This is a genomic window from Streptomyces sp. NPDC048417 (genome assembly GCF_040651615.1).
Taxonomy (GTDB): Bacteria; Actinomycetota; Actinomycetes; order Streptomycetales; family Streptomycetaceae; genus Streptomyces.
Genome location: NZ_JBEZKI010000042.1, coordinates 1 through 94,914 on the forward strand (window position 1 = coordinate 1; position 94,914 = coordinate 94,914).

Here is a 94,914-nt window from a genome sequence, read left to right on the forward strand (position 1 = left end):
CCGCAGGGACTGCTGGAGCACCACCGCGGACACCTCGCCCAGCCAGGACCGCTCCACCGTCTGCTTCGCCTCGGTGATCAGCCTCTTGGACAGCTGACCGGCCGTCGGGAACGGCTGCCCGGCCTCACGGGCGACTTCACGGGCGCGGACCGCGTCGTTGAACACGACACGGGCGCACCCGAACGCCCTCGCCAACGCCCCCTGTTGGCCGGTGTCCGGGTACAACCTGAAGGAGTACCGGAGCTGCATGACGATCACGATACGTACTTTTCGCCGGCACCGTCGGTGGCGCCCCGCTCTCCGTGGTCAGGCAGTACATCGAACAGCAGAACCGGCCGGTGTGAGCACCGCCCGGCTCCGCCGGGACCAGCCCGCGCGACGCTCCGCACCGCAGGCGAGGAACTGCGGTGTCCGGCTCCGCCGGACCTGAATCCGCGACGCTCCGCGTCGCCACCATCAGATTCGCATCACCACCGGCCTGAAGGCCGATGCACTGCGAATGAATTCCGGTAGCCGTCCGCGAGCCGTTCCCCGGGACTCGCTCCCTCCGCGTGCCCGATCTTCAGAAGTCTCACGCGTCGGACACTCCCGACGGAACCGCCCAGACGAACAAACCCCAGGCCACCGACCTGAGGTTTCTCTCTGGAGCGGCTGACCGGAATCGAGGCCCCGGCGCGGAATCCGAGGCCCGCCGCAGCTGCGGTCATCGCTCTCCGGCCCGCCGGCCGCATACGAGGCCCAACCCGGCGGCCTCGCCGCCGACGCGGCTTCCAGGCTCTCCCTACCTGCACTTCGGCTGACTGTCACCGACCGAACTGCTGCACCGGGCCCGCGCACAGGACAGCCCCGGCGCGCATGCCTACGCTCCTGCGGGCCGAAAGCCCGCTCCACCGGTCGAGCGTGGGCACTCGCGTGCGGACCCTTCGGCCTCGTGAGGCGTGGGGCCCGCGGCACCCGCCCAGGCCCGGGGCGCCCTCGTCGCGGGCTCAGTCTCGCGTGCGGACCCTTCGGCCTCGTGAGACGTGGGGCCCGCGGCACCCGCCCAGGCCCGGGGCGCCCTCGTCGCGGGCTCAGTCGAGGGCGGCGAGATGATCGGCGTCGCCGCCTCGCCACTCGATGAGGAAGATGGTCGCGTCGTCGCTCGTGGTGCCGCCACGTACCTGTTTCAGGGCGTGGGAGAGGGCTCGCACCACCGCCCGTACCTCGGTGCGCTCACGAAGGATCCGGTTGGCCCACTCGACGAGCTGCTCCTCGCCGAACTGTTCCCCGCACGCCTGGCGCTCCTCGATCAGGCCGTCGGTGAAGCACAGCAGCCGGTCCCCGGGGTGCAGCATCCGCTCGGTGACCACCGGCTCCTCACCGCCGAAGCCGACCGGCAAGGTGGTCGGGCTCTCCAGCCGGTCCACCACGGCCCGGTCCCGGATCAGGAACGGGGCCGGGTGGCCCGCGTTGACCCAACGCAGCCGGCCCGTGGCGATGTTCAGAACCATCATCTGCGCGGTGACGAAGTGGTCGGGGCCGAACTGCTCGTTGATGGCCCTGTCCATGAACGCGTACACCTGGGACAGTTCCGTGTCGGCCCGCCGCGTGTGGCGATAGGCGCCGATGGCCACCGTCGCCATGGTCGCCGCATCCAGTCCGTGGCCCATCGCGTCGATCATGGCCACGTGAAGGTTGTCGCCGTTGAGGGCGTAGTCGAAGCTGTCGCCGGCCACGTCGTAGGCGGGCTCCAGGATTCCGGCCACCTCGACCTGCGGAACGGTCATCGACAGCGGGGGCAGCAACGACCACTGGATCTCCGCGGCCACGCTCATCGGGGCGCTGCGGCGGGCCTGGAAGAACAGGTCGGTGTAGGCGTCCTTGGTGACGATCATGTCCGCGACCAGACCCGCGAGTCTGCGGAGCAGTCGACGGTCGTCGTCATCGACCCTGTCCAGGGTGACGGCCATCGTCCCGACTTGGTCGCTGCCGTCCAGCAGCGGCAGGTACATCCGCACGCTGCCGTTCTGTGACACCTCCACCGTTCTGCGGCTCAGGAACGCCTTGCCGGCGGGCGAGTCCTCGACCGACTCGGGGCCGCCGACCCTCAACCTCCGGCCCGGCAGCGGCACCAGCAGCACCTGTTCGTAGTCCTGCAGGAGGATGGAGACCTCCCGCCCCCCGACCCTGGCCACCTCCTCCGCGACGAGCGGGGCGATCAGCTCCGGGGGCATCTCGTGAGCCCGGTCCAGCAGCACACCCAGCAGTCGTTCGCCGAACCCCTCCGACCGGTCCACCCCGATCCTGCCCGGCTTGTGCCCACCGTCCGTCATCGCTGCTTGCTTCCCTTCGCCCCGCGGCGTGATCTGCCCGAGGAACTCATTCGACGGCCGTGTCCACGCGGTCTTCGCCCCGGGCGGCCCGGTGCCCCGGCCGCGTCGAACCGCAGCCGGTGCGGGGCGGTGCCGGCCGGGGAACAGCGCCGGCGCCATCGACACCCGATCCGACCGCCTGTCACGACTCCCGGTGCCCCGACACAACGCACCCCCCGACCCTCTCGGATCCACCCGGCGGTCAGCGGCGATCGGCGTGGCACAACGCTGTGGACCGGCCCAGGCTTGCACCGCCGACAGGTCCGACGAGCCGATTACGCCATAGGCAGCATGTCGACCACCGCACCCGCCCGTCGCTACAAGGCCGGGCCGACGGGGGCCGACGGGGGGCATGAGTGGGCCGGCCGGTGAGCGGGTCCGGTCCGAGGCACCGGTCTGGTCGGACCGGGCCCACGGTGGCCATGGCCTGCCGATCGGTATCGGTGGCCACGCGGATCGATCGGTGGCCACGCGGATCGCTTCCACCGAACCGATGCCTGCGCCCGTGTCCTGCTTCCGATGGCGCGTCGGCGTTCTCCAACGACCCCGGCGTATACACACCGGGGTCGCCCTTCCAGGCCGGTCGCACGTGAGAGTGTGCCGACCCGCTTTCACCCTATGCCTGATACACATTTCGGGCATCAGGGGTTTTCATGCCCCTCTCGGGGGTCCGCTGGGAGGGGGACGTATGACCAGGCCCCTTCCCCGGCGATACGCCGCCTGGAGCCACCGTGCGGGGGCTCGTCCTCGGCACCGGACATCCTGGGTTTCCGCCTGGTGATCAGTCGTGTTCTCCGGACAGCGTCCTGGGACTGAGCCCGTCCGAAGGAGCCCGTCCGAAGGAGGAGCGTAGGGGGCGATTCATACGCCGGCGCGACGGTCCGGTCGGCTTGTCCGAGGAGTACGTTGGGATTACCGAGGATATTTCGCGCACCGGCTACCACGCTCGTGTCGTTTTCGGCGATCGAATAGGCCGGGCCGATCGCGGTCGGCCCGGGGCAGGGTTCGCGTCATGACTGCGGCCATCTCCTTCTCGCCGACACTCGAAGACCGGTTGTCGCCGTCCGCTCCGTCTCCGTCGTCCGCTCCCTCTTCGTCCCCGCTCCGCCTGTCGCTGGCTCCCGCCGGCACCACGTCGGCTCTCCTGGACGGCGCATGGTGGCCCCGCTCCCATGATCTCGGGGCGGAACTCCCCGCCCTGACCGCCGTGCTGGATCCGCTGTGGGGGCGGATCACCCGGGTCACGGTGAATCCCACCCACTGGCCGGTCGTTCCACGCAAGGTGCCCGTCGCCGGGCATGTGGTGAAGGTGGGCTGGTTCCTGGCCGAGCAGGACCCGCACGAACTGCTGCTGCTCTCCTACCGCGTCGGCCGGTGGAACCTGCTGGTGATACCGCCAGGGACGGACCAGGTCTCGGCCGGCTGGCTGATGGCCGCCGCGAGCGACCCGTTGGGTACGTCGACCGCGAGCCGGTTGATGGAGGAGGCGGCGCGTCTGCGGACGGTGTCCGAGACCGACCGGGCCGTGGAGGCGGTCTGGGACTCCGAAGGCGGACACGAAGCCCATGATCCCGCCGCACGACCACGGATCCCGGCCGCACGGCCTCGGATCCCGGCAGCCGCGGCCACGGACGGAGACCGATCCGCCGCACCTGCCCCGGCCTCCGTTCGGCCGTGGGGGACATGAGGGCCATGGAGACCTTCGTGGCCGTTGTCGTCGTCATGGCGCTGATCGCTCTCGGCGTGCTCCTCATCCACCTTGTCCGAACAGAGGATCAATGCCCCTCCCACAACTGAACGTCTACCGGCACGACCGCGGCACCCGCGCTCTGATCACTCTCGCGGGAGAGATCGACCTCGCCACGGCACCGCAGGTGAGCGCGGCGCTGGCCGAGTGCCTGAGCGACGGCATCCGCAGCATCGACGTCGACCTCACGGCGGTCACCTTCTGCGACGCCAGCGGACTCAACGCCTTCCTCACGGCATTCCGGCTTGTCACGGATGCCGGTAGGACCCTGCGACTGCACTACCCGTCGCGGGCCATGGCCCGCGTCATCGAGATCACCGGCTCCGGATTCCTGCTTCACCCGGTACTCACCGGCCGCGCACGATCGCGCCGGATTCCCGTCGCCGCGGGCAGTGCGCTGTGACGGCCCCGCCCCGGCGGGAGACCAGCCGCCGTACGGCGACGGAAGCACACCGCCCGCCATCGACGCGCCACGCCTGCGCCGGCTGAACCGCCGGCAGGCCGGGACCCTCAAGGAGCCGGCCGATCCGTACGTGGAGTGTGAAGTCCCGGCGGCGGCACGGCGCTTCGGGAGGCGTTGGGGAGCGAAACAGAATCGCGGCGCGCCAGATTCGTCGAGGCCGCTTTGCGCGGGTCCACCGGATCCGAAGGAGGAACCCCGAATGGTCACCCCTGCCCCAGGCCAAGGGACAGCGTGGGTCTGAGCAGATCTTCCGGTGAACCTGCGGACGGCACTCTCTGCGGCGTGCTCGACTTCGGAGATCTCGTGGCGCGCCCTCTCCCGGGCGTCATGGTCGGGGCCATGACGGCGGCGAATTTCCGGACACTGGACGTCAGTTCGACAAACGGAAATAGAGTGTTCACCGGTTGCCGGTCACGTCGGCCGTCCGTCCGACGTGAACATGATCGACGCTCCTCTACTTGATGACCCATCACCCGGCATGAACGGCCGTGTCCGTAATCGATTCGGAGAGTCACCGGAATGTCAGTGCGGCGGGACGGGACCTCGACGGCGTACGAACGCTACCTGCGCACCGATGAGTTGCTCAGTCTGCAGCGGGACACGGAGGGGCGTGTCGACCCCGACGAGATGATCTTCATCGTCGTCCAGCAGTCGTCGGAGCTGTGGCTCAAACTCATTGCGCACGAGATGGGGTCCGCCGTTTCCGCGACGCGCTCCGATGCCGTGCTCTCGGCCGTCCGGCACCTGCGCAGAGTCCACTCCTACCTGGTGAACCTCATGGGACAGCTCGACACGCTCGACCACATCCCGCCGTGGTCGTACCAGAGAATCCGCACCCAGTTGGAGGACGGCTCCGGATTCTCCTCGCCGGGGTGGTCGAGCACCCGCAAGCTCGCCCGGTCGCTGGGCGAGGAGTTCACCGCTTTCATGGCACGCCGGACCGTCGGGCTGCACGAGGTCTACACACGCCATACCGAGTTCGAGGACCTCTACCAGCTCGCGGAGAGCCTCGTCGACCTCGACAGCGACTGCATGCTGTGGCGCACGCGCCACCTGAAGGTCGTCGAGAGGATGGTCGGCGTCGACGCGGTGGGCGTGGCCGGAACTCCGATCGAAGTGCTGGCGAAGCTCTCCACCGAGCGCCTCTACCCGGAACTGTGGCGGATCCGCTCACAACTCACCGGCGAGGCCGGCGAACACCTCGCCACCGCGCCGACGCCCGCCCCCTGACCGAAAGGCCGAGATGCCCGAGCTCTCCCGCGAGTCGTTCACCGACTGGGACCGCGTCGTCGCCGCCGTACGTCCGCACCTCGACGCTCTCCTCGACACCCAGCGCGCCCCGTGGACACGGCCGGTCACCAGCGACGACAAGGCGTTCTACGAGCGCTCGCGGGATGCGTCAACAGCTCCGGAGCGCGGTACCCCGCTTCCGGAGCTGTTGACGGAGATCACTTCGACGGTCCTGGACCGCGGGTATCTCAACGGTGCCCACCCGCAGTACTTCGGCTACTTCCACCCGCGGCCGCTGCCGGTGGCCGTCCTCGGCGACAGCATCGCGTCCCTGCTCAACCAGAGCCCGGCGGCGTGGCGGATGGGGCCGGCCGCCACGGCCATGGAGACGGAGACGCTGTCCTGGGTGGCGGACTTCGTCGGCTACCCGCACGCGACCGTCCCGGCCGGCATCTTCACCTCGGGCGGGACGATGGCCAACATATCCGCGTTGAAACTGGCCCGGGACGCCGTACTGGGTGACGCGGTGCGGGAGAACGGGATCACCGGCGGCGGCACCGTGTACGTCTCGTCCGAGCTGCACTACTCCATCTCCAGGGCCTTGGACCTCCTCGGCATGGGGCGTGGGGCGCTGCGCGTCGTACCGACCGACCGGGCGGGGCGGATCGCGGTCCCGGCACTGCGGGAGCGGATCGCCGCCGACGTGCGGGTAGGGCACCGGCCGGTCGCGGTCGTCGGTCTGGCGGGGGCGACCGCCACCGGCGCGATCGACCCCCTGGCGGAGCTGGCGCAGGTCGCGGCGGATCACGGCATGTGGTTCCACGTCGACGGTGCCGCGGCGGCGGTCTTCGCGAACCTTCCGCGTACTCAGGAGCTGTTCACCGGACTCGCGTTGGCGGACTCCGTCACCTTGGACCCGCACAAGTGGATGTTCGTGCCGTACGGGCTGGGGTGTCTGCTGGTGCGCGACGCGAGTCGGCTCTCCGCCAGTTTCGCCGACCAGGCGCACTACTGGAACCACGACTCCCGCGCCGATTTCGTGTTCCTGGGTCCCGAGGGCGCGCGGCCGTGGAAGTCACTGGGACTGTGGCTGGCCATGCGTCACCTCGGCCGCGAGGGATACGCGGATCTGCTGCTGGGCAACCTGGACGTCGCCCGGCATCTGGCCGAGCGGGTACGCGCCACCGACGGTCTCGAACTCCTGGCCGACCCGGTACTCCCGATCTGCTGTTTCCGCGCGGTCCCCGAACGGGACGGCGTGGACCTCGCCGAGTACACCGAGCGACTGCACCGCGCGGTGGTGGAACGTGGCGACTTCCATCTGACGGTCTGCCACCCGAACGGCGAGCCCTACCTGAGAGCGGCGGTGAACAACTACACCACCCGCGACGAACACGTCGACGCCCTGTTGGAGGCCGTGCTCGACGCACGCACCACACTCGACGCCTGACGGTTCGGGCCGGAGCTTCGTTGTCGCTTCCACGCGCCGGGTGCCTGCGCTCCTGGGGCTCCTGGGGCTCCTGGGGCTCCTGAATGGTGCGTTGCGTCGGCGACGACACGGTGGTGCCGGGACGAGAAGACGGACGTCCTCCCGTCGCCTCGGTCGACCGGGGTGCGTCCTTGCTCCGCCGCGGTCACACCGCTGTCGACCACCATGGCCCGCCCTCGCGGGGAGGCATGGGGCTACTTGTTCTTGCCGTTGCCCTGCCCGCCGTTGGCCTGGTTGTCGGCGGAAGCGCCGGTGTTGCCCGCCGTGCCGTTGGCTGAGTTCGCGGCCCCGCCGGACTTGCCCGCGCCGGCCGAGTGGCTCGGCTTGGCCGTCGCCCGTGCCAGCTGCTCGGAGCAGAAGGCGGCGACCTTGTCCTCACCGCCGGCTGTCACGACCAGTCGCCGCCAGGCTGTCGCACCGAGCGCCTTGCCACGTCCCTGGACCTGCGCGTAGGCGCGGCAGTGGGCCTCGGTGTCCTGGGCGGTGGCAGGTCGGTCCGTCGGCCGAGGGCCGGCGGAGGGCGGTGACGAGGCCGCGTCGCCCGGCCCGTTCGAGGCGGCCGCCGAGGGGTTCGTCGTTCCCCGGCCGTGGCCGGCGCCCTCGGTGGAGGAGCCCGCGGAACCGATGGCCGCGACCGCCACACCACCCAGGGCGAGGCTGGCGAAGACCACGCCGAACGTCAGTTTCGCCGGGCGCCGGGCCCGCCGGTCCGCCGCCGGCCGCCAGTCGTCCCTGCGCCGGGTACGTGCGCGATGCACGCCGGCGTCGCGGGCGGCTCGGAACGCGGCCACGGCCTGCTGCTCGCCCTGAGACGCGAGATCGCCTGCGCGGACGGCGGCGGCCAGTGCCGTTTCCAGCGCGGTGTCGTCACCCGTGGCCCGGGGATCGGACAGGGCGCCGCCGTGCTGCACACGTCGACGGCCCCGTACCCCGTCACCGCCCAGCCGTTCGCCCATGTCCGCTTCCGTTCCTGTCCGACCGCTTCGATTCGTCCGCTGTCCCGGGTCCGGCGCCTGCCTGTCGCTCCCGTCGCGGTTGTCTTTCATGTCGACTCCCCCAGCGCACGGGAAGCCACATCCGTCACACCGTCCTCCGCCTCGTTGCCGATGCCCAGCTGACGGGCGAGCCCTTTCAGGCCCCGGTGGGCGGCCGTGCGCACCGCGCCAGGACGCTTGCCCAGAACGCGTGCGGCAGCGGGACCGTCCAGACCGACCACGACCCGCAGGAGCACTGCCTCGGCCTGGTCCCGTGGCAGTCCGCGGATCAACTCCAGGGCCCGCTCGGTGGAGAGGGCCTCCAGCGCCTGCTCATGAGTGTTGTGCGGGCCGGCCAGATCCAGTATGTCCTGGTCGGTGCCGCCGGCCTGGGGCCGCACGCGCCGGCGACGCAGGTGGTCCAGCGCCCGGTGCCGGGCGATGGTCGCGGTCCAGCCGCGGAAGCCGACGCCGTCGCCCTTGAAACGCCCGAGGTCGCGGGCTATCTCCAGCCAGGCGTCGGACGCCACGTCCTCCGCCTCGTCGCCGACGATGCCGCGGAGGTAGCCGAGCAGGCCCGGCTGCACGATCCGGTAGGCGGCCTCGAAGGCGGCCTCGTCGCCCTCCTGAGCTCGCGCGACCGCCGCGCCCAGTTCCCCGTCGTACTCCCGTACGCGCCGGGGTTGCCGTACCTGGCCCAAGATTGCCCTCGTTCGCACCGATCACAGCCGAGTCCACGTGGTCCGCCGCGCTCCGGTCGCAACGACGGCCCCATGGTGACCAGCGTGCGGCCTCACAGAAACGTCACAACGCCGCAGAGCTCCGCCGCGGTAACGCCGGTCTCCCGCCACTCGGCCGCCACTCGGCCGCCGGACGCGGAGAGGACGGGGCAGACCGGCAGCCGGCGCTCGGCAGCGGCTCCCGGCCCGCCCGCTACGGCCGCCGCCCTCGGTCGTGCCCCGCCCGGCCCGCGGCCGCATGCCGCCCGCCGCATGCCACATGCCGCCCGCACCGCGGCGGGACAGGCGAGGTCAGCGGCTGCTCCGTCATCCAGGACACCGGGCCGCCACGGCTGCGGCCACCGACGAGGCGGAGGAGTCCGACGGAGACGTCGAGTAGTCCCCGCTGCCACCCGCTCTGCGCGCCCCGGCCCGGTGAGTCGTCCGGGCGGGGCGCGGGTGTCTGCGCGGCTAGGGCTTCGGTGGGAGCGCTGTGGAGCCTCGTAGTGACGCTTCGGCGCCCTCGTGCGCTCCCTCTGTCATGAGTGCCTACCTCCATCTGCGCGCGGTGCCGGCCCCGGCACTGCGCAACAGTCCGACATGGCTGGAGCGGCTCTTCGCGAGCGATGCGGAGACCGTCCGGCACCGGGTCGGCCGGTGCCGCGAGGAGGTGCTGGACAAGTGCCGTCTGGACCAGGAGCGCATCTACACCGGCGCGCCGCCGGACGGTGCCGGGGACCGCCCCCAGGCCCAGGTGGTGCTCGGTGGCCGCCCCGTGGTCCGCACCGACCGGCGGCAGCCGCCGTTGCTGGTACTCACGGCGGCCCAGGCCCGCCGGGTGGCCGGATTCCTGGAGCAGACCGACTTCGACGCACTGTGGCACTTCGCCCGGGACGGACTGCTGCCCCGCTACGGCGGCGTGACCGCGGAGCCCGATACGTGGCGTGCCTTCGCCACGACGCACCGGGAGCTGCGGGCGTTCTACGCGCACACGGCCGAGTGCGGGGACGCGGTGGTGAAGTGCCGCTCCAAGGCGTGAGGAGTGGCGACCCGAGGCGCGAGAGGTGCCGCTGCGAGGCGGGAATTGTGGCTGCCTGGAGTGGGACATACGACTGTCCGGGGTGGGAGGTGTAACAGTTTCGGCCCGCTGCGCTCTTTCCCTGCGGACGACCACGTCGGTCGGTCATGGAAAGGGGGCAGGACTCGTGCAGTGGACGGGCGACAGCGGCGGAGCATACGGCGAGGAGCCGTACGGCGGCGTCGGGTACGGGCATGTCCACGGCCATGAGGGCATCGGTGGCGCCACCGCCGACACGGCCATGGCGGAGCAGCAGCCCTGGGCCGCCGGTGCGCCCCTGCTCGTTGCCGGGCCGGACCACCTCGCCACGGCGGAGTGGGACTCTCCGCACGGTGCCGTGATCACCGTGCTGCCGACGCACCACGACGCCGGCCGTCCCGCACCGGAGCCGGACACGCCGGAGAAAGATCCGGCGCGGCCCGTCTTCGTGGACGCCTCGGGGCGCCGCCAGCGCCGCGTCCGGCGCACCGCACGGCTGATGGTGATCCCCGCCGGCCTCTATGTCGCTCTGCTGGTCAGCACATTGCTGGGCGGCCCCACCATCAGCGCTCCGTTCGTTCCGCTCCCCGACACCACACACCCGGCCACGCCTCGCGCGACCACCCCCGCCTCTCCCGCCGGTACAGGTCACACGGCGGGGAGCGCGGACGCCGGGGACGGGAACTCCCGTCCCACAGCGCCGCGGACGGCCTCCGGCCATACCGTCCGGCCGGCGGCCGCCACCACCCCCGCGCCCAGCCCTGCGGCCACGTCCGCCACCAGCGCGACGGCCACCGGAACCACCGCCCCGACCGCCGCCCCGACCACGACCGCCGGTCCCACCACCGGCACCGGCGCCACCAGCACCGACGCACCCTCCGCCAAGGGGCGCGCCAACGCCGCGTCCCACAAACCCGTGAAGTGACCCAAGGCCCTGACGTGACCGATCCGACCGATCTCAGCGATCCGGCCGACCCGGCCGAGCGCCGGCACCGCACCGCCGGGCCCCGCCTCCGCGGCCGTACCCGCCGGGTCACCGCCCGCACCCACTGGCTGCTGCTGTGCGTGCTCGTGGTGACCCTGTCGGCGGCCCTCCTGCTGCAGGGCTATACCCATCACATGTTCGGGATCACCTCGGACGACGTGACCGGCCCCCGTGGCCGTGCCGACACGGTGCCCGGACAGGTGGCCCACGGCGGCCCCGTGATCGCGAACGCCGCCGGCTCCCCGCACACCGCCCGCCCGAAGGTCGGCACCATCGCCCTCACCTTCGACGACGGTCCCGACCCCGTATGGACGCCCCGCATCCTCGACGTGCTGCGCCACAACCATGTGCACGCGACCTTCTTCGTCGTAGGCACCCAGGTCGTGGCCCACCCGGAACTGGTCCGGCGGATCGTCGCCGAGGGCCACCAGATCGGCATCCACACCTTCACCCACCCCGACCTCTCCCGCCTCGCCCCCTGGCAGCGTTCCCTGGAGCTGCGCGAGACCCAGCTGGCGGTGGCCGGCGCGGCAGGCGTCACCACCGCGCTGCTGCGGCCGCCGTACTCCTCGGAGAACGACGCGCTGGACGACGCCGACTGGTCCGTCCTGAAGCAGGCGGACACGGACGGATACGTCACGGTGCTCTCCACCCTGGACGCCGAGGACTGGCAGCGCCCCGGCACGGACCGCGTCCTCGCGAACGCGACACCGCACGGCAGGGCCGGGCAGATCGTGCTGATGCACGACGCCGGCGGTGACCGCACCCAGACCGTCGCCGCCCTGAACACCCTGATCCCCCGGCTCAAGGCACAGGGCTTCCGGTTCACGACGGTCGGCGCCGCGGTCGGCATGGCCGGGCCCGTCCAGCCCGCCGGACCGGCCGACCACCTCCAGGGAATCGCGCTCATCAAGATGCTGCAGCTCGGCGACTGGACCATCGGGCTGCTCGGCGTGCTGATGTACGCGGCCGGAGCGATCAGCGTGCTGCGCGCAGCGGTCGTCCTGGTCGCGGCCCGCCGGCACCGCCGGCTGCGGACGGGGCGCCGGGCCAGGCCCTGGGGACCGCCGGTGACCGAACCGGTCAGCGTCATCGTCCCGGCGTACAACGAGAGCGCCGGAATCGAGGCGGCCGTACGCTCCCTGGTCGCCTCGGACCATCCGGTGGAGATCATCGTGGTGGATGACGGCTCCACCGACGGCACCGCCGATCTGGTGGAGTCCCTGGGTCTGCCGGGGGTGCGGGTAATCCGGCAGCGGAACGCGGGCAAACCCGCCGCGCTCAACACCGGTCTGGCCGCGGCCACCTGCGACCTGGTGGTCATGGTCGACGGCGACACCGTCTTCGAACCCGACGCCGTCCGCACGATCGTGCAGCCCTTCGCCGACCCCCGGGTGGGTGCCGTCTCGGGCAACGCGAAGGTCGTCAACCGCGGTGGTCTGCTGGGTCGTTGGCAGCACATCGAGTACGTGGTCGGTTTCAACCTCGACCGTCGCCTGTTCGACCTCGCCGAGTGCATGCCGACCGTGCCCGGAGCGGTCGGGGCGTTCCGGCGCCGGGCCGTGCTCGCCGTCGGCTGGGTCAGCGACGTCACCCTCGCCGAGGACACCGACCTCACCATGGCACTGTGCCGCGCCGGCTGGCGTGTGGTGTACGAGGAGGGGGCGGTGGCCTGGACCGAGGCGCCCGCGTCCCTGGGCGCCCTGTGGCGGCAGCGGTACCGCTGGTGCTACGGCACCCTGCAGGCGATGTGGAAACACCGCGGCGCGCTGGTGCAGGACGGCGCCGCCGGCCGACTCGGCCGCCGGGGCCTGGCCTATCTCCTCCTCTTCCAGGTCCTGCTGCCGCTGCTCGCCCCCGTGGTCGACGTCTTCGCCCTCTACGGCCTGGTCTTCCTCGACCCGCTGCGGATCACCGCCCTCTGGCTCGCCTTCCTGCTCCTGCAACTGCTGATGGGCCTGTACGCGTTCCGCCTGGACGGAGAACGTCCGGGCCCGCTGTGGAGCCTGCCGTTGCAGCAGTTCGTCTACCGCCAGTTGATGTACCTGGTGGTCATCCAGTCCGTCTTCACCGCCGTGTCGGGCTCACGGCTGCGGTGGCAGCGCATGGAGCGCTACGGCAGCCTGCGGGCGCCGGCGGGCACGGAGACCTCCGGCGAGGACCGCCCTCCGCGGGTCCCCGCCTGAACCGGGGTTCGTCCCTGTCGCCTCCCGTCACGACAGGCGCATGCACTATTACCCGAACTGTCCGTATCAATTTGAATGATCAAACTATTGAGATCAATTGTGTGATGAGTAGGCTTCCCCTGACATGGCGCGGACCCCATTTCGGACCAGTCCGCCATCGCTAGGCATGCCGGGGACTTCTGTGGCACTTCACGCGCAAGCGGGCAAACAGCAGACAAGCCAAGAAGCGGAACGGCGGCAAGGCGACCAGGAGACGGTTTCGGAGCGCGGGTTGTCGCTGCGTACGACCCTGCTCATCCTGGCCCTGGTTCCCACCCTCGCCATGATCGCCCTGTGGGCGACGAACTCGGCGCAGCTCTACGGCAACTGGAAGAGCATCAACGACCGCAACAACGCGGGCAAGCAGCTCGGGCAACCGATCGTCGGCGTCTTCTACCAGTTGCAGGCAGAGCGGCAGCTGAGCGCGGCGGCACTCGCCGATCCCCACGCCGATCCGTCGGGTCTGGCGAAACAGCGTGCGCTCACCGACCGGTCCGTCCAGGGCCTCGAAGCACTCTCCGACTCCGTGCCCGGCGGTCTCAGCAAGAGTTTCCAGCAGCTCAGCCGGGGTCTGGAGCGACTGCCCGAGTACCGGAACGCGGTGGACAAGCGGGACGCCACCCAGGAGCAGATGTTCGATGGCTACACCGGTGTCATCGCCTCGGACATGCAGGTGTTCGAGGAGTTCACCAACGTCGGCATCGGCGAGGTCAACGTCCTCACCCGGCCGGTGCTCGACGCCCAGTGGGGCCAGGAGATGCTCTCGCGCGAGAGCACGATCTTCACGGCCGGAGCGGCGAGCGGTCGCCTCACCAGTGCGCAGCGCTTCCAGCTCGCCGAGGTGATCGGCAGCCAGCAGCACATCTACGAGAACAAGGTCGTACCGCGGCTGCCCGGCAGGTACGCCAAGACGTACCAGCGTGTGCTGTCCGGCGCGGCCTGGAAGCAGAAGACCGGGATCGAGCAGCAGGCCCTGACCGCCGAGAGCCCCGGGCAGGACGGCCGGACCCCGGTGTCCGCACGGCTCGGCAAGGAGTGGCAGCAGAGCTACGCTGCGATAACACCCCTGCTGCTGCAGGCCAGTGGCGCGTACTCCGCCTACCTCGTCGACGCCACCAACGACAAACTCGGCGACATGATGACCGACCTGGTCGTCGACAGCACGGTGGGCGCCGCGGCCGTACTGCTGGTGTTCCTGGTCTCGCTGTGGCTCACCGGAGTCCTGCGCCGCCGCATCCTCGGGCTCCGCTCCGCGGCGCTGGAGCTGCAGACCCGGCTGCCCGACATGGTGGAGCGGCTGCGGCAGGGCGAGACGGTCGACACGGACGCCGAACTGCCCGAGATCCGTTACGGCAACGACGAACTGGGCATGCTCGGCCAGGCTCTCAACCAGGCCCGCAGCAGTGCCCTGGAGACCGCCGTGCGGCAGGTCGAGCAGTACCGCGGCTTCGAGCGCCTGCTGCAACGCATCGCCAGACGTACCCAGTTGCTGATCGGCATGCAGATGAAACGTCTCAGCACGATGCAGCGGCAGCACGAGGACCCCGAGGTCCTGGAAGGACTCTTCGACGTCGACCACCTGGCCGCCCGGCTGCGGCGCTACGAGGAGAACCTGGTCATCCTCGGTGGCGGTCAGCCCCAGCGGCGCTGGCGCAATCCCGTGCTGCTGCTGGACCTGCTGCGCTCCGCGCAGGGCGAGGTGCAGGACTACCGGCGCATCCGGATCGACACCGAGGACGAGATCTGGCTGTCCGAGCGCGCGGTCGGTCCCATGGTGCACGTACTGGCCGAACTCATGGAGAACGCGGTGTCGTTCTCCAAACCGCCGACTCCGGTGGAGGTGTCCGCGTCCCGGGTGGGCCGCGGCGTCGCGGTCGAGATCGAGGACCGCGGCATGGGCATGGACCCCGAGCAGTACGCCGAGGCCAACCGATTGATGGCCGACCCGCCCCGCATGGACGTGATGTCCCGCGCCGACGACGCCCGCCTCGGCCTGTACGTCGTGGCCCGGCTCTCCGCCAACCTGGGGCTGAACGTGGAACTGCGGCCCTCGTCGTTCGGAGGCACCCGGGTGGTCGTCCTGGTGCCGGCAGAGCTGGTCTCCGACGGGAGGCCGCGCTCGGAGCCGCCGGACAGCGCTGTCCCGGCGCAACTCGCGAGCGTCGGCGCGCCCCGCTCCGCGCAGGACGGCGATCCTGGGGGTGCTTGGCCGCAGCCGCAGCCGCGACTCCAGCCGCAACCGCGGCCCGGCGACCAGGAGACGTCCACGCGCCCGGTCACCGGCCCCGGGACCGAAGCGCCGGCCCGCGCCACCGCCGCGCCCTCGACGGCGAGTCCGGACCCGCTGCCGCGCCGGGTACGGCAGGCCAGTCTGGCCGCCGAACTCCGCGATCCTTCCTGTGTGTACGCTGAGAAGCCGCCCGTCGAAACCCCGGAGACGGAGACGGAGCCGTTGCCGCGCCGGATCTCGCCGCGCCGCTCCGGCGCCACGGTCGGCGCCTTCCAGCGCCAGTCCCGGATAGCCCGGCTCGGGCCCGACTCCGATCAACAGCCCACTCAACCCTCACCGCGCCACGACGGGGCCCGCAAGGAAGACGGACGATGACTCTGCGAACCACTGCCACCAACTCCGACCTCGACTGGCTGCTCGACCGCTTGGTCGACCAGGTTCCGGGCACCAGGAACGCCGTCGTGCTGTCCGACGACGGCCTGGTGGTCAGCCAGTCCAGCAGTATCGACCGGGTCGACGCGGAACGCCTGGCCGCCATCGCCACCGGCCAGCAGAGCCTGGCCCGCGGAGTCGGTGAGGTCTTCGGCGGCGGACCGGTCCACCAGGTCATCATCGAACTCCGTGACCTGTGGCTCTTCGTCAGCTCCGCCGGCCGGGGCACGCACCTGGCGGTCGTGGCGGACCAGGAGGTGGACGCCGAGGTGATGTCCGTGGCCATGCACACCCTCGTGCAGCAGGTCGGGCAACGCCTGGGCACCGAGGTCCGTGTGGTGCCGGACGATGCCGAGGCATCGCCGTCCCGCCGCTCCGGCGACACCGAGAGTGGGGGAGGACGTGGGTGAGCCACTGGGCGGACGCGGCACCGGACGACGAGTACGCGGAGCAGAGCTTTGTCAGGCCGTACACGATCACCCAGGGGCGCACGACCTCGGCTCGGAACGACCTCACCCTCATCACGGTGATCGCGACGGTCGTCGCGCCCGATGAGGAGCCCTCGACCCGCGGCCTGCAACCCGAACACAGGCTGATCCTCCAGCAGTGCCGCACCCCGGTGGCTCTCGCCGAGGTCGCCGCCGGGCTGAACCTGCCCGTGGCGGTGACGAAGATCCTCGTCTCCGACCTGATCGCGCTCGGCAGGGTGACGGCCCGGGCGCCACTGGCGGTCGCGGCGGGCCGGGGACTGGACATGACACTTCTTCAGGCGGTGAAAGATGGCCTACTCAGACTCTGACGACCAGGTCGGGACAGACCCGACCCACCCCACCGCGCCCCAGGCTCCGGCGGCGGTGAAGATACTCGTCGCGGGCGGATTCGGCGTGGGCAAGACCACCATGGTCGGTGCCGTGAGCGAGGTCGTGCCCCTGAACACCGAGGAGCATCTGACGGTCGCGGGCGTCGACGTGGACGACATCGACGGGGTGGACCAGAAGGCCACCACGACTGTGGCCCTGGACTTCGGCCGGATCACCGTGAACTCCCAACTCGTGCTGTACCTCTTCGGCACACCCGGCCAGGAACGCTTCTGGTTCATGTGGAACGACCTGGTGCACGGGGCGCTCGGTGCCGTCGTCCTCGTGGACACCCGGCGGCTGAAGAGCAGTTTCGCGTCGATCGACTTCTTCGAGAGCCGCGACATCCCGTTCGTCGTCGGCGTCAACTGCTTCGACGGACGCCAGGACCGCACCGAGCCCGAGGTCCGGGAGGCACTCGACCTCGACCCGCACACCCCCATCGTCATGGGCGACCTCCGGCAGCGCCTGGCAAGCCGCGACCTGTTGCTGGCCCTGATCGAGCTTCTGATGTCCGGCCCGACACCGCTCCCGAGCCACACGGCCGCCGCGCCGCCGTCGGACAGGACGGCCGCGGCCGACGCACTCTCCTCCTCCGCGGCTTCGCCGACGGGCACAGGCGGCGAGCGCCTTCCGGCTCCGCGCTGATCGGCGGCGCCGTGCACTCCTCGGTGTGCGACGGCACCACGTCCACCTGGTCGATCCGCCGGACCGACCTGTCCACCGGCACCGCCACCACCCTGCGAGGGCCGGGATCGGAGTCACCTCGGTAGGCCGCCCGACGTGGCCGACGAGGACGAGCCGTTGGCCGGCCCGGACCGGCCGCGACGGTCGAGGGCTGCTGGTAGCACCGACCGCCGTACCGTCGAAGCCGGCGGCATCCTCTTCCTCCCGCCGCGAGCACATCCAGGAAGCACCGGCTGTGCTCGCGGCCGCACGTCCTGAACCGTCGGGTGTGCCCGAAGGCGACGAACCCACCGTCAGGGGCGGGGCGCGAAGTGGACCAGGATCCGGCCCGTGTTGGCCGTGTCGGTCTCCAAGCGGTCGTACAGCTTCCTGATGTGCTTCTGGCCGAGGAACGCGAGGACGCGTGCCCTGAGCTGCCCGGTTCCCTTTCCGTGAATGATCTCCACGACGGGCTCTTCCGTACGTTTCGCCTGGAAGACGACCTGCCGCAGCGCGAGTTCGATGTCGCGGTTGTTCCGGAAGATCGGGTGCAAATCCAATGTCAGCAAGGTGCTACCTCCGGTTCCCGCCACCTGTGACGACCCGGCCCGAGCGTGTCATCCGACACCTCGGACTCGTCCTGGACGTCCTGGCCCCGCCCGCGTCCACAACCGCCCGGGACGCCGCACGCACCCTACTGCTCGCCGGGCGAGAACGCTTCCGACGTCCTGCCCACATCTGGGCCGGTGCGGCTCGTGCGCCGGCAGGCGGCCGTAGTGGGTGGCGGCGCAGAGGTCGCCGAAGGTCGCCGACGACACCGGTACGGACAGGTCCGCCATCCGCTGCGAGGCGGACACCGGGCTGGTACATGCCTGACAACCGTCGCGCCGGCGAGGCCACCTGGTTCACCATGGGGTGTGCGATTCGATTCCGTGCCCATGCCGGCGACCGTCGAGGCCAGGCCTCGTGACAGCCGCGGCTATCCCGTACCGGCCATCACCCCATGGGAGGGCGACGAGCCCCAGTTCGCGCTCACCGACTACGGGCGCAGCGCCGAGTGCGCACGACAGCGTCTGTGTTCCGTCTGCAACACCCTGATTCCCAGGGGGCCGGTGTGGCGGGTGGTCGGCGCCGCGGAGAGTTCCGCGATCGGCGAGGCGCTTGCCGCCGGGCGGCCGTACCGCAACATGGCGGCGACCCTGGAGGCGCCGGGGCACCGCGCGTGCATGCTCTACGCCTCGATGGTCTGCCCGTATCTGGCGCGCCCGAACGCGCGGCGGGGGCTGACGGCGCAGAGCCCGGACGACATGACCGCGCATGTCGTCCGGGGCGCTGTTCGTGGGGACATGGGTGCCGTGGTGGGGTACGGCGACTACGAGTTCGCCGTCACCAAGACCCAGGTGCTGTTCCGTTTTCTCGACGTGGTCGAGTATCTGCCGCACGACACCGCCGACCAGCACCTGCCCGAGCTCCAGGCCGAACTCGCCCGCTCCGGCGGCCGGTTGGGTGGCGGTCAGCCGCGGTAGGCGGGCAGGCCGGTGTGCTGGGAGACCTTGACGGGCTTGCCGTAGCCGTGGGCGGTCTTCGTGATGGTGTACGTACCGGTCGGGGCGCGGAAGGCGATGGTCTTGCCGCCCGGCGACCAGGTGGGCTCGGTGTAGTCGGCGGTGGCGTTGGGGGTGACGTCCTTGACGACCTGGGTGGAGCCGCCGAAGTCCTCGACGAAGAGGTGGTCGTGCCCGTGGACGGAGCGGACGAAGACGACCTCCTCGTTGTCGGGGGAGAGAGCGGGCTCGGAACCCTTGGTCAGCGCGCCGCCCTGCTGCCGCAGGTAGTCGTCGCGGATGTAGACCTCGCCGGTGTGGGTGTTCTCGTAGACGGCCGAGCCGTAGCTGCCGCCGACATTCGGCCAGGTGTTGTCGGTCTGGGGGACGTTGCCGTCTCCCGGGTCGCCGTTCAGGCTGATCCTGGTCGGCTTGCCGTGGTTGCTGGTGGCCTTGACGCCCTCCAGGACGGTGCTCCCGTGGATCCTGGCCGAGAAGATGAGGTTGTTCTTCGCGGGGATCCGGTTCGCCCGGTCGGCGGCGGTCACCTGCCAGGTGGGGTGGGACCAGGTCTGCCCGCCCGGGTTGGCGGCGACGGTGACGCGGTGGCTGCCGTCGGGGTTGGAGACGACGAGGTCGCCGTGCCCGTCGACGAAGGCGGCCTTGCTGCCGCTGGGGTTCCAGGCCAGGTCACGGACGGTGGTACCGAAGTCGATCGACTTGCCGTTGACCACGACGTGGCGGGTGCCGTCGCTGATGGTGAGTCCCCTGGGCACGGTGACCGTGTGGGCGGACGCGGCTGCGGCGACCATCGCGGCGCTGCCCTTGGCGTCGCCGCCGGAGGACGGGGCGGCCGTCGCGGTCGCGGCCGTGCCGCACAGGGTGAGCAGTGCGGCGGCGCCTGCGGTGGTGACGGCTGTGGTGTTCCGACGGTGACGAGCGGACATCGAGGATCCCCCAGGGATGTGAATGGCACTGCGACGAGAGTGTCGCGGGAACCGCCTGCCGTCCCCGGGACCCGAACCGGTCCGTCGGCCTGCTGCTCTTCGCGATGAGGAAAGTCTTCCCACGGAGGGTGACAGGGCTGTGCGCTCGCCGTCACAGCCGTGCAATAGCGGGTCAAATGGTCGGCCGACCGGCGAGACCGGGCCGAGCGTCACGACTTCGCCGTCATGGCCGCCCTGTTCTTCGTGCTCGGCCTCGAACTCCTCGGCGACGGCATCGCGGCCCGGGAAGTGTCCTCGGCTGTCGCGCTAACCGCCGCTCCGCTCGACGTGCAGATGGATCGGCCCGCGTAGAACGGGGCTGCGCCGGTACGGTGGCGGGTCGGCGACCAGTCTGGGTCGGTCGAGGCGGCGTACCAGCTCGGTCAGCGCGATCTGCGCTTCCCGTCGGGCCAGCGGGCCGCCGAAGCACAGGTGGATGCCGCTGCCGAAGCCGAGATGCTGGTTGTCATGCCGGTCGGGGTCGAAGCGGTCGGGATCGTGGAAGCGGTTCGGATCACGGCTGCCCGCGGCCGGCATCAGCATGACCTGCGAGCCTTTGGGGATGACGGTGTCGGCGACGGTGACGTCGCTGTACGCCGCCCGCCAGGGAATGATGTGCACGGGCGGCTCGTAGCGCAGCAGTTCCTCGACCAGTGGCACGACCAGATCCGGTTCGTCGCGCAGTCGTTGCATTACCTGCGGGTGGCGCAGCAGCGTCAGCACGCCGTTGGTGATGAGGTTGACGGTGGTCTCGTGGCCGGCGATCAGCAGCAGGTTGGCGGTGCTGATGATCTCCTCGTCGGTCATCTGCCCGTCCGGCCCGTCGTCGTAGGCCAGCCGTGACAAAAGGTCGTCTCCCGGGCGGCAGCCACGACCCGGGCCTGCTCCACGGCGTTGGCCCAGTGCTCCAGCGAGATGAGCCGGTACTCGTAGACCGGGTTCGGGCAGCGTGCCACGTCTCCCGCGACGAAGATGTCGTCGGTGATCAGGCCGTTGAGGTCCATGGCGCGGCAGCCCGTGTCGCAGGCGATACCCCAGACACCCGCCGCCAGTCCCGAGCCCCGCAGCCACTCGGTGTTGCGGATGCCGCCGAGTGCCACCACCGCCACGTCGGCGTCGAGCGTGCTGCCGTCGTCGAAGTGGGCACGGCGCAGCCGCCCCTGCGTGTCGCCCTCCAGCCTGGTGACCTTCACACCGCACCGCAGGTCGACACCGTGCGCGCGCTGCATGTCCGACGCCACCTCGCCGATCATGGCGCCGAGCGCCCCGACCAGCGGGGCCGGCCCGAGTTCGGCGACGGTCACCGGGATGTCCCGCTCGCGGCAGACGGAGGCGATCTCGGAGCCCGTGAATCCGGCACCGATGACCAGCACGCGGGAGGGTCCGGCGGCGAGGGCCCGCCGCAGGCTCTCGGCGTGCTCGCGGGTCCGTACGACGAACACCCCGTCCAGCGCCGCCTCGCTCTCCACGAACCACGGCCGGGCCCGCACCCCGGTGGAGATCAGCACCCGGTCGAAGAAGGATCTCGCGGCCGTCGGCGAGACGCACGTGGTTCGTCGCGAGGTCCAGCCCGTCGGCGGGCACGCCCAGCAGCCACTCCGCGTCGATGTCACGCCGTCGCGGCAGCACCGTGCCCCCGGCCGGCACCCACCCCGTCAGCACCTGCTTGGACAGGGGCGGACGGTCGTAGGGCTCGCCCAGCTCGTCGCCGATCATCGTCAGCGATCCGGTGAACCCCTCGTCGCGCAGGGACTCCGCGGCCCGCAGCCCCGCCAGGGACGCCCCGACGATCACGATGCGGCCCTCGCGTCTGAACGCTCGCAGGTTGTCGGCGCTGGTCATGACCTCGACGCCTCCACCGGTACGTCACGCCCCTCCGGCCGTCCTTCCAGCCGGTCGACCAGAATCGCCTGGACCGGGCAGGCCGCCGCGGCACGCAACACCCGGTCGCGCTGGGCGTCGTCGGGGTTCGGGTCGTACATCAGCGCTTCCTCGCCGTGCATCCGGAACGCGTCCGGAGCCAGGAACGCGCACTGCGCATACCCTTCGCATCGGGAAAGATCAACGACGACTCGCATCCCGGCCTCCGCGGGGACGGCAGGCTGCGGACCCGGAAGCCGGCGCCCCTCCGGCACGGGAATCGCGAGACAACCAGAACAGGGGTGCGCCGTGGGTCTCCGCAGAAAGAACTGTTGGTCGCACTCAAGGCGACCGGCGGCGGTGAAAACCGCCCAGAGATCCTGACATTGCTCTTGTTCACCGTATTCCGCGCACACCTCGCCCGCACCCCGGGACGTCGTGTGTGCGGGGCCCGGCCGCCTTCGGCCGATCGGCGCCACCGCGCACCAGGCCGGCACGGTGCGCTTCGGCACCGACCCGGAGTCCTCGGCCCTCGACGTCAACTGCAAGGCCCACGACCTGGACGACCTCTACGGAGTCCGTTGCGCGCACCCGGTTCCCGACCGGGCGAACATCCTCCGCCGGGCAGCGCAACGCGGTCCGCCGCGGTGTGCCGCCGTCCCTCCCCGGTGTTTGTCTGAAGTCTGGATCGCCGGGCGACGGGCCCGGCGGAGGCGGGCACGCAGTGGAGGAGCAGGACATCGTGAGTTCCACCGAAGGGACGCGCCGAAGCGTGATCCCCGCCCACCTGCTAAAGGGCCAGAAGGCACTCGTGACCGGCGCGAACTCCGGGATCGGCAGGGCGACGGCACTCGCCCTGGGCCGGGCGGGGGCCGATGTCGTGGTCAACTACGTGGCCGGCGGCGAGGAGGCCGAGAAGGTGGTCGAGGAGATCACCGCCCTCGGGGTCCGGGCGGCCGCCTACGAGGCGGACGTCTCCGACGAACAGCAGGTCGTCGCCATGATGGACCGGATGGTCCGGGAGTTCGGCACGATCGACATCCTGGTCGCCAACGCCGGACTCCAACGGGACGCCCCGTTCACCGAGATGACCCTCGCCCAGTGGCAGAAGGTCCTGGACGTCAACCTCACCGGGCAGTTCCTCTGTGCCCGTGAGGCGACCAAGGAGTTCCTGCGGCGCGGTGTCGTGCCCGAGGTGTCGCGCGCGGCCGGGAAGATCATCTGCATGAGTTCGGTGCACCAGATCATCCCGTGGGCCGGGCACGTCAACTACGCCTCCTCCAAGGGCGGGGTGCAGATGATGATGGAGACACTGGCCCAGGAACTCGCCCCGAAGAAGATCCGCGTGAACGCGATCGCCCCCGGGGCCATCAAGACCCCCATCAACCGCAGCGCCTGGGAGACCCCCGAGGCCCTGAAGGACCTGCTGCGGCTCATCCCCTACGATCGCGTCGGCGACCCCGAGGACATCGGCTACGCGGCCGTCGGCCTCGCCTCCGACCTCATGGACTACGTGGTCGGCGCCACCCTGTACGTCGACGGCGGGATGACGCTCTTCCCGGGTTTCGCCACCGGCGGCTGACACCGGCGGCCGGCCCGCCCCACCCGCGCATACCCGCGCATACCCGCGCCCACCCCGCGTCGGCCCCGGAGAGAAGGCACATGCACACGGTCCTGCTGTACTGGCCGGACACCCACGGCGAGCTGGAGGGCCTCACCGACGCCGATCTGCGGCGCGGCGGCGCAGGTGACGAGGGCGGCTGACGAGGACTGAACCGGGGCCGGGCTACCTCTTGTCGAGAGCCTCGTTCAGCGTGATGGCCGAGTCGATGAGGGCGAGATGGGTGAACGCCTGCGGGAAGTTACCGAGTTGACGGCCCGTCGGGTCGATCTCCTCGGAGTACAGGCCCAGGTGGTTGGCGTACCCCATCATCTTCTCGAACACGAGCCTTGCCCGGTCCGTCCGTCCCGCGCGCGCCAGGGCGTCGACGTACATGAACGTGCACAGCGAGAAGGTGCCCTCCGAGCCGCGCAAGCCGTCGGGCGAGGCACTGGGGTTGTACCGGTAGACCAGGCTGTCGCTGACCAGTTCCTCCTCCATGGCGTCCAGGGTGGCCGACCACATCGGATCCCCGGGGGTGAGGAACCCGACCGTCGCCATACGCAGCAGCGAGGAGTCCAGGACCTCACCGCCGTAGTGCTGGACGAAGGCCCGCCGGTCCTCGCTCCAGCCCTTGGCCATGACCTGCTCGTAGACGGCGTCCCGTTCGGCCTTCCAGCGGTCGGCCGTGGACGGCCACCCCTTCGACTCGGCGAGTCGCACCGCCCGGTCGAACGCCACCCACGACATCACCCGCCCGTACGTGAAGTCCTGGCGGCCGCCGCGGGTCTCCCAGATGCCCTCCTCCGCCTGGTCCCAGTGGTCGGCCAGCCAGTCCAGGTCCGTCCGCAGCGAGGTCCAGCCCCCGTGCCCGACCTGGAAGCCGTGCTGGTGCGCGAAGTAGATGCTGTCCAGCGCCTCGCCGTAGATGTCCAGTTGGAGCTGGGTGGCGGCGTCGTTGCCGATCCGGACGGGGGCGGAACCCTCGTAGCCCTCCCAGTGGTCGAGGATCTGCTCGTTCAGGTCGGAGGAGCCGTCGACCTTGTACATGATGTTGAGCGGGCCCGTGTTCCCGTGCCTGCCGGCCCGCTCCTTGACCCGGTCGCTCAGCCAGATGATGAACGCCCTGGCCTCCTCCGTGAAGCCCAGTCCCAGCAGGGCGTACACGGAGAAGGAGGCGTCCCGGATCCAGGTGAAGCGGTAGTCCCAGTTGCGCTCACCGCCGAGTTGCTCCGGGAGCGCCGCCGTGGGAGCGGCCACCACGGCGCCGCTGGGCGCGAAGGTCATGAGCTTCAGCGTGATCGCGGACCGCTCGACGACCTCCCGCCAGCGCCCGGTGTAGCGCGACTGCGCCAGCCAGGAGCGCCAGAACTCCGCCGTCTCCTCGAAGAGCCGTTCGTGTTCTGCGCGGCGGACCTCCCTGGGCGGGCCGTCGGCGCCCATCTCCAGGATCAGCCCGCGCTGCTGGCCGGCCTCCAGGGTCACCGAGACCTGGAGGTCGGCCTCCCGGTGCGTCAGAATGTCCGAGAGCCGCTCGTCCTTGGGCTCCCGGATGACGTGCACGGTGAGTTCCGTGCCGTCCTCCGCGGCGAAGACCGCCCCGTGCGGGGTGACGTGCACCTCGTGTTTGCTGCGCCCGTAGTCGAACCGCGGGGCGACCTCCACGTCGAACGTCATGGTGCCGCGCACGCAGCGGACCAGGCGGACCAGGCGGTGGCGCCGCGTGGCCGTCGTACCGGTCACGGGCATGAAGTCGACCACCTCGCCGGCACCCGCCTCGGTCATGAACCGGGTGACCAGGATCGCGGTGTCGGGCAGGTACAACTGCTTGGTCGAATGGGTCGGGTGGGCCGGCCGGACCGAGCAGTATCCGCCCTTGTCCTTGTCCAGCAGCGCCCCGAACACACTCGGTGAGTCGAACCGCGGCGAGCAGAACCAGTCGATCGCTCCCTCGGTGGTCACCAGCGCCGCGGTCTGCAGATCGCCGATCAGCCCGTGGTTCTCGATCAGCGGGTAGTCGTCCATCGGGGTGCCCCTTCCGGCGTGCCATTCACCCGAATGCACCCCCTCGATCAGCGTATGCCGGAGCTTTCGCTCCGGCTCGTCGGGCCCCGTCCGTCCGACAGCGGTTACCGTTCCGGCGCGGACACCGCCCGCACCACGGCCGCCAGAACTTCCTCCGGACTCTCCAGACCGTTGACGCCGATGGTGACGCCCGGTTCGTCGGCGTGCAGCGGTTCCAGGGTCGCGTACTGGGAGTCGAGCAGCCCCGGCGGCATGAAATGGCCCCTACGCCGTGTCATGCGCTTCTCGGCCACCTCACGGTCGAGGGCCAGATACAGGAACCATACGTTCGCTCCCGTGCGCCGGAACTGGTCGCGATACGCGCGCTTGAGCGCGGAACAGGCGGCAACACCTCCGTGTCCACTCGACGCGGTGGTCCGGATCCACTCCGTGATCGCCGCCAGCCAGGACCGCCGGTCGGCGTCGTCCAGCGGGTGTCCGGACGCCATCTTGACGCGGTTCGACGCGGAGTGGAGGTCGTCCCCCTCCAGGAACGGCACACCGAGCAGGTCCGCGAGCCGGGCGCCCACGGTGGACTTGCCGGACCCGGACACACCCATCACGATCACGACGCGCGAACCGCCGCCTCTTTCGGCCAACGATCCTCCCGGAGCCGGCGGCGGAATACGTAACTCCACTATCGCTCGCACCCCTCGGTCGGGACAGCCGAGGGCCCCCGTCGCTGCATTGAGCAGCCGACGGCATCTCCACCCGGCCGACCTCCGCAGACGCCTTCGCCGAGACCTGTGCAGCCCAGGATGTCCGCCGCCCTGCGGTCCGCCGCCCGGTCGCCGACATGGCCGCCCGCGACCGTCGCCGCACGCTGCCGGAACCGCACCACCTCAGTCGTCAAGTGCGAGTCCCTGCGTGACCGTGCTGAACACTTCGTCGTCCTGACCACCCGCCCCGGCACGGACAGCCACAGCAGGCTGGAGCTGCTCTCCGTGACAGGGCGCCAGCAACCGACGCCCTGATCCGTGGCCGGCCGCCAGCCGCGCGAACTGCTGCTTCGTGCACGCCACTTCGCCCAAGGTGACCGCCGGGGTAAATCGTCTGTTCAGGGCGCTGATCGCGTGACCCGAAAGCAGGGGGCCGTCCGCACCGTTCTGACCCAGAAGACGCGCACGTCGGCAGATGAGCCGTGGCCCGAACAGAAGGCTCCGGAACAGGATCGAAGAGCGAGCACGGGGCAGCCGACTCCTCGTGCACGGCCGGGCGTGGCTCGGCGCCCCACCGTGCACGAGGCCGTAGAGCCTGTCCCGCGACCTTCCTGCGCAGCGTCAGGCTTCGTTACGGTCCCGTTCTGCGGCCGATTCACGCAGCTGTGCGTCGGTAGCCTCACGCCACTCGTCCGCGACGTCGCGGGTTTCGTCCAGGTCGCAAGTCTCTAACCAGCCGTAGGGATATCCCCACGGTTCAGGGCAACCTGGCGACGAACGGTTAACTCTCAAGTAGCTTCGCCGGGCATCCGCTTCACCGGCCTCCCCACCCCCCACCTCATCGGAGACCACACCCCCATGTCCGCAGCGACAGACTCAATGGGTTCCCGTCCACCGGACGCCCGATGTAGCACCCCCGCTCCCACCGTCCTGATGGACGACCAGGCGCTCGCGGGCTTTCTCGGCGCGGCCGTCGGTGAGTACCGACTCATCACCCCCGAAGCCCCGTTACCCTGCTTCGCACTCCTGCTCGGCAGTGCGGAGGCGACGACGTACCACGTACAGGGCATCGCCTTCGGCCGTAACGCCCGTACCAGTGACCCAGCGGCTCGACGGGAGTTCAGCGAGACGATCGTGCCGAAGTTCGGGCCGGCCTACGAGAACGAGCACCGCGGCTGGTGGATGGACTCCCACGACCTCCTCCTGGCATCCCGCGAGGCCGACGCCCTGGGGATGGACCTGCTCGGCTCCATCCACATGCACCCGGACTGGCACCGCCTGGGCCCACCGGCAGAGCGGGGTCTGATGCTCAGCGAGCGTCCGACCCCCATGGACCGCCACCTCTTCAGCCGCACCGGATGGCCCCTCAACGTCATCTGCTACCTGGAGCGCCGGGGCGACGACTTCTACCACGCCCTGGCGGCCTGGGCCCCGCCTCCCCGGCATTCGTCCGAAGGCACCGAGTGCCCCGAGGTCGCGCTCCGGATCCGCACCAGTTCACTGACGAAGGCGTGAGAGCGATGCATCAGCCAGAAGAAACCGGCGCCCCCGCCCCGGAAGGCACCCGGGACGACACTCGGGCGATCCGCGCGCTGTGGGCCGAGATGGCCCGGGGCTGGGCGGCCGGTGATGCCGCGCTGTTCGCCGCGAGCTTCGCGGAGGACTGCGACTTCACGACCGTACGAGGCGACAAGCCGCTCGGCCGCACCGGCATCGAGGCAGGGCACGCCGCCCTCTTCCGCGGGCCGTACGCCGGAACCGTCCTCGACGCCCGCGTCGTGGCAGTCCGCTTCCTGCGCCCCGACCTGGCAACGGTCGAGGCGGAGTCGACCATCACCACGCCGGACGGCGGGTCGCCGGCCGTCACGCACGCGCTGGCCGTCGTGGAACGGACGGCGGAACGCGACTGGTCGATCAAGGCGTTTCACAACATGATCCCCGCGTCCCGCCCGACGCGGCAGGTACCGGTACAGCAGGCCCCCGCCTCGAAGGAGTCCACCGTGGACGAACCCACCGCCCGCCCGAAACTCCGCCATCTGGCCATCGTGGCCCGCGATCCGGAGAAGCTGGCCGAGTTCTACGCCTCGGTCTTCGCGATGGAACTCTTCCACCGCGATCCCGACGGCAGTTGCTTCCTCTCCGACGGCTACCTGTCCCTGGCCCTGATCAAGCACCGACTCGACGGTGAGACCCCGCTCGGCATGAACCACTTCGGTTTCCACATCGAGGACACGGCCGCCACCTCCGGAGCGCTGGTGGCCGCCGGCACTCCGAAACCGGCCGAACGCTTCACCGACCGCCCCTTCGCCGAGTACCGGGCCATGGACCCGGAGGGCAACTGGTTCGACCTCTCGGAACACGGCTTCGGCGGCCCGCCGGCACCAGCGAAGGGATGACCTCGGAAAACGGCACGGGGTCCGTCGGCGACGTGACGGACCCCGGGTGCGATCACGCCCGCTGCCGCGACGTCAGGGCACTGCGGACGTGAGGAGCTGGTGACACCGCGCCGCTGACCGTGGATGTCGGCGCGGTGCCCAGCGGTCGTCTCTCGGAACAGGCCGTCAGAGCAGCTCGGGGGCATGGAAGTCACCGAGCCCGCAGGCCCGGTCCCGGTCCAGCCAGTAGCGGCGCGGCTCGGCGAGCATGACGTCGACGCCGACGGCGAGGATGCCGGGGATCCTGGCCAGTTCGCCGTCGATGAAGGACGCCAGGGCGGAGCGGTCGGTGACCAGGCCCGTGCACAGGACGGACATGTCGCTGGCGACGTGTGCGGCGAGCCGGGTCTGGGGGAGCCGGTCGATGCGGCGCATGACCTCCGGGGTGTCGCCGGGGGCGACACGCAGGCGCAGGACGAACGGGGTCTCGAAGCCGAGCCAGTCCGAGACGACCTCCAGGCGTGGCTTGACCCACTGCTCGTCGAGGACCCGGCGGACGACCCGGTGCGCGGTGGAGGGGGCGTGCACGAGGGCGTAGATCGGGTAGTCGCCGGAGATCTGCGCCAGGAGCTGGAGGTGGGGCAGATCGCGCAGGCGTGCGAGGACGGCCAGCGGGGTCTCGCCGGTGATCGGGAGAGCAGCATCTGATCCGTAGCCCTGCCCTGCCCTGCCCCGTGCCGTCTTCACCTCCGACCTCTTCGCGACCGGAAACGACCGCGCCAACTGTGCCGTCGTCCGGGCCGCGCCGACGGAGAAGCTGGACCTGATGGGGCCGGCGGTGTACGGGCGTTGCGGAACCCGGTGGACAAGGCACTGAAGGGCGCTCGGATGCATACGTGGCTGGATCTCCACAGCGAATGCGCAACTGCGGCACGGGTGCGTTCGATTGGTGCGGAGTTGTCCTGGTCGGAACTGTCGTGGCAATAGCTGTCGGTTTCCTATGCGGGGCTACATGTAGAGAAGCTGCCCTCAATTCGTGTGCATGCGCGCATGGATGAGTAGTCGACTGTTTCAACTGCCCTACTGGGAGCAGTGAGCGACTGGATGCCGGGCACACTCCGTGATTTGATCCTTCGCACCGCCGGGATCGCGCCACGATGTCCGGAAACGGATGGCGCGGGCCTGCGGTCGCGGCCCACCGGCTATCCCCAGCTTGGCCGCTCCCCCTTGTGGAACATCCATACGAAGGGCAGTTTCATCATGAACTCCGCTCCCCAGGTTCAGACCCTTGAAATCTCTGACGCCGAACTCGACACCGTTTCCGGCGGCCTGAGCCCGCAGGTCGGCATCGCCGCCGGCCCCACGGCGATCAGCAGCTCGGACCTCGTGGCTCAGCTCGGCGCGGTCAAGGACGGGGTCCTGGACACCGTCGGCCAGTACCACCAGGTCGGCGTCACCGTCTCCTTCTGATCGTCAGATCGCGGGAGTTGCTAATCGCGGGATCGCCGATACCGGCAGCCTGACCGCCGATCGGCGTCCGCGGCGACAAGCCCCCTACCCGCGGGTCCTCGCGGGTAGGGGGCTTGATCATTAGGGGTTGCTTCTTCTTGTCCCGGGTCTTGTCGGGGATCTTGGTGACCTGCGCTTCCCTGCTCAGCAGGGGGTAGGCCCTTGCGCCTGCTGGTCGTCCTTGAGCGGCTTGGAGTGACACCTGAGCACCCCTCGGGCGGCCCACATGCCTGAACCTAGGACATGCAGAGGGACGCCTACCCTGGATTGGACTAGACAACAAACAACCCCCAGACCGCTGACCTGGGGGTTTCACATGGAGCGGGTGACGAGAATCGAACTCGCGCTCTCAGCTTGGGAAGCGACGGCGCTCGGGCGGTCCATATGGCTCTGACGTGCGCAGATGCCGTGTGCTCGGGTGGTCGTGCGAGTCCGATCGCACCGCTGCCGACCGCGGTTGTCCGCTCTTACGGGCACGCTGTGGGCACGGGTCGCGATGACCGGTGGGCAGAGCACGTGCACGAACGGCACTGTGCTCGGCTGAGCTCGGTCGGCGGTCCAGTAGGGAGAGCCCTCGCGCGTGCACAGACCTTCGGGTGAAGCCCGTTTCCGCCGTAAGGCCGATGGCCGCGGCCTCCTCAGGACAGCTGGCGCTCGGCCCCTTGGCTCATTTGCCGGCTTCTGGGCCGTACCACTGAGCGACAAGTACGCAGCCCGTCCGGTGGGAGCGTGTTCCCTGCGACGCGAACGGCAGGAGCCGAGGCGGGTCTCTTCGCCGCGTTCCGCGCGGACGAGCGGCGGACGCTGATGCCGACGAGCGTGGCAGTTCCTCGCGGTGCGGACGGATACGGCCCCCGCCCGCGTGATCAGCCGGAACCGGAACTGCCCGCCGCCTCACTCGTCGCGCGACGGTACTCCTCGTTGATGCGCTGAGCTTCCTCGAGCTGGTCCTCAAGGATGACGATGCGGCAGGCAGCCTCGATCGGAGTCCCCCTGTCGACGAGCTCGCGGGCACGAGCGGCAATCCGCAGTTGGTAGCGGGAGTACCGGCGATGTCCTCCCTCCGAGCGGAGCGGAGTGATCAGGCGAGCCTCACCGATGGCTCGGAGGAAGCCTGGGGTGGTTCCGAGCATCTCGGCTGCCCGGCCCATCGTGTATGCGGGGTAGTCGTCGTCATCCAGACGATCACCAAGAGGGTTGTCCGCTGTCATGTCACCTCGCTGTGCAACGCAGTCGAGGGGCCCTGGTGCCGTACGGCACCAGGGCCCCGAAGGAAATTCAACACCATCTGTCGGCCCTACTGCTGTGCCGACCTTCTGTTTCCGCTACCCGGCCCGGCAGGGGCGGAGCGGGGGGATCGCAGCTGCGTGACCGGGGACCACCATCCATTCCGGGGTCTTGCGGTACCCGGGCCGAGAACTTCTAGGGCCCGGGCGATCCTGATGGCGTCTGCTCCTCCGTTCCTCTCTGAACCAACCACTGTGGGAACTGGTACTGCTGTCGGCAGCTCCTCGACGTGCGAGCCGCCCAGTGCGGCTCCCAGTCCCGTCACCGTCCTGGGAACACCTTGGCTTCGAGGCTCGAGAGCCGCACTGACCTGCGAACTTCGTTTCATCCACCCGCCAGTTCGTGTCTGGCGGGTCTTGTTCGACCGTCTCTACAAGTTGGAGCGTAACCACGCCAGGAAGGAATGTCTACTCTGGCAAAGGTAGATTTCACCCTTCCAGACGAGGAAGAAACTTGCCGCCTGCGAAAATGACTCCCCCAAGTCGTAAGCTCTGCTGTCATGTCGAACCCTGATGAGCTGCTCGTCGCCATCTCCGCCGCGGTGGAGTCCGAGCGCAGCAATCAGATGTCGCTGACCGTGGTCGTCGGCGGTGCCGTCATCACCGGTCGGCTGGCTCCTGAGGCGGTGTGGCGAGAGCGGGTCGCGGAGGTCCTGAAGGACTCGGACCGTCTCGGCCCGTTCTCGGACGTCTTCGCCCGCGGGCCGCGAGCGAACCGGCCCGGTCACGGCGAGGCGCCCACGCATCTGCACTTCCATCTCGCCCGGATCCTGCAGGGCAGCCTCGGGATCCCGGAGACGGGCGGCATGTACCGAGTCGCGATCAAGGACGTCAGCGCATGGACCGTGGGTGATCTCAGCTACTTCGACGGGTGAGACGTTGTCTCCGCCCCGTGTCCCGGCCCGGCCGGGAGTTTCCGAGCGGACGACGACACAGCGGTGGGGGCCCTGCCGACGTGTGTCGGCAGGGCCCCCACCGGGATCCTCAGGTCGGTTTGGCGCCTTTGCTCATACGTCCATGGGTCCGGTGCCGCCGAGCAGTGCCGACGCGGTCCGGAGCGGAGTGGGAACGCCCACGGGCGCGGCGTCGGGGCGGTCGTGGCAGGTGAAGCCGAGGCGCACCATGGCCCGGGTGACTTCGCCGGCGGTGAAGTCGCGGCGGTCCTGTCGCGTGATGACCTGACCCACCTGCTTGACGGGGTAGCGGCGGCGGCCGATCGTCACGGACTCACCCGTGACGATCTCGGGCCTGACGCTCTTCATGGAGGCCAGCACCCCGATCCTGGTGAGGTCGAACGGGTACCTGGCGATGACGCAGCGCATGATGCCTCCCAGGGGAGAAGTCGCGGGGAAAGGAAACCGGGCTGTCCGGGGGCGCGGATCAGCGGGAGAAGGCGAGGACGCCCGGGACTCGGACGTACCCACCGACGTAGCCGGGGCGGGCGCCGGGCGAGGGCGGCAATCCGTCGAGGACGTCCCGCAGTCGGATCCGGTCCGTGTACGTGGGACTGTCGCGGAGAACGGCGAGCCGGACCCGAGTGATCAAGTCCGTGCTCTGGTCGTCCATGTCGCACACGGTCAGGTACTCGACACCGGCGCCCGCCATGACGGCCAGAGCCACCTCGACGGTCATGTCGTCATACACCCGAGGCCCGTACGCTTCGATGTCGTCGACCACGGTCACGGGGGCGGGGTCTTGCATGCGGTACTGCGTCTGAATTGACGTCAACGGTGCCTCCTGCGGTAAGAGTTGCTCGGTTTCGTGACCATTGCGGTCCCAGGGAGACCACGGTGGTCCGGGCACCGCGACAGCCCTTAGGCAGCCGATTCGTCGCCGGGCCGCAGCTGCGCCCTGCGGCGCGCCCCGGCGCCGACAGGTCGGCCCTGGCCGGTGCGGCCCCGGTGGCTCCGGGACGGCGAAGACGCGCGGCGGGGGCGTTCCACGACCGGAGCGGTGATGACCACCGGGACGCCGGAGGGCACCTGGGCACCGGTGATGCGGCTCAGTTCCGCCTCGCCCGAGCGGACCGGGGTGATGTGCGGGGTGATGCCGGCCGAAGCCATCAGCCAGCTCACGCCGCGGCGCTGGTCGGGGGTCACGAGGGTGACGACGCTGCCGGACTCACCGGCGCGGGCCGTACGGCCGCCACGGTGCAGGTAGTCCTTGGGGTCGCTGGGCGGATCCACGTTGACGACCAGGTCGAGGCTGTCGACGTGGATGCCGCGGGCCGCGACGTTGGTGGCCACCAGGACCGTGACGTGACCGTCCTTGAACTGTGCCAGGGTCCGGGTGCGCTGCGGCTGGGACCTGCCACCGTGCAGGGCCGCGGCGCGGACACCGCTGTTCAGCAGGTGCTTGGTCAGCCGGTCCACGGCGTGCTTGGTGTCCAGGAACATGATGACCCGGCCGTCCCGGGCCGCGATTTCGGTGGTCGTGCGGTGCTTGTCGGCGTCATGCACGTGGAGTACGTGGTGCTCCATCGTGGTGACGGCACCGGCCGACGGGTCGACGGAGTGGACCACCGGGTCGGTCAGGTAGCGGCGGACCAGCAGGTCGACGTTACGGTCCAGAGTGGCTGAGAAGAGCAACCGCTGGCCCTCGGGGCGCACCTGGTCGAGCAGGGCGGTGACCTGGGGCATGAAACCCATGTCGGTCATCTGGTCGGCCTCGTCGAGAACTGTGATGCCGACGTCGGCGAGCCGGCAGTCGCCCCGGTCGATGAGGTCCTTGAGCCGACCGGGCGTCGCGACGACCACCTCCGCACCGGCGCGCAGCGCCCCGGCCTGCCTGCCGATGGACATTCCGCCAACGACGGTGGCGAGCCGCAGGCGCACGGAGCGGGCGTAGGGAGTGAGCGCGGCGGTGACCTGCTGGGCCAGCTCACGGGTGGGGACGAGGACGAGGGCCAGTGGCCTGCGCGGCTCGGCGCGCTGGCCCGCCGTAAGGGCCAGTACGGCAAGGCCGAAGGCGAGGGTCTTGCCCGACCCGGTGCGGCCGCGGCCGAGTACGTCACGGCCGGCCAGGGAGTTCGGCAGCGTCGCCGCCTGGATCGGAAACGGTACGGTCACGCCTTCCTGGCCGAGCGTGGTCAGCAACGGCGCCGGCATGACGAGATCGGCGAACGACTCGACAGCGGGCAACGCCGGCGTGACCGTCTTCGGTAGCGCGAACTCGCCCTGCGCGGCCCGTCGGTTTCCGTAACGGCTGGAACGGCGCGGAACGCCGGAGCGGCCTGCGGCAGCACTTCCTCCGGAGCGGTCGTATGTGCGAGTTGTGCGTGCGCGAGTTGTGCGTGTGCGGTTAATGTGGAACCTTCCTCGACGTTGGCACGCATCAAGGAATTCCCGCAGCGAAATGCGCGGCGCAGAGAATCGCGAGAACGAGCCGAAAAAGACAGGGTCGAATCACCCTGAAAATAAAGCGCGCCGGGACCCGCACCCCAAGGTGCGGGTCCCGGCGGCGAAGTATGCGTCAGTACCGGTGCGTCAGGCGGGAACGATGTTCTCGGCCGTCGGGCCCTTCTGGCCCTGCGCGATGTCGAACGACACCTTCTGACCTTCCAGCAGCTCACGGAAGCCCTGGGCGGCGATGTTCGAGTAGTGGGCGAAGACGTCGGCGCCGCCGCCGTCCTGCTCGATGAAGCCGAAGCCCTTTTCCGCGTTGAACCACTTCACAGTGCCGGTAGCCATTTCGTTTCTCCTTCGGAGACGGGGTCAGGAATACGCCTTGTGCGGATTCCGTGTCGCCGTGATGATCAACCGTCGGAAAACCTTCTGGCAACCACACCTGCAACTGCCGTCGACAGTAGCACGGCGACATCGGCCCTGCGCGACAACTAATTCCGCACCGCCTGTCGCCTCAGGAATATTTCTCGTGCGCCGCGCTGATTTCTCACTTTGCGGCCACAGATATTGTCTTCCGGGCTGCGGTATTGCCGCCGAGCGTTTCCGCTCACAGTGCTGTGACCTCCTTCGACAGCTTGTGCGCGGCCGCTGTCGTCGTCGGCGGACGAGATGCCGACGAAATCGCCGAGACCCTCGCAGCGAGACGAAGGCCACATGGCGATCCCGGCGGGGCGACCGATGCGCCCTGGCCCTGGCCCCGAGGACGATGGCGTCAGGCGCGCGTCTCCGCCGTGCTGGGCATACGTGGTCACGGCGCTTGCGCTGCAACGTGGCTGTCCGAAGAGGAGTCGGGCCCTGCAGCTCGGCAAGGTCATTGCGCCGTGACACTGGGAGACCAACGACCACAAGTACAAGGTCGCCGATCACGATGACAAGTTCGGCGTGATCACCGCTTTCTGCCAGGGTGTCAACAAATGCCCAAAGGCGTTGAACCGAATATGACGGAGCACCCGATGAAGTGGGACCAGACGGGCCTGTCCGAACTGCAGGCGCAGGTGACGCACGGGATGCTGAGCCGTGTCACGGCTTTCACGTTCGGACCTGACGTCCGGCTTGTGCGCGGCGTGGTGACCTCCCCGGACCGGCCCGGCGCCGGCCGCGTCGTCCTGCGGGACGGGTGACGCCTCGACAGCTCCGTCGCCTTCGACCTGCCCCTGACGGACACCAGGGTGGAAACATCCCCCGGGGGGACCTCGCGGTCGCCCTGTGCGGCGTGCTGGCCGACCGCTCCGAACGCGCGGTCGCAGAGGCACCGCGCGACGCATTCGGGATCCCCGTGATCGACGCATCCGCCGCCGTTCGCACCTTCGTCGTCGAGCCGCGGTTCAAGGTGCCGGACGCACTGCATGCCGCGGCGGCGGCATTCTCCCTGGCCCCCGAGACGGAGGAGCCTCCGGCACTGCGCCTGCGCCGCTGCTTCTCAACCAGGCGACGTGCCGCCTCTACCTGGACACCCCTGAATCACACGACGCGCCGCCGTTCGGCCTGTGGCGATGCCGTGTCGGAGCCTGGATCTCCGCCGGCCTGTTCCCCGTGGTTCCCCGTGGTTCCCCGCACGATCTGGCACGGGTCTGGCACCTCCGCGTCGTCGAGCAGCACGGCAAGTTTCCTCAGGTCGTTCGCGACCATGACTTGAGCTGGGCGTCCGGCGATGGCCACGACCTCTGGCCAGGCAGATGCCTGGAGAGTCTCCGCGTCGGTGTCGTTGGGCGCCTCGGCCGCCGCGGCGTTAAGCGCGGCACCGAGCTCTCTCATCAGGACGACCTCTTCGTCGCTTCGGAGGCTGACGCCGAGGTACCGCTCTGGCTCGTCAGCGTCGCAGAAGTCGTCGAAGAGTGTGTGGAAGACATGGTCCAGGTCTTCGAACGCCGACGGGTCGAGCCACACGTCCCGCTACCACGGTGGATTGGCCAGGGCCAACACAACGGGTACGACGTGGACTCGGTGGTTCGCTATGAGTCGGGCGGCTTCGCTCACGAGTCCGAGCGTAGCGACCGCGGCTGGTGGAGGCATCAGCGCTCTTGGAACCCCGCTTTAGGAGTTCGATCCCGCGCCTGCGTGGCTGCGGTCCAACCTGTGCGCGGGTGCCATTACCGGGCGCTGCCGTATGCCGCCGTCCGAGCTCGTTGATGTCGGCGTTGGATGTCAGCGGAACAGCTGCGGCTGCTGGGTGACGGCCCGTCCAAGCAGCTGACGGCCCTGAGACGGCCCCAGCACAGCATCAAGCCCCCCACCGAGGGAGAACCCGTTGGTGGGGGGCTTGATCAGTGCGTGATACCTCTGTCTACCGCACGTCTACGTAGTCCCCGGCGGTCTTGACCGTCGCGGTCGTGCTGGTGCCGGAGAAGTAGTAGCGCCAGTAGCCGTCGCTGGCAGCTGTCGTGGTGGCCTTCAGGTTGCCGGTGCTGTTGGTGTACACGGTCTTGACCGTCGTGTAGGTGCCTGTTCCCGCTTTGCGGAACTGCAGCTTGACCGGCTGATTGGTGTAGGCACGGTAGTCGTGGGTTTCCCAGTTGGCGCGGGTCAGTTTGCCGGCGACGGTGATGGTCTTGCCCTTGGCGACCGGCTCCGGCGAAGCGTTGACGCTGAGCTTCGAGTAGCGCTGGATGTTCGTGTACTTGTAGGTATCTAGGGAGATGCCGCCGTTGCCCTTGTCGTAGGCGTCGACGCCGACCCTCCACTGCCCGGCCCAAGAGTTCTTCTGCAGGTCGCGGGGGTTGAGGGTGAAGGGGACGACGCAGGTCTTCGTCGTGGCGTCAGCGGCTGTGCACGTGGGACGGCCGAACGGCACCGTCATGTCCGTGTCTTCTTCCTTGGGGCCGCCGTGCCACACGAACACGCGGGCCGTTTCGATGCCGTCTGGATCGGTGGCGGTCACCGAAGCCGAGAAGGTGACCTTGTTGGAGATGCCGACCACGATGGGCTTGCCGCCGTTGACCGTGACGCTGGTGATCGTTGTGTCGCCGCCCCACGACTCGTCGGCCTGAGCCGTTGGAGAGCTTGCGGCGACGAGTGCCAGGGCGCCGGACAGAGCGGCACCTATGGCGATTGAGCGCATGTAGTCCCCAGGAAAATCAGGCCTGCTGGTCGAGCCCCCGCCGCAGGCACCACGTTAGATGGAGGGAGCGTACTGCGTTCACGCCAACTTGGCTGATTGTCCACCTGCACGTCAGTCATCACACCCACCCAGCGCGACCAACATCGCGGAGGACCGGACCACCTGCACGACGCCCCGGGGCACACCGCGGACCGCAAGCTCACAAGGGCCAAGCCTCCAGGGAGGTAGGTCCCGAGACACGATCATGCCTCCCACCCGCGCCGTACGCGCAGGTGGGAGGCATGATCGCGAAGACTACTTCTTCTTGCCCCGGGTCTTGCCAGGGATCTTGGTGAGCTGCGTTTTTTGCTGCTCAGGAGTGGCGAGCCCGTGCGTCTGGTGGTCGTCATTGGCCGCTGTTGAGCAGCCTCGGACGGCCCAGGGACGGCCCAGTCTTGGCGGCTCGACTGACGGTCGGCCCATCCGATGCGCCCCGTCTGAACCTCAGCCGACGTCAGTCAGCCACGACGGCGGGCGCCGCCGACCGACCACCCACACGTGTGCCTCGCCGTACCCCCAAGGAGTCCGCAACCGAGCGTCGCATCGCGACCGTCGGCCAGGTCGACGCCCTGGCCGAAGCGATCGGTATCCTCTGGCGGCTCCTGGTCTACCTTGGTGCATACGGCCCGATGCGCTCCGAGGAGCTGGCCGACCTCCGCCGCCGGGACGTCGACCCCCACAACATGGTGATCCGCGTCCGTGTCGCAGAACCGGAGCGGACCAACGGCAAGAGGGCACCCGGCGAGACCAAGTCCGATGCCGGTGTCCGTGCCGTCGTCCTCCCGGCCTTCCTGCACAAGGAGGTCAAGCGCCATCTCGACTGGTTCGCCGAAAAGGGAGATGACGGCTTGGTCTGTGCTCGGCCATCAGCCGCGCCGCGTCCAGAGCGTCGCTGTCGACGTCCGGGAGACCGGCGACCGTGCGAGCCCGGCGCCACTTCCGGCCGAAGGAAGTACGGCGGAAGGGGGCGCCCTTCTCGGCCCACCCTCGCCTTCTTCGCCGGCCTCTTCAGTCATGGTCGGCGCGCTGATCGAGACCGGGGTCATCGGCGACCTGCCCCGCGCCATGGCGGACGCCACCGGCGGCCGGGAACTCGGCGCCATGCTCACCCTGCTGGGCGGCTCGGCGGTGCTCTCCGGAGTCGTCGACAACATCCCTTACGTGGCGACCATGGCGCCCATCACCGCGGACCTGGTCAAGGACATGGGCGGCGCGGCAGACGGCCACCACGTGCTGTGGTGGGCGCTGGCCCTGGGTGCCGACCTGGGCGGCAACGCCACCGCGATCGGCGCCAGCGCCAACGTCGTCGTCCTCGGCATCGCCGAACGCAACCGGCAGCCCATCTCCTTCTGGCAGTTCACCAAGTACGGCCTGGTGGTGACGGCCGCGACCGTGGCGATCAGCGCCCTGTACCTGTGGCTGCGTTACTTCGCCCTGGCCTGAGCCGGTGTCGGCGAGGCCGCTCAGGCGGTCGGCGTACTCGCCGCGCCCGCCTTGCCCAGGAGCTCGTGCAGCAGGTGCGAGGCGGTGACGACCCCGAGCAGATGGGTGCCGGCCTTGTCCTTCGTGGCCACGGCGACCAGGGGGCTGCGCACCCGCGCCATCAGTGCGACGACCTCCAGCGCGGTGTCGTCCGGGTCGGCGATCGGAGGCGCGGCGGCGGAGCCGGACAGGCAGTCGCCGACGCGGCGTCCGGCCAGCGCCTGACAGAGCCGGTCGGCGTGCTGCTCGTCGACCACCGCCGCCAGCGCGGGGTCCTCGACGACATACGCCGGGACCAGCACCTTGACCATCTGGGAGGCCGGCAGGATCGCCTTCGGCTCCCCGCGCTCGTCCAGCACGAGCAGCGCCGGCAGCTCACCTACCGACTCGTTCGGCAGAAACATACGCAACCTGAACACCATCACGGCTGTCCCACGTCCCACCCCTCCGGACCGTCCGGTGAGAAGTGCGTCAAGGAAGCATCAATTCGCTGGTCACAGGCCATACTTCACGGGTGGGGGCCGACCGGGCCCTCAGCGGTCCGGTGCGGGGAGGCGACATCCGGTGAGCAGCGTCGGCGAGGGGCTCGGCAAGGTCGAGGTACGGCTGAAATGGGACCCGAGCCCTTTCGGGGAGCCGCCCCGGCACCTCGACATCGTCGCCGCGACCTACTCGGCGGACGATCTCCACGGGCGGCCTGTGTACGTCGTCCACTACGACAGCCGGTCACCCGACGGCACGATCAACATGACCCGGCACAGCCAGACCGGCCAGGGCTTCGGTTACGTCGAGGTGATGGTGCTGGAGTTCGACCGCCTCGCGGCCGCCTTCGGGCAGGTGGTGGTGGGGGTGGTCATCCACCAGGACGGCGGACGCCGGACCTTCGGTGACATCCACAACGCCGGGGTGCTAATCGTCCAGCGCTACACCGAACTGCTCGCGGACGACTTCACGCAGGTCGCCGACTCCACCGCCACCACCGTCGCCGAGTTCGTCAGAAACGGCTCGGGGGAGTGGGAGATGCACGAGATGATCCGCGGATCCGAGAGCGACCCGATGCCGTTCACCCTGGAGATGGGCAGCATGCCCTGGCCCTCCCGTGGCCACACTCCGGAGGAGCGTCCGGCCGGGACGGCCTGAACGCGCCGATCAGGATTCGCCTCGCCGGACCGTCAGCTGCCCGTCATGTCGAAGATCCGCGCGCCTGGACGGGCCAGTGCCGCGTCGGTGGCCTCCGGACCCACCCGGACCATGAGGTCGTCGCCGGTCACTCCGACGGCCATGTTGCCGCTGTGCAGGAAGGCGATGCCGCCGAACATGCGTTTCTCGGTGATGTCCGGGTCGGAGCCCAGATGCTGCCGGATCCGCTCGGCCAGCCCTGCGTCGTACGCCATCACGTGCCGCTTTCGCGATCGGTGAGCCGGCGTTCGAGATCGCGCAGGTCCTTGCCGAGAGAGGAGCGGACCTGGCGGGACGTCAGGGGTTCGGCCAGCCGGAGCAGGCCGCCGGGGCCGCCGCGAACCCGGATACCGGCCAGGGTTCCCCGCGGATGGGACTCGAAGGAGTAGGTGACGTGCATGGGCATGGGGGCGGTCGAAGCGACCATGTCCAGCAGCCGCGGCGGGTCGTACCCGGCCACCCGCAGGACGTAGTCGATGCGCCGACCGAGGAACCGGGCCGTACGGGTGACCTCGGCGCCCACGCCGAACCCACCGCCGTCCGCCTCCCTGGTCAGCTCCGCTCTGCGAATGCCCTGGGTCCACTCCGGGTCGTGACGCCAGTCCATGGCGTACGCGGCGACCCGGTCGGGCGGCAGCGGGATCACCCGGCGCACCGTCACATCGATTGCCACAGGGCCAGGGTCCCAGCCGGTGCCGGAGACCGCACCACAGCGGACGGACGCGGGCGAGGCCATTCGGAGGCGCTGCGAGTGGCACCTGACGTGGGCGACTCGCACGCTGGACCTCGGACATGGACGACTCGCCACGCACCACGCGATGGCAGGGCCCTTCAGGAGGATCGTGTGACCGCTTCGTCGCCCGCCACCGACGTGCCACCGGCCCGGTACGACGACCTGCGCGCTCTGGTGATCAACTGCACCCTCAAGCGTTCCCCGGAGACCAGCAACACCCAGGGACTGATCGACCGCAGCACCGCCATCCTGGACGCGCAAGGGGTACGGGTCGACGTCGTACGAGCGGTGGACCAGGACATCGCCACAGGGGTCTGGCCCGACATGCGGGAGCACGGCTGGGCGACGGACGCCTGGCCCGACCTGTACCGCCAGGTCATGGCGGCCGACATCCTCGTGCTGGCCGGTCCCATCTGGCTCGGCGACAACAGCTCCGTGACGAAGCAGGTGATCGAACGCCTCTACGCCTGCTCCAGCCTGCTCAACGAAGCAGGCCAGTACGCCTATTACGGCCGCGTCGGCGGCTGCCTGATCACCGGCAACGAGGACGGCGTCAAGCACTGCGCCATGAACGTCCTCTACAGCCTCCAGCACCTGGGCTACACCATCCCTCCCCAGGCGGACGCCGGCTGGATCGGCGAGGCGGGCCCCGGGCCCTCCTACCTCGACCCCGGCTCCGGCGGCCCGGAGAACGACTTCACCAACCGCAACACCACCTTCATGACCTGGAACCTGCTCCACCTGGCCCGCGCGCTGAAGGACCTCGGGGGCATCCCCGCCTACGGCAACCAGCGCACCGCCTGGGACGCCGGCTGCCGCCGCGAGTACGAGAACCCTGAGCACCGGTAGGAACACCAGTGGGCCGGAGCAGCCGCGCATAGCCCGGAAGCAGCGTCCGTCTCCGCCACCGAGCGTGGCACGGTGCCGCATCGTCAGCCCAGCGCGTCGAGAGCCGCGGGGATGTCAGCGGGTTCGGCGGAGGTGGCGAGGGCCCATCGGCCGCTGTCCCTCTGTCGTCGAAGAACGCACCACCCCTGATGAGGGTGGCGCGACCACAGGGCACGGGGACCTGGAGATCGCCGAGGCAGTGGTTCCGCCGTTCGGCTGGAGACGGACACCCGCTTGCACCTCAGGCCCGGACAGCCCACCTGACCTGTGCCAGCTTGTAGGTGTCCTGTTTTGTCCGGCACGGCTCGTGGCATTGAGAGTCGTCGTTTTGGGCGCGCGGCTCGAAGACTGGAGGAGACGGCCGATGGCAGGTGGCGGACGGCCGTCGGGTCCGGCCCCGACCGGAGGGTCGCGACGCCCGGGACCGGACGAGACGTCGGCGCCGAAGCGGCTGAAGCGCCTACGGGGCACTGTGGCCGCCGCCGCGGCTGCGGGCCGTGCCCGGATTCGGGGAACGGCAGAGCGTGCCGGGCAGCTGCCCCCGCCTCCGGGTCCGTTCCGGCCCGGATTCTGGCGCAGTCCGATCCGCGGGCCATGGCTGACCTCGGTATTCGGCCTGGTCCTCCTGATCGGCATTCCGCTGCTCTTCCTCACCGGACTGCTCTCCTACGCCGCCTACAACCCCGACCTGAGCCCCCTCAACGACGAGACCCCCGACAAGGGCGTCCTGGGCTTCTACCTCTTCAGCTGGCCCACCCACCCGTACTGGCTCTACCGGCTGCTCCAGGGCATGCACGTGACACTGGGCGTGGTCCTCGTGCCGGTGCTGCTGGCCAAGTTGTGGTCGGTGATCCCCAAGCTGTTCGAATGGCTGCCGGCACGCTCCGTCGCCCACGGCCTGGAGCGGCTGTCCCTGCTGATGCTGGTCGGCGGCGTCATCTTCGAATTCGTCACCGGGATCATCAACATCCAGCTCTACTACGTCTTCCCGGGCTCGTTCTACCGCCTGCACTTCTACGGCGCCTGGGTGTTCATCGCCGCCTTCGTCGTCCACGTGTGCCTCAAACTCGGCCGGATGACCCCGGCCCTGCGCTCGCGCAGCCTGGGCGCCGAACTGCGCACCGACCTCGCCCACACCGTGCCCGAACCACCCGACCCCGACGGCCTGGTGGCGGCCGCTCCCGCCCCGCCGACGATGACCCGCCGCGGCGCGGTGGGCATGGTGGGCGCGGGTTCGCTGCTTCTCCTCGTCGTGACCGCCGGACAGAGCATCGGCGGATGGGTGCGCGGCACAGCGCTGCTCGCGCCGCACAACCGTGATCCGGGCAGCGGCCCGAACAGCTTCCAGATCAACAAGACGGCGGCGAAAGTAGGCGTCACCCCCGCGCTCGTCGGACCCAACTGGCGGCTGGAGGTCCACGGACGCGGAGCGCCACGGGTCTTCACCCGCGAGCAGCTCCTGGCGATGCCCCAGCACGCCGCCGCACTGCCGATCGCCTGCGTGGAGGGATGGTCCACCGAAGACCAGGACTGGAGTGGCCTTCGGCTGGCCGACCTCGCCGCTCTGGCCGGACTGCCCGACGCAGGAAGCGTCCTGGTCGAATCCATCCAACCTCCCGGCCCCTTCACCAGGGTGGTGCTGCGGGCCAACCAGATCCACGACTCCCGAGCGCTGCTCGCACTGCGCGTCAACGGCGCGGACCTCTCGCTCGACCACGGCTACCCGGCCCGCACCATCGTCCCGGCCAACCCCGGCGTGAACAACACCAAGTGGGTTCACCGGCTCACCTTCAGGGCGTGACCATGGCACGATTCGTCCGCTGGTACGGCTCCGGACCTCTGCACCTTCTCGTCCTGATCGCCTCGTTCGCCCTGACCGGCTACGCCATGGTGTGCCTGTTCGCCGTCCAGCCCTGGGAGGTGGCGATCTGGTTCGTCGGTGCGGCGATCCTCCACGACCTGATCCTGCTGCCCCTGTACTCACTGGCCGACCTGTCGGCCCTCTCGGTACTACGACACCGAGCCGATGCCTCCGACAGGCCGACGGTGCCCTGGATCAACCACCTGCGCGTCCCCGCCTTCCTGTCAGGTCTGCTCCTGCTGGTCTGGTTTCCCCTCATCCTCCGTCTGGCGGTCCCCTACCCCGGTGACACGGGCCTGTCCGACAGCGTCTACCTCGGCCGATGGCTGGCGATCACCGGCGGGCTCTTCGCGGCCTCCGCGGTCGCTTTCGCCGTGAGACTGCGCCGCGTGCGCCGGCCCGGCGGCGGCGACGGGAGCAGTCCCCCTGCCGGGCACGGCACAGCACCGTGACAACGGACGAGGACGAGCTGTACGACGCCGACGAGGATCCCTACGCCCTCGCCCTGCGACCCGGCCGTGAACCGGTCTACCTACGGCTGGACGACGGGCGCCGCATCCGGATGCCCGTCCACCGCTGGCACGAACAGCCCACGGCGGCCGACAACACCGTCCTGGAACGCTGCACCGGCCCCGTCATCGACATCGGCTGCGGCCCGGGCCGCATGTGCAGAGCACTCCTGAGCCAGGGAGTCTTCGCCCTCGGGGTCGACATCACACCCCGCGCGGTCGCACTGACCACCGCCCTGGGCGGACTCGCACTGCGCGCATCGGTCTTCGACCGGCTGCCGGCCGAGAAAGGCTGGCGGACGGTCCTGCTCATCGACGGCAACATCGGCATCGGAGGCGATCCGCGCGGCCTGCTGCGCCGCTGCGGCGGCCTCATCGCCCCCACCGGACGCCTCGTCGTCGAGGTCGACCCCCAGGACGTGCAAGAGCAGTGCACCGCCCGGTTCGAGAACGTCCAGGGCCAGGCCGGTCCGTACTTTCCCTGGGCCCGACTGGGACGACCAGCGCTCCACAGGATCGCCGCCGGGCTCGCTCTCACCGTCACCGACCAGTGGACGAGCGGCCACCGCTGCTTCGCCACCCTCACCCACCAGGGATCATCCCGCGACCGTCCTGACGCGGACCCCACAGCGACGGAGGACGGCGGGACAGCGGTCGTCTGAACCGGACGCTGCCGCTGCCTGCCCGGTTCTGGCGGCCCCTGAATCGTGGGGTCAGTCGGCTTCGGCGTGCGCCTCGACGTCCTCGATGCCGGTGGGCCGTCCCGCCCGCGTCCATCGCACATACAGTCCCGCCGCGATGAGCAGGGTCGCGGCCAGGGACAGCATGGGCCAGCCGCGCAGCAGATTCACCGCGAGGGTGAAGGCGACGGCCGCGGCGGCCAGGCCGTTCAGCCAGGCCAGGGCCGTCTTCCGCTCCCGGCGGGCGAAGCGGGCCATCGCGACGAGGCCGACCAGGAAGCTGACGAAGACGGCGACGGCGTAGAACAGGACGAGTTCCTGCTCCTGACCGGCCGCGGCGACGATGATCAGGGCGGCGGCGGTCAGGTACACCACTACGGACCAGTAAGGGGTGTGGTGCCGGTTGGACCGGCCGAGAACCGTCGGCAGCACTCCGGGCCGGTCGGCCGTCCCCGCCAGTGCCTTCAGCAACCCCGGGCCGGCCTGGAAGGAGGAGCTGGCGGCGGCGAGCAGCAGCAGGGCGCTGGTCAGCTGGAAGGCGCCGTAGAGCCGGCCCGGTCCCGTGGCGGCGTGCGCGATGTCGGCGATCTGGGTGGAGTCGGCGCCGGGAATGCCGACGTGCAGTTGTACGGCGAGGGCGGTCAGGGCCAGGGTCAGGCCGCCGACGATGACCAGCAGGAGCGCGAGCGTGCCCCGGCCGAAGCGGCGGCGGTGTGTGTCGTCGAGCTGGCCTAGCTGCGCGATGGCGGTCGACGGCGCCTCGATCCCGGTTGCCAGCGCCATCGCGACCGGGAAGGCCAGGACGACGGCGAGTACGGCGGGCCAGCCGGGGTCGGCCGTGGCGGCGGCCTGCCCGGTGGCATGGGGCGAGGCGAAGCCCAGGACGAGTACCGCGACGGAGATGAGCACGAACGCCACGGTCATGACGGCGAACAGCAGCCGCCCGCCGTGCCCGAACCAAGTCAGTCCCGCCACGACCAGGAGCAGCAGGAGCGCGAGCGGGACACGGATCGGGGCCAGGCCCGGGAACAGGGCGATGACCGCGCTGGCCGCGGCCGCGATCGAGATGCCGATGGTCAGGACGAAGTCCACGACCAGTGCGCCGATGGGCAGGAACGTCCAGCGGGCGCCGAAGGCCCGCCCGGCCGCGGCCGCCGCGCCGCCGCCCTTGGGGAAACGCCGTACGAGCTGCCAGTAGTTCGCGGTGACGACCACGACGAGCCCGATGACCAGACTCATCGTGGGCAGCAGCAGCGCGAGGTCGCCGTGCAGGGCGCGCAGGGCGGCCTCGATGGCGTACGCGACCGAGGAGACCGGGTCGGCGATCACCGCGAAGGCGAACGCGAAGAAGAGCACGGAACGGCGGGGTGTGCGCATGCCGATGGACACGGGCGCGGAGGTGGCGGCAGCCGCCTTGGGGAGGGCCACGCGAAGACCTTCCTGACGTCCTGACGGACGGATCTGATTGAGGACACTTCGCCGACCAGACAAATGCCTCGGTTCGGTGTGGCCGGCACATTGACTCGCGCTGATCGTCCTTCCAGGCATCCCAGACGCCAATGCCGAGGCCAACAAACACGGCCAGGGTGACGAGCGCGAGCACGACTCTGATCGTCCGCTGTTCTCGTTCTGCGTGCTGCCTCGCCCCCTCGGCCCGGCTTTCGCCGCCTCAGCGGCAGCTTCACGCTCAGCTCGAGTGGCGTGGTGCCGACAGCCTCGGCCGATCTCCTGGGGGAGCTTGCAGGGCGTCCCCTTCTTCGTGGGACGCCCACAACGCGATGACGTTCGGCGCCTTCGAGAACGGTCGTACCTGGTGGGCATGGCGCGCATTGTGAACCACCCGCTCATGCTGTCGCTGCGGAACGACCGAAGTGCAGTCCGGATGGTCGACAGGTGTGTGCCAGCCCGCAAGTAGGCCTTTGCGTAAGCGACTTCACCGTCATTTGGACAACTCGTGGCGCAGGTCACAGGAAATGCGTCTCGCCATTTGAGGCGAGCGAGGGTGGATGGTGGAAATTAGCGCTCCCACGCCCCTTGGGGGATCGCTTCACCTCGACTTAGGGCACGTAGAGGGCACGCCACGCCTAAATTGGCCTAGACAACAAACAAACCCCAGGCCGCCGACCTGGGGTTTCAATATGGAGCGGGTGACGAGAATCGAACTCGCACTCTCAGCTTGGGAAGCTGATGTTCTACCACTAAACTACACCCGCCTAAGACGCCGACCGAGCCGGTGTCCGAATGCCCCCTCACTGTACCTCATGATGGACCCCCGGTGCTGGGACCCTGGGGTCCGGGTGCGTTTCAGGGGGTGGGATCCGGGTGCGGGCGGCCGGAGTTGGGGCGTACGGTGGACGCGCGGGAGAGGGGCCCGGTGGGCCGGAGTGCCGCCTGGAGGGCCGTCCCTTTGATCCCGTAATGTGGCTTTCCGTCGTCACGGCAGTAAGCCCGACGCGGCTCCTGGGGAAGGGACTTAAGGGACTTGATGGAACGCACCGTCGTCCGCTGTGCCGAAGGGCACGTGTTCAGCACCACTTCGTTCCCGATGCAGCAGGCCGAGCGGCTCGGCCCCGGTCGGCTCGTCCGGTGTCCCAAGTGCGCCCGGCTGCGCAGCGTCGTGCCGGTCGCCCTTGAGAAGCATTAGCGGCAGAAGAGGCAGAAGAGGACAGCAGTAACAGGGGCGCGTGGACTGTCACGATTGTCGTGGGTCCGCGCGCCTTGCGTATCCTCGGGACGTGCTTCTCTCAGACAAGGACATCCGGGCCGAGATCGACGCCGGGCGGGTACGGATCGATCCCTACGACGAATCCATGGTGCAGCCGTCGAGCATCGACGTGCGGCTGGACCGCTTCTTCCGGGTGTTCGAGAACCACCGGTACCCGCACATCGACCCCTCCGTCGAGCAGCCGGATCTGACCCGGCTGGTGGAACCGGAGGGCGACGAGCCCTTCATCCTGCACCCCGGGGAGTTCGTCCTCGCGTCGACGTACGAGGTCATCTCGCTGCCCGACGACCTCGCCTCGCGGCTGGAGGGGAAGTCCTCGCTCGGGCGGCTCGGGCTGGTCACGCACTCCACCGCCGGGTTCATCGACCCGGGGTTCAGCGGGCACGTGACCCTTGAGCTGTCCAATCTCGCGACCCTCCCCATCAAGCTGTGGCCGGGCATGAAGATCGGGCAGCTGTGCATGTTCCGGCTCTCCTCCCCCACCGAGCACCCCTACGGCAGTGAGCGCTACGGCTCCCGTTACCAGGGGCAGCGCGGACCCACCGCCTCCCGCTCCTACCTCAATTTCCATCGGACGCAGGTGTGAGGAGCCGGCCATGAGCGGTGACGTACGGGAGAACCTCACCTACGAGCGGTTCGGCGTCGCCGTGCGCGAGCTCGCGCAGACCATCGCCGACGACGGGTTCGAACCCGACATAGTGCTGAGCATCGCCCGCGGTGGCGTCTTCGTCGCCGGCGGCCTCGCCTACGCCCTGGACTGCAAGAACCTGCACCTGGTCAACGTCGAGTTCTATACCGGGGTGGGGACGACTCTCGAGATGCCGGTCATGCTCGCGCCGGTCCCCAACGTCATCGACTTCAGCGACAAGAAGGTGCTGATCACCGACGACGTCGCCGACACCGGCAAGACGCTGAAGCTGGTCCGCGACTTCTGCCTCGACACCGTCGCCGAGGTCCGGTCCGCGGTGATCTACGAGAAGTCCCACTCACTCGTGAAGTGCGAGTACGTGTGGAAGCGGACCGACGACTGGATCAACTTCCCGTGGAGCGTCCTACCTCCAGTGCACAAGGCGGGAGAGACACCCAAAGCGAACATGGAAGCTTTCTGAGCTGTAAGTCGCGCGGCGGAAATATCGGGTCGTTGCGGCTGCGGCAGGACTCCGACCAGCATCCTGGCCGCCCCTTCGTCCCACTCGATCGCCCAGCCGCTGATGTCAGTCGTCGCACGCGTCCTGGGCCGCAAGCCGCCGGCGGCCGCCCCTTGCGACACCCGCGGCCATGCCGCAATGGCCACGCGGGTTGCAGTCGCGGTGCCGACGGATTGCGGTGATCCTGTCAGGGGAGCGTAGTCGGCTTCGCACGGAACGTGTGCGCCGGTGATCGCTCCGTACAGGAAGGGAGGCTGCTGCCATGACAACGGTGCCGAACAGGGCACGGCAAGGGCAGGGCGGGCCCGACAGCAGCGCGACGATCACCGGCGCCTCTTCGTTCGCCGGAATCCTGATGATGCTCAGCGGGCCCCTCAGCATTCTGATGGGCGCGGCCGGCATCGCACAGGACACCCTGTTCGCCGCGTCCCGGTACGCCTACCGGTTCGATCTGACCACTTGGGGCTGGATTCACCTGGTGATCGGAGTGGTACTCGTCGTCGCCGGCCTGGGAGTGCTGACGGACCAGAGCTGGGGTCGCGGGGCCGGCGTAGCGGTGGCAGTGATCAGCCTGATCACCCAGTTCATGTTCGTTCCGTACTACCCGCTGTGGTCCATCCCTGTGATGACACTCGATCTCCTGATCCTGTTCGCGCTGACCAGGGCCCATGTCGAGACAAGCGGCGGCCGGTGAACCAGCGGCTGAACATCCCGAAGCGCACGAGAAGGGCCTCCGGCACGGCAGCCGGGGGCCCTTCTCGGGTGCGCCCTTCTCGGATGCGCCCTTCTCGGGGTGCGCCCTTCTCGGGGTGCGGGTGAGGGCTAGAACGTGCCCAGTTTCACGATCGACAGCAGTGCGATCAGCTGGATCGCCGACGCGCCCAGCGCCTTCGGCCACGGCAGGTCGTGGGACTTGCCGACCATGAGCGTGAGGAGGGCGCCGGCCGCGATCCAGGTCGCCCAGCCGAGAAGCTGCACGAAGCCCGCGTCGCCGCCGAAGAACATGGCGAACAGGAGACGGGGGGCATCGGTGATCGACATGATCAGCATCGACAGGCCGACGGTCGGCTGCCAGGCCCCGTCGCCGCCCAGCTGGCGGGCCAGGGTGTGGGTCACCACGCCCAGCACGAAGGAGGAGAGCACCATCGCGATCGCCGTCGTCAGGACGATCGGGATCGCGTTGGTGAGGGTGGCGCTTATCGCGTCCGCGCGGGCGCCGTCGAAGCCGAAGACGGCGAGCAGGCCGTAGAGGAAGGTCACGATGAGGGCGGGCCCCCACATCGTGTAGTCCCGCATCTGGAGGAACGTCTGGTTCGGGGAGAGCACGATCCCCTTCAGCAGGTCCTTCCAGTGCAGGCGCGGGCCGATCGGGCCGGCCGGCGCCGCCGAACCGGCGTGGTAGGTGGCGCCCCGCGTGTAGCCGTCGGCCTCGTCGACCGAGAACGCCTGGGTGTGGCCCGGGTTGTTGGCCGCGTACGGGTCGGGGGTGCCGGCGCCCTGACCGCCGTAGCCGTGGTCGTCGCCGAAGTACTCCGGGCCGTCGCCGCCGGGCTGCCCCTGCCCCGGGTAGCCGCCGCGGCCCTGCGGCCGGCCGCCGCCCCCACCGTGCTGCGGGTACGGCTGCGGAGCCGACGGGTACCCGTACGACGGTCCCGCCGGCTGCCCGCCGAAGCTCTGCGGCGGCGCCTGCTGCCCGTACGCGGGTTGTTGCGGTCGCGTTTGCGGGGCACGGGCGTCCCGGCCACCGCGTCCGATCCTGAATCCAGCCACGTCATCGAACGTACCTGGTCCGGGCGAACCTTGGGGCGGGCTCGGCCGTCCGGGCCCGCCTTTGCCGCAGACCTGTGACATCCCCTAAGGGATGCCCCAAGGGGCCCTGGAGACCTGTTCAGGGGGCCCCGCGACCTGGCCAGGGCCCCGGGACGTCACTGCCCGAACACCATCCCCAGCTGCGACCACGATCCCGGCAGGCCCACCGACGTCGCCCCGAAGCTGACCGCGCCGGTCGTCGTCAGGCCCGCCGACGAGCCGCGCAGGGTCCATACGGCGCCCTGGCCGCCGTTCTCGTGCCGGGCGCCGACCGCCAGGTCGGCCTTGCGGTCGCCGTTGAGGTCGGCCAGGTGGACGGCGCTGCCCCAGAAGTCGTTGTCCTCGTTCACGTCCGGTACCCCGGGCGTGTTCTGGGTCCAGCGGGTGGAGCCCGCGCCCGTCAGACCGGCGGCGGAGCCCCGCAGCAGCGTGACCGTGCCGGTCTGCCAGGCCGCGCCGACCCCTTCGTAGGGCGTGCCGACCGCCACGTCGGCGTATCCGTCGCCGTTGACGTCGCCGACGGAGAGCGAGTCGCCGAACGATTCGGAGCCCGGGGCCCGGGTGGCGCCGGGGACGTCCGGGCTGTCCTGGGTGAGCGCTGCCTGGGGCGTGGGGCTGACGCCGTGCGCGCCGCCCAGGTAGGCGGCGACCGTGCCGGGCCCGACCTTGTCGCCGTAGACCGGGTTGTAGGACGTGACGACGTCGTCGTAGCCGTCCCCGTTGACGTCGCCGAGGACCGCGCGCTGCCAGCCGCCGCTCTCCAGCGTCCGCTGGGCCTTCGGCCGCGACTCCGCGCCCAGGTACACCAGGTTGCCGTCGATGTAGTCGCCGCTCCCCGAGCGGATCGAGCCGCTGACCACCAGGTCGTCGACGCCGTCGCCGTTGATGTCGCCGGCGGCCAGGGACTGGGAGCCGTAGAGGTTGCCGGTCTCCAGGGACGGCACCACCCAGGTGCGGGACGCGGCCCCGGTGGTCTTGGTGAAGGTGCCCCGGAAGATCTGCACGTCGGCGCCGGTGCTGCCGACGGCCAGGTCCGCCCGGCCGTCCGCGGTGAAGTCGCCGACCGCCAGGGACATGCCGAAGCGGGTGTGGGAGGTACGGGCCGGGTCGGCGACGACACGACCGCCGGTCAGGCCCTTCTTGCTCCCCCAGACGATCGTCACCGACCCGGCCTCGCCGTCCTCGCCCTCGGCGCCCACGACCAGGTCGGCGTACCCGTCCCGGTTGAGGTCCCCGAAGGCGAGCGACGAGCCGAACGCGTCGTCCTTCTCGGCCGTGCCCGGGACGGCCGCCGAGTTCTGGGTGACGACGGTACGGCTGGCCGCCTTGACGCCGGACTTGGAGCCGTAGGTGACGACCACCGCGCCCGCTCGCGCCTTGCCGCCGACCGTGGCGCCCGGCGCGGCGGTGGCGAGGTCGTGGTAGCCGTCGCCGTTGAAGTCGTCGGCGTACTTGGCGGGCGCGGCCGAGGCGGTGCCCGCCAGCGGGACGAGGCCCGCGGTCAGGAGTGCGGCGAGGGTCGCCGCCGAACGCATGCGCATGATCAGCCTTCCAGTACGTCGCCGAAGTAGGCGGTGGCGTCGCCGTTGAAGTCGCCGGACAGACCCGAGGGGGCGACCGAGGCGGTGGCGGCGGGAAGCGCGGTCAGGAGGCCCGTGGTGAGGGCTGTGACGAGGAGCAGGGTGGTGCGCTTGGGCATGGACTTCCCCGTGAAGTGGTGAAGTGACGAGGTGACGAGGTGACGAAGTGACGAAGTGACGAGGTGACGAGGTGACGAAGTGACGAGGTGATGAGGCGTGGTCGGGTGGCGGCACGCCACCTCGCGGTGGTCGCGCCGAAGTTGCCGTTGCCGTTGCCGTTGCCGTCGCCGTCGCCGTTGCTTGCGGCAGAGCTGTGGGATCCCCCCGGAACCGGCCCCCCGGGGGGCTGGTTCCGGGGCCGGGGTCGTCAGCCGGTGAGGCCCGTGCCGAACGCGCTGTACGTACGGGAGAGGCCGAAAGTGCCCGGGCCGAAGGACTTGGCACCCGTGGCGGTGATGCCGGAGGCGCTGCCGCGCAGGGCGGTGACCGCGCCGACACCCTCGTCCTCGAAGGAGGCCCCGACGGTCAGGTCCGCCTTGCCGTCCTTGGTGACGTCCGAGAGCACGAGGTCCGAGCCGAAGTAGTCCATGGTCTCGGCGGTGCCGGGGACACCGACGGTGTTCTGGGAGATCGTACGGGCACCGGTGCGGGAGACGCCGCCGGCCGAGCCGTTCATCAGCACGACGAGTCCGGTGTCCTCGGCCGCGCCGATGTCCTTGAAGACGACGCCGATGGCCAGGTCGCCGTAGCCGTCGCCGTTGGTGTCCCCGATGGAGACGGCGCCGCCGAAGCCGTCGTCCGCCTTGTCGGTGCCGGGGACGCCCGTGGCGGACTGGGTGAGCTCGGCCATGGGGGCGTCGCCGTTGATCGGGCCGCCCTTGCTGCCGCGGATGACGACGACCTGGCCGCCGAGGGTGCCGGTGTGGTCGTCGTCCTTCGAGAAGACGTTGCCGATGGCGATCTCGTCGTAGCCGTCGCCGTTGATGTCGCCCAGGGCGAGGGAGGTGCCGCCGTTCAGCGGGCGGGGCTGGGTCGCGACCACGCCCGTGGACGCACCGAGGTAGGCGGCGCCCTTGGACCAGCTGCCCGACGGGTCCGAGGTGAGCGCGGTGCGGTAGGTGAGGACGAGGTCGGCCTTCTTGTCACCGTTGGTGTCGCCCGCGGCGAGCGCGTCGATTCCGTACTTCGCCTTCTCCGGTGTGGGGACCTTCTGGGTGCCACCGGTGGTGCCGGACTTGGTGAATCCGCCCTTGACGATGTAGGCGTACGACGCCGCCGTGCCGGACGCCAGGTCGGCCTTGCCGTCGCCGTTGAAGTCACCGGCGGCGAGTACCGAGCCCCAGGCCTCGTGCTTGGTCGCCGAGGGGTCCTTGACGTTCGTACCGTTCTTCAGGCCGCTCGCCGAACCCCACAGGATCGTGACCGAACCGCCTTCGGAGTCCGAGCCGTTGTCCTCGCCGGGCGCGCCGACGGCGAGGTCGGTGTAGCCGTCCTTGTTGAAGTCGGCCACGGCGAGGGCCCGGCCGAAGAAGTCCTCGGTCTCGGCGGTGCCGGGGACACCGGCGGTGTTCTGGCTGACGACCGTGCGCTTGGCGGGGTTGAGCCCGGAGGCGCTGCCGTAGACCACGGCGACGTACCCGGCCATGCTCTTGCCGCCGACCTTGGCGTAGGGGGCGGCGAAGGCGACGTCGCCGTAGCCGTCGTGGTTGAAGTCGGCCTTGTAGGCGTGAGCCGTGGCGGCGGACGCGACTGGGGCCGAGAGGGTCAGCAGACCGCCGGTCAACGCGGCGGCGGTGACGGTGGCGAGGGCGAGGCGGTGGCGGTGATGTCCGTTCACGGGGAGGGGTCTCCTGGGATCGGCGGCACGGGTGCCGGAGGTATGCGGGTACCGGGTACGTGAGTACGCGAACGCGGCGCGGCGGCAGGACGGGAGTTCCGTGCGGGGCCGGGCGGGCCCAGTGGTCGTTCGATCGACGGGCCTGCCCGTACGCCGTCCGGAGACGCTCTTGCGACCTGCGGGTCAGTCGGCGAAGAGGGCGCCGAGCTGCGGGGTACCGGACGTCGACACGCCCAGCTTGCTCGCGGCGAGGGCCCGGGATCCGGTCGTGGTGATCTTCGAGCCGTTGGACGGCAGGTAGGTGACCGCGCCGTCGCCGCCGTTCTCGTAGGAGCCGACGACCAGGTCCGCCCTGCCGTCGCCGGTGACGTCGTCGAGCTTGACGTCGGCGCCGAAGAGGTCGGCCTTCTCGTCGTCGCCGGGGACGCCGGCCGTGCTCTGGGCGAAGGACTGGGCGCCGGAGGCGATGTTGATCCCGGTCTTCGAGCCGTAGAAGACGGTGACCTGGCCGGTGTTGGTGTTCTTGCCGATGTCCTCGTTCGGGGTGGAGACGACCAGGTCGGCACAGCCGTCGCCGTTGATGTCGCCGAGGTCGAGGTCCCAGCCGAAGCCGTCGCCCTTCTCGGAGGTGCCGGGGACGTTCGCGGAGTTCTGGTTGAACATGGTGGCCTTGGCGGGCCCGGCGGCGGAGCCGTAGGTGACGGCCACCCGGCCGCCCTTGGCGGAGTCGGGCACCGCGGTGCCGTCGTCGGTGGCGGTGTCCCAGGAGGCGCCGCTGACGATGTCGCCGAAGCCGTCGCCGTTGATGTCGCCGACGCCGGTGACGATGCCGCTCTTCAGCGCCTTGGCGCCGGTCGCGGTCAGGCCCCTGGAGGTGCCCGGCAGCCAGAAGTTGGTGTTCCAGTGCCGTGAGGTCTTCGTCTCGTAGCCGTCGACGATCAGGTCGGTGCGGCCGTCGCCGTTGACGTCACCGGCGGTGAGGTTCATCGGGCCGTACGGGCTCGCGTTGCTGCCCGGCTCGATCGGCGGCTTGACGGTGTACCGGCCGCCGGGCGTGCCGTTGCTCGCGATGCCGCCCTTGAGCACCCACAGGGTGGCGGCGGAGCTGCCGACGGCGAGATCGGCCTTGCCGTCGCCGTCGAAGTCGCCGGCGGCGAGGTTCAGGCCCCAGTAGTCGTGGCCGCTCGGGGAGGGGTCCTTGAGGTCGACGCCCTTGCCGGTGAGCCCGCTCTTGGAGCCCCAAAGGAGGGTGACGGTACCGCCGTTGGTGTCGCTGCCGACCTTCTCGTACGGCGAGGAGACGGCGAGGTCGTCGTAGCCGTCGGCGTTGAAGTCGGCGTACGCCAGCTCGTAGCCGAAGCCGTCGCCGGCCTCGGCGGTGCCGGGGACGCCGGCGCTGTTCTGGCTGAGGGTGGTGCGCTTGGCGGTGGTGACGCCGGAGGCGGAGCCGTAGAGGGCGACGACCTGGCCGGCGCCCTTGTGGCCGCTGACGTAGGAGGTGGCGGCTGAGGTGGCGATGTCGCCGATGCCGTCGCCGTTGAAGTCGGCGCGCGCGACCTTGAAGGAGTCCGCGGCGGTGGCCGAGGCGGCGGAGAACGTGAGCAGACCGCCCGTCAGTGCGGCCGCGGCGGCCGTAGCGAGGGCGAGTCGCGGGAACGTGTGCATGCGGGTTGTCTCCTGCGGCATGCGGGGGCCGTCCGCACCCCGGCGGACGGCCGGAGTCAATGGGTGTCCGGCGATCAGGAGACCCGCGCCGGGAAGTAAGGGTTGTACTTGAGTTCGATGAAATCTTCGAGGCCGCTGTGAGGTCCGGGGTCGTCGGTCCCGACCGGTGCAGGGTGGGCCCGTGAGCGTGGTCAGGATCAACGTGGTGACCGTGCCGGCGGAGCAGCGGGAGACGCCGGAGCAGGGGACGCCGGAGCAGGGGAGACGCCGGAGCAGGGGCGTTTCCGAGCTGCAGAAGTCAGTGCACGACCGGTTGGTGCGCCGTCGCTCAGCTTGCCGCTGGACGACGGCCGACGAGTCCGAGCAGCCGCTCCAGGGCGGGAGAGCCCTCGGAGATCTCGACCGCCGGGGCGAACGGAGTCCTCGGCCGGTCGTCGGACGGTGCTCCGGTCGGGATCAGCGCCGCGACCTTGAGCGAGTGGCGGACGAGGTCGGTGCCCGGATCGTAGGCGACACCGATGGTCTGAGCGACGTCCCAACCGTGGACCACGCAGTCGAGCACGTGCATGCCGAGCGCGACCCGGCCGGGAAAGAACCCGAACTCCCTGATCTGGAGCGAACGGTCCAGGACCTCCTCGGTGAACGCCCCCGTCATGGCGTCGGCCGAGTCGAGGTACGCCTGGTGCGGATCCTCACCCAGGTCGCCCCGGTCCCAGGCCCGGAGGTCACCGGTGACGCCTGCTGCGGCGGCTGCGAAGCCGAGGTTCTCGCTCACCTGGTGGCGGAGCAGGCCGTGCAGCGTCCAGTCGGCACACGGCGTCGGAAGACGAAGCTGGTCCGGGCCGATCTGCGCGATCACCGCTCCCAGGGTGGCAAGGGCACGGCGGTCCAGTTCCCTGATATCCACGGCCGCGACGTTAGCCCTGCCCCCTTTTCCGGGCCACTCGTTTTCGCAGGCGCCTCAGCCTGTTTCGAGCGGCTGCAAGATGCGAACGAAGCCACCTAGTCGCTCACGCCCTCCTGATCACCTTTGCGGCAGGATGACCGCATGAGCGTAGTCAAGATCAACGTACTGACCGTGCCGGCGGAACAGCGGGAGACGCTGGAGAAGCGGTTCGCCTCCGGCCCACGCCGTGGAGAACTCAGACGGGTTCGAGTGGTTCGAGCTGCTGCGGCCGCAACAGGTGCGCTGATGTGCCACTAGGGCTCGTTCGGCAGATTCTCGTGCGGGCATCATGTGCGCGTGATCTCGCCACAGCCTGACCTCGTCGTGCGCCTCGTGCAGGCGGAGAAACCCGCCGACGTCGTTCACGCCGGCGCGGCCTGCCTGGCGCAGATGCTGGATGGGGTTTGTGCGGGTGAAGTCGAGGCTCTCGCTGGAACGGCGGACGGACGGACGCCGTGAGGTGATCGGGCTGGCAAAGAGCGAGTACAACAGAGCGGGCCAACTGGTCGCGTTCATCGTGGAGAGCCTGACCGTCCTCGACGACAGGTTGGGCGCCTGGCGTCGGGCCAATGCCGCTCTCACCGTGAGCAGACCGGAATCGGTCGAGTCGATCGTCTGTGCTTCCAGCTTCCTGGACATGTCCAGCGAGCACCGCGCCGTACTGACCCACCCCGGCAGGCGTATGGCGCAGCTGGAACAGCTCGCAGCTCACCTGCGCGATACGGCACTTCCGTGGTTCGCCGGTTCGGCAGACCCCCGGTGCGTCGCACAGGCTGTCCCCGATGCGCTGCTCACGCCGTGGGGCTTCGCCCAGGACCTCATGGAGTTCCTCGTTACCGTCGGCCAAACGGCGGAGGCGCGCGCTGTGTGGGCGCGTGTCCGTGACCTACACCCGAACCACCAGCACGCGTTCATGGCAGGTCACGACATGACTAGGTCCGATGATCGGCCACGCTTGCACACACCTCAGGCCGTGGGGTGGAGTGCATCGGTCCTGGGCCTGCTGTAGACCAACACCGCTCACGGTCGGAGTCGAAGACGCAGCGGCGCCACTGTCGCGGTGCCGTTGAGTACCGACCTCACAAAGCGATCGGCCGATACGCCAGAGCCTGATCGACCACCTCATCAGCCGAAAGCTCCCGCCCCGGCGGCCAGAAGATCAAGTCGCTGACATGACCGGAAGGACATGCCAGGACTCTGCCGAGCCTGTCCAGCCAGTCGGCTACCTCGTCGTCTGAGGCGTAGTCCGCGTGCATGATCCGCTGCACGAGCGCGACAGCTTCCGCGCGACTCATCTCCACAGCACTCATCGGCCCCTCCGCCAAGTCACCCTAGTCCAGGGTGTAGGCGGCTTGGTCCGGCCCCGCAAGGGGCCAGCGGGCGGCCTACGACAGACGGCGGAACGCCTTCGGCCCACTCCCTCAAGCACCTGCGTGAGCCGGCCATCGGTCACAGGCGCTGTCAGTGCACCCGTCTAGATTCACCGCGTGACTGAGCCTTCCTACCTCGCCGCGGTCCGGGAGTCATACGACACCGTGGCCGACGACTACGTCGCTCTCGTCAAGAGCCCGTCTGCGCTGGACCCCCTGTCTCGCTCGATGCTGACCGCCTTCGCCGAGCTGGTGCAGGCATCTGACCGAGGACCGGTCGCGGACCTGGGCTGCGGACCCGGAAGAGTGACGGCGCACATGGCCGGACTTGGGGTTTCTGCATTCGGTATCGATGTGGCCCCACAGATGATCGAACTGGCCCGAAGCACCTATCCGGACCTGCGCTTCTCCGTGGGCTCCATGACCGCGCTGGAGATCGAAGACGACACGCTTGGCGGCATCCTGGCGTACTACTCCACCCACCACACACCTCCGGAACTGCTGCCGGTCGTGTTCGCCCAGTTCCACCGCACCCTGGCGCCCGGCGGACATCTCCTCCTCGCTGGCCACGTAGGCACCGGTGAGCACCGCCGTCCGACACACGGATATGGCGGCCACCCCGTGTCCTACGCGTCGTATCGGCTGCCCACACACCAGCTCGCTGAGCTGCTGAACCAGGCCGGATTCACCATCACCGCTCAGCTGGTGCAGGAGCCCGACGAGGAACTGAACTGGAAGTTCGCCAGTTTCCTGGCCTACAAGCCGACTACCGAGGAGCCAGCTTGACTTCCTAGCCCCCTGAGATCTCTAACGAAATGCGTGATCGCCCGAACAGATCTAGTCGCTCACGCCCTCCTGATCACCCTTGCGGCAGGATGACGGCATGAGCGTAGTCAAGATCAACGTACTGACCGTGCCGGCGGAACAGCGGGAGACGCTGGAGAAGCGGTTCGCCTCCCGGGCGCACGCCGTGGAGAACTCGGACGGGTTCGAGTGGTTCGAGCTGCTGCGGCCGGTCGAGGGTACCGACCAGTACCTGGTGTACACGCGGTGGCGGGACGAGGAGTCGTTCCAGGCGTGGATGGAGGGGCCGATGAAGACGGCGCACCAGGGCGGCGCCGAGGGCGAGCGTCCCAAGCCGGCGGCTTCCGGGTCGACGCTGTGGTCCTTCGAGGTGGTGCAGTCGGCGGGGCCGAAGGGCGAGTGACGTCCGGGCCGGGCCGGCGGACGCGGGGCGGCGCCGACGCCCCGCGTCCCCACGGCGTGGGTCAGGCCGGGGTGGCCGTCTTCTCGGTCGGCCGGGTCGGCTGGGGCAGGATCCGGCGGGAGCGGGTCGGGACGGCGAGTGTCGGGTTGGCGACGGCCCAGGCGGCGCCCTTGCAGACCAGTTCCTTGTAGAGGGCGGCGGCACGGCCCGTCAGGGTCGCCCGTACGGCGCGGTCGTCGGCTGTGACGTACTGGATCAGGCCCTGCCCGCGGCCCAGCGAGATGCACTGGTTGAAGTAGCGCAGCGGCACCTTCGGGAGCTTTCCGCCGGTCAGGCGGGCCGCGATGGTGTCGGCGGCCTGCCACGCCATCGGGGCACCGGTGGCGCACGACATCCGCAGCGGCTTGTCGCCGGGGCCCGTCGCCATCGCCGCGTCGCCGACGGCGTACACGTCCGGGTGCGAGACCGACCGCATGGTCTGGTCGACCACGATCTGCCCGGCGCCGGTGACCTCCAGCGCGGTGGCCCGCGCGATGGGGTGGACCGCGAAGCCGGTGGTCCACACCGTGACCGCGGCGGGGATCGTCCCGCCCTCGGCGGTGCTGACCCGGTCGGCCGCCACGGAGGTGACGGCGGTGTGCTCGTGCACGGTGATGCCGAGCCCGTCGAGGACCTTCCGCAGATGCCGGCGGCCCTTGGGCGAGAGCCAGTCGCCGAGGCCACCGCGGGCGGCGAGGGCGACGGCGAGGTCCGGGCGGGCCTCGGCGATCTCGGTGACGGCCTCCAGGCCGGTGAGCCCGCCGCCGACCACGAGCACGGGCTCTCCGGCCGGCAGGGCGGCGAGGCGGTCGCGCAGGCGGAGCGCGCCCGGGCGGCTCGCGATCTGGTGGGCGTGCTCGGCGGTGCCGGGGACGCCCTGGTCGTTCCAGGCGCTGCCGAGGGCGTAGACGAGGGTGTCGTACTCCAGGACCTCCGTCTCCTCCCCGCGGTCGACGACGGTGACCGTCTTGCGGTCGACGTCCACGGCGGTGACCCTCGCCAGCCTCAGCTCCACGCCGGTGCCCGCGAACATCTCGGCGAAAGGCCGGGGCTTGAGGTCCTGGCCGGTCGCGAGCTGGTGCATCCGGACGCGTTCGACGAAGTCGGGTTCGGCGTTGACGAGGGTGAGGGCGACGTCCTCGCGACGCAGCCGCCTGGCGAGACGGCCGGCGGCGATGGCTCCGGAGTATCCGGCGCCGAGGACGACGATGCGGTGCTGCATGTCGGTGCTCCTGTCGGGAAACGGCGGGTCGGGAAACGGCAGGTCGCCCCTTGAACCGGGCGGCCCGCCGTTTCCTGACAGGAACGCGGAGTGAAGCAGCTCACACAGCGTCAGAAGAGCCGGAGCAGGGGTTCGCCGTGGCCGGTGGCCGCCCACTGCCGGGTCGCGCGTTCGAGCTTGTCGGGGTTGACCTGGTTGCGGAACACGGCGATGCCGTCGGTGGTGATCTCCAGGCACATGACGCCGAAGACCCGGCCGTTGACGACCGCCACCAGGGCGGGGCCCGCGTTGGCGGTCGCGGCGTGGATCTCGACCGAGCCGCCCGCCAGGGCGCGCTGCGCCGGGCCCGGTTTGAACAGGCCCCGCATGAACTTCGCGACCGCGAGGGCGCCCTTGAACCCCTTGGCGCCGGCCGGCACCTTCCCGCCGCCATCGCCGACCGCGACGGCGTCCTCGGTGAGCAGCCGGACCAGCGGCTCGGTCCGGCCGCTGGTGGCGGCCACGAGGAACTCCTCGATGATCCGCCGGGCGGCGGCCTCGTCGACCTCGGCGCGCGCCTTGCCGGCCGCGACGTGCTTCCTGGCCCGGTGGAAGGTCTGCTGGCTGGCGGCCTCGGTGATGTCGAGGATCCGGGCGATCTCCCGGTGCGGGTAGTCGAAGGCCTCCCGCAGCACGTACACCGCGCGCTCGCCGGGCGTGAGCCGTTCCAGCAGGGTCAGGACGGCGTACGACACCGATTCGCGCCGTTCGGCGGTGTCGGCGGGGCCGAGCATCGGGTCCCCGGCGAGCAGCGGTTCGGGCAGCCACTGGCCCACGTAGGTCTCGCGCCGGGCGCGGGCCGAGGTGAGCTGGTTGAGGCACAGGTTGGTGAGCACCTTCGTCAGCCAGGCCTCGGGGACCTCGATACGGCTGGTGTCGGCGGCCTGCCAGCGCAGATACGTCTCCTGCACGGCGTCCTCGGCCTCGCTCGCGGAGCCGAGGAGGCGGTAGGCGATGGCCGCCAGCCGGGGCCTGGCCGCCTCGAACCGGTCCACCTCGCTCATGGTCTGCGCCATGGCCCGGATCCTAGCCCGCGCGGTGCACGGCGGCCGAGACCCCGGCCGCCTCCTCCGAACGCCGTCGTCCGCCCCGAACGCCGTCGTCCGCCCCAGTCGCCTCCGATCGCCTCCGGTCGCCACCATCCGCCCCGTCCGCCTCCGAACGCGTCCGCCCCGTCCACCTCCTCCGTCTGCCCTGTCTGCCTCGGCTGCCTCCGAACGCCACCGTCCGTCCGCTCCGTCCACCTCCGAACGTCACCCTCCGCCCCGGCCGCCCCGGCCGCCCCGTCCACCCCGTCCACCCCGTCCATCTCCGGCCGTCCTCGGCCGTCCTCGGCCGTCCGTCCGGCCAGCCGCCCGGGTCACTCTTGCCGTAAGGAGGTATACGCATATTGCCGTGAATGCGTGGTACGCGTCATCCACCGCGGGGGACGGTACGGCGCGTGCCGCCCGCGGCACACGACCGGAGGACGACGTCATGCGGCACCGTGCCCGGCCCAGGGGCGACCTCCCGGTCGACGCTGCCCTGGGCGGGACGCTGGCCGGCATGGTGTGCCGGACGGGGGCGGCGATCGGCGGGGTGTATCTCATCGAGGAGCCGGCCGCGCTGCTGCGCCTGGTGGCGCTGTGCGGACTGCCCGTCGACTTCACCGCGCCGTGGCAGCGGCTGGCGCTGACCGCCCCCGTCCCGGTGGTCGACGCGATCCGCGAGCACCGCCTCGTCTGGGTCGGCGGCCAGGACGAGATGGCGCGCCGCTATCCGCGTACGGCGGCCGTCCTGCCGTACCCCTTCACGCTCGCCGCGGCGCCGCTGCACGGGGTGCGCCGCTGCTGGGGCGGGGTGGTGCTGATGTGGGCCCGCCGACCATCCGCCCCTGGCCACCGCCCGCGAACAGCACCACATCATCGCGAGCGCCCGCCGGCTCACCCGGCTCCTGGACGACTCGCCGGTGCCGCCGGCCCTCCCCGAGCAGCCGCGGGTCGTCCCCGTGGACTGCCCGTGCCACCCCGTCCGGACCGGGCCGGCCGCCGCCTACCTGGACCGTCTCCCGGAGGGCGCCCTCGCCCTCGACCTGGGGGGCCGGGTCACGTTTCGTCCGCGCCGCCCAGGTCCGGTTCGTCGGCGTTCGGGTCCGGGTTGTCGCTGCCGGGGTTCGGTGTGCGGTCGTCACCTGCGTGCACCCGTGGCTTCCCTTCGGCCGGTATCCGTCAGGCTCGGACCGCTTTGAGGGGTTTCACGGTAGAGCATCCCCACCGCCTGGGGGATGACTTCGCCCAACCCCGGCTGCCGTGTGCGGTCGCCGGTCCCGGCGTCGGTTGAAGGGCGCACGGCGGGGCGGGATGCTGGGAGCGGGTGCAGGCAACCCGGACACCCGGGCCGCCGGGCATCCGGAGGCACCATGGAGGGACGCGTACCGGCGGACCTGGCGGTCGTACCGGACGACCTCGCGGTCGTCGTCGACGCCGACGGGGCGGTCCTGGTGTGGAGCGCCGGTGCCCGGCGGCTGCTCGGGTACGAACCCGCCGAGATCGTCGGCCGCCCCGCCCGGAGCCTGCTCGCCACCGAGCTGCCCGCGTCCGCACGCCGTCACATCGCCGGCGCGTACCGCTGGTCCACCGAGGTGGCCCTGCGGCACCGCAACGGCGACCGGCTCGTCGTACGTCTGCAGGGCATCCCGCTCGCGGACGCGGGCGCACGGCCGCTCTGGCTGGTGACCGCCGCCGCGCGGACGGCCGTGTCCGGGCGCGACCAGCCCGGGGCGGGGGCCCTGTGGGACTTCACGCTCGCCCAGCTGCCCATGCCGGTGGCGATCTACGACCGCGGGTCCCGGCTGGTCTCCGCCAACGAGGCCATGACCCGGATCATGGGCCTGCCCGTGGCGGAGATGCGCGGCCTCACCCTGCGGGAGATCGAGTCCGGGCCGCCCTTCGACGAGTACGACCGCCTCCAGCGGCAGGCTCTGCGCACCGGGCGGACCATCTTCCACGAACAGCACGGCCAGGCGCCCGGGGAGACCCGCGAGCACGCCTGGTCGATGTACTTCTGCCCGCTGAAGGACGAGACCGGCACGGTGCAGGGGCTGTCCGCGGTCGTCTTCGACACCACCGAGCAGTACTGGGCCCGCCGCCACCTGGCCGTCCTCAACGACGCCAGCCTGCGCATCGGCAGCACCCTGGACGTGACCCGGACCGCCGAGGAGCTGGCCGAGGTGGCCGTCGGCGGCTTCGCCGACTACGTCAGCGTCGACCTGCTGGAGTCCGTCGCCCTCGGCGACGAGCCGGGACCGCTGCCGCCGGGCGAGCCGATCACCGTACGCCGTACCGCACAGCGCTCGGTCCTGGCCGGCTGCCCGGAGAAGGTGGCCGAACCGGGCGACCCGATCCACTACCCGGTGGACACGCCCCCGATGTGGACCCTGCTCGCCGGCCACGGCACCCGCCAGCGGCCCGGCGACCCCGGCATGCCGGAGTGGATCGGCTCGTCCCAGGCCCGCGCCGACTCCGTCGCCCGGCACATGATCCACTCGGTGCTGATGGTCCCGCTGCGCGCCCGCGGCGTCACCCTCGGCCTGGTGCACTTCCTCAGGCACCGCACCCCCGAGTCCTTCACCGAGGACGACCAGCGGCTCGCGGAGGAGATCGTCGCCCGGGCCGCGGTGTGCCTGGACAACGCCCGCCGCTACACCCAGGAGCGCCGAACCGCCCTGGCCCTCCAGCGCAGCCTGCTCCCGGGCCGGCCGCCGCCCGGGCTCGAGGCGACCGAGGTGGCCTACCGCTATCTCCCCACGGGATGCGGCGCGGACGTCGGCGGCGACTGGTTCGACGTGATCGCGCTGTCCGGCGCCCGGGTCGCCCTGGTCGTCGGGGACGTCGTCGGCCACGGCATCCGCGCCTCGGCGACGATGGGCCGCCTGCGGACGGCGGTGCGGACGCTGGCGGACGTCGACCTCGCCCCGGACGAGCTCCTCACCCAGCTGGACGACCTCGTCATCAGGCTCGCCCGGGAGGAGGACCCGGAGACCACGTCGGGCGAGGTCGGCGCGACCTGCCTGTACGCCGTGTACGACCCGGTGTCCTGCCGCTGCACCATGGCCCGGGCCGGCCATCCGCCGCCCGCCCTGGTCACCCCCGGCGGCGCGGTCCGCCTCCTGGACCTCCCGGCCGGGCCGCCGCTGGGCCTCGGCGGCCTCCCCTTCGAGTCCACCGAGGTGGAACTGGCGGAGGGCAGCCTGCTCGCCCTCTACACCGACGGCCTGGTGGAGACCGCCGACCACGACATCGAGGTGGGCCTGGGCCTCCTCCGCCGCGCCCTCGCCGCCCCGGCCGCGCCCCTGGAGGAGACCTGCGACCGCGTCCTGCACACGGTGCTGACCGACCGCCCGGCCGACGACATCGTGCTGCTGCTGGCCCGCACCCGCGCCCTGGACGCCGGGAAGGTCCGCACCTGGCAGCTCCCCCGGCATCCGGCGGCGGTCGCCGGGGCCCGCAAGATGGCGGGCCAGCAGCTGGAGGCATGGGGTCTGACGGACGCGTCCTTCGCCACGGAGCTGATCGTCAGCGAGCTGGTCACCAACGCGGTCCGCTACGGCGACGGCCCGATCGCCCTCCGCCTGATCCGCGACGCGTCCCTGATCTGCGAGGTCTCCGACGGCAGCAGCACGGCCCCGCACCTGCGCCGGGCACGGGTCTACGACGAGGGCGGCCGGGGTCTGCTCCTGGTCGCCCAGCTCTCCGAACGCTGGGGCAGCCGCCAGACGCCGACCGGCAAGACGATCTGGGCGGAGCAGCCACTGCCCACCTCGACGCTCGCTTAGGCACCCGCTCGAACGCCCCCCGGGCGCTCACTCAGTGGGCGAGCGGAACGTCCCGGCGCAGCACGTCGATCACGGCGGAGACGACCGCGGAGGCGACGAAGGCCCCCACCATGACCAGCCCCACCCCCACCATGAACAGCCCGCTGGCCTCGCCCGACCAGTCGACGTAGGCGGCGAGCGTCAGCCCCGCGGTCGTGCCGCCCACGGCGGCCGCGCTGTGCCCCCGGGCGGCCGCCCAGCCGACGGCCACGAGCAGGGTGAGCACGAGCCCGCCGACCTGCCAGGCCTCGTACGGCCCGCTCGTCGACCCGTCGGCCCGGACGTCGTACCGCTGGTCCCAGCCCAGCCAGGCGGCCCAGGCCGCCGCCGACACTCCGGCCAGCGCGAGCGCCGGCAGCACCATCCGAAGAACTGGCTTGTGAAGTCCCATGTCCTCAGCTTCGAGGCCGGGTTGGTCACCGGACAGAGCGCGGATACTCAGACCGACCCGAGTACGTGCCCGTACCGGCCTGGGGGCGGCCTGCCGGACTGTTCGCGTGCGTGCGGGGGTGGCGCCGGGGTTACCACCGTTCGGCGGCAGGGGTTACGACCGTTCGGCGGCAGGGGCTACGACCGTTCAGCGGCACGGGGATGGGCGGGGGGCGATGTACGCGCCACGCGGGCGGCCAGTTCCAGGAGTTCGTCGACCGACCACTGGTCGTAGGCGTGCTCGCCGTACTTGGTGGCGAGGACCTGGCCACCGGGGGCGACGAGGAAGTCGGCGGGAAGGCCGAGCCGGCCACCGTGCGGGCTGTTGGCGGGCAGGCGTTCGCGGCCGCGGACGACGTGCCACGCGCCGCTCACCACCGCCCGGACGATCGGCCCCCAGGCGCGCGGGGCGAGCAGGGCGCGGGGCGACTGTTCCACACCGAACTCCCGGTACAGCCGTTTGTCCGGGTCGGCGACGACGGCGAACGGGAGGTCGGCGGCGTGGGGGCGCAGTTCCTCGGCGGGCGAGTGGAAGACCACGACCTCGCGTACGCCGGCGGCCGCTATCTCGTCGTGCCGCCGGACCACCGAGCGCAGATGCAGATTGCAGACCGGGCACCCGGCGAAGCGCCGGAACTGGAGGTGGGTCAGACGGTCGGGGCCGGGGACGGTGACGGGGTCGCCGGAGACCGTGGTGAGAGTGCGCTGAGGCACGGCGGAACCGGGGGCCATCGGACTACGGGGTGCACGCATGACTGCTTCCCTCCGGTAGGCGTACGGCATACGCCTACCAGCGTAAGCGTATGCCGTACGCTGTCAACCGCCATGCCACGACCGCGTTCCCTCGCCCCCGACCAGCTCGCCTCGGCCGCTCTCGCCGTCATCGACCGCGAGGGGCTCACCGGGCTGTCGATGCGTGCCGTCGCCAAGGAACTCGGCATGAGCACCATGGGGCTCTACCGGTACGTGCGTGACCGCGAGGAACTGGAGAGGCTCGTCGTGGAGCTCGTCCTGGGCGCCGTGGACACCGAGCCGCCGGATCCCGCCGCCGCATGGCGCGAACGGATCACGGTCATGGTGCGGCGCATGCGTGACGCCGTGGGCGCCCATCCCGCGGTCGTCCCGCTGATCATCGCCCACCGGCACCACTCCCTCGGGGTGCTGCGCTGGTCGGAGACCGTGCTCGTGGTCCTCGGCGAGGCGGGGGTGGAGGGCGAGCGGCGGGTCGTCGCCCTGCGCGCCCTGCTCAGTCACCTCATCGGGGCGATCCAGCTGGAACACCTCGGCCCGCTGGCCGGCCCGGGGACGGTGGCCATCTCCGAACTGTCCCGCGCCGACTTCCCGCACATGTCCGAGACCGCCCGGACCGCCCGGACCATCGACGCCGACCGGGAGTTCCTCGGAGGACTCGGCATGCTGCTCGACGGACTTGGCGGTCCTGACGGTCTCGACGGCCCTGGCGATACCAGCCGTTGATCAGGCGGTCCCCGCGCAAGCATCCGTCCCTGGACCTGGAGAACCACGTGACCGGTATCTGTGGACACGTATCTGTGGACACGTAGCTGTGGACACGATCGCCGGGTGAGTGTGAACGTGAGTACGGTTGATCACGAGCCGTCCGCAGGAGCCCCCATGCCACCCGAGTCCTCCGTGCCCCCCGTAGCCCCCGAGCCCAGGCCCCGCTTCGCCGTACTCGGTGCCGGCACCATCGGGTGTCATCTCGGCGGCCGTCTGCGCGCCGCCGGGTACGACGTGACGCTCATCGGCCGCCCCGCAGCCATGGACGTGCTGCGCGAGCGGGGGCTCACCCTCAGCGACTCGGTCCGGCCGCCCGTCCGTCTCGCGCCGGAGCAACTGACGTTGGCCACCGGAGGTCAGGCCGCGGCCGGCGCCGACTATGTGCTGGTCACCGTGAAGAGCGCCGGTACCGGGGCCGCCGCCGAGGACCTCGCCGCGCACCTCGCCCCCGGCGCGGTCGTGGTCAGCTTCCAGAACGGGCTGCACAACCCCGCCACCCTGCGCGCCACGCTCCCCGGTCACACCGTGCTGGCCGGGATGGTGCCGTACAACGTGGTGCAGTCCGAGCCGGGCACCGTGCACCAGGGCATGCCGGGCAGGCTCATGACCGAACCGGACGACCGGCTCGTCGCCGCCTTCCGCGAGGCGCACCTGGCCGTCGAGGCCCGTACCGACATGGCCGAGGTGCAGCACGCCAAGCTGCTGCTGAACCTCAACAACGCGATCAACGCGCTGTCCGGGCTGCCGCTCCGCGACCAGCTCGGCGGGCGGGACTACCGCCGTTGCCTCGCCCTGTGCCAGCGGGAGGCGCTCGCCGTCTACCGTGCCGCCGGGGTCACCCCGGCCCGCCTCGGCCCCACCGCACCCGCCGTCACCCCGTACGTCCTGGGGCTGCCCGACGGCCTCTTCCGCCGGCTGGCGGGGGCGACCCTGCGGATCGACGCCCACGCCCGGTCCTCGATGTGGGAGGACCTGCAACGCGGCCGGGCCACGGAGATCGACTCCCTCCAGGGCGAGATCGTCGCCCTCGCCACCGCCCATGGACGGAGCGCGCCCGCGAACGCGCGGCTGGTCGCCCTGGTGCGTGCGGCGGAGGCCGCGCCGCGCACCTGGCCGGGCCCGGAGCTGTACGCCGAACTGCGCGCGGCACGCTGAACGGGCGCGAACGGCAAGGGCCGTGGCCGGGTCGCTCATGAGCAACCCGGCCACGGCCCCTCGGCTCGGCGCGGGGTGCCGGCGCCGGTCTCGACGCGGACGACGCCCTTGAGGGCGGAGAGTTCGCTGGCGTACGAGTCCAGCGCGGTCTCGCCGACCGCCTGGTCGATGACGACATGGATGGCACCGCTGTCGTCGCCGTCGAACTTCTCCCGCAGCACGGTGGAGACCTGGCGGCTCTGCGCGTCCTCGGGCAGTACGCGGTCGTCCGGGCTGCCGAGAGTGATGCCCAGCAGCGGGCTCGCCGCGACCAGCAGCACCGCGAGGACGGGCAGTGCGGTGAGCGCGGGCCGTCGCATGACCGTGCCGGCGAGCCGTCCCCACATCGACGTCCGGTTCGGGCGAGGCTTCTTCGTCCACGGCAGCCGGCCGCTGTTGACCCGGTGCCCCAGCACCACGAACAGCGCGGGCATCACGAACAGGGTGCTGACGGCCGCGATGGCGACGACCCCGACACCGGCGTAGCCGAAGGAGCGCAGGAAGTACTGCGGGAACACCAGCAGCGCGGCCAGCGCGACGGCGACGGTCGCGGCGGAGAACGCGACGGTACGGCCCGCGGTGCGCACGGTGTGCCGTACGGCGTCCGCCACGCTCGCTCCCGTCCCGAGCTGCTCCCGGAACCGGCTGATCATCAGCAGGGCGTAGTCGATGCCCAGGCCGAGCCCCAGGGCGATGGTCAGGTTGGTCGCGTTGACGGAGACGTCGGCGGCCCTGCCGAGCAGGGCGAGTTCGGCGAACGTACCCGCGATGGCGACGGTGGCGACGGCAAGCGGCAGCAGGGCGGAGATCCTCGGCGCCGCCGAACGCCACATCACCGAACACGGCCCGCAGGCCCTGTCCCTGCGCGCGGTCGCCCGCGACCTCGGCATGACCGTGCAGGCGCTCTACCACTACTTCCGAGCTGTCGCCCGCGCTGCTCGCGCACCTGGACCGGCTGCCGGCCGGCGACATGGGTCATCTGCCGCCCGCCGCGAACGCACTGCTCATGTGCGCCTGGGGCCAGATGCACGGCCTGGTCGTCCTGGAGGTCTTCGGACACACCCCGCACCTCGGGGACCACCAGGCCGAGATCTTCCGGATGGCGATGCGGAACATGCTGGACGACATCCGCGGCCGCATCCCCACCGGCTGAACCGGGAGCGGAGCCGGCTGTTCGCAGGGGCGGGGGCTAGTGCTGCGACCGGAAAGGTTCACCGGCTCGCGACGCCCGGCACGGCACTAGCCGCCGGCCTGTGGCGTGCTCTGCCGGTCGATGAGGGCGCGGAGTTGATGGCGGCCCGCGATGCCCAGTTTGGGGTAGGAGCGGTACAGGTGTGAGGCGACCGTGCGCGGGGACAGGAACAGCCGGTCGGCGATCTCTCCGTTGGTCAGGCCGTGTCCGGCGAGTACGACGATCTCGCGCTGCTGGGCGGTGAGTCCGTCCAGCGCGCCCGGGGCGGCCGGCGGGGCGTGCACGGGGACACCGCAGGCCCGCAGTTCGGACTCCGCGCGCCGGGTCCAGGGCGCGGCGCCCAGGCGGCGGAACGTCTCCAGGGCGGTGGCGAGGACGGGCTTCGCGTCGTTGATGCGGCGGCGCCGGCGCAGCCACTCCCCGTAGTCCAGCTGGAGCTGGGCCCGTTCGAACGGCCAGGCGTCCCCGGCGGGATCGGCCAGCGGCGCCGCGAAGTGGGCCTCGGCGTCGTCGGGTTCGGCGAGCAGCCCGCGGGCCCGGGCGGTGAGCTGTTCGAGACGCGGTCCGGGCGCGGGCTTCAGCCGGGCCAGCGCGCGCTCCAGCACCGTCCGTGCTTCGAGGTGCCGTTCGCAGCGCGCCCCGGCGGCGGCGAGGTCGGCGACGGCGAGATACGAGAAGTGGTGGTGCAGGGGGGTGCCGTCGGCCGCGAAGAGCTGGCTGAGCTGGGCGTAGGCGGTGACGTGGTTGCCCTGGGCCAGTGCGGCGAGCCCGGCCGCCTGCCAGACCCTGGCGGCGAACCCGCGGTACTCGGAGGTGTCCACGGCGGCGCGCACGCGGGCCAGCAGCGGTGCCACCTGCTCGTGGTCGCCGCGCAGGGCCGCCACGACGGCCGTGGTGAGGTCGGCCGAGCCCGCGACGGTCTCCATCTTGTAGGCGGCGGCGATGTCACCCGCCTCACGGGCGGCGGCGAGCGCGTCGTCCCAGCGCCCGCTGTCGACACACGCCCACTCCAGGGCCGACAGCACCCCGCCGCTGGCGCCGCGCACGCCCGGGGCACGCAGCCGGCTCAGCGCCTCGCGCAGCACCCTGACCGCCAGTTCGGTCTCGTCCAGGACCCAGGCCGCGGCACCGACCGTGCCCGGGTCGAAGAGAGGTCCGTGGGATCCATGGGACCCCCGCGATCCGTCCGTCAGCCGCCGCAGCCGGGACACGATCTCGACTCTTTCGCCGAACGGGTCCGTGCAGGCCCGGATCCAGAGGCGGTACTCGTCGGCACGGGCGGCGGGCCAGTCCTCGGACCCGTCCCCGAAGTCGAGGGCGTCAAGAGCGTCAAGGGCCGCGCGTGCCTTGGCGCGAACCTCCGGGAGTCCGGTCTGGTGGACGACCGTCGCGGCCATCCAGGCGGCCCGCCAGGCGATGGCCGGCAGCTTCGGGGCGGCCTCGGCGGCGACGGACAGCAGGGTGTCGATCGCGTCGGCGTTGCGGTTGGACCACAGCAGCGACCAGCCGATGTCCAGCCGGGCGGCGATCCGCAGATCGGGGTCGGAGGTCAGGGTGAGCACCCGGCCCGCCAACTCCCGTACCCAGTCGGCCTGTCCGGCGGACCGGGCCAGGTCGGCCGCGGCCAGCAGCCGGCGGGCTCTGTCGGGTTCGGCGGGGCTCAGCCCGGCGGCGCGTTCCAGGGCGCGGGCGGCAGCGGCGGCACCGCCACGGCGTTGTGCCTGGGCCGCGCTTTCCTCGAGGAGCGTGGCCAGCTTCTCGTCGGGTTCCAGCGCCGCGGCGGCCAGGTGCCAGGCGTGCCGGTCGGGCTGGCCGCGGAGCGCGTCGGCGACCTGCCGGTGCGCGGCGGCCCGCTCGGCGAAGGTCGCGGCGTGGTAGACGGCCGAGCGGGTCAGCGGATGGGCGAACCGCGGGCCCGGGGTGTCCAGCCGGATCAGGCCCGCCGCCTCCGCCGGGGCGAGCGTGTCGGCGGACAGCCCCGGTATCGCCGTGGCGAGGTCCGGGCTGTCGGCGGTGGCCGCGAGCAGCAACGCGGACCGGGCCGCCGGGGGCAGGGTGGCGTACCGGGCGGCCGTGATCGCGGTCAGCTGCCCGGTCAGCGGCAGCGGCTCGGCGGTCCAGCGGTGCCCCGCGTCGGGATCCGCGGCGATCATCCGGGCCAGCTCGATCAGCGCCAGCGGATTGCCGGCCGCCTGCGCGAGCACCTGTTCGCGCAGCCGGCCGTGCGGCGGGCACGGCTGGGCGTCCAGGAGCAGGCCCGCGTCCACCCGGGTCAGCGGCCGTAGCAGCAGCTGGGGCAGGTCGCGTTCGAAACCGGCGGGGGGTACGTGCCCGCGCGCACCGGCGAGCAGCACGAGCCGCTCCGACTCCAGCCGGCGGGCGGTGAAGGCGAGCGCGTCGAGCGAGGCACGGTCCAGCCACTGCGTGTCGTCGACGGCGACCAGCAGCGGCCGCTCGTCGGACAGCTCGGACAGCAGGGTGAGTACGGCGATCCCGGTGAGCAGCGGGTCGGGCGGCGCGGGATCGGCGGAGAACCCGAACGCGCCGCGCAGCGCCTCCGCCTGCCGGGGCGGCAGTCCGGCCACCCGGTCCAGCACCGGGCGCAGCAACTGGTGCAGTCCGGCGAACGCCAGGTCCCGTTCCGACTCCCGGCCGGTGGTCGCCAGGACCTGCATCCCGGCCGCCCCTGCCGCCCGCGCGGCCTCGGCCAGAAGGGCGGTCTTGCCCAGGCCCGGATCGCCGAGGAGCAGCAGAACGTGGCTCTCCGTGTGGGGCGGGGCGACCAGCTCCCGCAGCCGGGACAGCTCCGCCCGCCGCCCGACCACGGTCGTGTCCTTGCCGGTCATCGCGGAAACGCCACCCTCACCCGGCCCAATATAGGCCGCGCACAGGGCGGTACCGGACGGCTGCCGCGCGGCATACCGGGGAATGCGGGGACGATCCCCGGCGCCTGCGGGGGAAGGCGGGTGCGCGATCCCCGTCGCCTGCGGGGGAACGCGGGTGCGCGAACCGTGCGCGGGCCTGCGGGGACCGTGGCAGCGGCAAGCCGACCGCACCTTCCCGGCGGGCGCAGCACGACGCGGTGTGCACCTGGGGCATCCCCGACCACACCAAGCTCCAGCGGCCCGGCTGTCGGGGCGAGCGTGTTCCGCTGTCCGCCGCATGTCCGCCGCACGCCCGCCATCCGCACCCGCTGAACGCGCCGCGCGCCGAGATCCGCCGACTGCGGCGCCGGGTACTACCGCGTCACCGGTCCCCGGCCGCCGCCTGCAACTCCGCGATCTGCTGACGGGCCGCGGCGACGAGTTCGTCGTTGGTGTGGGCGTGTCCGGCCAGCCCCCATCCGCCGGGCACGGCCTCGGTCAGCAGCACCCAGGTGCGGTCCGCGAGGGCCGGGTCGGCGGCGGCGTCCGCGATCATGCCGGTGAACCGGCGTACCACCGCGAGCTGCTTGTCACGGTCGAGAGCACCCGCGTTGGTCAGCACCTGCACGCGGACGTGGTTCGAGGCGCCGTCGACGTTCGACAGGTCGCCGGCCGGCAGCTCGTGGACGAACGCGGCGGTGTTCTGGCGGAACATCGGGATGTCCGGGACCTCCTCGATGGCCATCAGGGCCGCGGCGAGGTCCCGGGCGAGCTGATGCTTGTCCGGGAACGTGCCGCTCGTGGCATATACGTCGATCATCGGCATGGCGTACTCCTTCTGCTCCTTCTTATGACGGGCGGCCCGACCCGGCCTGCGGCCGGCGCTACCACGTGGATTCCCGCCCGCTGGGCGGGCGCGCGCCGCTGCCGGATGTGTCCGCGTTCGGGTTCATGACCACCAGCATTCGACAGCGCACCGCGGGGTGGTATCAGCAACATGACTGCACCCGCCGACGCCGACACGCCGGGCGTCACGCCGGACGCACCGGGCGTCACGCCGGACGCGTGGGGGCGGGCACGCCACCGTCGGAGCCGGGCACACCATCGTCTGAGCCGGGCACGCAGCCGGGCGGTGGCGGGCGGCGACGACGCCCGCCACCGGCTCGACGAGAGCCGCCGCCACCCGGCCGACTTCGAGACGGCGCCGCCACCCGGCCGACCTCGAGACGGCGCCGGCACGCGGGTCCGCACCGAGCTCATCGACCGGCTGCAGGCCACCTGCCCCGACCTCGCCAACCCCTGCACGCGCGGCCTCACCGGTGGCCGCCGCGGCCCTGGCGACGGTGACGGCCTGGGCGATACGCCGAATGGACTGATCATGCGCCAGGCGGGGGCCGGCCACCCACGCGGTGCAAAGGCTCGACGGCAAACGGAAATCTGTCACGGCGGAGCCACATGTCCAGGGCTGCCGGAGTTAGGGTTGCCGTGCGACGCGGATGGTGCCGAATCCTTCGAAGACCGGTGCCAGGCCCGCCCGGGTCCCCCGCCGCGTCCCCGAAACGAAGGTGTCATGCCCGCTGAGAACGCCCCTGTCGCCGGCAACCTCGACGATGACGACTACCCCGCCTACACCATGGGACGGGCCGCCGCCGTTCTCGGCACCACCCCCGCCTTCCTCCGGTCCGTGGGCGAGACCGGGCTGATCGCTCCCCTGCGTTCACAAGGAGGTCACCGCAGGTACTCCCGCCGTCAGCTGCGCGTCGCGGCGCGCGCCCGGGAGCTGGTCGACCAAGGCACCCCCGTCGAGGCCGCGTGCCGGATCATCTCCCTGGAGAACCAGCTGGCGGACGCCCTCCGGCTGAACCGGGAGATAAGCCGGAAGCTCGACGGGTGCGGCACCGATACCTAGTCCCGCCAGTACAGAAATACGGGTGCCAGCGGCACTAGAATTACCGTGCGGCCCCGAAAACACATGGCCGCTTACAGCCCATCTGTGTTAGCGTGATAGCAGTTGCAGTTTTGGTTGCCAGAGAAATTTTTTCTTTGTAAAGCTTTCCGGATCATTCCGGAGGGGTGATCATCGCGGCGACTCGGCTTCGTAAAGTGCGGAGTCCGGCACTGCCCCTCAAGGGAGATTCAATATGGCATCTGGCACCGTGAAGTGGTTCAACGCGGAAAAGGGCTTCGGCTTCATCGAGCAGGAGGGTGGCGGCCCCGACGTCTTCGCCCACTACTCGAACATCGCCACCCAGGGCTTCCGCGAGCTTCAGGAAGGCCAGAAGGTGACCTTCGACGTCACGCAGGGCCAGAAGGGCCCGCAGGCCGAGAACATCGTTCCTGCCTGAAGCTGACGCGAACCGTAGCGAGCCTCGGGCTCGCGCGTTTTGAGGCTGGGGCCCGCGCTCTTGGGGTGCGGGCCCCAGCTTTTCTCTTTTTTTCTCCGGCTCATTCTTGTGATTCCTCGCGCGGAAACCTGTCCGCCGGCCGGAATTCCTCGATACGCCGCATCGAGGAAGGTTCCTACTTGAACCGCACGCGCCGCACGGGCGGCACTTCCGGCCGCCACCGCACGGACCGGACCACCACGCGCTCGACAGGCTCCACCCCCGGCAGCCGCTTCCGTTCGCAGGGATCGGGCCACCAGGGTTCCCGACAGGGCACCGGTCGCAAGAGCGGCGGCCAGGCCCAGCGCTCCGCCCCGGGCCGCCAGGAGTTCGCGCTGCCGGTCACCCTCACCGAGCCGCTGCCCGCCGTCGAGACGTTCGCCGAACTGGACATGCCCGAACGGCTGCTGGCCGCCCTCCGCACCGAAGGCGTGATCGTCCCCTTCCCGATCCAGGCGGCCACCCTGCCGAACGCGCTGGCCGGCCGGGACGTCCTGGGCCGGGGCCGCACCGGCTCGGGCAAGACCCTCGCCTTCGGCCTGCCGCTGCTGGCCCGCCTGGACGGGCAGCGCGCCCAGCCCAAGCAGCCGCTCGCCCTCGTCCTCGTCCCCACCCGCGAGCTGGCCCAGCAGGTCACCGACGCGCTCACCCCCTACGCCCGTGCCCTGCGGCTGCGGCTCGCCACCGTGGTCGGCGGCATGTCGATCGGCCGTCAGATCAGCGACCTGCGCGCCGGCGCCGAGGTCGTGGTCGCGACGCCCGGCCGCCTGCGGGACCTCATCGAGCGGGGCGCCTGCCGGGTGGACCAGGTCAACGTCACCGTCCTCGACGAGGCCGACCAGATGGCCGACATGGGCTTCATGCCGCAGGTGACCGCGCTGCTCGACCAAGTCCCCGACCGCGGCCAGCGGTTGCTGTTCTCGGCCACCCTGGACCGGAACATCGACCTCCTGGTGCGCCGCTACCTCCACGACCCCGTCGTGCACTCGGTCGACCCCTCCGCGGGCGCGGTCACCACCATGGAGCACCACCTGCTGCATGTGCGGGACGCCGACAAGGAGACCGCCGCCACCGAGATCGCCGCCCGGGACGGGCGCGTGCTGATGTTCCTGGACACCAAGCACGCGGTGGACCGGCTCGCCAAGCGGCTGCTCGCCGTCGGTGTGCGGGCCTCCGCTTTGCACGGCGGCAAGTCCCAGTCGCAGCGCACCCGGACCCTCGCCCAGTTCAAGGACGGCCACGTCTCGGTCCTCGTCGCCACCAACGTCGCCGCCCGCGGTATCCACGTCGACGGCCTCGACCTCGTCGTCAACGTCGACCCGCCCGCCGACCACAAGGACTACCTGCACCGCGGCGGCCGTACCGCCCGTGCCGGCGAGACCGGCACCGTCGTCACCCTCGTCCTGCCGCACCAACGGCGCGCCGTGGACCGCCTGATGACCGACGCCGGAGTCACCGCGCGTGCGGTCCAGGTCCGTCCCGGTGAGGCCGAACTGCATCGCATCACCGGCGCCCGCACCCCCTCGGGTGTGCCCGTCACCCTGGCCGCGCCGACCGCCGACACACCACGCGAAGGCGCGCGATCCGCCGGCCGTGGCCGGGGCCGTGGCCGCGGAGGCCGGTCGTCCGCCGCCCGCACACGCCGTACCACCTCAAGGGCCGACTCGTAGTCGAAGGAGGACCAGCGCACAGCCGGAGCACGGGGTTGCGCTCCCGGCGGACAGGCCGCGCCGACGCCCGTCCCGTCCGCCCCGACGCTGGACCGCACCCCGGACGTGTCCCCCGTGATCAACGCACACGGATACACCCCGGGCGTTCTCGCCCTCACCCCTGACCGCCGTCCGAACCCCCGTCCCGCCGCGCCCCGCGGTCGCCCCCTGAGGAGGCATCCATGCGTGTTGTCATCGCCCGTTTCCCCTTCGACCTGACGAAGAGCGAGGTCGAGCAGTCGATGAGCAGCCACACGCCCGAACCCGTCACGGGCGTCGGCGTGACCATCGACGGCCGCGTCTACCCCGTGATGCAGGTCGGCGAAGTGATCACCCGGCAGAACCGCCGTGACTTCACGACGCTGGAAATGCGCCGCGCGCTGACCCGCCTCGGCTTCACCTGTCATGACCCCCGCCCGGTCACGCCGCCCCGGGAGGCGCGCGCCGACGAGGACGCCCTCGGCTGGTGACACCTGCCGGGCGACCGCGAGTAATGCGCGGTTCGCGGGTTGGAAAGCCTCAGATGTGGCACCCGGCTCTTGAGCGGGCCGGGCTCCGGTAAAAGCGGCCGTCGGTTCAGCAACGAGCCGCACACCGCACAAGCCCCGCACGGCCCGCTCAGCCGGTTGTCGCCGCGGGGCTGCCCGGCGGCAACCGGTACGACACGCCCGGCGAACGCCGGTGACGCCTTGGAGACGACGCCGATCACGGCCTCACGCCTCTGGCCCGCTGCCTCCTCTCGCCCGCTGCCTCCTCTTCCCTCTCTTCCCCCTCTTTCCCGGTTCCCCGGCCAACTCCGGTGTGGAATAGGGCTGTTCCCAGACAGTCTTGGAGGAGATCGCCATGCCCGAGAAGTTTCCGCCCATCGAGCCGTACGACCATGGGCTCCTCGATGTCGGAGACGGCCAGCGGATCTACTGGGAGGCCAGCGGTAACCCGGAGGGGAAGCCCGCCCTGTGCGTGCACGGCGGTCCCGGCAGCGGCGGGGGCCGCCGCAACCGCAGGCTGTTCGACCCCGAGGTCTACCGGATCGTCCTCTTCGATCAGCGCGGCTGCGGTGAGAGCCGGCCGCACGCCTCCGACCCCGCCGTCAGCCTCGCCCACAACACCACCGACCACCTCGTCGCCGACATGGAGCGGCTGCGCGAGCACCTCGGCGTCGAGAGCTGGCTCCTCTACGGCGGCTCCTGGGGCTCCACGCTCATCCTCGCCTACGCCGAACGCCACCCGGAGCGGGTCTCCGGGATCGTCATCGCCGGTGTCACCATGACCCGCCCGGAGGAGACCGACTGGCTCTACCACGGCGTCGGCCGCCTGCTGCCCGGCCCGTGGGAGGCCTTCCGCGACGCCCTGCCCGCCGCGGACCGCGCCGGCAACCTCGTCACCGCCTACAACAGGCTGCTGAACAGTACCGACGACACGATCCGGGTCAAGGCGGCCCGTGACTGGTGCACCTGGGAGGACGCCGTCATCGCCCACGAGGTACTGGGCAGTCCCGGCGCCTACAGCGACCGGCCCGACGACTCACTGATGGCCTTCGTCCGGATCTGCGCGCACTACTTCGCCCATGACGCCTGGCTGAAGGACGGCCAACTGCTCCGGGACGCCCACCGGTTGGCCGGGATCCCGGGGGTGCTGATCCACGGCCGGCTCGACCTGGGCAGCCCGCTCAAGACGGCGTGGGAACTGGCCAAAGCCTGGCCTGACGCGGAACTGAAGGTGATCGACGACTCCGGCCACACCGGCAGTCCCGCGATGCACCAGGCGGTCCTGACGGCGATCGCGCGGTTCGGTGAGAGCAGGGGGTGACCGGGGCTGGGTTCCTCCTGTCCGTGGAGGTCAGGCCTCCTTGCTGATGAGTTCGTCCGCCACCCAGCGCGCGACTCCCTCCGGATACGGGGCCGGCAGGCCGAGGACGATGTGCCGGAAGCCGGCGCCCAGCGCCTCGGCGATCGCGGTGCGGGTCGCCTCCGGGCGGTCGTAGGAGACGGAGAGGTGGATGGATCGGGTGATCTCGGCGGGGTCGCGGCCGATCTCCGCGCAGTAGCGGTCGAGGAGGGCACTGCGGCTGACGCAGTCCTCGATGTCGCCGCCCGGGATGTTCCAGAGGTCGGCGTGTTCGGCGGTCACCCGGAGGGTCGCCGCCGAACGGCCGCCGATCAGGATCGGGGGATGGGGGCGCTGGACGGGTTGGGGGTTGGCGAAGGCGCTGGTGAGCTGGTGGTGGCTGCCGTGGAAGTCGAAGGGTTCGTCGGCCGTCCACAGACGGCGGATCAGGGCGCAGGCCTCGGCGAGGCTCTCGACGGCCTGTGCGGGAGGGGTGAAGGGCAGGCCGTACGCCGGATACTCGCGGCGGGCCTCCGGCGGATGCGGCCGTGAGCCGACGCCGATGCCGAAGTCGAGCCGGCCGCCGGAGACGACGTCGACGGTCGTGGCGATCTTCGCGAGTATCGCGGGCGGCCGGAAACGGTTGCTGGTCACCAGGAGACCGAGACGCAGGCGTCGCGTCTGGGCGGCCAGGGCGGACAGCAGCGTCCAGCCCTCGTGGATCGGCCCGTCGGGATCGCCACCGATCGGCATGAGGTGGTCGAACAGCCAGGCGTGCTCGATCTCGGGGATCGCGTCCGCCTCCCGCCAGACCCGCAGGACATCGTCGTAGGACACCTGCATGGGAGCGGTCATGATCCCGAAGCGGGGTTCCGTGGTCATCGTGGTGCTCCTGGGAGAGTCAGCGGCGGCGTAGTGCCGGGTCGAGCAGGGCGGGTGGGGTGTCGTTCTTCTCGTGGGCGGCCAGGTCGGTGCCGGGGGCGACGATCGCGTCGATCGCGTCGAGGACGTCGGCGGAGAGCACGGTGTCGGCGGCTGCGAGCTGGGAGTTCAGGTGGTCCTCGGTACGGGGGCCTATGAGGGCGCTGGTGACGGCGGGGTGCGCGCTGACGAAGCCGAGCGCGAGCTGGACCAGGGTCAGTCCGGCCTCCTCGGCGACGGCGGCGAGCCGCTCCACGGCGTCGAGCCGGGCCTGATTGGCGGGCAGCGTGAGGTCGAAGCGGTCGGGAAGGATCCTGGACCGGCTGGTGGTGATCTCCCTGCCCTTGCGCACGGCGCCCGACAGCCAGCCCGAGGCCAGCGGGCTCCACGCCAGCACACCCATCCCGTACTCCTCCGTCACCGGCAGCACATCGGTCTCGATGCCGCGCTGGAGGAGGGAGTAGCTGGGCTGTTCGGTGACGTACCGGCTCACGTGGTGCTCGCGCGCCGCCCACTGGCCCTGCACGATCCGGTAGGCCGGGAAGGTCGAGGAGCCGAAGTAGCGGATCTTCCCCGCGCGTTGCAGATCGGTCAGCGCCGACAGGGTCTCCTCGTCACTCGTGGCCGGGTCCCAGCGGTGTATCTGATAGAGGTCCACATGGTCGACGCCGAGCCGGACCAGGCTGTTCTCCAACTCGGTGACCAGCCACCGCCGTGAACCGCCGCGGTGATTGCGCTCGTCGCCCATCGGCATGCCCGCCTTCGTGGCCAGCACGAGGTCGTCACGGCGGCCGGCGATCGCCTTGCCGACCATCTCCTCCGACTCGCCCTGCCCGTAGAGGTCGGCGGTGTCGATCAGGTTGACCCCGGCGTCCAGGGCGGCGTCGACGAGCGCCGTCGCCTCCTCCTGGGTGGTGCGCCCGATCGCGCCGAAGTTCATCGCGCCGAGCGCGAGCGCGCTGACCTGCACACCGGTACGGCCCAAGGTGCGGTACTGCATGACCGAGTCTCCTCACATGACGCAACATGACGTACAGACAAGCGGGACGATGTCCCGTTTCGTGTCTTCGACGATACGGAACGCTGTCCCGTTTAGCAACGCCCCGATAGGGTGACGGCGGAGGGAGCACACGATGAGGAACGCACGATGAAGGACGAGGAGCAGGCGGTCCGGCCCCGCCGGGCGGACGCCCGGCGCAACGAGACGACCCTGCTGGAAGCGGCCGCGGCGGCGTTCGTCGCGTCGGGCGTGGAGGCACCGGTACGCGACATCGCGGCCCGGGCGGGCGTCGGCACGGCGACGATCTACCGGCACTTCCCGACCCGTGCGGACCTGATCATCGCCGTCTACCGGCACCAGGTGGAGGCCTGCGCCGAGGCCGGCCCGGCCCTGCTCGCCGGCGCGCCGAGCCCGTACGACGCGCTGCGCCGGTGGATCGACCTCTTCGTGGACTTCCTGGTCACCAAGCACGGCCTCGCCGCGGCCCTGCGCTCCGACCAGACGGGCTTCGACGCCCTGCACGCCTACTTCCTGGACCGCCTGGTCCCGGTCTGCACCCGGCTCCTCGACGCGGCGACCGAGTCCGGCGAGATCCACACCGACCTGGCCGCCGTCGAGCTGATGCGCGGCGTCGGCAACCTCTGCATCGGCGCGGAGAACGACCCCGGCTACGACGCCCGCCGTCTCGTCGCCCTCCTCGTCACGGGGCTGGGCCGGGCATGAGGTGCTGGGCACGAGGTGCCAGGCATGAGTGACCGTTGCGGCGTCTGCGGCCGGCCGATCGAGAGCGGCGGCGGCCCCGGACGGACCGCGTCCTATTGCTCCCAGGCCTGCCGCCAGCGGGCCTACCGGGAACGGCGGCGGACGGGCGGCGTGCCACCGGCCAGGGAACTCCTCTCGGACCTCGGGGATCGGCTGGGGCGGGTACGGCTGGCACCCGGAACCGCGTTCCACGCGGACGTGGAGGGCCTCACCACCCGCTTCGCACAGCTACGACGCCTCGCCCGGGAGGCGGGACAGCAGCCGAGCCCGACGGCGGGGCAGCGACGGAACGCGGAGGCTGAGGCGGAGGCGGAGGCGGGGCAGGAGCCCACCCCGGATGCCGTCGGAGCCAGCGAGGCGGCAAGCGTCACACCCGCGGACCCGGGCAGCGTCACACCCACGGACCCGGACACGGACACGGCAAGCGGCACCGCCGCCGGCGCGAAAGGCGTCACGCACCCCGACCGGGAAAACGTCCCGCCCGCCGGCCTCGAAGTCGTCACGGCCGCCGGCCTCGAAGTCGTCACGGCCGCCGACGCGGAAATCGTCACGCACCCCGCGCCGGAAAGCGTCACCCCTGTCCCGGAAAACGTCACGCCCGTCGCCGTGACGCTTTTCGAAGACGGGGCCGGGTCGGTCTCGGGTGACGACTCGTTCACCGCCCTCGTCGAAGGTCACCGGCGCGAACTCCGCGTGCACTGCTATCGGCTGCTCGGGTCCTACGACGAGGCCGAGGACCTCACCCAGGAGACGTTCCTGCGGGCCTGGCGGGCCAAGGAGACCCTGGACGGTGTCGACAACGCCCGCGCCTGGCTGTACCGGATCGCCACCAACCTGTGCCTGGACTTCCTGCGCAGGCAGAACCGGCGCCCGGTCCCCTACGAACCCGTGCCGGGCATGGACTCGGGCGACGGTCCCCCACCTCCCCGTACGCCCTGGCTGCAGCCGTTTCCCGACGACCAGTTGCCCGAGCCGGCCGCGCCGCAGCACGAGCCCGACGCGCAGGCCGTGGCCGGTGAGACCCTCGAACTGGTCTTCCTCACCGCCATCCAGCAACTCCCGCCCCGGCAGCGGGCTGCGGTGATCCTGCGCGATGTCGCCGGCTGGTCGGCACAGGAGACCGCCGACCTGCTCGGTGCGAGCGTCGCCTCGGCCAACAGCGCGGTACAGCGCGGCCGTTCGGCCCTGCGGGAGGCGCTTCCCGGACGCCGGGAGGACTGGTCGGCCCCGGCGACCGCACCCAGCGCCACGGACCTGGCCCTGCTCCAGCGCTACGTGGAGGCCGCCGCCCGTGCCGACATCGACGCCATGGTCGACCTCGTACGCGAGGACGCGGTGCTCACCATGCCCCCGAACGCGTTCTGGTTCACCTCCCGCGACGCGCTCTTCGGCTTCGTCCGTCCCCACCTCGACCCGGCGTCCCCGATGTTCGCCGGCCACTGGCGTCACCTGCCCGTACGCGCCAACGGCCAGCCCGCCGTGGCCGGTTACCTGCAACGGCCCGGGACCAGCGTCTTCCGCGCCCAGCTCATCGACGTACTGCGGATCGAGGACGGCCGGATCGCCGAGATCACCACCTTCGAGCCCCATCTGTTCCCGGCCTTCGGACTGCCGATGACCTTCTGAATCGATCCCCATCGATGCGAATTGATGCGGATCCATGGGGATCGATGACACCGATGACACCGATGAGTTCGCGGCTGCCGTGCGTCCTATGAGCGACGGACATTCACGAAGCCGAACGGAGCTCACCAGTCATGTTGCTGAAGGACAAGGTCGCCGTCGTGTACGGCGGAGCCGGTGCTCTCGGGGCCGGGGTGGCACGGGAGTACGCGCGGGCCGGGGCGCGGGTGTTCCTGGCCGGGCGTACGGAGGCCACGCTGCGGGAGGTCGCGGCCGGGACCGGCGCCGAGTTCGACGTGGTCGACGCCGAGGACGAGGCCGCCGTCGAGGCGCACGCGTCCGCCGTGGTCGAGCGGGCGGGCCGGATCGACGTCTCGCTCAACCTCGTACCGCGCGGAGACCTCCAGGGCGTCCCGCTGACCGAGATGTCGGTCGAGGACTACACCCGGCCGGTGGCGCGGGGGATCGCCTGCCAGTTCCTCACCGCCCGCGCGGCCGCCCGCCGGATGGCCGCGCAGGGTTCGGGCGTGATCCTCGCCCTGAACAGCGGTTCCCACAACGGCACCCCGATGCTCGGCGGCACCGGCGCGGCCGACGGCGCGATCGACGCGCTGATCCGGCAGCTCGCCCAGGAGGTCGGCCCGTCCGGCGTGCGGGTCTGCGGGATCTGGACCGCCGGGGTCACCGACACCCTCACCCCGGAGAAGCTGAGCGCGGCAGGCGCCCCGGCGATGGACGAGGCGGCGGTAGACGGTATCCGCGCCCATCTGGACTCGCTGCGGATGACGAGGCGTTCCCCGCGGATCGCGGACATCGCGGCGCTGGCGACGTTCCTCGCCTCGGACGCCGGGGTCGCGCTCACGGGCACCTGGGTCAACGCGACGGCCGGGATGTTCCCCAGCTGACGCCGGCGTAGGCGTGGACGTGGTCGCCACGCCGTGTTCGGGGTGGTCCCGTCGGCCTGGTGGGCGACGTCGTGGACCGGACCGGTGCCCTGGCGTCGTGTGTGACGCCATTCAGCCTGCGGCGGGGGTGGTCGCGACGCTGACCATGGTCGGCCGCGGCACCGGCGTCGTCGCGGTGCGGGTGAGTTCAAGGAGTTCCGCGATCCGGCGGTCACGGGATTCCGCCGGCCATGCGAGCAGCAGGTCGGTCGGCGGCAGGCCGGTGACCGGAACTCCCACGACAGCGGAGCCGAGACGATCGGTGGCGCTGTGGCCGACCACGACGACGAGCCGTCCGAGTGCCACGCGGTCGACGATTTCGTCCAGGCCGGTCACCGGGCACTCGGACAGGTAGGCGGGGTCGCTGCGCAAGCGGGACAGGGAGACCTCGCTTCGCGCCGCGAGGGGATGGTGCGCGGGCAGGAGGGCCACCGGGTGCTCCTGGGCGATGTCGCTGCTCTCGAGGTCGCGGAGGTCCTCGGTCCCGCAGAGCAGGGCGACGTCGGCCTGCCCGTTCCGTACGGCCGTGGCCTGGTCGCGGGTGAAGATCAGCTGCATCGTGTCGTGGCCGTGGCGTGCCTGGTAGCGGCGGTGGATGTCGCGCAGCAACCCGGAGCCCATGCCCGGGGCCACGGCGATGCGCAAGGTGCCGCGGGCGGCATGGAGCGTCTGCTGGACAGCGCGGTCGATCGCTTGCAACGCCTTGCGGGCCCCGGCGAGGAAGACCTCGCCCGCCGACGTGAGATCGACGCGTCGGCTGGTCCGCTCGAAAAGTCTGACACCTAGGCGTCGCTCCAGTTGAGCGATGGCGCGGGAGAGCGGCGGGGGCGCGATGCCGAGCCGTTCGGCGGCGCGGCCGAAGTGCAGCTCCTCGGCGACGGCGATGAAGTATTCGAGCTGTCGTACCTCGACCCGATCCATACCTTCAGGGTAATGATCCGTGCCGAAGTCTGCATCGCTCTCCCCGCCGTCAGGGCAGCACGCTGGACCTGTTCCGGACCGACTGTTCCGGACCGACCGTTCCGGACCGACCGTTCCGGACCGACCGTTCCGGACCGACGAGAAGTCGAAGGAGAGAATGATGGACGACGAGCGCGCGGTGGCCCAGGTGCTGGCCCGGTACGTGCGAGCGGTCGACCACCGCGACGGCGCGGCGATGTCCGCGCTGTTCGTGGCGGACGCCGTGGCCGAGAGCTACTACAACAACGGCGGTAAGCGGGAGAAGCTCGCCGAGCTCACCGGGGCCGAGGCCATCGGCAAGGCCGTCGCCGGGCTGATGGCCCCGCACCCGCCGCGCGGGTGGAGCCACCACACGACCCACGACCACATCATCGAGGTCGACGGCGACGAGGCGACGCTCGACGCCCAGTTCGTCGTCTTCACCATCCAGGGGCACGAGCGCCCGGCCGAGGGCTGGCCCGCGGGGGCGTCCGGCGCACAGGGCACGATCACCCCGATCGAGTCGGGCTACTACCAGCCGCGACTGCGCCGGGTCGGCGGAGCCTGGCGCATCTTCCACCACACGATCCTCCTGGACCAGCCCCTGGTCCTGCCAGGAGGGTGAGGTCCAGGCGATCATCCACCCGCGGTACGGCGGCACCGGGGCACGGAACTCGACCGGGCCGGGAAGCAGCGGCTCCGCCGCTCCCTCGCCCCTCGCCCCTCAGCCTGCCAGCCCCAGCGCCTCCGCCAGCGCCCGGTACCCCGGCGACGGGTCGGTGTCCGCGGGGTGCAGCAGCTGGAGCGCCACGTGGTCGGCGCCCGCCTCCTGGTGGGCGCGGACGCCCTCCGCCACCCGGGCCGCGTCGCCGTGCAGGATCAGCGCGTCGAAGAGTCGGTCGCTGCCGCCGTCCGCGAAGTCGGTGTCGTCGAAGCCCAGGCGGCGGAGGTTGGCCAGGTAGTTGGACAGGTCGAGGTAGAAGCCGAGGGTTCCGTCGCCGACGGCTCGGGCCCGGGTGCGGTCCGTCTCCAGGACCACCTTCTGCTCGGGGGCCAGGATCGGTCCGGTCCCGAGGATCTCGCGTGCCTGGCGGGTGTGGTCCGGGGTGACGAGGTAGGGGTGGGCGGCCGCCGTGCGGTCGGCGGCCAGGCGCAGTACCCGGGGGCCGAGGGCCGCCAGGGCGCGGCGCGCCACCGGGACGCCGGCCTCGTCGAGGACGTCCAGGTAGTCGTTCAGGGCCTGGTACGGCCGTACGAACTCCTTGGTCGCCTCCGGGTGACCCGCGCCGATGCCCAGCAGGAAGCGGTCCGCGTGGCGCTCGGCGATACGGCGGTACGAACGGGCCACCCGGTCGGCCGGGTTGGACCAGATGTTCACGATGCCGGTGGCGACGACCAGCGTCTCGGTGGCGTCGAGCAGCCGCTCGGCCTCGGCCAGGTCCGGGTCGGTCACGTTGCCCAGCCACAGCGTGCCGTAGCCCAGGCGTTCCAGCTCGACGGCGAGGCCGGGCCCGGTGTCCTCGTGGCGCCACACGCCGATGGCACCGAGCTGGATCTTGGCCGCCTCGTCTGCCTTGCCTGTCTTGTCTGCCTCGTCTGTCTTGTCCACGATCTCGTTCATACCAGCCACAACCGGCGGGCACCGACCGCCATTCCGATCGCCATCGAAATAACCGCCACCAGGACCCTCGAGGATCCCCTCCCTGAACACCTTTGGCGATCAGTCCCTGAACACCCTCGCATCGCCGTCAACCGCGTGGTGCGGCGCGACATCGCCTACGGCAACGGGCACACCACGGGTTCACCTGCGACAGCGGCCCCTTCGGCAGCGCCGACAGCTCGCGACGGAACGGGCGTCCACAGGGTGTGGACGCCCTCGACAACATGCTCGGGTGGTACGGGAGTCCGGTGAACTCCGGGGTGGCCGGGGCCCTACCGCCCCAGACCGGCGAAGCGGGCGAAGGTGTGGCTGAACTGCCAGGTGTCCTGGGCGGTCCCGGAGCAGGAGTTCGAGCCGCCGGTGCCGACGCAGCCGCCGTTGTCGCGCTGGAGGGCCCAGAAGGAGAGGGTGTCGATGCCCCGGGCGGCGGCCCAGCGCTCGACCTCCACGGCGTTCTGGGTGGTGAAGGTCTCCGCGGGGCCGTAGTCGTCGATGCCGGGCATCTCGGTGACGCCGACCATGCCCCACAGCTCCCTGGAGTTCTTGTGCGGGTAGAGGGCGGCGAGTTGGGCGTGCAGGCCGTCGGCCGCGGTCCTGGTGTCGGCGGCCATGTCGTGGGTGGCGCCGTCGTAGTAGTCGAAGGTCATGATGTTGACGACGTCCACGCGCGCGTGGTGGGCGACGGCGTTCTGGAGAACGGCCAGGCCGGTGGCCGCCAGGCCCTTGGTGGTGGTCGGCAGGGTGTAGGAGAACTGGAGCGGGTGGCCGGTCCGGTCGGCCCAGCGCTCCGCCTTGGCGATCGCCTGGTTACGGCGGTCGACTCCGGCGGTGTCGGCGAGGGAGTCGGCCTCGATGTCGAGGTCGATGCGGGAGATGCCGTACGTCGTGACGAGCTTCTCGTACACCCCGGCGATGGCGTCCACGTCGGTGCAGCTGTCGGCGAGTTCGGTGCCGGTGGTGTCGGCGCTGTAGCCGCCGAAGGAGGGGATGGCGTTGCCGCCGCGGGCCTGGAGGGTGGCGATGTCGGCGCCGAAGGACGACGGGGAGATCGGCTGGGTGGTGTCGCCGTTCCAGTCGGCGGTGCAGGAGCCCGCCGCGGGCGTCTGGAGGAAGGCCAGGGTGAGGTACTTGTTGCCGGACTCGGCGGCGAGCGCGGCGGGGCTCTGGCCGGTCCAGGCCTCGAAGTAGGGCGCCGCGACCCGTGCGGGCATGGGCTTCGCGGCGTGGTGCGAGGAGGCGTGCGCGGCGCCTGATCCGAGGGCAACGAGGGCGGTGGACAGGGCGATTGCGCTCAGGGCGGCCCGCAGGGCACGAGTGCGTCTCATGGGCGCCCATATTTGGACTAGACCAATTAACTGTCAAGGTCCCTAACAATCACCGGCCCGACGCCCCGTGACCCGATGGGCGGAGAAGGCCAGTTGACGACCGGTGGCCGGATTTCTTCCATGCGGAGATTTGAACTGAACATAAGAGAGTCATTAATGTCTGGGGCTCGTACTACTAGTTGAACCACCGCTCGATCCTTACTTGATCCGTCGCTCGACTCCTCGCTCGGAAGGAGATCGCCCCCGTGGCGTTCCACCGTCGTCCCAAGCAGCCGAGCCGTGCTCGGGTCACCGTGCTCACCACCGCCGCCGCTGCCGCCGTGGTCCTCTCCTCACAGGCTGCCGACGCCGCGCCCGGCGCGAAGCCGAGCAAGGGCGAGGTCAAGTCCAGGGTCGACAAGCTGTACGAGGAGGCCGAGCAGGCCACCGAGAAGTTCAACGGGGCCAAGGAGAAGCAGGAGAAGCTCCAGAAGCAGATCTCCGCGCTGCAGGACTCGGTCGCGCGCGGCCAGGACGAACTGAACGAACTGCGGGACGGCATCGGCTCCATGGCCACCGCCCAGTACCGCAGCGGCGGCCTCGACCCGTCCCTCCAGCTGTTCCTCTCCGCCGACCCGGACGACTACCTGGACAAGGCCTCCACCCTGGACCAGCTGAGCGGCCAGCAGGTCGAGACGCTGAAGAAGATCCAGGCCAAACAGCGCGAACTGGCGCAGGAGCGGGCGGAGGCCACCGGCACGCTCAAGGACCTGGCCGCCACCCGCACCGAACTCGGTGCGAAGAAGAAGGAAGTCCAGGCCAAGCTGGCCGAGGCGCAGAAGCTGCTCAACAGCCTCACCGCCGCCGAGAAGGCCGCGCTCGCCGCCGAACAGGACCGCGCCAGCCGCTCCTCCAGCGAGCGGGTGGACCTCGGCAACGACACCTCCGCCACCGGCCGGGCCGCGGCCGCCTTCGCCGCCGCCAAGACCAAGCTCGGCACGCCCTACGTCTACGGCGCCACCGGCCCGTCCTCCTTCGACTGCTCGGGCCTGACCTCCTGGGCCTACGCGCAGGCCGGGGTCTCCATCCCGCGCACGTCCGAGTCGCAGACGGGGATCGGCACCAGGATCTACTCGACGTCCGACCTCCAGGTCGGCGACCTGGTCTTCTTCTTCAACGACCTGCACCACGTGGGCCTGTACGCGGGCAACGGGCAGATCCTGCACGCCCCGCGCACCGGCACGGTGGTCCGCTACGAGTCGATGAGCACCATCGGCGGCCCGTTCATGTTCGGCGTCCGCGTCTGACCTGCCGCGAAAACCTCAGCGGGATCTGGCCCGGGCGTCCTCCAGGTAGTGCAGGACCGCCGCGACCCGGCGGTCCACCCGGTCGGCCGGGGACAGGTCGAGCTTGGCGAAGATGGACCGGATGTGCTTGTGGACGGCGCCGTCGGTGACGACCAGGCGTTCGGCGATCGCGGAGTTGCCGAGGCCCTCGGCCATCAGGGCGAGTACGTCGCGTTCGCGCGGGCTCAGCCGTTCCAGGCGGGTGTCCTGGCGGGAGCGGGTGAAGAGCTGGGCGACGACCTCGGGGTCGATCGCGGTGCCGCCGTCCGCCACCCGGTGCAGGGCGTCGAGGAACTCCTCGACCCGGCCCACCCGTTCCTTGAGCAGATAGCCGAGGCCGCCGACCCCGCCGGTGAGCAGCTGGGTGGCGAAGCTCTGCTCGACGTACGCAGACAGGACGAGCACGGCGAGGCCGGGGTGGCGGCGTCGGGCCTCCACGGCCGCGCGGATCCCTTCGTCGGTGTGGGTGGGCGGCATCCGGACGTCCAGGATGGCCACGTCGGGCCGGTGCGCGTCGATGGCGTCCAGCGCCTCGTCCGGCGTCCCGGCGGTGGCGGCCACCTCGACGCCCTCGGCGCGCAGCAGCAGGGCGAGGCCCTCCCGCAACAGCGGGTCGTCCTCGGCCATCACGATCCGCAAGGCCGGCTCAAGTTCCACAGGGCAGTTCCGCTTCCAGGGTGGTCGGGCCGCCTGCCGGGCTGGTCAGACGGAGGGTGCCGTCGTGCGCCGCGACCCGGCGGCGGATGCCGGTCAGCCCGGAGCCACCGGCCGAGTCGGCGCCGCCCCGGCCGTCGTCGGTGACGGTCAGGGTGAGCCGGCCGCCGCGGGCACGGACGGCGACCGTGGCCCGGTCGGCGCTGTGCTTGGCGACGTTGGTGAGGGCTTCGGCGACGACGAAGTAGGCGGTGGCCTCCACGGAGGCGGCACAGCGTTCGGGGGCGTCGACGTCGATCCGGCACGGCACCGGTGACTCGGCGGCCAGGCCGGACAGGGCGCCCGCAAGTCCTCGGTCGTCCAGAACCGGCGGCAGAATGCTGCGCGAGACCGTGCGCAGTTCGGCCAGCGCCTGTTCGGCGGCGGACTGGGCGCGCTCCAGGATCTCGTCGGCGCGGGACGGGTCGCGGGCCACCTGGCGGCGGGCGGCGCCGAGCAGCACGGTGACCGAGACCAGCCGGTTCTGGGTGCCGTCGTGCAACGCCCGCTCGATCCGGCGCAGTTCGGTGGCGTGCGCGTCGAGGGCGGCGGCGCGGGTGGCGGTGAGTTCGGCGACCCGCAGGGAGAGGTCCTGGTCCGGTCCTGCGGCCAGCAGACGCCGCCCCGGGTCCGCCTGGAGCCGGGTCATGCCGGGGGTCAGCCCCAGGATGACGGCGATCGACCCGACCCCGAACGCGCCGACGGCGACGGCGTCCGCCCAGGAGTGCGCGACGCCGTAGCCGAAGGAGGTGGCGGTCGTGTGCTGGGGCATGAACCGCCAGTACAGCGGAAAGAGCGTGTCCCGTACGGCGGAGAGCGGCAGCAGGAAGCCGAGCAGCCCCAGCAGCAGGCCGAGCGTGCCGTGCCGCAGCAGCCAGCGCAGTTCGCGCCGGGTGGTGGGGTCGGTGAGCGCGAGCCGCGGCCGGGTGGGCGGCGGCCCGGGGGCGACGACCTCGGGCCCGCGGCGACCGAGCCGCGCCCGCTCCCGGCCGGCCAGGGCGTGCAGCGCGCGCAGCGCGAGCGGGGCCAGGAGCATGCCCACGCCCAGCGGTGCGGTCACGGCCGTCACCGCGAACAGGAGCAGCAGGCCGAACGCCGGGGCGGCCGTACCGAGCCCGCTGACGAGTTCGGCGATCGCACCGCCCGCCGCGCGCAGCGTCCGTCCGGCGAGGGCCCCGACACCCTCGGCCCGCACCTTGGTGACAGCCATTCGCGCCCCTCCCTCCGTCGTCAGGAACCTTAGGGCGTACGGCAGTTGGCCGGGGTGGTCCGGCCCGAAAGGTACAGCCTGCTGTACCTCGAACCGGGCGGTCCACGGGATCGGCCGAGGGCGGTCACGGTCCGTAGCGTCGATGCCCGTAACGCAGGACGTCAGCCCCCAGCCGGAGGTTCCCGTGGCCAGCACCGATCCCTGTCGCCTCACCAGCCCGCCCCCCGTCGACCAGCCGGGCGGCGGCGCGGACCTCGTCCGCGTGCTGCTGTGGTCCCTGCTGGTCCTCAGCGCGGGCGCCAACATGGCCACCTCGTACGGCGGTGTGCCCGTCTGGTCGCACCTGGCCTGCGGTGTGGTGACCCTGCTCAGCGCGGGCATCCTGGTGGCGCGGCGGCTGCGGGGGCGTCGATGAACACGGCCACCGTGAAGACCGCCCGCCGGGCCCCCGCCATCGCGCTGACGGGCGTGGGCAAGACGTACCCGGGCGGGGTGCGGGCCCTGGACGAGGTGTCGCTCACCGTGGAGCACGGCACTTTCCTGGCGGTGATGGGCCCCTCCGGGTCCGGCAAGAGCACGCTGATGCACTGCGCGGCCGGACTGGACTCGCCGACCTCGGGCAGCGTCCGTATCGACGGCCGGGAGATCGCCGGGCTGAACGAGACCAAGCGCACCGAACTGCGCCGGGAGCGCGTCGGTTTCGTCTTCCAGGCCTACAACCTGATCCCGTCCCTCTCCGTCGAGGACAACATCACGCTGCCGCTGCGGCTGGCCGGCCGCCGACCCGACCGGGACTGGATCCGTACCCTGACCGAACGGGTCGGGCTCGCCGACCGGCTCCACCACCGCCCCGCCGAGCTCTCCGGCGGCCAGCAGCAACGGGCCGCCCTGGTACGGGCGTTGGCCGCGCGCCCGGCGGTGGTGTTCGCCGACGAGCCGACCGGCGCGCTCGACCTGCGCAGCGCCCACCAGGTGCTCGACCTGCTCCGGACGCTCGTCGACGACCTCGGCCAGACCGTCGTCATGGTCACCCACGACCCGGCCGCCGCGGCCCGCGCGCACACGGCGCTGGTGATGGCCGACGGCCGGGTGGTCGAGGCCATGGACCGTCCGGCGGCCTCCCAACTGGCGATCCGGCTGGCCGCGTTGGGCGAGAGGTGAGCGCCGTGCTGCACTTCGCCCTGCGGATGGCCGCCCACCGGTTCGCCTCGCTGCTCGCCGTGGCCTGCGCGGTCCTGGGTGGCGCGGCCCTGATCACCGCCACGGGTGTGCTGGCGGAGTCCGGCCTGCGCTCCCAGCTGCCGCCCGGCCGGCTCGGCGGCGCGGACGTCGTGGTCGCCGCCGACCAGGAGTACCACGTCCCCGGCGACCTCCCGATCGCCCTGCCGGAACGCGCCACGGTCCCGGCCGCCCTCACCGACCGGCTGGCGAAGCTGCCCGGCGTCACGGCCGCGGTCGGCGACCTCGGCTTCCCGGCCGCCGTGACGGACCCGCGCGGCCAGCTCGTCCCGGTCGCCGGCGAGGACCCGGCGACGGCGGGCCACGGCTGGTCCTCGACGAAGCTGCTCGCCGGCCCGCGCATCGAGGGCCACGCCCCGGCGGCCCCCGCCGAGGTGGCGGTGGCGGCCTCCACCGGCCTGGCCGTCGGCGACGAGGTCCGCGTCACCGCCGGCGGCGCCCCCGCGACCGCCTACCGTGTCTCGGCCCTGGTCCACGCGCCGGACGCGGGCCTCTACTTCACGGACGGCAGGGCGGCGCAACTGGGCGGCCCCGCCCGGCGGGGCACCGTCGGCCTCGTCGGCCTCCGCACCCGCCCCGGGACCGCGGAGCAGGTCGCCTCGGCGGCGCGCGAAGCCGTCTCCGGCACCGGTCTGAAGGTCCTCACCGGAGCCGCCCGCGGGACGGCCGCGGCCCCCGGCGTCGGCTCCGCCCGCTCCCTGCTGATCCTGCTGTCCGGCTCCCTCGGCGGAATCGTCCTGCTGATCACCGGGTTCGTCACCGCGGGCGCGCTGGGCGTGGCGATCGCCGGCCAGCGCCGGGACCTGGCGCTGATGCGGGCCGTCGGGGCGACGCCGCGGCAGATCCGCCGGCTGGCCGCCGCCCAGTCGACGACGGTGACGGCCGTGGCCCTGGTCCCCGGCATCGCCCTCGGCTATGTCCTCGCCGCCCGCTTCCGCACGCTCCTCGTCCACCGGGACGTGCTGCCGCCCGAACTGCCCCTCACGTTCAGTCCGTTCCCGGCCCTGGTGACGGTCGTCCTCCTCGTCGCGGTCGTCCGGGTCGCCGCCCGCTGCGCGGCCTGGCGGACCTCGAGGATGCCGGCCACCGAGGCGGTCGCCGAGTCCCGCAGCGAACCCCGCACCCCGTCCAGGTCCCGTACGGTCACGGGCCTGTCGCTGCTGGCCGCCTCCTGCGCCCTGTCCGTCACCCCACTGCTGCAACGCACCCTGATCGGTGCCTCCGCCACCTCCATCGCGGGCATCGTCGCTGCGATCGGCCTGGCGCTGGCGGGCCCCGCGCTGGTCCGGACGGCGGGCGAGGCGGTCGTACGACGGCTGCGCCCCGGGGTGTCCGCACCCACCTGGCTGGCCCTGTCCAACGTCCGGGCGTACGCGCAGCGGGTCACCGGGGTGGTCAGCCCGCTCGCCATGGCGGTCGTGTTCGTGCTGACGTACACGCTCGCGCAGACCACGGTGCTGGCCGCGACCTCGGACGACACCCGTACCGGGACGCTGGGCCAGTACCGCCTCGGCGCCCCCGCGCTGGGCGGGCTGCCGGCCGACACGCTCGCCGCCGTACGACGGCTCCCGGGCGTGCGGGCCGCGGCGCCCGTCGGCACGACCACCGTGGTCTGGCCGTTCCGTCAGTTCGGCGATCCCCAGACCGAGTCCGCCTCCGCGCTGATCCTGACCCCGGCCGCGAAGGACGTCCTCGACCTGGGAGTGACGCGGGGCGGCCTGACCGGTCTGACCGGCGCGACGGTGGCCGTCAGCAGTGAGGTGGCGGGCCCGCGCGACGCCGAACCGGGGGCCCGTATCAAGCTGTTCCTCGGCGACGGCGCGCCCGTCGAGGCGACGGTGGTGGCCGTGTACGACCGCGGGCTCGGCTTCGGCCCCATCGTCCTCTCCCACGACCTGGCCACCGGGCACACCACGAGCGGCCTCGACCAGAGCGCGCTGGTCCGCACGGACGGCTCCGCCGGGGCCGACCGCGCGCTGACCGCCCTGGCCGCCACGCGTCCCGGCCTCGCTCTGTCGGACACGGCCCCGCGGGCAGGTGCGGACATGCCGCCCGAGATGTGGGTGAACCTGGCGGTCATCGTCGTCCTGCTCGGCTATCTGCTGCTCAGCATCGCCAACCGGCTGGTCGCGGCGACCGCCCAGCGGCGCACGGAGATCGCCGCGCTGCGGCTGGTCGGTACGACGCCGCGGCAGATCCTCGCGATGATGCGCCGGGAGGCCGGCGTGATCGCGCTGGCGGCGCTGGCGGCAGGCCTCGCCCTGTCCGCGCTGCCGCTGGCGCTGCTGGGCCAGGGCTTCCTGCACCGCCCGTGGCCGGCGGGCCCGGTGTGGCTGCTCCCGGCGGCGGCGGTGACGGTGATCGTCACGTCGTACGTCACGATCGAACTGCCGACGCGACGCGCCCTGCGGGTGCCTCCGGCGGAGGCCGTGCGGGTGGGTGCCTGACAGGGTCGAGTTGCAGCGCCCCGTCTTTTGGTTTTTACGGCCTGACCCGCGATTGATCGCAGGATGCCGCGCGCGCTGAAAACTGCGGGCTAGGCTCTTGGCGAGCCATCGCTACTGAACAGGGGGTCC

Annotated in this window: 87 protein-coding genes, 1 tRNA gene and 11 pseudogenes; 53 read left to right on the plus strand and 46 right to left on the minus strand. The window is 71.0% G+C overall.

Going from position 1 to position 94,914, the window contains the following annotated elements:
• Together AB0D59_RS44275 and AB0D59_RS44280 are read right to left on the minus strand one after the other, a co-directional pair.
• The coding region (locus AB0D59_RS44275) for a helix-turn-helix domain-containing protein (protein WP_362577174.1) at nt 1-249 on the minus strand (249 nt) is incomplete at its 3' end.
• An 821-nt stretch (nt 250-1,070) separates the two neighbouring features.
• Nucleotides 1,071-2,312, minus strand: a complete 1,242-nt coding sequence (locus AB0D59_RS44280) for a PP2C family protein-serine/threonine phosphatase (RefSeq protein ID WP_362577176.1) — start codon at nt 2,310-2,312, stop codon at nt 1,071-1,073.
• Between the two features lie 1,051 nt (nt 2,313-3,363).
• On the opposite strand from AB0D59_RS44280, the gene AB0D59_RS44285 reads away from it, so the two are divergent.
• The 4 genes from AB0D59_RS44285 (at nt 3,364) to AB0D59_RS44300 (ending at nt 7,241) form a co-directional block, all read left to right on the plus strand.
• Nucleotides 3,364-4,038, plus strand: coding sequence for a DUF5994 family protein (locus tag AB0D59_RS44285; protein WP_362577178.1), 675 nt, complete (start codon nt 3,364-3,366; stop codon nt 4,036-4,038).
• 91 nt (nt 4,039-4,129) lie between these two features.
• Nucleotides 4,130-4,501, plus strand: a complete 372-nt coding sequence (locus AB0D59_RS44290) for an STAS domain-containing protein (protein WP_362577180.1) — start codon at nt 4,130-4,132, stop codon at nt 4,499-4,501.
• Nucleotides 4,502-5,080: 579 nt separating this feature from the next.
• On the plus strand, nt 5,081-5,791 hold the full coding sequence (locus AB0D59_RS44295; protein WP_362577182.1) for a tryptophan 2,3-dioxygenase family protein: 711 nt from the start codon (nt 5,081-5,083) through the stop codon (nt 5,789-5,791).
• A gap of 13 nt (nt 5,792-5,804) precedes the next feature.
• Nucleotides 5,805-7,241 carry an aminotransferase class V-fold PLP-dependent enzyme gene (locus AB0D59_RS44300; RefSeq protein WP_362577184.1) on the plus strand — a complete coding sequence of 479 codons (1,437 nt, stop codon included), beginning with the start codon at nt 5,805-5,807 and terminating at the stop codon, nt 7,239-7,241.
• A 233-nt stretch (nt 7,242-7,474) separates the two neighbouring features.
• On the opposite strand, the gene AB0D59_RS44305 is transcribed toward AB0D59_RS44300, so the two are convergent.
• Nucleotides 7,475-8,236, minus strand: a complete 762-nt coding sequence (locus AB0D59_RS44305) for a hypothetical protein (RefSeq protein ID WP_362577186.1) — start codon at nt 8,234-8,236, stop codon at nt 7,475-7,477.
• An 86-nt stretch (nt 8,237-8,322) separates the two neighbouring features.
• Nucleotides 8,323-8,955, minus strand: coding sequence for an RNA polymerase sigma factor (locus AB0D59_RS44310; protein ID WP_362577188.1), 633 nt, complete (start codon nt 8,953-8,955; stop codon nt 8,323-8,325).
• A 559-nt stretch (nt 8,956-9,514) separates the two neighbouring features.
• On the opposite strand from AB0D59_RS44310, the gene AB0D59_RS44315 reads away from it, so the two are divergent.
• The 7 genes and pseudogenes from AB0D59_RS44315 to AB0D59_RS44345 all read left to right on the plus strand — a co-directional run.
• Nucleotides 9,515-10,012, plus strand: coding sequence for a DUF1877 family protein (locus AB0D59_RS44315; RefSeq protein WP_362577190.1), 498 nt, complete (start codon nt 9,515-9,517; stop codon nt 10,010-10,012).
• Nucleotides 10,013-10,178: 166 nt separating this feature from the next.
• Nucleotides 10,179-10,955, plus strand: coding sequence for a hypothetical protein (locus AB0D59_RS44320; protein WP_362577192.1), 777 nt, complete (start codon nt 10,179-10,181; stop codon nt 10,953-10,955).
• A gap of 14 nt (nt 10,956-10,969) precedes the next feature.
• Nucleotides 10,970-13,201, plus strand: coding sequence for a bifunctional polysaccharide deacetylase/glycosyltransferase family 2 protein (locus AB0D59_RS44325; protein WP_362577194.1), 2,232 nt, complete (start codon nt 10,970-10,972; stop codon nt 13,199-13,201).
• Between the two features lie 271 nt (nt 13,202-13,472).
• The gene (locus AB0D59_RS44330) at nt 13,473-15,845 is read left to right on the plus strand and encodes a nitrate- and nitrite sensing domain-containing protein (RefSeq protein ID WP_362577196.1); all 2,373 of its coding nucleotides are present in this window, start codon (nt 13,473-13,475) and stop codon (nt 15,843-15,845) included.
• Complete coding sequence (locus AB0D59_RS44335) at nt 15,842-16,312, plus strand: roadblock/LC7 domain-containing protein (RefSeq protein WP_362577198.1); 471 nt, start codon at nt 15,842-15,844, stop codon at nt 16,310-16,312. The genes AB0D59_RS44330 and AB0D59_RS44335 overlap by 4 nt, the downstream gene beginning before the upstream one ends.
• Nucleotides 16,309-16,701, plus strand: coding sequence for a DUF742 domain-containing protein (locus AB0D59_RS44340; RefSeq protein ID WP_362577200.1), 393 nt, complete (start codon nt 16,309-16,311; stop codon nt 16,699-16,701). The genes AB0D59_RS44335 and AB0D59_RS44340 overlap by 4 nt, the downstream gene beginning before the upstream one ends.
• Nucleotides 16,682-17,281, plus strand: a pseudogene (locus AB0D59_RS44345) (ATP/GTP-binding protein); the annotation flags it as partial. The gene AB0D59_RS44340 and the pseudogene AB0D59_RS44345, both read left to right, overlap by 20 nt.
• Before the next feature lie 458 nt (nt 17,282-17,739).
• Here AB0D59_RS44345 and AB0D59_RS44350 read toward each other — a convergent pair.
• A complete protein-coding gene (locus tag AB0D59_RS44350; protein ID WP_362577201.1) occupies nt 17,740-17,994 on the minus strand; it encodes a Smr/MutS family protein in 255 nt (84 codons plus the stop codon).
• 369 nt (nt 17,995-18,363) lie between these two features.
• Here AB0D59_RS44350 and AB0D59_RS44355 point away from each other — a divergent pair, with 369 nt between their 5' ends.
• On the plus strand, nt 18,364-18,951 hold the full coding sequence (locus AB0D59_RS44355) for a hypothetical protein (RefSeq protein WP_362577202.1): 588 nt from the start codon (nt 18,364-18,366) through the stop codon (nt 18,949-18,951).
• Here the strand turns inward: AB0D59_RS44355 and AB0D59_RS44360 are convergent.
• The 4 genes and pseudogenes from AB0D59_RS44360 to AB0D59_RS44375 form a co-directional block, all read right to left on the minus strand.
• The gene (locus AB0D59_RS44360) at nt 18,939-19,916 is read right to left on the minus strand and encodes a hypothetical protein (RefSeq protein ID WP_362577203.1); all 978 of its coding nucleotides are present in this window, start codon (nt 19,914-19,916) and stop codon (nt 18,939-18,941) included. The genes AB0D59_RS44355 and AB0D59_RS44360 overlap by 13 nt on opposite strands.
• A gap of 306 nt (nt 19,917-20,222) precedes the next feature.
• Nucleotides 20,223-20,816: pseudogene (locus tag AB0D59_RS44365) on the minus strand (cytochrome P450); the annotation flags it as partial.
• Nucleotides 20,817-20,833: 17 nt separating this feature from the next.
• Nucleotides 20,834-21,797 (minus strand): annotated as a pseudogene (locus tag AB0D59_RS44370) (NAD(P)/FAD-dependent oxidoreductase); the annotation flags it as partial.
• Nucleotides 21,794-22,033 (minus strand): ferredoxin, encoded by a 240-nt coding sequence (locus AB0D59_RS44375; RefSeq protein ID WP_362577204.1) that lies wholly within the window; start codon nt 22,031-22,033, stop codon nt 21,794-21,796. The pseudogene AB0D59_RS44370 and the gene AB0D59_RS44375, both read right to left, overlap by 4 nt.
• Nucleotides 22,034-22,280: 247 nt before the next feature.
• Between AB0D59_RS44375 and AB0D59_RS44380 the strand changes: the two are divergent.
• Nucleotides 22,281-22,388, plus strand: a pseudogene (locus AB0D59_RS44380) (GMC oxidoreductase); the annotation flags it as partial.
• A 169-nt stretch (nt 22,389-22,557) separates the two neighbouring features.
• On the plus strand, nt 22,558-23,397 hold the full coding sequence (locus tag AB0D59_RS44385; protein ID WP_362577205.1) for an SDR family oxidoreductase: 840 nt from the start codon (nt 22,558-22,560) through the stop codon (nt 23,395-23,397).
• A 204-nt stretch (nt 23,398-23,601) separates the two neighbouring features.
• Here AB0D59_RS44385 and AB0D59_RS44390 read toward each other — a convergent pair whose 3' ends face one another.
• Together AB0D59_RS44390 and AB0D59_RS44395 are read right to left on the minus strand one after the other, a co-directional pair.
• Entirely contained in the window at nt 23,602-25,440 is a 1,839-nt protein-coding gene (locus AB0D59_RS44390) for a glycoside hydrolase family 15 protein (protein ID WP_362577207.1), read from the minus strand.
• Between the two features lie 104 nt (nt 25,441-25,544).
• Nucleotides 25,545-26,078, minus strand: a complete 534-nt coding sequence (locus AB0D59_RS44395; protein ID WP_362577209.1) for a gluconokinase — start codon at nt 26,076-26,078, stop codon at nt 25,545-25,547.
• Nucleotides 26,079-27,071: 993 nt separating this feature from the next.
• On the opposite strand from AB0D59_RS44395, the gene AB0D59_RS44400 reads away from it, so the two are divergent.
• Both AB0D59_RS44400 and AB0D59_RS44405 read left to right on the plus strand, forming a co-directional pair.
• Complete coding sequence (locus tag AB0D59_RS44400; protein ID WP_362577211.1) at nt 27,072-27,653, plus strand: hypothetical protein; 582 nt, start codon at nt 27,072-27,074, stop codon at nt 27,651-27,653.
• 5 nt (nt 27,654-27,658) lie between these two features.
• Nucleotides 27,659-28,534, plus strand: a complete 876-nt coding sequence (locus AB0D59_RS44405) for an SgcJ/EcaC family oxidoreductase (RefSeq protein WP_362577213.1) — start codon at nt 27,659-27,661, stop codon at nt 28,532-28,534.
• A 165-nt stretch (nt 28,535-28,699) separates the two neighbouring features.
• On the opposite strand, the gene AB0D59_RS44410 is transcribed toward AB0D59_RS44405, so the two are convergent.
• Nucleotides 28,700-29,260 (minus strand): hypothetical protein, encoded by a 561-nt coding sequence (locus tag AB0D59_RS44410; protein ID WP_362577215.1) that lies wholly within the window; start codon nt 29,258-29,260, stop codon nt 28,700-28,702.
• On the opposite strand from AB0D59_RS44410, the pseudogene AB0D59_RS44415 reads away from it, so the two are divergent.
• A pseudogene (locus AB0D59_RS44415) lies at nt 29,238-29,407 on the plus strand (DUF2000 family protein); the annotation flags it as partial. The gene AB0D59_RS44410 and the pseudogene AB0D59_RS44415 sit on opposite strands and share 23 nt — an antisense overlap.
• 366 nt (nt 29,408-29,773) lie before the next feature.
• On the plus strand, nt 29,774-29,983 hold the full coding sequence (locus AB0D59_RS44420; RefSeq protein ID WP_217553197.1) for a hypothetical protein: 210 nt from the start codon (nt 29,774-29,776) through the stop codon (nt 29,981-29,983).
• Between the two features lie 905 nt (nt 29,984-30,888).
• Here AB0D59_RS44420 and AB0D59_RS44425 read toward each other — a convergent pair.
• Nucleotides 30,889-31,233 carry a MerR family transcriptional regulator gene (locus AB0D59_RS44425; protein ID WP_362577217.1) on the minus strand — a complete coding sequence of 115 codons (345 nt, stop codon included), beginning with the start codon at nt 31,231-31,233 and terminating at the stop codon, nt 30,889-30,891.
• A gap of 575 nt (nt 31,234-31,808) precedes the next feature.
• Between AB0D59_RS44425 and AB0D59_RS44430 the strand changes: the two genes are divergently transcribed.
• Entirely contained in the window at nt 31,809-32,183 is a 375-nt protein-coding gene (locus AB0D59_RS44430) for a hypothetical protein (RefSeq protein WP_362577219.1), read from the plus strand.
• A 132-nt stretch (nt 32,184-32,315) separates the two neighbouring features.
• Here AB0D59_RS44430 and AB0D59_RS44435 read toward each other — a convergent pair whose 3' ends face one another.
• The 4 genes from AB0D59_RS44435 to AB0D59_RS44450 all read right to left on the minus strand — a co-directional run bounded on the left by AB0D59_RS44435 (nt 32,316) and on the right by AB0D59_RS44450 (nt 34,997).
• A complete protein-coding gene (locus tag AB0D59_RS44435; protein ID WP_362577220.1) occupies nt 32,316-32,630 on the minus strand; it encodes an SCO5918 family protein in 315 nt (104 codons plus the stop codon).
• A gap of 58 nt (nt 32,631-32,688) precedes the next feature.
• Nucleotides 32,689-33,009: a CBS domain-containing protein gene (locus tag AB0D59_RS44440; protein ID WP_362577222.1), complete on the minus strand. Its 321-nt coding sequence runs from the start codon at nt 33,007-33,009 to the stop codon at nt 32,689-32,691.
• A 113-nt stretch (nt 33,010-33,122) separates the two neighbouring features.
• A complete protein-coding gene (locus tag AB0D59_RS44445; protein WP_362577323.1) occupies nt 33,123-34,613 on the minus strand; it encodes a DEAD/DEAH box helicase in 1,491 nt (496 codons plus the stop codon).
• A 180-nt stretch (nt 34,614-34,793) separates the two neighbouring features.
• Nucleotides 34,794-34,997 (minus strand): cold-shock protein, encoded by a 204-nt coding sequence (locus AB0D59_RS44450; protein WP_004986771.1) that lies wholly within the window; start codon nt 34,995-34,997, stop codon nt 34,794-34,796.
• Nucleotides 34,998-35,665: 668 nt separating this feature from the next.
• Between AB0D59_RS44450 and AB0D59_RS44455 the strand changes: the two genes are divergently transcribed.
• Nucleotides 35,666-35,833 carry a hypothetical protein gene (locus AB0D59_RS44455; protein WP_362577224.1) on the plus strand — a complete coding sequence of 56 codons (168 nt, stop codon included), beginning with the start codon at nt 35,666-35,668 and terminating at the stop codon, nt 35,831-35,833.
• A gap of 340 nt (nt 35,834-36,173) precedes the next feature.
• Here AB0D59_RS44455 and AB0D59_RS44460 read toward each other — a convergent pair whose 3' ends face one another.
• Nucleotides 36,174-36,599 (minus strand): hypothetical protein, encoded by a 426-nt coding sequence (locus AB0D59_RS44460; RefSeq protein WP_362577225.1) that lies wholly within the window; start codon nt 36,597-36,599, stop codon nt 36,174-36,176.
• Between the two features lie 397 nt (nt 36,600-36,996).
• Nucleotides 36,997-37,770: a calcium-binding protein gene (locus AB0D59_RS44465; RefSeq protein WP_362577227.1), complete on the minus strand. Its 774-nt coding sequence runs from the start codon at nt 37,768-37,770 to the stop codon at nt 36,997-36,999.
• Between the two features lie 557 nt (nt 37,771-38,327).
• On the opposite strand from AB0D59_RS44465, the pseudogene AB0D59_RS44470 reads away from it, so the two are divergent.
• Together AB0D59_RS44470 and AB0D59_RS44475 are read left to right on the plus strand one after the other, a co-directional pair.
• Nucleotides 38,328-38,663 (plus strand): annotated as a pseudogene (locus AB0D59_RS44470) (site-specific integrase); the annotation flags it as partial.
• Between the two features lie 126 nt (nt 38,664-38,789).
• A pseudogene (locus AB0D59_RS44475) lies at nt 38,790-39,252 on the plus strand (SLC13 family permease); the annotation flags it as partial.
• A 20-nt stretch (nt 39,253-39,272) separates the two neighbouring features.
• Here AB0D59_RS44475 and AB0D59_RS44480 read toward each other — a convergent pair.
• The gene (locus tag AB0D59_RS44480) at nt 39,273-39,695 is read right to left on the minus strand and encodes a CBS domain-containing protein (protein WP_362577229.1); all 423 of its coding nucleotides are present in this window, start codon (nt 39,693-39,695) and stop codon (nt 39,273-39,275) included.
• A gap of 157 nt (nt 39,696-39,852) precedes the next feature.
• On the opposite strand from AB0D59_RS44480, the pseudogene AB0D59_RS44485 reads away from it, so the two are divergent.
• Nucleotides 39,853-40,431: pseudogene (locus tag AB0D59_RS44485) on the plus strand (TerD family protein); the annotation flags it as partial.
• A gap of 32 nt (nt 40,432-40,463) precedes the next feature.
• Here AB0D59_RS44485 and AB0D59_RS44490 read toward each other — a convergent pair.
• Together AB0D59_RS44490 and AB0D59_RS44495 are read right to left on the minus strand one after the other, a co-directional pair.
• Entirely contained in the window at nt 40,464-40,685 is a 222-nt protein-coding gene (locus AB0D59_RS44490) for a TfoX/Sxy family protein (RefSeq protein WP_362577231.1), read from the minus strand.
• Nucleotides 40,685-41,143, minus strand: a complete 459-nt coding sequence (locus tag AB0D59_RS44495) for an SRPBCC family protein (RefSeq protein WP_362577233.1) — start codon at nt 41,141-41,143, stop codon at nt 40,685-40,687. Before AB0D59_RS44495 ends, AB0D59_RS44490 begins: the two co-directional genes overlap by 1 nt.
• Before the next feature lie 171 nt (nt 41,144-41,314).
• Between AB0D59_RS44495 and AB0D59_RS44500 the strand changes: the two genes are divergently transcribed.
• The 4 genes from AB0D59_RS44500 to AB0D59_RS44515 all read left to right on the plus strand — a co-directional run bounded on the left by AB0D59_RS44500 (nt 41,315) and on the right by AB0D59_RS44515 (nt 45,123).
• Nucleotides 41,315-42,052, plus strand: coding sequence for a flavodoxin family protein (locus AB0D59_RS44500; protein WP_362577235.1), 738 nt, complete (start codon nt 41,315-41,317; stop codon nt 42,050-42,052).
• A 403-nt stretch (nt 42,053-42,455) separates the two neighbouring features.
• Nucleotides 42,456-43,892 (plus strand): molybdopterin-dependent oxidoreductase, encoded by a 1,437-nt coding sequence (locus AB0D59_RS44505; RefSeq protein WP_362577237.1) that lies wholly within the window; start codon nt 42,456-42,458, stop codon nt 43,890-43,892.
• Nucleotides 43,893-43,894: 2 nt separating this feature from the next.
• A complete protein-coding gene (locus tag AB0D59_RS44510; protein ID WP_362577325.1) occupies nt 43,895-44,404 on the plus strand; it encodes a hypothetical protein in 510 nt (169 codons plus the stop codon).
• Nucleotides 44,401-45,123, plus strand: a complete 723-nt coding sequence (locus tag AB0D59_RS44515) for a class I SAM-dependent methyltransferase (protein WP_362577239.1) — start codon at nt 44,401-44,403, stop codon at nt 45,121-45,123. Before AB0D59_RS44510 ends, AB0D59_RS44515 begins: the two co-directional genes overlap by 4 nt.
• Before the next feature lie 51 nt (nt 45,124-45,174).
• Here the strand turns inward: AB0D59_RS44515 and AB0D59_RS44520 are convergent, their stop codons facing one another.
• Complete coding sequence (locus tag AB0D59_RS44520) at nt 45,175-46,569, minus strand: amino acid permease (RefSeq protein WP_362577241.1); 1,395 nt, start codon at nt 46,567-46,569, stop codon at nt 45,175-45,177.
• 711 nt (nt 46,570-47,280) lie between these two features.
• Nucleotides 47,281-47,354: transfer RNA gene (locus AB0D59_RS44525), tRNA-Gly, on the minus strand.
• A 272-nt stretch (nt 47,355-47,626) separates the two neighbouring features.
• Between AB0D59_RS44525 and AB0D59_RS44530 the strand changes: the two genes are divergently transcribed.
• The 4 genes from AB0D59_RS44530 to AB0D59_RS44545 all read left to right on the plus strand — a co-directional run bounded on the left by AB0D59_RS44530 (nt 47,627) and on the right by AB0D59_RS44545 (nt 49,708).
• A complete protein-coding gene (locus AB0D59_RS44530; RefSeq protein ID WP_362577243.1) occupies nt 47,627-47,785 on the plus strand; it encodes a hypothetical protein in 159 nt (52 codons plus the stop codon).
• 91 nt (nt 47,786-47,876) lie between these two features.
• Complete coding sequence (dcd, locus tag AB0D59_RS44535) at nt 47,877-48,452, plus strand: dCTP deaminase (protein ID WP_362577245.1); 576 nt, start codon at nt 47,877-47,879, stop codon at nt 48,450-48,452.
• Nucleotides 48,453-48,462: 10 nt separating this feature from the next.
• Nucleotides 48,463-48,975 (plus strand): phosphoribosyltransferase, encoded by a 513-nt coding sequence (locus tag AB0D59_RS44540; RefSeq protein WP_362577247.1) that lies wholly within the window; start codon nt 48,463-48,465, stop codon nt 48,973-48,975.
• 301 nt (nt 48,976-49,276) lie between these two features.
• Nucleotides 49,277-49,708 (plus strand): hypothetical protein, encoded by a 432-nt coding sequence (locus AB0D59_RS44545; RefSeq protein WP_362577249.1) that lies wholly within the window; start codon nt 49,277-49,279, stop codon nt 49,706-49,708.
• 128 nt (nt 49,709-49,836) lie between these two features.
• Here the strand turns inward: AB0D59_RS44545 and AB0D59_RS44550 are convergent, their stop codons facing one another.
• The 6 genes from AB0D59_RS44550 to AB0D59_RS44575 form a co-directional block, all read right to left on the minus strand.
• Nucleotides 49,837-50,865, minus strand: a complete 1,029-nt coding sequence (locus tag AB0D59_RS44550; protein WP_362577251.1) for a Yip1 family protein — start codon at nt 50,863-50,865, stop codon at nt 49,837-49,839.
• 74 nt (nt 50,866-50,939) lie between these two features.
• Entirely contained in the window at nt 50,940-52,364 is a 1,425-nt protein-coding gene (locus tag AB0D59_RS44555; protein ID WP_362577253.1) for an FG-GAP-like repeat-containing protein, read from the minus strand.
• A 2-nt stretch (nt 52,365-52,366) separates the two neighbouring features.
• Entirely contained in the window at nt 52,367-52,522 is a 156-nt protein-coding gene (locus tag AB0D59_RS44560; protein WP_362577255.1) for a hypothetical protein, read from the minus strand.
• A gap of 248 nt (nt 52,523-52,770) precedes the next feature.
• Nucleotides 52,771-54,240 (minus strand): FG-GAP-like repeat-containing protein, encoded by a 1,470-nt coding sequence (locus AB0D59_RS44565; protein ID WP_362577256.1) that lies wholly within the window; start codon nt 54,238-54,240, stop codon nt 52,771-52,773.
• A 183-nt stretch (nt 54,241-54,423) separates the two neighbouring features.
• A complete protein-coding gene (locus AB0D59_RS44570; RefSeq protein WP_362577258.1) occupies nt 54,424-55,905 on the minus strand; it encodes an FG-GAP and VCBS repeat-containing protein in 1,482 nt (493 codons plus the stop codon).
• 328 nt (nt 55,906-56,233) lie between these two features.
• Nucleotides 56,234-56,812, minus strand: coding sequence for a TIGR03086 family metal-binding protein (locus tag AB0D59_RS44575; RefSeq protein ID WP_362577259.1), 579 nt, complete (start codon nt 56,810-56,812; stop codon nt 56,234-56,236).
• Between the two features lie 141 nt (nt 56,813-56,953).
• Between AB0D59_RS44575 and AB0D59_RS44580 the strand changes: the two are divergent.
• The 3 genes and pseudogenes from AB0D59_RS44580 to AB0D59_RS44590 all read left to right on the plus strand — a co-directional run.
• A pseudogene (locus AB0D59_RS44580) lies at nt 56,954-57,089 on the plus strand (antibiotic biosynthesis monooxygenase); the annotation flags it as partial.
• Nucleotides 57,090-57,148: 59 nt separating this feature from the next.
• A complete protein-coding gene (locus AB0D59_RS44585) occupies nt 57,149-57,310 on the plus strand; it encodes a hypothetical protein (RefSeq protein WP_362577261.1) in 162 nt (53 codons plus the stop codon).
• Between the two features lies 1 nt (nt 57,311).
• On the plus strand, nt 57,312-57,860 hold the full coding sequence (locus AB0D59_RS44590) for a hypothetical protein (RefSeq protein ID WP_362577262.1): 549 nt from the start codon (nt 57,312-57,314) through the stop codon (nt 57,858-57,860).
• 70 nt (nt 57,861-57,930) lie between these two features.
• On the opposite strand, the gene AB0D59_RS44595 is transcribed toward AB0D59_RS44590, so the two are convergent.
• Nucleotides 57,931-58,161 (minus strand): bacteriocin immunity protein, encoded by a 231-nt coding sequence (locus AB0D59_RS44595; protein WP_362577264.1) that lies wholly within the window; start codon nt 58,159-58,161, stop codon nt 57,931-57,933.
• 177 nt (nt 58,162-58,338) lie between these two features.
• Here AB0D59_RS44595 and AB0D59_RS44600 point away from each other — a divergent pair, with 177 nt between their 5' ends.
• Nucleotides 58,339-59,007 carry a class I SAM-dependent methyltransferase gene (locus AB0D59_RS44600; protein ID WP_362577266.1) on the plus strand — a complete coding sequence of 223 codons (669 nt, stop codon included), beginning with the start codon at nt 58,339-58,341 and terminating at the stop codon, nt 59,005-59,007.
• 97 nt (nt 59,008-59,104) lie between these two features.
• Entirely contained in the window at nt 59,105-59,428 is a 324-nt protein-coding gene (locus AB0D59_RS44605) for an antibiotic biosynthesis monooxygenase (RefSeq protein ID WP_362577268.1), read from the plus strand.
• A gap of 61 nt (nt 59,429-59,489) precedes the next feature.
• On the opposite strand, the gene AB0D59_RS44610 is transcribed toward AB0D59_RS44605, so the two are convergent.
• The 3 genes from AB0D59_RS44610 to AB0D59_RS44620 all read right to left on the minus strand — a co-directional run bounded on the left by AB0D59_RS44610 (nt 59,490) and on the right by AB0D59_RS44620 (nt 62,543).
• The gene (locus AB0D59_RS44610) at nt 59,490-60,689 is read right to left on the minus strand and encodes an FAD-dependent oxidoreductase (protein ID WP_362577270.1); all 1,200 of its coding nucleotides are present in this window, start codon (nt 60,687-60,689) and stop codon (nt 59,490-59,492) included.
• 110 nt (nt 60,690-60,799) lie between these two features.
• Nucleotides 60,800-61,744, minus strand: a complete 945-nt coding sequence (sigJ, locus tag AB0D59_RS44615) for an RNA polymerase sigma factor SigJ (RefSeq protein ID WP_362577272.1) — start codon at nt 61,742-61,744, stop codon at nt 60,800-60,802.
• 397 nt (nt 61,745-62,141) lie between these two features.
• Entirely contained in the window at nt 62,142-62,543 is a 402-nt protein-coding gene (locus AB0D59_RS44620) for a hypothetical protein (protein WP_362577274.1), read from the minus strand.
• 583 nt (nt 62,544-63,126) lie between these two features.
• On the opposite strand from AB0D59_RS44620, the gene AB0D59_RS44625 reads away from it, so the two are divergent.
• Nucleotides 63,127-65,541: a SpoIIE family protein phosphatase gene (locus tag AB0D59_RS44625; RefSeq protein WP_362577276.1), complete on the plus strand. Its 2,415-nt coding sequence runs from the start codon at nt 63,127-63,129 to the stop codon at nt 65,539-65,541.
• Between the two features lie 31 nt (nt 65,542-65,572).
• Here the strand turns inward: AB0D59_RS44625 and AB0D59_RS44630 are convergent, their stop codons facing one another.
• Both AB0D59_RS44630 and AB0D59_RS44635 read right to left on the minus strand, forming a co-directional pair.
• Entirely contained in the window at nt 65,573-65,971 is a 399-nt protein-coding gene (locus tag AB0D59_RS44630) for a hypothetical protein (RefSeq protein ID WP_362577278.1), read from the minus strand.
• 176 nt (nt 65,972-66,147) lie between these two features.
• A complete protein-coding gene (locus AB0D59_RS44635) occupies nt 66,148-66,762 on the minus strand; it encodes a peroxiredoxin-like family protein (protein WP_362577279.1) in 615 nt (204 codons plus the stop codon).
• Between the two features lie 72 nt (nt 66,763-66,834).
• Between AB0D59_RS44635 and AB0D59_RS44640 the strand changes: the two genes are divergently transcribed.
• Nucleotides 66,835-67,485, plus strand: a complete 651-nt coding sequence (locus AB0D59_RS44640; RefSeq protein ID WP_362577281.1) for a TetR/AcrR family transcriptional regulator — start codon at nt 66,835-66,837, stop codon at nt 67,483-67,485.
• A gap of 156 nt (nt 67,486-67,641) precedes the next feature.
• Nucleotides 67,642-68,682, plus strand: coding sequence for a 2-dehydropantoate 2-reductase (locus tag AB0D59_RS44645; RefSeq protein ID WP_362577283.1), 1,041 nt, complete (start codon nt 67,642-67,644; stop codon nt 68,680-68,682).
• 83 nt (nt 68,683-68,765) lie between these two features.
• On the opposite strand, the pseudogene AB0D59_RS44650 reads toward AB0D59_RS44645, so the two are convergent.
• Nucleotides 68,766-69,530, minus strand: a pseudogene (locus AB0D59_RS44650) (MMPL family transporter); the annotation flags it as partial.
• On the opposite strand from AB0D59_RS44650, the pseudogene AB0D59_RS44655 reads away from it, so the two are divergent.
• Nucleotides 69,490-69,874 (plus strand): annotated as a pseudogene (locus tag AB0D59_RS44655) (TetR/AcrR family transcriptional regulator). The pseudogenes AB0D59_RS44650 and AB0D59_RS44655 sit on opposite strands and share 41 nt — an antisense overlap.
• Nucleotides 69,875-69,960: 86 nt before the next feature.
• Here the strand turns inward: AB0D59_RS44655 and AB0D59_RS44660 are convergent.
• Both AB0D59_RS44660 and AB0D59_RS44665 read right to left on the minus strand, forming a co-directional pair.
• The gene (locus AB0D59_RS44660) at nt 69,961-72,759 is read right to left on the minus strand and encodes an AAA family ATPase (RefSeq protein ID WP_362577285.1); all 2,799 of its coding nucleotides are present in this window, start codon (nt 72,757-72,759) and stop codon (nt 69,961-69,963) included.
• A gap of 400 nt (nt 72,760-73,159) precedes the next feature.
• Complete coding sequence (locus AB0D59_RS44665; protein ID WP_362577286.1) at nt 73,160-73,603, minus strand: hypothetical protein; 444 nt, start codon at nt 73,601-73,603, stop codon at nt 73,160-73,162.
• A gap of 744 nt (nt 73,604-74,347) precedes the next feature.
• Here AB0D59_RS44665 and AB0D59_RS44670 point away from each other — a divergent pair.
• From AB0D59_RS44670 to pip, 5 genes are all read left to right on the plus strand, one after another.
• Nucleotides 74,348-74,686, plus strand: a complete 339-nt coding sequence (locus tag AB0D59_RS44670; protein WP_362577288.1) for a helix-turn-helix domain-containing protein — start codon at nt 74,348-74,350, stop codon at nt 74,684-74,686.
• 232 nt (nt 74,687-74,918) lie between these two features.
• Nucleotides 74,919-75,122, plus strand: coding sequence for a cold-shock protein (locus tag AB0D59_RS44675; protein ID WP_031482971.1), 204 nt, complete (start codon nt 74,919-74,921; stop codon nt 75,120-75,122).
• Nucleotides 75,123-75,301: 179 nt separating this feature from the next.
• Complete coding sequence (locus tag AB0D59_RS44680) at nt 75,302-76,831, plus strand: DEAD/DEAH box helicase (RefSeq protein ID WP_362577290.1); 1,530 nt, start codon at nt 75,302-75,304, stop codon at nt 76,829-76,831.
• Nucleotides 76,832-77,052: 221 nt separating this feature from the next.
• Nucleotides 77,053-77,340, plus strand: a complete 288-nt coding sequence (locus tag AB0D59_RS44685; RefSeq protein ID WP_362577292.1) for an SCO5918 family protein — start codon at nt 77,053-77,055, stop codon at nt 77,338-77,340.
• A 373-nt stretch (nt 77,341-77,713) separates the two neighbouring features.
• The gene (pip, locus tag AB0D59_RS44690) at nt 77,714-78,679 is read left to right on the plus strand and encodes a prolyl aminopeptidase (RefSeq protein ID WP_362577294.1); all 966 of its coding nucleotides are present in this window, start codon (nt 77,714-77,716) and stop codon (nt 78,677-78,679) included.
• Nucleotides 78,680-78,709: 30 nt separating this feature from the next.
• Here the strand turns inward: pip and AB0D59_RS44695 are convergent, their stop codons facing one another.
• Nucleotides 78,710-79,579, minus strand: a complete 870-nt coding sequence (locus AB0D59_RS44695; RefSeq protein WP_362577296.1) for an LLM class flavin-dependent oxidoreductase — start codon at nt 79,577-79,579, stop codon at nt 78,710-78,712.
• Between the two features lie 19 nt (nt 79,580-79,598).
• Nucleotides 79,599-80,618, minus strand: coding sequence for an aldo/keto reductase (locus AB0D59_RS44700; protein ID WP_362577298.1), 1,020 nt, complete (start codon nt 80,616-80,618; stop codon nt 79,599-79,601).
• 147 nt (nt 80,619-80,765) lie between these two features.
• On the opposite strand from AB0D59_RS44700, the gene AB0D59_RS44705 reads away from it, so the two are divergent.
• The 3 genes from AB0D59_RS44705 to AB0D59_RS44715 all read left to right on the plus strand — a co-directional run bounded on the left by AB0D59_RS44705 (nt 80,766) and on the right by AB0D59_RS44715 (nt 83,908).
• Nucleotides 80,766-81,341, plus strand: a complete 576-nt coding sequence (locus tag AB0D59_RS44705; RefSeq protein ID WP_362577300.1) for a TetR/AcrR family transcriptional regulator — start codon at nt 80,766-80,768, stop codon at nt 81,339-81,341.
• A 24-nt stretch (nt 81,342-81,365) separates the two neighbouring features.
• Nucleotides 81,366-83,006, plus strand: coding sequence for an RNA polymerase subunit sigma-70 (locus AB0D59_RS44710; protein WP_362577301.1), 1,641 nt, complete (start codon nt 81,366-81,368; stop codon nt 83,004-83,006).
• A 131-nt stretch (nt 83,007-83,137) separates the two neighbouring features.
• Nucleotides 83,138-83,908: an SDR family oxidoreductase gene (locus AB0D59_RS44715; RefSeq protein ID WP_362577303.1), complete on the plus strand. Its 771-nt coding sequence runs from the start codon at nt 83,138-83,140 to the stop codon at nt 83,906-83,908.
• Nucleotides 83,909-84,019: 111 nt separating this feature from the next.
• Here AB0D59_RS44715 and AB0D59_RS44720 read toward each other — a convergent pair whose 3' ends face one another.
• Complete coding sequence (locus tag AB0D59_RS44720) at nt 84,020-84,868, minus strand: LysR family transcriptional regulator (protein WP_362577305.1); 849 nt, start codon at nt 84,866-84,868, stop codon at nt 84,020-84,022.
• 157 nt (nt 84,869-85,025) lie between these two features.
• Here AB0D59_RS44720 and AB0D59_RS44725 point away from each other — a divergent pair, with 157 nt between their 5' ends.
• On the plus strand, nt 85,026-85,511 hold the full coding sequence (locus tag AB0D59_RS44725; RefSeq protein WP_362577307.1) for a nuclear transport factor 2 family protein: 486 nt from the start codon (nt 85,026-85,028) through the stop codon (nt 85,509-85,511).
• A gap of 99 nt (nt 85,512-85,610) precedes the next feature.
• Here the strand turns inward: AB0D59_RS44725 and AB0D59_RS44730 are convergent, their stop codons facing one another.
• A complete protein-coding gene (locus AB0D59_RS44730) occupies nt 85,611-86,495 on the minus strand; it encodes an LLM class F420-dependent oxidoreductase (RefSeq protein ID WP_362577309.1) in 885 nt (294 codons plus the stop codon).
• A gap of 323 nt (nt 86,496-86,818) precedes the next feature.
• On the minus strand, nt 86,819-87,871 hold the full coding sequence (locus tag AB0D59_RS44735; RefSeq protein ID WP_362577311.1) for a chitinase: 1,053 nt from the start codon (nt 87,869-87,871) through the stop codon (nt 86,819-86,821).
• 245 nt (nt 87,872-88,116) lie between these two features.
• Between AB0D59_RS44735 and AB0D59_RS44740 the strand changes: the two genes are divergently transcribed.
• A complete protein-coding gene (locus AB0D59_RS44740) occupies nt 88,117-89,157 on the plus strand; it encodes an NlpC/P60 family protein (protein WP_362577313.1) in 1,041 nt (346 codons plus the stop codon).
• A 15-nt stretch (nt 89,158-89,172) separates the two neighbouring features.
• Here AB0D59_RS44740 and AB0D59_RS44745 read toward each other — a convergent pair whose 3' ends face one another.
• Together AB0D59_RS44745 and AB0D59_RS44750 are read right to left on the minus strand one after the other, a co-directional pair.
• Nucleotides 89,173-89,835 carry a response regulator transcription factor gene (locus AB0D59_RS44745; protein WP_362577327.1) on the minus strand — a complete coding sequence of 221 codons (663 nt, stop codon included), beginning with the start codon at nt 89,833-89,835 and terminating at the stop codon, nt 89,173-89,175.
• Nucleotides 89,836-89,842: 7 nt separating this feature from the next.
• Complete coding sequence (locus AB0D59_RS44750) at nt 89,843-91,099, minus strand: sensor domain-containing protein (RefSeq protein ID WP_362577315.1); 1,257 nt, start codon at nt 91,097-91,099, stop codon at nt 89,843-89,845.
• A gap of 184 nt (nt 91,100-91,283) precedes the next feature.
• Between AB0D59_RS44750 and AB0D59_RS44755 the strand changes: the two genes are divergently transcribed.
• From AB0D59_RS44755 to AB0D59_RS44765, 3 genes are read left to right on the plus strand one after another with little or no spacing between them, the layout of a single operon-like run.
• On the plus strand, nt 91,284-91,514 hold the full coding sequence (locus AB0D59_RS44755; RefSeq protein WP_362577317.1) for a hypothetical protein: 231 nt from the start codon (nt 91,284-91,286) through the stop codon (nt 91,512-91,514).
• A complete protein-coding gene (locus tag AB0D59_RS44760; RefSeq protein WP_362577319.1) occupies nt 91,511-92,260 on the plus strand; it encodes an ABC transporter ATP-binding protein in 750 nt (249 codons plus the stop codon). The genes AB0D59_RS44755 and AB0D59_RS44760 overlap by 4 nt, the downstream gene beginning before the upstream one ends.
• A gap of 5 nt (nt 92,261-92,265) precedes the next feature.
• Nucleotides 92,266-94,785, plus strand: coding sequence for an ABC transporter permease (locus AB0D59_RS44765; protein ID WP_362577321.1), 2,520 nt, complete (start codon nt 92,266-92,268; stop codon nt 94,783-94,785).
• The last annotated feature ends 129 nt before the right edge of the window (nt 94,786-94,914 follow it).

What these genes read in the sequence shown, in the direction of transcription:
- AB0D59_RS44465 (WP_362577227.1), bottom strand. Translation starts at nt 37,770, where the DNA reads ATGCGCTCAATCGCCATAGGTGCCGCTCTGTCCGGCGCCCTGGCACTC.
- AB0D59_RS44685 (WP_362577292.1), top strand. Translation starts at nt 77,053, where the DNA reads ATGCGTGTTGTCATCGCCCGTTTCCCCTTCGACCTGACGAAGAGCGAG.
- AB0D59_RS44390 (WP_362577207.1), bottom strand. Translation starts at nt 25,440, where the DNA reads ATGGACGACTACCCGCTGATCGAGAACCACGGGCTGATCGGCGATCTG.
- AB0D59_RS44300 (WP_362577184.1), top strand. Translation starts at nt 5,805, where the DNA reads ATGCCCGAGCTCTCCCGCGAGTCGTTCACCGACTGGGACCGCGTCGTC.
- AB0D59_RS44295 (WP_362577182.1), top strand. Translation starts at nt 5,081, where the DNA reads ATGTCAGTGCGGCGGGACGGGACCTCGACGGCGTACGAACGCTACCTG.
- AB0D59_RS44705 (WP_362577300.1), top strand. Translation starts at nt 80,766, where the DNA reads ATGAAGGACGAGGAGCAGGCGGTCCGGCCCCGCCGGGCGGACGCCCGG.
- AB0D59_RS44675 (WP_031482971.1), top strand. Translation starts at nt 74,919, where the DNA reads ATGGCATCTGGCACCGTGAAGTGGTTCAACGCGGAAAAGGGCTTCGGC.
- AB0D59_RS44355 (WP_362577202.1), top strand. Translation starts at nt 18,364, where the DNA reads ATGCCGGCGACCGTCGAGGCCAGGCCTCGTGACAGCCGCGGCTATCCC.
- AB0D59_RS44660 (WP_362577285.1), bottom strand. Translation starts at nt 72,759, where the DNA reads ATGACCGGCAAGGACACGACCGTGGTCGGGCGGCGGGCGGAGCTGTCC.
- AB0D59_RS44560 (WP_362577255.1), bottom strand. Translation starts at nt 52,522, where the DNA reads ATGCCCAAGCGCACCACCCTGCTCCTCGTCACAGCCCTCACCACGGGC.
- AB0D59_RS44305 (WP_362577186.1), bottom strand. Translation starts at nt 8,236, where the DNA reads ATGGGCGAACGGCTGGGCGGTGACGGGGTACGGGGCCGTCGACGTGTG.
- AB0D59_RS44610 (WP_362577270.1), bottom strand. Translation starts at nt 60,689, where the DNA reads ATGCAGCACCGCATCGTCGTCCTCGGCGCCGGATACTCCGGAGCCATC.
- AB0D59_RS44450 (WP_004986771.1), bottom strand. Translation starts at nt 34,997, where the DNA reads ATGGCTACCGGCACTGTGAAGTGGTTCAACGCGGAAAAGGGCTTCGGC.
- AB0D59_RS44430 (WP_362577219.1), top strand. Translation starts at nt 31,809, where the DNA reads ATGTCGAACCCTGATGAGCTGCTCGTCGCCATCTCCGCCGCGGTGGAG.
- AB0D59_RS44540 (WP_362577247.1), top strand. Translation starts at nt 48,463, where the DNA reads ATGAGCGGTGACGTACGGGAGAACCTCACCTACGAGCGGTTCGGCGTC.
- AB0D59_RS44665 (WP_362577286.1), bottom strand. Translation starts at nt 73,603, where the DNA reads ATGCCGATGATCGACGTATATGCCACGAGCGGCACGTTCCCGGACAAG.
- AB0D59_RS44670 (WP_362577288.1), top strand. Translation starts at nt 74,348, where the DNA reads ATGCCCGCTGAGAACGCCCCTGTCGCCGGCAACCTCGACGATGACGAC.
- AB0D59_RS44720 (WP_362577305.1), bottom strand. Translation starts at nt 84,868, where the DNA reads ATGGATCGGGTCGAGGTACGACAGCTCGAATACTTCATCGCCGTCGCC.
- AB0D59_RS44435 (WP_362577220.1), bottom strand. Translation starts at nt 32,630, where the DNA reads ATGCGCTGCGTCATCGCCAGGTACCCGTTCGACCTCACCAGGATCGGG.
- AB0D59_RS44640 (WP_362577281.1), top strand. Translation starts at nt 66,835, where the DNA reads ATGCCACGACCGCGTTCCCTCGCCCCCGACCAGCTCGCCTCGGCCGCT.
- AB0D59_RS44700 (WP_362577298.1), bottom strand. Translation starts at nt 80,618, where the DNA reads ATGCAGTACCGCACCTTGGGCCGTACCGGTGTGCAGGTCAGCGCGCTC.
- AB0D59_RS44595 (WP_362577264.1), bottom strand. Translation starts at nt 58,161, where the DNA reads ATGAGTGCTGTGGAGATGAGTCGCGCGGAAGCTGTCGCGCTCGTGCAG.
- AB0D59_RS44530 (WP_362577243.1), top strand. Translation starts at nt 47,627, where the DNA reads ATGGAACGCACCGTCGTCCGCTGTGCCGAAGGGCACGTGTTCAGCACC.
- AB0D59_RS44635 (WP_362577279.1), bottom strand. Translation starts at nt 66,762, where the DNA reads ATGCGTGCACCCCGTAGTCCGATGGCCCCCGGTTCCGCCGTGCCTCAG.
- AB0D59_RS44425 (WP_362577217.1), bottom strand. Translation starts at nt 31,233, where the DNA reads ATGACAGCGGACAACCCTCTTGGTGATCGTCTGGATGACGACGACTAC.
- AB0D59_RS44550 (WP_362577251.1), bottom strand. Translation starts at nt 50,865, where the DNA reads ATGTCACAGGTCTGCGGCAAAGGCGGGCCCGGACGGCCGAGCCCGCCC.
- AB0D59_RS44315 (WP_362577190.1), top strand. Translation starts at nt 9,515, where the DNA reads ATGAGTGCCTACCTCCATCTGCGCGCGGTGCCGGCCCCGGCACTGCGC.
- AB0D59_RS44480 (WP_362577229.1), bottom strand. Translation starts at nt 39,695, where the DNA reads ATGTTTCTGCCGAACGAGTCGGTAGGTGAGCTGCCGGCGCTGCTCGTG.
- AB0D59_RS44630 (WP_362577278.1), bottom strand. Translation starts at nt 65,971, where the DNA reads ATGGGACTTCACAAGCCAGTTCTTCGGATGGTGCTGCCGGCGCTCGCG.
- AB0D59_RS44400 (WP_362577211.1), top strand. Translation starts at nt 27,072, where the DNA reads ATGGACGACCAGGCGCTCGCGGGCTTTCTCGGCGCGGCCGTCGGTGAG.
- AB0D59_RS44710 (WP_362577301.1), top strand. Translation starts at nt 81,366, where the DNA reads ATGAGTGACCGTTGCGGCGTCTGCGGCCGGCCGATCGAGAGCGGCGGC.
- AB0D59_RS44420 (WP_217553197.1), top strand. Translation starts at nt 29,774, where the DNA reads ATGAACTCCGCTCCCCAGGTTCAGACCCTTGAAATCTCTGACGCCGAA.
- AB0D59_RS44490 (WP_362577231.1), bottom strand. Translation starts at nt 40,685, where the DNA reads ATGGCGTACGACGCAGGGCTGGCCGAGCGGATCCGGCAGCATCTGGGC.
- AB0D59_RS44505 (WP_362577237.1), top strand. Translation starts at nt 42,456, where the DNA reads ATGGCAGGTGGCGGACGGCCGTCGGGTCCGGCCCCGACCGGAGGGTCG.
- pip (WP_362577294.1), top strand. Translation starts at nt 77,714, where the DNA reads ATGCCCGAGAAGTTTCCGCCCATCGAGCCGTACGACCATGGGCTCCTC.
- AB0D59_RS44695 (WP_362577296.1), bottom strand. Translation starts at nt 79,579, where the DNA reads ATGACCACGGAACCCCGCTTCGGGATCATGACCGCTCCCATGCAGGTG.
- AB0D59_RS44405 (WP_362577213.1), top strand. Translation starts at nt 27,659, where the DNA reads ATGCATCAGCCAGAAGAAACCGGCGCCCCCGCCCCGGAAGGCACCCGG.
- AB0D59_RS44360 (WP_362577203.1), bottom strand. Translation starts at nt 19,916, where the DNA reads ATGTCCGCTCGTCACCGTCGGAACACCACAGCCGTCACCACCGCAGGC.
- sigJ (WP_362577272.1), bottom strand. Translation starts at nt 61,744, where the DNA reads ATGGCGCAGACCATGAGCGAGGTGGACCGGTTCGAGGCGGCCAGGCCC.
- AB0D59_RS44645 (WP_362577283.1), top strand. Translation starts at nt 67,642, where the DNA reads ATGCCACCCGAGTCCTCCGTGCCCCCCGTAGCCCCCGAGCCCAGGCCC.
- AB0D59_RS44715 (WP_362577303.1), top strand. Translation starts at nt 83,138, where the DNA reads ATGTTGCTGAAGGACAAGGTCGCCGTCGTGTACGGCGGAGCCGGTGCT.
- AB0D59_RS44510 (WP_362577325.1), top strand. Translation starts at nt 43,895, where the DNA reads ATGGCACGATTCGTCCGCTGGTACGGCTCCGGACCTCTGCACCTTCTC.
- AB0D59_RS44570 (WP_362577258.1), bottom strand. Translation starts at nt 55,905, where the DNA reads ATGCACACGTTCCCGCGACTCGCCCTCGCTACGGCCGCCGCGGCCGCA.
- AB0D59_RS44455 (WP_362577224.1), top strand. Translation starts at nt 35,666, where the DNA reads ATGAAGTGGGACCAGACGGGCCTGTCCGAACTGCAGGCGCAGGTGACG.
- AB0D59_RS44750 (WP_362577315.1), bottom strand. Translation starts at nt 91,099, where the DNA reads ATGGCTGTCACCAAGGTGCGGGCCGAGGGTGTCGGGGCCCTCGCCGGA.
- AB0D59_RS44625 (WP_362577276.1), top strand. Translation starts at nt 63,127, where the DNA reads ATGGAGGGACGCGTACCGGCGGACCTGGCGGTCGTACCGGACGACCTC.
- AB0D59_RS44290 (WP_362577180.1), top strand. Translation starts at nt 4,130, where the DNA reads ATGCCCCTCCCACAACTGAACGTCTACCGGCACGACCGCGGCACCCGC.
- AB0D59_RS44285 (WP_362577178.1), top strand. Translation starts at nt 3,364, where the DNA reads ATGACTGCGGCCATCTCCTTCTCGCCGACACTCGAAGACCGGTTGTCG.
- AB0D59_RS44760 (WP_362577319.1), top strand. Translation starts at nt 91,511, where the DNA reads ATGAACACGGCCACCGTGAAGACCGCCCGCCGGGCCCCCGCCATCGCG.
- AB0D59_RS44440 (WP_362577222.1), bottom strand. Translation starts at nt 33,009, where the DNA reads ATGCAAGACCCCGCCCCCGTGACCGTGGTCGACGACATCGAAGCGTAC.
- AB0D59_RS44280 (WP_362577176.1), bottom strand. Translation starts at nt 2,312, where the DNA reads ATGACGGACGGTGGGCACAAGCCGGGCAGGATCGGGGTGGACCGGTCG.
- AB0D59_RS44605 (WP_362577268.1), top strand. Translation starts at nt 59,105, where the DNA reads ATGAGCGTAGTCAAGATCAACGTACTGACCGTGCCGGCGGAACAGCGG.
- AB0D59_RS44555 (WP_362577253.1), bottom strand. Translation starts at nt 52,364, where the DNA reads ATGCGCATGCGTTCGGCGGCGACCCTCGCCGCACTCCTGACCGCGGGC.
- AB0D59_RS44375 (WP_362577204.1), bottom strand. Translation starts at nt 22,033, where the DNA reads ATGCGAGTCGTCGTTGATCTTTCCCGATGCGAAGGGTATGCGCAGTGC.
- AB0D59_RS44725 (WP_362577307.1), top strand. Translation starts at nt 85,026, where the DNA reads ATGATGGACGACGAGCGCGCGGTGGCCCAGGTGCTGGCCCGGTACGTG.
- AB0D59_RS44735 (WP_362577311.1), bottom strand. Translation starts at nt 87,871, where the DNA reads ATGAGACGCACTCGTGCCCTGCGGGCCGCCCTGAGCGCAATCGCCCTG.
- AB0D59_RS44545 (WP_362577249.1), top strand. Translation starts at nt 49,277, where the DNA reads ATGACAACGGTGCCGAACAGGGCACGGCAAGGGCAGGGCGGGCCCGAC.
- AB0D59_RS44335 (WP_362577198.1), top strand. Translation starts at nt 15,842, where the DNA reads ATGACTCTGCGAACCACTGCCACCAACTCCGACCTCGACTGGCTGCTC.